A 114,356-nucleotide genomic window follows, 5' to 3' on the forward strand; every position below is an offset into this window, starting at 1 on the left:
TGTCGCCGTGCCGTAGAAGTCGCTCATTCCCATACAGCCCAGGCCCCGTTCCGATACCTGCAGCGATCCCAGGTGCCGTGTTCCCAGGGCGGTTCGGGGAGGCGTCATGATGTGCTCTCCTCTCGAGTGCTGAACGTGGAAGCCGACAACGTGGCAAGCGATCCGAGACGCACCAGTGCTTTTTCCGTGGCGTCGTCGGCGGGGTGGTAGGCCCAAATCTGGTGACCGTCGCTGTCGGGGAGTTCCAGCACGTGCTGGTGGAACACCAGCGCGCCAACCAGCGGGTGCCGGAACCGCTTGCGATCGACGGCCTTCTGATACACCTCGTGCTGCGCCCAGGCGGTGCTGAACACCTCGCTGGCCACGGTGAGCTCACCCACCAGCCGCTCCAACCGGCCCGAACCTGCCTCGGAACCGGCGCTGGCGCGTAACGCCGCCACCATGCAGCGGGCCAGCTCGGACCAGTCGACGAAGAACTCCTGCGCCCCCGACGACAGAAACACCATCCGGGCGTAGTTCTCCCGATGTTCCAACCCCTCGTGTAGCGTTTCGCCCAACGCATTGGCAGCCACGATGTTGAGCCAGCGGTCCACCAGGATCGCCGGGACGGTCAACGAGCCAAGCAACGGCCGCACCGCATCCAGCCGCCCTGGTTCAAGAACGCCACCTACTTCGGCCTCGTCGTCGGCCGTGGCGAGCTCACGCAGATACCGCGACGAGGCACTGTCCAGCAACAAAGCTGCCGACAGCCCGTCGGTCACCATGCGCGAAGGATGCCGCTCCCGGCCCTGCTCCAGTCGCACGTAATAGTCCGTACTGATCCCCGCCAGCATCGCGACCTCATCGCGCCGCAGCCCCGCCACCTGCCGAGCCCCGCCCGGCGCGAGGTCCTGCTGCTTCGGACGCACCTGCTGACGCCGCGCCCGCAGAAACGCACCCAGCGGGCTGTCCAGTGCCTTTGCCTCCCGTGAGTCCATAAACCCACCGTAGACAGCGCACCCGGACCCCGGGGTAGGAGCACAACACCCACCCCACCGCCCCCCACACAACCCACGGGTGAGCTGCGCCGCTCAGCGGTCTCTACGGCGGCGGGTGACGCGTCGCCACCATCGGGGTCGTGGCGACGCGGCCGGCTGGGGTGCGGGTCGGGCAGGAGTGCCGGTGCTTCGCGACTGGGCTCGGTACCGACGCCACTGTTCGACGATGTCCTCGGCGTCGACGGGGCCGATCGGGACCTGCGGGCCGGTCGGGGTGCGCAGCCAATCGACGATGCGGCGGTTGAGCTCGTCGACGGTTTCCCGCACGGCCTGCTCGGAGCGCAGGTCGCGGGTCGTTTCCGGTAGCCGTCCGATCTCCTTCCGCAGCTGCACCGGGGTGGGGAGCAGTGCTTCGGTGGACAGTTCTTCCCGGTGCAGGTAGTTCTTGAGCCACCACAGTTCGTCGTGCGGTTTGTCGAGTCCGGGCAGTGGCCTTCCCGCGCCGGGCAGGTCATCGAATTCGCCGCGCTGCTGTGCCGTCCGGATCTGGCGATCGACCCAGGTCTCGAAGCTGATGTCCGGTGGCTTGCGCTCGGTCATGGCGCCATTGTGCCCTGGGTCGGGGCTTCGGACTCGTCCTCACCGGTGGGCTCGGCCAGCGAGGTGTCCTGGTCGAGGTAGCGCAGGACGAGCGTGCCGGAAACGTCTTCGTGCGGAGCCGAGTACAGGTGGTCGAGCCCGCCGTCGAAGCGAAGGTAGTCCCCCGGGCCGAGCGTGGTGGGGTCGGATTGCGGCCCCACCAGCAGCGTGCCGGAGTGCACCAACAGCTGTTCGATCACGCGGGGTCGGTGTCCTGGAGACAGGTAGCGGCTACCCGCACGTACGTGGATCCGATAGATCTCGAGTCGGCGGCCCGCGGTGATGGTGCGGTCCAGCAGCTGCACGTCTACCGACTCGCCGGACAGCTGTGGCATCTCGACGCGGCGCACGACCACAGGTGAGTCCGTGGGCGTGTCGGTGCCGGTCACCAGGAGGTCGCCGAGGGGCACGTCGAGCACGGTGGCCAGCGCGTAGAGGGTTTCCAACGTCGGGTTGCGCCGCCCGGATTCGAGCTCGGAAAGCGTTCCCTTTCCGAGCTCGGCGCGGCGCGCGGTTTCCGAGAGCGACAGGCAGCGGCGTTCGCGGGTGGTGCGCAGGTTCTCCCCCACCGCCTTGACCAGTTCCACGTTCGCTCCCTACGATCCGTTCGTTCTGTAAACAGAACGCTCCCGCGTGAATGGATCTCCTGTGTCCGCATTACAGCGCCTTGCGCACCAGCTGCCCACCTCCACCGTGACGGCCGGGGCCATCACGACACTGGTCGGGGTGACGAGTTCGGCGGCCATCGTCGTCCAGGCCGCCCGCACTCTCGGCGCCGACCACGCGACGATCTCCTCCTGGATTCTCGCACTGGGCACAGGAATCGGTATCACCTCGATCGCGCTGTCACTACGCTACCGAGCCCCCGTGATCACCGCGTGGTCCACACCCGGAGCGGCACTGCTGGCCACCAGCGCACACGGCACACCGATAGCCGAAGCCATCGGCGCCTTCCTCATCGCCGCGGCCCTGACCGTGCTCGTCGGCCTCACCGGCTGGTTCGAACGCGCCATGAACCTCGTGCCACCCGCGATCGCCTCGGCACTGCTGGCCGGAATCCTGCTGCAGTTCGGAACGCGGATGTTCACCACACTGCCCACCGAATTCTGGCTGGTCACCAGCATGCTGGCCGCCTACCTGCTCGGCAAGAGACTCCTCCCCCGCTACGCCGTCGTCGCCGCACTCGCCGCCGGTACCGCCGTAGCCGCCGCGCTGGGTCAACTCCACCTCGGGAGGCTTCAGCTGGAGTTGGCCACACCGGTGATCACGTGGCCGTCGTGGTCGCTGCACACCACGATCAGCCTCGCCCTGCCACTGTTCGTCATCACCATGACCTCCCAGAACCTGCCAGGGGTGGTGACGCTGCGGGCGCACGGCTACACCACCCCGGTCTCCCCGGTCCTGTCCTGGACCGGGGCGGTCAACTTCGCGTTGGCACCGCTGGGCTGCTTCGGCATCAACCTCGCGGCGATCACCGCCGCGCTGTGCATGGGACCGGATGCCCACGAGGACCCGCGCCAGCGCTATCGGGCCGGCATCGTCTCGGGCGCCTGCTATCTGGTGTTGGGTGTGTTCGGCGCGACGCTGGGCGGCCTCATCGCCTCGTTCCCCGCGGCACTGGTGACCGCCATCGCCGGAATCGGCCTGCTGGAGACCATCGGCGGTTCCCTGGCCGCAGCCACCGCCGATCCGAGCACAAGGAACGCGGCCTTGATCGCCTTCCTGGTCACCGCCTCGGGGATCACCACCTTCGGAATCGCCTCCGTGTTCTGGGGGCTCGTCGCCGGCATCACCGCCCACCTCGTCCTCGGCCGCCCGGCGCCCCGACCGGCCGAGGACATCTAAGCGTTGAGGGTCGGTTGAAGCCTGCCTGTGCCGGTGGAGTTCTTCGCCGATGAGCAGGTGGCCCGGTTCGGGCGGTTCGCGGACCAGTTGCCTCGCAGGCGGAGTTGGAGAGCTGCAGCCGCACGTGCGTCATAGAACCGCCGCCGCACGTCGCTGGTTCGCGACGTGCACCACGAGGACAGCGGCCGCGTGAACCACGCGGGACCTGTCCAAACTTCGTGATGCGGTTGGGTGGTTCGTAGTTGTGATCAACCAGCCGACGAGATGGATCCGCTTGCGGTTCCACTCCTGCTGTCAGCGCACCGACGACCCCACCAGTGACTTCATCTCCGGCCAGCGCATCCAGGCGATCCACGCGTTGACCACGATCAGCACGATCGGCAGCACCGGACTTCCACCGATGAACAAGCCCTGCACGATCAGCGCACCGATCATGACGCAGATCAGCCCGGCTGCGGCCAAACCCGCCAACCGGGGAATCAACAGTCCGACCGCACCGGCGAGCTCGACCACACCGGTGAAGTACCGGAACCACTGACCCGCGCCGATGACCTCGAACATGGCGACCGCCTCGACAGCACCGGCGAGCTTGACGGCACCGGCCATGACGAACAGCAACGCCACCAGCACCTGGCACACCCAGAGCACGACGGTAGTTCCCGACCTCCTGCCACGGCGCGAATTCGGGGCCGTGTCGGTGTTTTCCGGCATGATGTTCTCCTCCCGAGAGCAGCCGTGGAATCCGCACCGGCGGGTGTGGACCCGACGAATCGTTCGACTACTCCGGGATTGACCGCTACCGGCGAAAAAACTCATCGCCACCCGTATTCCGGTGTGCTCGGCACCGCCGGCCCCTCCCGGTAAATGCGGCCACTCGGCTCCTACCGCCGCCCGCAACCGCTCTGGCTACGCATCCTTCTTCTGCCGCGCCCGACGCACCCGGTACTCGGAATCGGCGGGCCGGAAAAGGCGATCGCGCAACAGAGTCTCCAAGGACTCGACGAAGAGCTCCCGCTGCCCGGGATCCAGGGCAGCCAGCGTGTCGGCGTGCACCCGGTCGACGATCTGCTGCCCCGCCGCGGCGATGCGCTCGCCCGCTTCGGTGACGGCGATCACGCGCGCCCGGCGATCAGCGGTGGACTGCCTGCGCTCGGCGTATCCGGCTTGCTCAAGTGCGTCGATGGTCAGCACCATGGTGGTTTTGTCGAGGTCGGTTGCCTCGGCCAACTGGATCTGAGTGCGTTCCTGTTCCAGCGCGTGCGTCAGCACGCTCTGCATGCGGGGAGTCAACTCGATCTCGGCGAGCGCCTCGGCCACGTGGGTGGTGAGCACATGCCCGGCACGCGTCAGCATTCCGGTCAGCGTCGGGGAGTTTCCCGCCGATGTACTCACCATCATGTGTTGCACGATAACAACCGTTCACAACTGGATTATCTTCAGGTGGATCTCAGTATCGGTCGTCACAGCACCCCCAGTGCTCGGTGGCCCCCTTTTTCGCTGGACATGCCCCGGACGCGATTCCGCTACGCGGTACTTCGCACGCCGGCGGCGCGAGGTGCGCTGGCGGACCAGCTGTTGCCGCTTCCGACCTGGACGTGACGTGGGTCGCAGCGAGCTGCTCCGAGTGGGTCCGCGGGCATGGCTACAGCGAGGCCAGTTCGATCACCTTGCGCGATGTGACATGGAACGCTTCCTACTCTTGGTGGCGTGGGGTCACAGCAATGACGCAGTTGACGCCCGGTTTACTTACACTGAGTGAGCAGGAAGATCGAATGGGTTGAGATCAGCTGGGCACGCGGGTGGTGCTTTACCGGTCCGTTACCGGTATGGTCTGACGCGCCGGAAGGGCAATCCGCTCCGGCGAACATGGCCGTTGCTCCCCGCAGAGTCGATACGGATGACACTTCAAGACGACCTAACTCGACCCTGGTTTCAGCCCATGGTCCCGACGGAAGCGCAGAACGCTCAGGCGCGATCCGAAGCGGGCCCGGTTGCCACTCGCTTCACGGGGGACCTGTCCCTCGACGAACCGCAACCGCCGCAGCCCGCAGACCGGATGCCTGGCCCCGACCGGATTGAGGTGACCCAGCCCTACATTCCAGCGATTCGGGACGAGCAGCCCGAATTCGCCAAGCGTTTGAACCCCGGAACGGCCAACGCCGCCCCCCCGACGACGGGCATTGCCACCGTGGCGTCCCCGACCGCCCCGACGCAGCCCGTGGCCGAACCGAAGAATCCTTCTCCCGCCGCCCCGCCCGCCGCCCCCAAGCGGCGCAGCCTGGCGCGACGGGCGGTCCGTCGAATCCTCGGCCCGGACCTGCTACGCAAGGACCCGCCGAAGAAGCGGAGCTGACCAACTCCGCCACGCGCAAGTACTCGCTCCGACCCCCGCCTCGGTTCTCCCCGAACCGGCGGGGGTTTTTCAACGGATACGACGTGCGGCAGGACACTCGCAACGTCTTGAGTCACTGTGACGGTAGAAGTCGGCGCGGTCACCACCCGTGCCCCAGCCGAACCGATCCCACCCCGCCCACGACCGGCCCGCACCACACCGGCGATACCCTCCGGCCGTACCCGCACCACCCGAGGACACCATGTCGAATACCGAATCGGTCCCCACCCCGTTGCTGGCCGACAGCGTACGTCTGGCCGACGACGGCGTACACATCCTCGACCGCCGGGTGTTCCCCTTCGAAAAGCGCTGGGTGCACGCTCGCGACGCCGACGAGGTCGCCACCGCGATCGAAGACATGGTCACCCAGTCCTCCGGTCCCTACTTCGCCACCCTCTGGGCGATGGTGCTGGCCGCGCGGAACACCGCGGGCCTCGACGACACCGCCGCCCGCGAACACATCCACAGCGCGGGAAAGCGCCTCATCGCCACCCGGCCGACCAACGACCAACCACGCAAAGCCGTCGACCACGTCCTGGCAGCCGTGACCGCAGCCGCCCCCGGAAACCTCGAACAAGCAGCACTCGACGGTGCCCGCACAGGCGACGCCGACTACCGCCACCGCAGCCGCAGGATGGGCGAAGCCGCCGCAGCCCTCCTCCCCGACCAGGGCAACATCCTCACCCACTGCTGGGGCGATCTGTACCTGGTGGAAACCGTCGCCGCCGCACAACGCCGGGGAAAACAGCTCGGGTTCTTCTGCACCGAAACCCGCCCCTACCTGCAGGGCGCACGGTTGACCGCCGAAACCCTCGCCGAGATGGGCGTATCGACCACACTGATCACCGACGGCATGGGGGCCTCGCTGTTCAGCGAAGGCAAAGTGGACGCACTGGTCACCGCCAGCGACCGCGTGAGCATGGACGGCCACGTCATCAACAAGGTCGGGACGCTGCAGCTGGCCACCGCAGCCCACGTGTTCAACGTGCCCTTCCACGCCCTGTGCCACGCCCCCGACCGGAACTCCCCCAGCGGTGCCGACGTCCCCATCGAATACCGCGACGGCACCGAGGTGCTGCACACCCTCGGCCACCCCACCGCCAGCTCCCGAGTCCACGGTCTCTACCCGGCATTCGACGTCACACCCCCGCAATGGGTCACCACCGTGGTCACCGACCGAGGCGCGTTCTCCCCGAACGACCTGGGCGGCTACTACACCTAGAGGACTTCCGAGCACCGGTCGACGCCCACCCAGCGGTTCCGGCGGCCGCCCCCACGCCCGTGCCGTGCACAAGGCTGCCCACCACCGTTCAAACAGCTCCCGACTTCAGCCGCAGACACACCCGCGGCCGATCCCTAGAATCAGCAGTACCTCCACGTGACCGCGAGCCCGGCCACACCACGAACACCGAGGAAGACGGTCGGTGGGGAAAGGAAGGGAGCCTTACATGCAGCCTGCCCTCCACACCGAGCGGTTGATCGTGCGGGACTGGACCACCAATGACAGCGACGTACATGCCGCCCTCGACCTCTACGGCACCGCCGAAGTGACCGACTGGCTCACTCCCGAACCAGCCACCGTCAGCGGATTCGAAGCCATGCACGCGGTCGTGCACGCCTGGACCGAAGCACAACCACACGTCGTCCCGCCCGCCGGGCGCTGGGCCGTGCAGGACCGCTCGGAGGGCACCGTGGTCGGCGCGCTGGTGCTGCGACTGCTGCCGCCCTACGACCACGACCTCGAACTCACCTGGCAACTGCGACCGGGCGAATGGGGCGTCGGCTACGCCACCGAATCCGCGCGCGCACTGCTGGGCTGGGCCTTCACCCACGACATCGACGACATCTACGCCCTGGTCCGACCCGACAACAAACGCGCCGCGTCGACCGCCGTCCGCATCGGAATGACCTGGGTCGGCGAAACCGACAAATACTACGACACGAACCTGCACGTCTACCGCATCCGCAACGCCGACCTGTGATCAGCATCGGACTACCCGTCGAGCTCGGACGGGCAGCCCGGTCACGGCAGAGTCAACACGCGAGGACCGTCGTCGGTGATGGCCACGGTGTGCTCCACATGGGCGGCCCGGCCGCCATCGGCGGTGAAGACGCCCCACCCGTCCTGCCCGACGAACAGCCCCTCGTGACCACCGGCCAGGAACATCGGCTCAATCGCCAACACCATGCCCGGCCGCAGCGGTGCCCCCGAACCTGCCGGCCCGTCGTTGGGCACGAACGGCTCCTCGTGCATGTCCCGGCCGATCCCATGCCCGCCCAACGGCACCGGAATCCCATACCCGGCGCTGCGGCCCACGACGCCGACCGCGCGGGAGATGTCACCAACCCGACCACCGGGCCTGGCGGCGTGAATCCCGTCCGCCAAAGCCTGCTCGACGGTCGACATCAGCGCACCGTCACCATCCCGCTCGGTGCCGACCGCGAACGTGACAGCCGCGTCGCCGCACCAACCGTCGACCCGCGCACCGCAGTCGATGCTGACCAGATCACCGTCAGCCAACTCGTGCGCGCCGGGGATGCCGTGGACGATCGCATCGTTGACCGACGCGCAGATGACCCCAGGAAACGGCGTCGGTGCCCAGCTCGGCCGATAGTGCAGGAACAACGGCTTCGCTCCCGCATCGTCGATGACGGCGCGCGCCAGATCGTCGAGTTCGGACAGGGACACCCCGACCGCGGCGTGTTCCCGCACAGCCCTCAAAGCACGGGCCACGACTTGCCCAGCCGCACGCATCGCATCGAGTTCCGACCCGCTCTTGAGCTCGACCACACCCGCTCCCTGCAACACCGCGACGAACAACTATACCGGTATTACTATCACGGTCATGGTGCGTGAACCACTGAACCAGAACGCGCGAGAACGCGGCCGCCAACTCGGCAACCTCCTACGCCTGGCCCGCGAGCCACGCAGCATGGTCGACGTCGCAGCCACAGCCGGAATCTCCGTCGAAACGCTCCGCAAGATCGAAACCGGCCGCATCCCCACCCCGGCCTTCTTCACCGTCGCCGCAGTCGCGGAAACCGTCGGCCTCTCCCTCGACACCCTGCACACCCGAACCAGTCAACACCCGCCCGACAACCTGCCCGCGTGAGAACCGCACCACCTAGCCCTTCACGCACACCACCTGCTCGAGGTGGGCAACCACCTCGACGAGATCCGACTGCGCCTCCATCACCGAATTGATGTCCTTGTAAGCCGCCGGAATCTCATCCACGACCGCACGGTCCTTGCGACACTCCACACCCTCGGTCTGCGAAGCCAAATCCGCGGCAGTGAACATCTTCCGGGCCTTCGTCCGAGACATCCGCCGACCCGCCCCGTGCGCAGCCGACGTGAACGACTCCGCATTCCCCAGACCTCGCACGATGAACGACCGCGTGCCCATGCTGCCCGGAATGATGCCCAACTCACCCGATCCCGCCCGAATCGCGCCCTTACGCGTCACCATCACCTCGACACCGTCGTGGCACTCCTCGGCGACGTAGTTGTGATGACACGAAACCGGCTCGTCGAACCGCACGCCCGGCACCGTCTCCTCCACAGCCCGCTGCACCAATGCGAGCATCACCGCACGATTGCGCCGCGCGTACTCCTGCGCCCAGAACAAATCCCGCCGGTAAGCCCGCATCTCCGACGTACCGGACACGAACACCGCAAGATCCCGATCCGGCAAACCGGCGTTGTGCGGCAACGACCGAGCAACGTCCATGTGCCGCTCGGCGAGCTCCTTACCGATGTAGCGCGACCCGGAGTGCAACATCAACCACACCCGCCCGGCATCCGCGCCGCCCTGCTCGACACACACCTCGATGAAGTGGTTACCACCACCGAGACTGCCCATCTGCTCCAAAGCCCGCTGCCGCGCCTGCTGCACACCGGAATGCAAACCGCCGAAACGAGCCCAGAACTCGTCCCAGCCGCTCTCCACGCCCAGACGAGACGGATTCACCGGCGTCTCGTGCTTGTTGAAACCCACCGGCACAGCCGCCTCGATCCGGCGCCTCAGCACCCCCAACTCATCAGGCAAGTCCACCGAGCGCAGCGAAGTCCGCACCGCGTTCATGCCGCACCCGATGTCGACCCCCACCGCAACCGGACACACCGCATCCCGCATGGCGATCACACTGCCCACGGTCGCGCCCTTGCCCAAATGCACATCAGGCATCGCCGCCACCCCGTGCACCCACGGTAAATCGGCGATGTTGCGCAGCTGACCCAACGCAGCCGACTCCACCCCATCCGGATCAGCCCACATCCGGATGGGAACCCCGCCGCCCCGCAACGCCGTGAACATGCCACCCCTCCCGGATCGCCGAACCCGACCCACGCCGGGCGGGCCGGTCGCCACGGTTCTCACCCACCGGGTCGCCCGGACACCGCCAGATCATGCGGGAACCCACCCAGCGACCACGAACGATTTTGCCGCCGATTCCATCCCCGCACCGGACGCGCCTCTCGCCTGCCACCGAACCGCACGACGCGCACCATGAACGGCGTGAACGCCTACGAAGCCGACGGCTGGAGCGACTTCGGAGTCGCCGTCGCGGGAGCCGGAGCCGCACTGGCCGGACTGCTGTTCGTCGTCCTGTCGATCAACCTGACCAACATACTGGCCGGCAAGCATCTCACCGCACGCTCCGCCCACACCATGATCCTGTTGGCGGTACCACTGGTCATCTCGCTGCTGATACTGGTCCCCGGACAGGACCGGCGAGCGCTGGGCACCGAACTCATAGCCGCCGGCCTGATCACAAGCGTCTGGCTGGCCACCCTCAACCGCCCCTCGGAACGCTCCACCGAGCAAAGGTTTACCGGGTGGCTCATCACCGGCGCCGTCCCCGCCGCCGTCCTGTCCACGTCCACACTCCTCGCCGGTGTCGGAACGATCACCGAAACCATCGGAGGCCTGTACTGGATTCCACTCGGAGTGATCACCGCGTTCGTCGGTGCCCTGCTCAACATCTGGGTACTGCTCGTGGAAATCCTCCGCTGACCCCCCACGCCAGGCCGCTAGGCCTCGCCGAGATCCACATCTTCCCGACGGAAGTCGGTGACCAGCACGTGATTCTTCGTCGGACCGGCGACCACCCACCGCTGCCACCAACGGTCGGGCCCCAGCACCCGGTACTCCCCCTCGTAGAGATCGTCACGGCACGGATGCTTCGTCGCCCACCAACCCTCGCGAAGATCCACCTCGTGAAAGAAATCGCCGTAGTCGAAGTGCACCACCGCCTGCCCCGGCCCGGTCACCGTGTAGTGCAACGTGCGCGACGCAGTTCCCCGGTGCCCACCCAGCTCCAGCACACCCTGCTCGCGATACACCAACCTGCCCTGCTCGACGGCGAACACCAACGAACCGTTGAACGCCCCCATGCGGACACCAGCAGGATCGAAGATCTCCCGCTCCAACGACCAACGTCCCGCGAAGAACGATTCGAGATCATCCACCGGACGCACATCCCCCGGCGGCACCATCTAGCTCCCCGCTCCGGTGGAACCACCCACCACGGCATCGGAGTCGCGTTCACCCTCCTCCGGAGCAGGAACCAGCCCCGACAAGTTCGAACCGGTGTCATTGATCTTGAGCACGAACGGCCGCGTCTCGGTGTACCGAACCACGCTCGCCGAACACGGATCGACCACGATGCGCTGGAATCCGTCCAAGTGCAGCCCCAGTGCATCGGCCAGCAAGGACTTGATCACATCACCGTGGCTGCACAGCAACCACACCGCATCCGGGCCGTACTCGGCTGTGATTCGCCGGTCCCATTCCCGCACCGCTTCGACCGACCGGGCCTGCACCGCGGCCAATCCCTCACCGCCGGGGAACACAGCCGCGGAAGGATGCTGCTGGACCACCTTCCACATCGGCTCCTCGACCAGCTCCTTCACCTTGCGACCGGTCCACTCCCCGTAGTCGACCTCGGCGAGGCGTTCTTCCACCACCGGCTCGACCGACCACGACGAAGCCAACTCCGCCACGGTCTGCTGACAACGCAGCAACGGTGAGACCACCACCGATGCCAACGGAACCTTCGCGAACCTGTCCGGCAGACCCGCCACCTGGTCGGTACCGGCGGAATCCAAACCGATCCCGGCACTGCGCCCCGCCAATGTTCCGGAGCCATTCGCCGCCGACCGTGCATGTCTGAGCAGAACGAGAGTCGCCACAGCGCCGAGGGTAAGCGCAGCCGAGCCAGCGCCGACACCTGCCACCCGTTCAGAGCGTGTGCAAAAGCGTGCGCGGCTTCCGGAGTCAGTAGTGCTACGCGACGTTGGCCACGCTGGCGTGGTCTTCCCGTGGCAAGACCCAGCGCCCCGCACACGCGTGAGTGTGGCGCTCTTACGGGGGTCACGGTGGCACCCAGCCCTGTCCCACGCCGAGAAGCTCCCGAGCTACCCGTACAACTGCCCGATCCAGCTCGGCGCGCTGGTCCGCGCCGGACACACCGCCACGCGCCACCACACCGGTTCCGGGAGGGACTCGACCAGGATCACGTCACCCCCAACACAAAATCCGGGTGCCGCCACCTGGCGACACCCGGAAAAAGGGAGAAACGAACTCAGCTGATCATGCCTGCATGACACCAAAACCGAGCAAGGCATAGACCAACAGGCCCAACGCGATCCGATACCACACGAACACATAAATGCTGTGCTTCTCTACATAACGCAGCAACCACGCGATACACGCGTAACCGACAAGACCGGCAACCACAGTAGCCACCAGCATCTGCAATCCCGAAGGCTGCAATCCGGGGCCACCGGACTCGAACACGTGCGGAAGTTCGGACAACCCCGCCGCGAACACCGCCGGGATCGCCAACAAGAACGAGAACCGCACCGCTGTCGGGCGGTCCAATCCCAGCGTCAAACCAGCCGTGATCGTCCCACCCGAACGAGAAACACCCGGAACCAGGGCCATCGACTGCGCGAATCCCATCGTCACACCATCACTCAACCGCAAACGGCCCATCGGGCGTCGCTGCGAGCCGAAACGCTCCGCCAACGCCATCAGAACACCGAACACGATCAGCATCGTGGCCGTGATCCACAAGCTTCGCAGCGCACCGCGAATGTAATCCTGGAACAGCAAACCCAAAATCCCGATCGGGATGCTTCCCACAATCACATACCACGCCAACCGGTAATCCTGGGTCTGGCGAACCTCCGCACTGACCAACCCGCGAAACCAGGTCGCCGCCAGCCGAATGATGTCCCCGGCGAAATAAATCACCACGGCCAGCTCCGTGCCGATCTGCGTCACCGCAGTGAACGACGCGCCCGCATCCTCGCCGAAAAACAACTCCGAAACGACCCTCAAATGCCCCGATGAGGAGATCGGAAGGAACTCGGTAAGCCCCTGCACCACAGCCAGCACCAGGGCCTGCAACCACGACAACGTCAATCCACTCCAGCACGATCGAGAGTTCTTCGAACACCGGCCACGCCCCGGTGCCACAACTCCCCCGACCGAGATCTTGCAGCATGCCCACCCAACGCGCGGAGGGCACCCCCGAATACCGCAACCACCCCAGTCGATAATGTGACTCAAAACACCATCGACACCCCAGTGTCGAACAGCCCGGAAACACCGCCCGCCACCCGCACACCGAATAGGCTCACCGACCGTGGAACACCGACAGCTCGGCCGTAGCGGCCTCCGCGTCTCCCGGCTCGCGCTCGGCACCATGACCTGGGGTCTCGACACCGACGCGCACGAAGCCGCCGACCAGCTCACCGCCTTCCGCGACGCGGGCGGCACCCTCATCGACACCGCGGACGTCTACCAGAACGGCCACAGCGAAGAGATCCTCGGCGACCTCATCGACCACACCGCGGACCGCGACGAACTCGTCATCGCCACCAAAGCCGTCGCCCGCCGCACCGAAGGTCCTTCCGGCGGAGGAGCCTCACGCACCGCACTCCTCCACGCCCTCGACAACTCACTCCGCCGCCTCCGCGCCGACCACATCGACCTCTGGCAACTCCACGCCTGGGACCCCAACGTCCCCCTCGACGAAACCCTCGCCGCCCTCGACACCGCCGTCAGCAGCGGAAAAGTCCGCTACACCGGAATCTCCAACTACACCGGCTGGCAGACGGCCACCGCAGCCGCCCTCCAAACCGGTAAACCCCACCACACTCCCCTCATCTCCACCCAGGTCGAATACTCACTCGTCGAACGCGGCATCGAACGCGAAGTCATCCCCGCAGCCCGCCACCACGGACTCGGCGTCCTGCCCTGGGCCCCCCTCGGCCGCGGCGTACTCACCGGCAAATACCGAAGCAACACCCCCGCCGACTCCCGCGCCGCCACCCCGCACCTCGCCAACTACGTCGAACACCACCGCACCGAACGCGCCGCACGCATCGTCCAAGCCGCCTTCACCGCCGCCGAAGGACTCGGAACCTCACCCCTGACCGTGGCCCTCGCCTGGGTCCGCGACCGCCCCGGAGTCACCGCCCCCATCGTCGGCGCACGCACCACCCAGCAACTCCACACGTCGCTGACCTCCGAAGACATCATCCTCCCCCCAGCCATCCAATTCGCCCTCGACGACGTCAGCGAACCCCGCCAGGGCTACCCCGAGCGCCACCCCGCTCACCTGAACAGCCCGCACCACGACGGATAACCCCACCCGCCGCACGACCGGGCCCCAACACACCACGCAACCACCATCAGGGATCCTGAAAGTGCACCGCTCCACCCCAGCGAGCGGCCGGCACCGAGGAGGACCCGTTGCGCCGTCTGGCAGCCGCCTGCTTCATCGGAATCACCCTGCTCGCAGGATGCGCCGAAACCAACGGCTCCGACCCCCTGCAGGTCACCGACAAACTCGTGGCAGCAGCCCCCGCCACCTCACCGCCCACCACCCGCACCCCCGCAGGCACCGTCCTGCCCACACCCCCCACCCAACTCACCGCCTACGAACCCACCAACCACACCCTGGCCACCACCCACGGCAAAACCCTCAACCTCCACGACACGCGCACCTCCGAAAAACCACCCCGCCAGATCGAACTACCCAGCGCACCGGCCGAAATCCGCCCCACCGACAACGGCCAACTCCTCGCAGCGCTCCCCGACAGCGACCTCATCATCCGCATCGACCCGCGCACCGGGCACACCACTCGCACTCCGGTCACCGGACGCCCCGTCGACGCCACCACCATCAACGGCCAACTCGCCGTCGCCCTCGAAGCCACCAAACAAGTCGCCTTCGTCGACGACCAAGGCCACCGAATCCGCACGACCGAACCCAACGAGTTCGAAGGCCCCGCCCAGCTCTTCGCGGTCAACGACCAGATCCACGTCCTCGACCGGCTGACAACCTCGATCACCACCGTCGACCCGGCCACCGCCGATGAAGGCGCCGCACTCCGCGCAGGCCAAGGAGCCACCAACGCCGTCACCGACCAATACGGCCGCCTTCTCGTCGTCGACACCCGCGGAAACGAGCTCCTGGCCTTCTCCACCGACCCGTTCCTGATGAAGCAGCGCTACCCCGTTCCCAGCGCGCCATTCGACATCGCCTATGACTCCCGCCGCGACCTCGCCTGGATTACCCTCACCGAAAGCAACGAAGTCGTCGCCTACGACATCGCGGGCGGCCAACCGGAAGAGCGCCACCGGCTGCCCACCGTCGCTCAACCCAACTCCATATCCCTCGACCCGGACACGGGCGAGGTCTACATCACCTCGGCAACCGGGGAAGGACTACAGGTGGTGAAGGTGTGACAAGCAACGAAACGGTCAGCAGCGACCAAGACTGGGAGTACCAGCCGCTGCGGTTACCGCCCGGAATTACCCGGCCCACCGCAGCGATGCGTCTGAGCATCCACGCCGAATTCTCCGGATGGGAACTCTCCCGAGTACTTCTCTACTCGGACGGATCCCGACGAATCTGGCTCCGCCGTCGACGCAACCAGATCGGACGCGCACTCCCCACCTGAACGAACCACCTCGTCACGGAACCCGATCCTTCCAGGCCGGGTCCGAGAATTTGGACGCGACCAGCTCGCGGGCCGACGCGTGCTCGCCCGCCGACACACCGCGTGGCACCAGCCCGTAGCGTCGACCGAAGCCGTCGACCAACCGATCGATGACGTGCTCCCGAGCGAGTCCCGTCTGCCGCCGCAACGGATCCACCCGCCTACTGGCGCTGGCCACCCCCTTGTCGGACAACTTCTCCTTGCCGACGCGCAGCACCTCGCCCAACTTCGCCGCATCGATGTCGTACGACATCGTCACGTGATGCAGCACGGCCCCCGATACCCTCTTCTGCGCGGCTCCACCGATCTTGCCGCCATCCGAGGTGATGTCGTTCAACGGCTGGTACCAGACGTTCAGCCCCAACTCACCCAGAACACCCAGCACCCAATCGTCCAAGAACGCGTACGAATCCGCGAACGACATCCCCGCCACCAGAGACGCGGGCGCGTAGAGCGAATACGTCACCGTGTTCCCCGGTTCCACGAACATCGCCCCACCACCGGTGACACGACGCACCACCTCGACCCCGTGCCGTCGCGCACCCGCTAGGTCAACCTCGTTGCGAACCGATTGAAAGCTCCCGATCACGACCGCGGGCGACGACCACTCCCAGAAACGCAGCGTCGGCGCCCTGCGCCCGGCCGCGACCTCCTGCGCCAGCACCTCGTCCAGCGCCATGTGCATCAACGGTTCCTGCGGGCCGTCCCGAACGAGCGCCCACTCGTGATCGAGCCAATCGCTCGCGCGCATCACCGCACGGCGGACCGCGACAGCGACCGACTCGGCACCGAAACCCACCATTCGAACGTCAGCACCGACACCGGCACGCACCAGCCGTGCCAACTCCTCGGTGTCCGCGCCGGCAGGGGCTCCTTCCAGCGCGCGGTTGATGTCTTCCAGCGCCTCGTCCGGCTCCAGGAAGAAATCCCCGCTCAACCGCACTCGAGCCAACCGCTCGTCGTCGTCGATGTCGACATCGACGACGACGAGCTTCCCACCCGGAACCTTGTACTCGCCGTGCACCGCACACCTCGCAAATCCACCGAATTCGACGCTCTTGGCCTCGGGAACACCGTACGACCAGCCGAGACCAAGCAGCCTTGATGGTTTCGTCGTTGTTGCTGTTCGGTTGATTCTGGGTGTATGGTATTAGTATCAGTTAACACTGAAAGAATAGATTCAAATTAATATATAACCCACGAGAAGCCGGGTCGATGACCCGACGACCCTCGCAAGGCGTCAGGTCATCGAAGAACAGGGCCTGCAACGTCCTCGGGTCGGCGCGGGACCGTGCACACTCCAACTCGCGTATTCATCCGTCGACCAACGCGGAGGAAGACAATGGACAGTGCGAAGGTCTCCGTCCTGTGGTCGGCGCCGCCGACCACACCCGGGACCGACACAAGCCGGCGAGCGGCATTGCGCCTGGCGGTCATGATGGCCGTCGCCGGGACGCTGCATTTCGTGACACCGACATTCTTCGACCGGATTATTCCGCCGGTGCTGCCAGGCAGCGCACGGAGTTACACCCGAGCCTCCGGCCTCGCCGCCTACGCCACCGCCGCCACGCTCACGCTCCCCCAAACACAACGCCTGGGCGGGACGCTGGCAGCGCTCTTCTTCGTCGCTGTGATGCCCGCTAAAGTACAGTTGACGATCAATTGGTTCAGGGACGAGAACACCACGAGTGCACTGAAGGTCGCCGCGATCGTGCAACTGCCGTGGCAGATTCCCTTGATCACCGAAGCGCTCAAGGCACGGCGCAACGCGCCGCGCGCCTCTCTATGACGGGCGGTCAGCGCGGCGCCATGCCCGATCACCGGTCACGTACCACGTGTCCGTCCGATCCTCGGCCAGCACAAACAGTTCCACCCGAAGGGCGACATCGACATACCGGGCGGCAGAAGTGCGATCTAGTCGCCGATTGCGCACCATCGGCGGACCCCGGCAAGAATGGAGTGGGTCGTGGATCCTTCCGACACCAGCGTCACCCCGCCACAGCAACAGCTCACCCCGGCTACGCCCCCGCTCCCGGTTCAAGACCGGAAGACTCGCGCACCCCAACCGGTCGAGCTCGAAGATCCAGAGGAAAGCCACTTGGTTCGCGGCTACGACTGATCGAACCGGGCCGCGCTCCACGGTCCGCTACCGGCCGCAGCAGTGCGGTCCGAACAATGCCGGACGGAACAGATGATCGCTACCAATGCACGCGCAGGTCCGACCGCACCAGGAATCCTGCTCGGAATCGGCCTCGGTGGGTTCGTCGACGGCATTCTCCTCCACCAAGTCCTGCAATGGCACCACATGCTGAGCAGTACCGACACGGACAACATCGGGGTGCCGCACTACTCGCCGAAGTCCCTGGGCGGCTTGGAGGCGAACACCCTGTGGGACGGGTTGTTCCACGCGTTCACCTGGCTGGCCGTACTGATCGGGCTCGTGCTCCTCTGCACGCGTGCGACCGCAGGACGCCGTCGCACGTGGGGATCCCGTGCCCTGTGGGGCTGGGTGCTCGTGGGATGGGGGTCGTTCAACCTCGTCGAAGGAGTGGTCGATCACCACCTGCTCGGCATCCACCACGTTCGCGCGGGCCCGCATCAGCTGTGGTGGGACCTCGGCTTCCTCGCCCTGGGAGCCCTGCTGGTACTCGGCGGATGGGTTCTGCAGCGGGGTTCGGTTGCGACCGGCAGGGGGTCACCCGGAGAGGCCACGCCTGAACAGTGATCCCACCGGCCCCTGCCGCGTGCGGGGTACGGCCGGATTGACCACTTCAGTCGTGGTCGGGGGATCCGGTCAGATGATGTTCGGCTGCGGAGAACACTTCCTCGATCAGTCGTCGAACGTGGCCTCCCCGCACAGTGTAGAGCGCGCGGCGGCCTTCACGACGCATCCGCACCAGGCCGGCCAGCCGCAGCTTGCTCAGGTGCTGGGACACGGCGGGCCGTGCCGCACCGGTTTCGACAGCAAGGTCGCCAACGTCCTTCTCCTCGTCGCGCAGCAGCCACACGAGCCGCAGCCGGGTGGGATCGGCCAGCATTCGCAGGGCTGTAGTCGCGCCGTCCACCAACTCGTCGGGTGGGAGCTGTTGCCCGTCACTGGCACTTGCAACGTTGTCGCGTGCGTACATGAGCACATATTCTGGCGTGGCCGACGTCCCCGTGTCCACCCTGGAGCCGACGCCCCATGGCCGACGAACCCACGCGCCACCAGCGCGAGCACTACCGAGGCCACCACGAACACGGTGAGACCCACAGGAACGATCACGGTCACGACCGACGGGCGCGCCTGGGGTGGCGGATCCTCCACGCCGTGAGCCCGCACAGCCACGGCAGCACCGAGATCGTGGACGAAGCCCTGCACGCGAGCCGGGCCGGGATGCGAGCCCTGTGGATCTCGTTCGCCGGACTCATGGTTACCGCATCGGCCCAGGCCGTGTTGGTGGCTTTCACCGGCTCGGTGGCACTGCTGGGCGATACGCTGCACAACTTCGCCGACGCGCTGACAGCGGTACCACTGGCGATCGCATTCCTGCTCGGCAGACGCGCGGCCACCCGACGATTCACCTACGGACTCGGTCGGAGCGAGGATCTCGCGGGATTGGTGATCCTGTTGGTGATGGCGGCTTCGGCGGTGCTGGCCGCCTGGACGGCGATCGAGCGACTGCTGTCCGCGCAACAGTTGAGCCACCTCGGTTGGGTCGCCACCGCGGGACTCGTCGGGTTCGCGGGCAACGAGCTGGTGGCCCGCTATCGGATCACCGTGGGACGTCGGATCGGTTCGGCCGCATTGGTCGCCGACGGATTGCACGCCCGCACCGACGGGTTCACCTCTCTGGGCGTGCTGCTGGCCGCCGGCGGCGCATGGCTGGGCTGGCGATGGGCGGACCCCGTGGTCGGTCTGCTGATCACCGCGGCGATCCTGTCCGTGCTCTACGGCGCGGCCAAGGAGATCTTCGCCCGGATGCTGGATGCGGTCGATCCGGACTTGGTCGAACGAGCCGAGCAGGCACTGCACGCCACCCCGGGTGTACGCGATGTCGGGGCGCTACGCCTGCGCTGGGTCGGCCATCAGCTGCACACCGAAACCGACCTGGTCGTCGACCCGAAACTGTCGGTCGTCGAGGCACACACCATCGCCGTGGACGCCGAACACCGACTACTGCACGCGGTTCCCCGCCTCGCTCGAGCGACCGTGCACACCGACCCCGCCACCAGTGGCGATCCGCACGTCGCGCTGGCTCATCACCAGCCACAGCTCGGCTGAGCCGATGCCGTGCGCAGGTACCGACCATCCGGTGACGAGGTGGCTGGACTGCTCTGCATCGTTGCGGTGTTGGGCGTCCGCCTTGTCCCGATACGATTAAATTCGATTGATACTGAAATAATGGAGGTAATAGAATCGTCATTCGCCAGTGGCTCGCGGCACCAAGTGCCACACGTGGCTCAGTCCTGCGGGAGATCCCGCAACGCTTGCTCGAGCTGCTTCATGACCGCTCCGGTGGAGGAACCGGTACGCACCACCGAAACCACCACCTGGTCGGATTCACCTTGGTCGGATTTACCCGGGTCGTCCCAGGAGTCGGACAGCGCTTCGCGAACGAGCCGCAGCGCGCTCTCCAGGGACTGATGGGCGTCGATCTCGCCGCCGCTCTTGAGCCACTGACGCAGCACGTGGTTGTGCGCGGCCACGATCGCCGAGGCGGCGACGGCCGCGCGCAACGGACCGCTCCCCTCCCCCGCGAACCGCTCCCGCAGATACCGCGCGAACACCCGCTCGTACCCGTCGATGCTGGCGATCTCCTTGTCCCGCAAAGAGGGAACCTGCCTGGTCAGCTCGAAACGCTTCAGCGACACTTCCGGATCGGCGAGGTACATCTCGAGGACGAGCGCCGCCGTCCGACTGACGACCACCAGCGGTGATTCGCTGCGCTCGTCGGCGCGAAGCATCTCGACCACTTCGGCCAGCTGCTCGTCGTGTCCCGGAAACACGACGTCTTCCTTGGAGCGGAAGTAGCGGAAGAACGTCCGGCGCCCCACTCCGGCGACATCCGCGATCTGATCGATGGTGGTCGCCTCGAAGCCCTGCGCGGCGAACAGGTCCATCGCCGCCAGGGCCAGTGCGCTTCGCACCCGACGCCGTCCCTGAACGGTTCGGCCTTCCCGGGACTTCGGAGCGGGTACCGCTGCGTCGGACATGGGTGCGAATATACAGGCGCGGATTGCTCGTGGCACTCAGTGCCGCTACGCTTCGGGCGCGGTGCAAGCGACCCGAGCCCTGACGCGGAAGCGTTCGGCGGCGACATTCGCACGGAATCTGACGGACCTGAGCTGCCAGCGCTGAGCTGGTGACGGGAGGCGCGTGGTGAACCCGGACTTCGAGACCTACCAACTGGCAGAGGAGCACAGCGCACTACGGGACGCGGTGCGCTCCATGGCCGAGAAAGAGATCGCCCCGCACGCCGCGGAGGTCGACGAGCAGGAGCGCTACCCGCGCGAAGCCTATGAGGCCCTCGTCAAGTCCGGATTCGCGGCTGTGCACGTGCCGGAGGCGTACGACGGGCAGGGCGCGGACTCGATCGCCACCTGCATCGTCATCGAAGAGGTCGCACGCGTCTGCGCATCCTCCTCGCTCATTCCGGCGGTCAACAAACTCGGAACCATGCCGATCCTGCTCTCCGGCTCCGAGGAGCTCAAGCAGAAGGTCATGCCGTCCATCGCATCCGGGGAGACGACCGCCTCCTACGCGCTCTCCGAGCGGGAAGCCGGATCCGACGCGGCCGCCATGAAGACCCGTGCCCGGCTCGACGGCGACAACTGGGTGCTCAACGGCACCAAGTGCTGGATCACCAACGCCGGCGAATCCAGCTGGTACACGGTCATGGCCGTCAGCGATCCGGACAAGGGCGCCAACGGCATCAGCGCGTTCGTGGTGCACGCCGACGACCCGGGCTTCGAGGTCGGCGGCAAGGAACGCAAGCTCGGGATCAAGGGGTCACCGACCCGTGAGATCCACTTCAACGACTGCACGATCCCCGCCGACCGGATCATCGGCGAACCGGGAACCGGTTTCAAGACCGCCCTGCGCACGCTGGACCACACCCGGCCGACGATCGGCGCGCAGGCGCTCGGTATCGCCCAGGGCGCCCTGGACGCAGCCGTGGACTACGTCAAGGAGCGCAAGCAGTTCGGCAAGTCGGTTTCCGATTTCCAGGGTGTCCAGTTCATGCTCGCCGACATGGCGATGAAGATCGAGGCCGCTCGTCACATGGTTTACGTCTCCGCGGCCCGCGCCGAGCGGGGCGAGGGCAATCTGGGTTTCATCTCGGCGGCGGCCAAGTGCTACGCCTCCGACGTGGCCATGGAGGTCACCACCGACGCGGTGCAGCTGTTCGGCGGAGCGGGCTACACCCGCGACTTCCCGGTCGAACGCATGATGCGGGACGCCAAGATCACCCAGATCTACGAGGGCACCAATCAGGTCCAGCGCATGGTCATGGCGCGGTCCCTGCTGAAGTGATCCGGTTGCGGCCGGGGGGAGGAGGGCCCCCGGCCGCAACCTCGGAACGGCTCCTGCCCCACGGCCCTGCCCTACCCCGCACAACACGGACGAGGAACAGGGGCCGTGGGGCATCGGTCCGCGCGGTTCCCCCGCTCCCCAACGCAGCAGACAGCGGAGAACTCGGCCGAGATCGGCGGTGTGCGCCCCGCGGCTGCTCGCTCAGCCGAGTTCACCCGAATCCTCGTGGCCCCCGGAAGTCGTCCGCCCGGCCTGCCCGAGGTAGTTGCCGGACTCCGCGTAGAGACTGGTCAGCAGCCACGCACCCACGCCGATGTCGTCGCTGATCCCGACCAGGGGCAGCAGTTCCGGGACCAAGTCGATCGGCCAGATCAGGTAGACCACAGCCGCCGCCCACAGGACGGTCTGGTAGCGCGGAAGAGCCGCGTAGCGGCCCCGCCACGATGCCGCGATCATCCTTGGAATCGCCTTCACCCGCCGAACCGGACCTCCCACGGCCTCGCCCGAGCCGGTCACGCGCCGTGCGGCACGCAGCAGCAGCCAGCGGCGGCGCGCGAGGGCCACCGTGCCGGCGACGAGGACCCCCAGTCCCGCGGCGATCAGCCCGGGTGCCAGCAACCACCACACACCGGGAAGCTCCCCCGCACCGGCGAAGTAGGCGGCTGCTCCCGCCACGACCAGCACCACACCAAAAACGATCATCGCGTCCTCTCCGGAATGCGAACAGCCGGTACCCAGCCTGTCACGCCCGCGGAAACTTGCGCCGACGAGCACACCTCGCACATGCTCCACGCGTGCATATCCGCGAAGCCGACCAGCAGGACTGGGACTCGATCTGGCCATTCCTCCGACGCATCATCGCCGGGGCCGAGACCTACACCTGGGATCCCGATACCGACGAGGAACACGCCCGCCAAACCTGGATGCAGCGGCCACCGGGCCGCACGGTCGTCGCGGTCGAGCCGGACGGCACTGTGGTGGGCAGCGCGAAGATGCATCCCGCCCAGCACGGGCCCGGCTCGCACGTCGCCAACGCCAGTTTCATGGTCGACCCCGACCACGGCGGCCGTGGCGTCGGCCGCGCACTCGGAAAGCACGTCGTCGACCAGGCGCGGGCCGACGGGTTCCACGCCATGCAGTTCAACGCCGTGGTCGAAACCAACACCGGCGCCGTGGCGCTGTGGCGTTCACTCGGCTTCGAGATCCTCTGCACCGTCCCGGAAGCGTTCCGACACCCGGACAAGGGCTACGTGGGGCTGCACGTCATGCACCGCAGGCTGTGACACCGCCCTTTGGGGTTCCCGCTTCCCGGTGACGTTCGAAACGCGAGCGACCCGGTTTCGTGCCAGAGTGCAGGTTCTGCCGGGATCACTGACCGGAAGCGGGGACGAACGTGGTCGAGCAGGCCGAATCGCGTGGCCGCCCCCCGACATCGCTGGCCAGGGCGAGCAGCGCGATGGCCGTGGCCACCGCGGTCAGCCGGATCAGCGGATTGGTCGCGAAGGTCGCGTTGGTGGCGGTGCTCGGGCTGGGAGTCGTCAACGACTCCTACACGGTCGCCAACACGTTGCCGACGGTGGTCAACGAACTCCTGCTCGGGGGCGTGCTGACCAGCATCGCAGTGCCGTTGCTGGTTCGTGCCCAGCAGGACGGGCGCGGAGATTCGTACGCCCAGTGGATGATCACCATGAGCGCGGTGCTGCTCGCGGCGGCGACCGTGCTCGCCGTGGCCGCCGCTCCCCTGTTGACCCGGCTGTACTTGGGCCCCCAAACCCTCGCGAACACCGGCCTGACCACCGCGTTCGCCTACCTGCTGCTACCGGGGATCATCTTCTACGGATTGTCGGCCTTGCTGGCGGCCATCCTCAACGTACGAGGGGTGTTCGGTATCCCGGCCTGGGCTCCGGTGCTGAACAACCTCGTCGTGATCCTCACCGTGCTCACCTATGCGGTCGTGCCCGGTGAGATTTCCACCGACCCGGTCCGCATGGGCGAGCCGAAGCTGCTGATCCTCGGGGTCGGGACGGCGCTGGGTATCACCACCCAGTGCGCTGCCGTGAGCGTGGCACTGCGCAGCACCGGCTTCCGTTTCCGTTGGCGCTGGGGTTGGGACCAGCGGCTCGCCGAGTTCGGCACGCTCGCCTTCTGGGTGCTGTGCTACACCGTCATCAGCCAGATCGGGATGGTCGTGACTATCCGAGTCACCGGCCAGGGCACCGCGGGCAGCGTCTCGACCTTCACCTACGCGTGGCTGCTGTCGCAGGTGCCGTACGGGATCCTGGGGGTATCCCTGCTCACGGCATTGATGCCCAGGATCAGCCGCGCCGCGGCAGCCCGGCGGGACGACGATTTCGTTCAGGACCTCTCGCTGGGCACGCGAACGAGCGCGGTGCTGCTGATGCCGATCAGCGCGCTGATGGTCCTGGTCGGCGGTCCCATCGGGATCGCGTTCTTCTCCATCGGGCAGAACGAAGTCTCCTCGGCCGGCCGGTTGGGCATCACGCTGGGCATGTGTGCTCTCGGCATCGTGCCGTTCGCGGTCAGCATGCTCCAGCTGCGCGCCTTCTACGCCCTCAAGGACTCCCGTACACCGGCGGTGATCAACCTGGTCATGGTCGTCTTCCGCAGCGTGCTGTGCTACGTCTTCCTCGCCACCCTGGCCGAGGAAGATCTCGTCGTCGGAGTCGCGCTGGCCATGTCGCTGAGCTTCGTCGTCGGAGCCGTCGTGGGTCAGTGGTGGCTCTACGTCCGTCTGGGCTCCCTGCGGACCGGCCGCATCGTGGTCAGCATGCTGCGTGCACTGGCCGCCTCGATCGCCGGGTGCCTGTGCGCGGTGGCTGCCTCGATGGGCGCCCACGCGCTGGCCGCTCCGGAATCCCCGGTCACCTCGGCCTGGCTGACGATGGTGCTGCAGGGCACGGTGGTGATGACGGTCGGATACGGTCTGCTGGTGCTGTTCCGGGTGCCGGAGCTCGCTCCGGCCGTGGACAAGCTGCGTGGGCTGGTGGGGCGCCGGTGATCCGCAGTCACTTTCGGCTACGCACGTGGGTCCGGGTTCGTTCCACGCGCAGAGCCGTCAGTTCCGGGGGTTCGGGCAGTTCCTCCAGCGGTCCGCCGGTGGCCCACTCCAGCAGCAGGTCGGCCAGCAGCGGATTCCTGGCGAGTACCGGACCGTGCATGTAGGTGCAGACCACGTGCCCGTGCACGGCACCTTCGGCGTCCTGGTTCCCGTTTCCGGTACCGCGCAGAACCCGCCCGAGGGCACTCGCGTCCCGTCCCAACCTGGTGCGCCCGAGGTGGTTCTCGAATCCGGTCAGCACGCCGATTCCGTCGAGCGTGCATTCCGAGGTCACTTCTCCGATCGCGCGTCCCCGTCCCGGTTCCGTGGTGGCGTCGACCAGTCCCAACCCGTCCTGACGGGCACCGTCCCCGGTGGTGAAGCCGGTTCCGAGCACTTGCAAGCCGCCGCATATCCCCAGCACCGGGGCCCCGCGCGCGACGGCCCGCTGCAGTCCGCGGCCACGTGTCAGGAAGCGCACGGCCGCTGTTTGCGCGACGTCCTCGCCACCACCGAGGAGGTAGATGTCGCAGGAATCCGGTACCGGATCCGAGGACGACAGCACGGTCACGGTCCGGCTGTCGATCCCCCGCCAGCGCAGGCGTTGCCGGAGAACGATCATGTTTCCACGATCCCCGTACGTGCCCAGCAGGTCGGGCAGAACCAGGGCGATGCTGACCGCAGCGGTGTTCATGAGCTCACGCTCCTCGCGAACAGATCCCGGAAGGCGGTGTAGTTGGCGATCACGTCCGGGCGTTCTCCGTTGGTGCCCGCCACCGCTTTCTCAACCGTTTCGGCCACTTCGCAGCGCACCCCCGCGTAGCGCAGTCGCACTGCGAGGTCCAGCGAGCGGTCTCCGGCGACGACGACTTCGCGGTCTCGCAGGACTTCGAACTCGACGTCCCACAGCCAGGAGACGTCATAACCGTCGGCCTGCCTGCTGTTGACCACGAGGACCAGCCTGCGATCGTGGGTGGAGGCCAGGTCGAGCATTTCCAACCAGCTCGCCGGATTCTTCGCCAGCAGCAGCCGCACTGTTCGACCGGCCAGGACGACGTCGCCGTACCGCCCGCTCGCCTGCTCGATCGATCCGATGCGGCGCAGCGCGGCTTCGGGTTCGCAACCGAGTTCCGTGGCCGCGGCGAGGGCGAACGCGGCGTTGACCCGATTGACGTGGCCGGGCAGGCGCAGCGGCGATGCGTGCACCGTGCCGTCGGGCCCCAGCAGGCCTGATTCGGTCACGGTCCATTCCGCGAGCGGTTTCGCCAGTCCGCACGCGCACTTCCAGTCCTGCTGCAGGTCGACGAGGAAGCTTCCACAACGGGGGCAGTTGAGCGCGTCGTCCTGCCACCGGGCCCCGCCCGAAATCCAGGTTACGTCCGGGTGGTCGGCGGCTGCGGAAACGATGTTCGGGTCGTCGGCGTTGGCCACCACCCGCGAACCGGCTGCCCGATGGAGGGCTCCGCGGATGCTGCTTTCCACCGAGCGGATTTCACCGACGCGGTCCAGCTGGTCCCGACTGAGGTTGAGCAGCACGATCACGTCGGGGACGAACTCGCCGGTGATTCCGGTGAGGTGGAGCTCGTCGACTTCCAGCGCGGCGAACGGGGCGTTCGGGTCGGCCATCAGGGCGGCCACGTGCCCGTCGGGCATGTTGGCGCCGGTGGTGTTGCTGGCAGCCGGTCCTTGCGAGCCCAGGGCCGCGGCGACCATTTTTGTGGTGGTGGTCTTCCCGTTGGTTCCGGTGACCATGACGACACGCCGACTCTGGACCAATCGGGACAGAGCTCGCGGTTGTATCCTCAGCGCGACCCTTCCGCCGATCATCGCGCCACTGCCCATGCCGAGTTTCTTCGACGCCGCCCCCGCGGCACGCCCCAGGGTGACCGCCAACGCGGTGCGCACGTCCTGGTGGAACGGGTTTCGCCGAGGCGGTGTTGTCGACGGAGGTACGACCTGCCACCGCTGGCGGGCAGTGGTGCGTCGTGAATCCGCATCCGAGCCGCTGCGTCGAGTGTCAGTCATCCGGCACTCCCCCCTTTTCGAGACGCGTAGCAACGATCGGCGCCGCGCGGAATACCTGCTCAGCGCAGCCGACTCGTCTCGTTCCTGCCGCTTCTGCTTCCTCGACAGTGTGGCGTCCCGCAGGCGAAACAGCGCGGCGATCACGCGCCACATCCGGCCCGACGCTCCCGGATTCGCCCCGCCCCTCCGGCTTTGACCGGGAAAAACCGTTCGGCTGCTGGCCGGATTGTGAGCGCGATCCCACTCCCCAATCGGTACGGTTCCGGGCTCGGACCGGGACGCGGTCTGCGCGGATGCGCACCACGGGCCGGCGCTCCCTGCGCAGCAGCAGGGAACTCCCCCACGAGTGATCGGCTCAACGGCTCAGTTGATGCGGATCCGGCGACCCGCCGCGACGCTCCAGCCCAGAAATGATCAATAATTCGTGGCCATTGCCTCACACCTTTGGCGACCCGCACGCATTTTCCTACCTCCGCAAACCGATCTTCCGGAACGCTGTGTCACCCAACACACCCGTCTCACTCGTCAGGGGCGGATACCCCTGCACGCACGGCGATCACTCGGATGTTCCCCGACGCTCGTGGGCAACGGCCACACGCGGCAACGACCCTCGACGAGGAGGGGATCCGATGACTGAAGCCGTCACCCTGATGCTGCTCGGCAGTGCCGCCTTCGCCGGAATTCTGTGGACGGTCTGGGACATTCGCACGGATCTGCGACGCAGAAACCTGGACTGACCACATCATCGAGGATCCGGGCTGCCCTGCGGTGCGTTGTTCGGCGATTCGCTCGTCGCACTGGTGAATCGACCCCGTTTCCAACGATTAATTTCGGTCTACACTGAAACAGCAGATACAGATAAACCTACAGGACCCGCCCGTTGGAGGGTGCTCGGTCACGGGCTGTGCATCGTCCACTGCGGTGCGACCGCACTGCGACCCGGTGCGACCAGTACTGGTCCGCGACTCGATGCACTGCCCATCCATGGGTGGCGACCACCTCAGCGACGCGGCACCGTACGAGCATCGCTCCCTTACGCGGAGCCCGACCCGGCAGCGGCGCTCGCGCGACGGCGTTGCGGCACGACCGTGTACTTGGGATCGCGCGCGGAGACGCGGCCGGCTTCGAAGATCCCGTACCGGGTCGCCACCGCGGCGGTGGTGAGGCACAGGCCGGAGGCGACCGCCAGTGCACGACTCCGCGCGCCGAATACGGCGGCAGCCGCACCCACCCAGGTCAACGCACGTGCCGCACGCAACACCCGACCGGGTCGTGCCTGCTCGTAAACCTCACCGACCAGACCTGCGCGCTGCTGCATCCGGTGCTCGGCGGCCAGCTCGAGCACCGACCCGGCCACGGCCATCCGTCGCGCCGGTCGCGCCTGCCCTGCCGGGGTCGCGATCATAGCCACTGCACCGGCGCTGGAAAGCGCGCTGCCGGCGAAGACGAACGGGAGTTCGCGGTACAGCTCGTGCCAGCCCGGCACGGCCGTGTCCGAGAGCAACACCGCCGTGTAGGTCGTCATCGCCGGGGCGAGGACACCGGCGGCACCAGCGCTAAGCCGCCCCAGCACCGGGAACCACCCGGTGACCTCACTGGCGGCGGCACCGCCGGCCAGTGTGGAGAACGGTGCGAGTATCCACGAACCGACGCTCAGCGGAGACGTCGGCTTGAACACCCTGAGCATGTTCAGGAAGCGGGTAGGCCTGCCGAGGTCGTGGATCAACGCGCCGACGCTCGCCGTCGACCCCACCGCCGCCGCGAGGCGTCCGACCCGGGCCAGGCGCCGTTGCCCGGTGATGTCGGCGCACACCGCCATCATCGAGCTCGCACCGGCCACACCGCCCAGATACAGGTAGGCGGGCACGTCCGGCACCTTCCACACCGGTTCCTTGATCACCGGCATCCCGTAGTACGAACGGAAACCCGCGTCCGACTCCGGCGCCTCGACGGTGCGCTGCATCCGGTTCACCTCCGCTTCCCGAGAAACGAGCCCGCCACCAGCAGCGCGGCGGTCAACGCGGCAGCCCCGGCATGACGCCACATCGAAGGCAAGTCGCGTGTGGTGACGACCGGATCCGGAGGCAGGCCGTACACCTCCGGCTCATCCAGCAGCAGGAAGAACGCGCCGTCGCCTCCGACGCCGTCGTCCGGCTCGTGGCCGTACAGGCGCGCGTCCGTGACACCGTTGGCGTGCAGTTCCTCGACGCGCATCGCCGCCTTCTCCCGCAGCTCGTCGAGCGGGCCGTACTGGATCGACTCGGTCGGGCAGGCCGAAGCACACGCGGGCGCGAGGCCTTCGCCGAGACGGTCCTGGCACAGAGTGCATTTGAAAGCACCCCCGTTGTCCGGCCGGGTGTCGATGACACCGTAGGGACACGCGGGAACGCAGTAACCGCACCCGTTGCACACGTCGTCCTGAACCAGGACGGTCCCGTACTCGGTGCGGATCAGCGCACCTGTCGGGCACACGTCGAGGCATGCCGCGTGAGTGCAGTGCTTGCACACGTCGGAGGACATCAGCCAGCGAACCGAGGAGCCGTCCGAGGTGGGCGTCGTCTGGCCACCCGGCGGTGCTGAATCGGGCATTCCGAGGTCGACCACGCCGGAGTTCGGGCTCTCCACCCGCTGCTCGATGAACGCCACGTGCCGCCACGTGCTCGCGCCGAGTTCGGCGGTGTTGTCGTAGGACATCCCGGTCAGTTCCAGGCCGTCCTCCGGGAGGAGATTCCACTCCTTGCAGGCGACCTCGCATGCCTTGCAGCCGATGCACACGCTGGTGTCGGTGAAGAAACCGACGCGCTCGGGATGATCGGAGGCATAACCGGCCTCCCCCGCCGGGTCGCTCAACGGTCCGCTGAGCCGATTGTCGGTCACGCTGTCACGCTCCTCCCCATTCCTCGTCCCCGGTACGCCTCGGATCGTCGGCGTACTCGGTTCCGGTCATCTCCGTGATGCCCGCGCGCCGGCGGTACTGTTCGACGTAGTGCCGCAACGCTTCCCCGCGCGGACGCCTCCCCGGCCGGATGTCGCAGGTCCCGGCCTTGGTCTCCATGATGTGCACGTTGGGGTCCAGCGCCACTCCGATGAGCTCGTTGGCAGCGTCTCCGGTGGTGATCCCGTTGGGTCCCCAGTGCCAGGGAATCCCGATCTGGTGGATCGTCCGATCTCCGTGTCGCAGCGGGCGCATTCGTCGGGTCACCAGCACTCGCGCCTCGATGGCGCTGCGTGCGGTCACGAGCGTGGCCCACCCCAGGTGTTCCAGCTTCCGCTCCGCGGCCAGTTCGGGCGAGAGCTCGACGAACATCGCGGGTGCGAGTTCGCTCAGGTGGCGCAGCCAACGGCTCATCCCGCCCGCGGTGTGGTGTTCGGTGAGCCGGAAGGTCGTGTACACGTACGGGTACACCTCGCTGCCGACTTCGAGTCCGCTGGGCTGGTACCGGTTCTCCGGCCGGGAGTTGACCTGGCGGGCGGGATTGCGCTGCTGATGGTCGTGCAGCCGGTTCTCCAGCGGCGATTCCTGCGGCTCGTAGTGCGCAGGCAGCGGACCGTCCACGAGACCGGCCGGGACGTACAGCCAGCCGCGGCCGTCGCTCTGCATGATGAACGGGTCGGTGCCCGCTAGACCTGCGGGTCCGGTCGCCCCCGCTTCGGGCGTGTAGTCGGGAGGTTTCTCCTTCTCGAAGTCGGGAACGTCGTAGCCGGTCCACTCTCCGGAGTCCGCGTCCCACCACACGTGGGCCTTGCGTGCGCTCCACGGGCGGCCCTCGGGGTCCGCGGACGCCCGGTTGTAAAGGGTGCGGCGGTTCGCGGGCCATGCCCAGCCCCAATCCGGCGCTACCCACGACTGCTCGCCGCCCGGCCGCTTCCGGGCGGCCTGGTTGAGATCGTCGGCGAACACGCCGCAGTAGATCCAGCAGCCGCACGAGGTGGTCCCGTCTGATTGCAACCCGGTGTACGAGGACATCGGGGACCCGTCGGCGGCAGAGCCGTTGATCTCGCGCAGCACCGCCTCGGCACTGGGCTCCCGGAGGTCTCCTTCGACCGGATAGTCCCAGGTCAGTTCGAGTATCGCGCGATCGCGCTCGCGTTGGAGCGGGGTCCGGTCCGGCTGCCGTTCGCGCAGCTTCTCCCGAATCCGGCGGCCAAGGTGGTAGTAGAACCAGAGGTCGCTGCGCTGGTCCTCCTGCGGTTCCACAGCCTTGTGGTGCCACTGCAGCAACCGCTGAGTGTTGGTGAACGTGCCGTCTTTCTCGGTGTGGGCGGCGGCGGGCAGGAAGAACACCTCGGTGCCGATGTCCTGGGTGGACATCTCACCGCTCTCGATCTCGGGGCCGTCCTTCCAGAACGTCGCACTCTCGATCATGTTCAGGTCGCGAACGACCAACCAGTCCAGATTGGCCAACCCCATGCGCTGTTGCTTGGCGTTCGCGGTCCCCACCGCCGGGTTCTCCCCCACCAGGAAGTACCCCTTGACCTTCCCGTCGATCTGATCGGTCACGGTCTGGAAACTGCCGTGGTCGCCGGTCAGGCGGGGCAGCCGGTCGAAGCAGAACTCGTTCTCGGCTGTCGCGTTCTCGCCCCACCACGCCTTGAGCAGGCTGACGATGTACGAGCGCATGTTCCCCCAGTACCCGCTCGCCTGCTCGTCCTCCGCGACGAAGGCCTCCAGATCGGCGTCGGTGTGGGAGTGGGGCATCGGAATGTAGCCGGGCAACAGGTTGAACAGGGTCGGGATGTCGGTGGAACCCTGGATGCTCGCATGTCCCCGCAGCGCGAGGATGCCGCCTCCGGGCCGACCTATGTTGCCGAGCAGCAGCTGCAGCACCGAGGCCGCGCGGATGTACTGGACACCGACGGTGTGGTGGGTCCAGCCGACGGCGTAGGCGAACGCACTGGTCCGTTCCCGCCCCGAATTGTCGATCAACGCTCGGGCGACCCGCAGGAATTCGTCCCGGGGCACGCCGCACACCTGCTCGACCTTGTCCGGGGTGTACCGGGAGTAGTGCCTGCGCAGGATCTGGAACACGCAGCGGGGGTGCCGCAGCGTCGGATCGACCTCCGGCTCGCCGTGGTAGACGGGCCCGCCCGAACCGGTCCGCTCGGGCTTGCTGGTGTCCCGCTCGCGGCCGTGCCGGGTACTCGGAGGGGTTACTTCCGTTCCGTGCCCGCCGACCGCGGGCAGCGCCGTGGTCCCTTCGTACTGCCAAGACGTCGTGTCGTAGCTGCCCGCTTCGGGATCGAAACCGGAGAAGACGCCGTCGAGGTCCTCGGTGTCCGCGAACTCCTCGCCCACGACCATCGCTGCGTTCGTGTAGTTGACGACGTACTCGTGGAAGTAGGCGTCGTTCTCCAGCACCTGGTGGATCAGCCCGCCGAGGAACGCGATGTCGCTGCCCGCGCGCAGAGACACGTGCTGGTCGGCCATCGCGGAAGTACGCGTGAATCGCGGGTCGACGTGGATGACCTTGGCGCCGCGCTGCTTGGCCTCCATCACCCACTGGAAACCGACCGGGTGCGCCTCGGCCATGTTGGACCCCTGGATGACGATGCAGTCAGCGTTCGAGAGGTCCTGCTGAAAAGTCGTGGCGCCACCGCGCCCGAAGGAGGCCCCCAGACCGGGAACCGTGGAGGAGTGTCAAATGCGGGCCTGGTTCTCGACCTGGACCGCACCGAGGGCGGTGTAGAGCTTCTTCATGAGGTAGTTCTCCTCGTTGTCGAGGGTCGCTCCTCCGAGGCTCGCGATGCCCATCGTGCGGTTCAGCAACCGGCCTCGATCGTCGGTCTGCTCCCAGGTCGCGTCGCGGGTGGCCAGCACCCGCTCGGCGATCATGTCGGTCGCGGTGTCCAGGTCGAGGTCCTCCCACTCGGTGCTGTGGGGCCTCCGGTAGCGGATCTTCGTCTGGCGGCCGGGCGAGGTCACGAGTTCCCGGCTCGCAGCCCCCTTCGGGCACAGTCGCCCGCGACTGATGGGCGAATCCGGGTCACCTTCGATCTGCGTGACCTCGCCGTCGCGGACGAAGACCTTCTGCGCGCATCCGACGGCGCAATAGGGGCACACCGAACGCACCACGGAATCGGCCTGCGCCGTGCGAGCGCGTGTGGCGTCCGTGCGCGGCGAGCGCGCAGCGGCTCCCCTGCCCAGTGGGTCGGACCCGGTGACCTGCCGAACGACGGGCCACCGCAACCATTCCGGCATGCTGATCTCCCTACGCTCGGCTGCCCCAGAAACTACCCGCATACCGAGTGCGCGCAACCTCAGTGCACAACCGTGTCCGCGCCCTGCTCCTGGGATGGCTGCTGCGCCGCGGTTTCGGTAGAACGCGGCAGCCAGATCCAGGCGACCAGCGCGGCGAGCACGATCAGCCCTGCCCCGGCCAGGTGCGCCACTCGCAGCCCGTCCATCCAGGACACCAGGACGGACTGCATCAGCGAGGGTGCCCGCTCGCTCAGCGAAGCGGCCACCTGGACCCCCCCGGCCAGCGACTCCCGCGCCATTTCCCGGACGGGCTGCGGAAGACCTTCCAACGAGCCGTCCAGGTTGCTCGCGTAGGTGCCACCGAGCACGCTGCCGAGCACCGCCACTCCCAACGACGCTCCCACCTCGCGGGTCACGTCATTGGTGGCCGAACCCATTCCGGCTCGCTCCCGCGGGACGTTCGCCATCAGCTGGTCGGTCGCCGGGGCCATCGCCACGGACATGCCCAGCGCTGTGAGGGACAGCGGCCACAGCAGCGCCCAGTAACTCGATTCCACGGTGAGCAGGCTCAGGCCTGCCATACCGCAGGCCGCGAGGACCAGGCCGCCGGCGATGGTGGTGCGTGGCCCGAACCTCGCGACGATCCGCGCGATCTGCGGCGCCACGATCACCATGACCACCGACATCGGCAGCATCGCCACCGACGAGTTCAGCGGCGAGTACCCGTAGACGAGGATCAGCGTCTGGCTCAGCGAGAAGAACACGCCGATCAGCGCGAAGAACACCAGGGTCAACGACACGGCCGACGCGGAGAACGCGCGGTTGCGGAAGAGAGCCACATCCAGCATCGGATCCTCGACCCGCCGCTCCCACCAGACGAAGACAGCGACCAGTGCGAGTCCGAGCGCGGTCATCGCCAGGGTGACCGGAGCGGTCCAGCCCACGTGCTGAGCTTCGATGAGGGCGTAGACCACCAGCGTGATGCCCGCTGTGGAGAGCACCGCTCCACCGAAGTCGATGCCGCCGTGCCCGCTCCGCTGCCCGCGGTTGGTCGGTACGTAGCGGATTCCCGCGAGAACTCCCAGCACCACCACCGGAATGTTGATGGCGAAGACCGAATGCCACGAGTAGAACTCCAGCAGGAACCCGGCCACGACCGGTCCGAGCGCGGTGCCGCCACCGGACACGGCTGCCCACACGCCCACGGCTCTGGTCCGCTCGTCGCTGGGGAAGACGCTGGTGAGGATCGACAACGTCACCGGCATGATCATCGCAGCGCCGAGGCCGAGCAAGCCGCGTGCCGCGATGAGTTGGGCGCTGGTGTCGACGAACAACCACACGTAGGCCGAGACCACGCCGAACAGCACCATCCCGGCCTGCAGCATCGCCTTGCGCCCGTAGCGGTCGGCCAGCGCCGAAGTGGTGAACAGCAGGCCCGCGAAGACCAGCGCGTACGCGTTGGAGAACCACTGCTGCGCGGCCATCGACGCGTTCAGGTCCCGTGCCAGGAACGGCAGCGCGACCCCGAGCGACGTGTTGGCGAGCATCGTCGCCGACAGCCCGAGGCACAGCACCAGCAATGTCGCCCAGCGCTGTCGGTATACCACCGGGGAAATGCCCTCTTCCAGAGCGTGCCGTTCCCTTGCGGTGCGCGCTCGTTCACCCTCGCGGAGCTCCGGATGGATGCCGGTCACCGTTCCTCCTCAGCATCGACTGCGAGCCAAGGTTATGTCATGACTGCCATTTGGCACTCATGACGTACGCCACCTTGCACCTCCGCCTGCCGCGGACCAGCCTGGCGTCATGACATCCGGTCCGGTGAACGCCGACACGCCCGCGCCGCCCGTGGACCGCCGCAGGCGCCGGACCGCCCGAACCCGGGAAAAGATCGAAGCGGCCGCTCTGGAGCTGTTCACCGAGCAGGGCTTCGCGACGACGACGGTCGAACAGATCGCCGAGGCGGCGGACATTGCGCCGCGAACGTTCTTCCGGCACTTTCCCAGCAAGGACTCGGTGCTCTTCGGAGATCGCACCAGGGAACTGGAACGCGTCCGGACCGTGGTTTCGGCGCGCCCCGCGGGCGAGCACGTGATGCGCTCCTTCGCCATCGCACTGCTCGATGCCGCCGAGCGGATGGAGCTCGACCGCGAGCAGCACCTGTTGCGGGCCAGGCTGCTCGCCGATCTCGAGATCGCCGACGACTACGAGTTCCACCTGCTGCGCCAGCGCTGGGTGGAGGACATGGCCTCGCTGATCTCCGAGCGGCTCGGGACGCGGAACCACTCGGACCCGCGTCCGGTCACCTGGGCGATGGTGCTGATGAGCTGCTTCGCCTCGGCCCTGCACACCTGGTTGTCCCGCACGGACGGGTTGGAGTTCCGCCAGGCGCTGCTCGACGTCCTCCGGGAAACCGCATCCGGGTTGGACGCGGCCGTCGACGGGGGCGAGCGGCGCGCGGGGTGAGCCGCTGTGGTGCTCCTCGGCGACGAGACGTTGCTCCAGGAATCTGTCACCGCACGGTGACGAGCTGCTCGGTTCGGGGAACCAGCTCGCCCACCACCGGTGCTCCCGGCACCTCCCCGGCGACCAACAACCCGCCCGAGGTCTGGGCATCGGCCAGCAGCAGAGCGTTCTCCTCCGACGTTGCCGTGAGGTCGGTGTCGGGTCGCACCCAGGCCAGGTTGCGACGGGTCCCTCCGCTGACGTAGCCGTCCCGCAACGCCTCCCGTGCTCCGTCCAGAACGGGCACCGCCGCGGAGTCGACCACAGCAGAGACACCGCTCGCCCGCGCGAGCTTGAGCAGGTGCCCCAGGAGTCCGAATCCGGTGACGTCCGTGGCACACCGCGCTCCGGCGACGAGGGCTTCGGCAGCAGCTGCGGCGTTGAGCGTGGTCATGGTCTCGATCGCGTGCTCGAACACCTCCCCGGTCGCCTTGTGCCTGGTGTTGAGCACCCCGATCCCGAGTGGTTTGGTCAACGACAGCGGCAAACCCGCCCGCCCCGCGTCGTTGCGCAACAGCGAATCCGGTGAGCTCAGCCCGGTGACAGCCATCCCGTACTTCGGTTCGGGGTCGTCGACGCTGTGCCCGCCCGCGACGTGGCAGCCCGCGGCGGTGCCGATGTCCGAACCCCCGCGCAGAACCTCGCGGGCCAGCTCCAGCGGGAGCACTTCGCGCGGCCAGCACAGCAGGTTGATCGCGACGACCGGTTTCCCGCCCATCGCGTAGACGTCCGAGAGCGCGTTGGCGGCGGCGATCCGCCCCCAGTCGTACGGATCGTCGACGACGGGTGTGAAGAAGTCGGCGGTGCTCACCACGGCGGAGTCGCCGCTGATTCGGACGGCCGCCGCATCATCACCGTGGTCGAGGCCCACGAGCAGCTCGGTCGGCGCCGAGCTCGGCGCCAGCCCGGAGACCATCGACTCCAGCTCGTCCGGTGGAATCTTGCACGCGCAGCCACCCCCGTGCGCGTACTGGGTGAGGCGGTGGGTACGAGTGACGGGTTCGTCGAGTTCGGTCACCCCGACGACGCTAGGTGACCGTGCGTTTGCGCGCACCTCCCGTATCGTGTGTCACGGAGGCGTCAGGGTGCCTGGTGGCCCTCGCGGTCTTCAAAACCGACGTGGCCGAGTACCTCGGTCAGGCGGGTTCGATTCCCGTCCGCCTCCGCTGAGGTGGCATTGTGCGAGCCTCGGTCGGCAACGCCGTGTCCTGCGATGTCGTTGCAGGTGCAGTGTTGCCGGCCGGGGCGCGGAACACCGGCAGATCCGATGGGGTCCAGTCACGGATCCGCGCCGCAGGTTCTGAACGAAGTATGCAGTGCGATCAGCGCGCGGTGTCGTCGCTGGGTCCGTCGAGGAGTTGTTCGGCCGCGTCGACGATGTGCTCTCGGAGCGCCTCGTCGGCGCGTGCGTGATCCCCGCTGCGCAGCTCGTGGAGCAGCTGTCGGTGCTCGTCGGCGATGGAATGCAGGCGGCGCTGCGGTTGTCCGAGGCTGTGGAATTGCATGCGTACCCGGGATTCGATGCCGGACCAGATGTGGGCGGCGTGGACCGAGTGGGCCTCGTTGATCAGTGTCCGGTGGAACTGCACGTCGGCCTCGGTGAGGGCTCGGACGTCTGCGCGGTCGGCCGCTGCGTACATGCCATCCACGATTTCGATGAGTTCCTTCCAGAACGTGGCGGTGGCTTGCGCGATCGCGTGATGGGCGGCGTGCTGTTCGAGTTGAAGTCGGATGGGGAGAAGGACCCCGCGAAGCTCGCGGGAGTCGATCTCCGTGACGAACGAGCCGCGGTTGGGGTAGTGGACGACCAGGCCTTCGCTCTCGAGCTGGCGGAGTGCTCCGGAGCGTCTGACCGAGCGGCTGCACCAGCACACGTTCTGGCTGGGTCGTGGGGGATCGCTCACGCACACGATCAGTGGGATCGATCTGGCGGTGTGGGACCTGTTCGGCCAGATCACGAGTCAGCCGGTGGGGCGGTTGCTCGGTGGGCGCCACCGTGACCGCGTGTTGCCGTACGCGTCGGTGCTCGCCGACGAGCCGATCGCACTGGCGGATACTCTGACCGACCTGCTCGGTCAGGGATTTCGAGCGTTCAAGATCGGCTGGGGCCCGATCGGCCGGGGCAGCGCTCGCCAGGACGAACAGGTGGTTGCTGCTGCTCGGACAGCGATCGGCGACGAGCGCCTGCTGGCTGTAGACGCGGGGGGAAGTGACGCGTTTTGGCGGGGTGATTACAAGTGGGCACTGCAAACGGCTTCGATGCTCGCGGACTACGGAGTGGCGTGGTTCGAGGAGCCATTGCGCCCAGACGCCGTTGAGGACTTCGCAGCTCTGCGTCGCCTCAGTCGGTGGACCGTCGCGGCGCTGGCCATCGCGCACCGATCCGCGCGAAAACAGGGACAGAACCATCAAGAGCGCCGCTCCGCCGGCAAAGGCGAACAGCGCACCACTGGCACCTCCTGCGTCGAGCGCGTAACCGACCGGCAGTGCGAATATCGAGCCTCCGCAACTCGCGCATGCAACGAAGTAGCTGGTCATGACCGGGGACTGGACCAGCACGGACCCGACAATGTCGTTGCGGTCCGCCACCGCATGTATCCGCGCCGGGGCATCCGAATCGCCGGCTGTGGAGCAGCAAGCACCACTCCCCGACGACCTCCGCTCGTCGGAGGACCACCGACGGGGGCCGGGGACCGGACCTCCGCGACTACCGAACGGGACCGAGGGGGGAAACTGGGACGCATGACGGCGAGGACGACGAGCAAGCGCAACGGTCGAGGCCGGCCGGGCTACGACCTGGACTCGTTGCTGCGCACAGCGGCGAAGATCTTCCACGAGCGCGGTTACGCCAGCACCAGCATGGAAGACCTCGCCAAACGGCTCGGCATCACCAAATCCGCGATCTACTACCACGTGCCGAGCAAGGAGGAACTGCTCCGGTTGATCGTGAACCGCGCCCTGGATGCGCTCGTCGCCGTCTCCCATGAGCGGGAGTCGCTGGAAGGCCCTGCGATAGACCGGCTGCACCACGTCGTGCGCCGCAGCGTTCACGTGCTCGTGGACGAACAACCGTTCGTGACCGTGTTGCTGCGGGTGCAGGGCAACAGCACGGTGGAGCGACAAGCCCTGGAACGTCGCAGGGAGATCGACCACATCCTCGGTGAGCTCGTGGCCTCGGCAGAGCGGGAAGGCAGCATCCGGCCCGATCTGGATCCCGCACTGACCAGTCGTCTGCTGTTCGGAATGGTGAACTCGTTGATCGAGTGGTATCAGCCGCGCAAGGGACTGTCCAAGGAGGAGCTTGCCGACGCGGTCGTGAAGGTCGCTTTCGACGGCCTCGCGTTGTCGCGGTCGTGATCTGCCGTCGGAGAAGGGGCCTGCGCGCATCGGGACGACCAGCCGAGCCGGCACCGTTCGCGGGATGACGGCGCGGAACGCACCACCCGTCGGCATGGCCACTCCGCGGCGCGGGTTTTCCCGGGACGACGACCGGGCAGCCCCGAGGTCGCGGACGAACCGGCTACCCGATGCCTTCGACCAACCCGGTCGAACGGCCGGCTCCCTCGTTCGCAGCACCCGACGACCACGACCATCGAGGCCGGCGCAATGAACACCCCTCCCGACCGCCCCGACGACCGGCACCAGCGTCCGGAAGGCGTGGACACCGATGTGGTCATCGCACTGGGCAAGTTGACCGAGGCGCTCGAAACGGTCGAGCGCGCTCGCGGCCACCTCTACGAGTTCCACCAGCTCACCGGCGCGGCCGACGCGAAACTCGCCGAAGCGCTGGCGATTCTCGACCAGCTCGGTCGACACTCGATCAGCGACCGACTCCGCGCGGTTCTGCTCGGCCGGAACGTTCTCGCTGGTCGGTGGACCTTCCAGGTCGTCGAGGAGTACGACGACGGATACTGGTCGGTGTTCCGCGATGAGGAGCGCCGCGCCCGGGAAGAGCTCCTTGCTGGGCGACGCCACGTCGCGGAAGCCGAGATGAAGGAGCGGGAGCGCACGCGGATCGAGGGGACGGCCGCTCCCTGGCACGCGGCTCGACCGGAATCGGGTACTTGATCGGTCGCCGAGCACCGATCGCGCACCCGTCGGCGATCAATCGGCCCGCCGGGATCCGGACGCTCGACGGGGGCAGCCTTCTGTTCAGTGGAATCGGCCGGTTGGTTCCGGACGGTGCACGCGGGAGTCTGGTTCTTGAAGCGCAACAAGGCAAGGAGTGGGAATGGTCTTCCTCGACGAGGCACGTTGGCACCGCCGGGCGTTCACCGGGGCATGGGAGCACGCCGCCGGTGAGAGTGCCGTGGTGGAGCCCGCAACGGGCTCGGAACTGGGCCGAGTGGGCCTGGCCGATGTCAACGACCTGCGGCATTCGGCGGCGACCGCTGCTCGTGCCCAGCAGGACTGGGCCGAGACGCCGTTCACGGAACGCGCGGCGATCCTTCGTCGAGCCGGGGACCTCTGGCGGGAACACGCCGATGAATTCCGCGGGTGGCTGATTCGCGAAGCGGGCAGCGTGCCGGGCAAGGCCGATTTCGAACTGCACGTGGCGGCGCAGGAGTGCTTCGAGGCTGCCGCACTGCCGTCCCAAGCGCAGGGCGAGGTGCTTCCGAGCGAGTCACGCCGGTTGAGCATGTCCCGCCGGGTGCCTGCCGGCGTGGTCGGCGTCATCGCCCCGTTCAACGCTCCGCTGATCCTGTCGATCCGGTCGGTGGCTCCCGCCCTGGCGCTCGGGAACTCGGTGGTTCTCAAGCCGGACCCGCGCACCGCCGTGTGCGGTGGGCTCGCCCTCGCCCGCGTTTTCGAGGAAGCCGGCGTGCCGCCGGGGGTGCTGCACGTCCTTCCCGGCGGGTCCGATGTCGGGTCGGCCATGGTCGAGAGCCCGGCGGTCAGGGTCGTCTCGTTCACCGGTTCCACCCGGGCTGGCCGTGCGGTCGGCGAACTCGCGGGCAAGCACCTCAAGCGCGCCCACCTGGAACTCGGCGGCAATTCCGCCTTGATCGTGCTCGACGATGCGGACCTGGACCAGGCGATGAGCACCGCCGCGTGGGGGTCGTTCTTCCACCAGGGACAGATCTGCATGACCACCGGGCGCCATCTCGTGCACGAGTCGCTCTACGACGAGTACGTCGAACGGCTGGCGGACAAGGCGAAGAACCTCCCGGTGGGCGATCCGGCGGTGGACGAGGTCGCACTCGGCCCGATCATCGACTCCGGTCAACGGGACAAGATCCACGGGCTCGTGGAGGCGAGCGTTCGAGCCGGAGCCCGGGTAGTCGCCGGTGGCGACTATGAAGACCTCTTCTACCGGCCGACGGTGCTCGCCGATGCCGGCCCGGGCGTACCCGCCTACGACGATGAGGTGTTCGGCCCGGTGGCCCCGGTTGCGCGGTTCTCCACGGTGGACGAGGCGGTGCGGCTCGCCTCGGACAGCGACTACGGTTTGTCCCTCGGTGTGCTGACCGCGGACGTCGGCCGAGGCATGGCGGTGGCGGAACGGGTGCCGACCGGTATCGCGCACATCAACGACCAGACGGTCAACGACGAGGCCCAAGCCCCGTTCGGTGGTGTTCGCGCCTCCGGGACCGGGGCGCGTTTCGGAGGTGCCGGCGCCAACATCGAGGCGTTCACCGAGACCCGTTGGATCACGGCGCGGCGGGACACCGCGAGCTACCCGATCTGACCCGGCTGGTCCCGAATCCGCGGATCGCCGCCGTGCCACCGAGAACCTGCTCCGGGCCGGCGGTATCGGGCCGTGTCGGCGGGTGGGTTCGGTCAACCTGCCGGGTCGGGCCTCGAGTAGGGGGTCAGACTCGCCCGTACACCGGAATGCGGGCACCGCTGATCGGCCAGGCCTCCGGGCCGCACAGGAACGCGATGACCTTGGCTATCGCGGACGGTGGAACGGCACGCTCGGCGAGGGACTCCGACATCCACGTCCGGTTCGCAGGGGTGTCGATCACCGAGGGCAGCACGCAATTCGCCCGGATGCCGCTGTCATTCACCTCGTCGGCGATCAGTTCGCTCACGCGCATGACCGCCGCCTTGGTCATCGCGTGGGCGATCGGTGCCCGGCCGCTCACCGCGGTTCTCGAACCGACCGTGACGATCGCACCACCACCGGCCGATTCGAATCTCGGTACGGCCTGCTGGCAGCACCACAGCAGCGAGGCGACGTTCGAGTCCCACAGCGCGCCCGTGATCCGCTCGTCGAGTTCGGGCAGTGAGCCCCCGATGAATGCCCCGGCCAACGCGACGAGCGCGGTGGGGGTTGCGAACTCGTCGATTCGGCGCCACGCGTCGACCACCGCTTCGCGGTCGGCGAGCTCGGCCCCCACCGCGTGGACGCCGGGTTCGCCGCCGATGGATTCCAGGGCCTCGCCGGGGTGACTCATCGCCACGACGTCGAGGCCGCGTTCCCGGAACTCGGTCACCACCGCCCGGCCCAGTCCCCCGGTCGCACCGGTCACCACCACTTCTCCACTCATAGAGTCATGGTGCCGGGCGGAGCCGAACGCCGCCTGCAGCCGACCGGCCGTGCCGGTGCGTCCCGCGGGTTTCCGAGACCGGCCCCGGTTCAGTGACTCGCCGGCCTACCGCCTCCGCGCCGCTTGGAGCGGAACAGGACCTCCTGGGTGAGGCTGGCACCGAGCGTGCCGTCCCGGCCGCGGATCGTTCCGCTGTAGAAGCCGCGGCCGCCGGAAACGCTGTGCGGGACCAGGTCCATCAACGCCCAGTCGTCCATGCGGGTCTGCCGGTGGAACCACACGGCGTGGTCCAGGCTCGGCCCTGACCCCGCCGAGCTGTCGTTCAGCGGCATCACGCCGCTGGAGATGTCCGAGAGATAAGTCAGCACGCACGCGTGCATGAGTGGTTCCTCCGGCATGCGCGCCGTGCAGCGCGCCCAGAACCGGGTCGGCCACTCCCCGTCCGGATAGGGCTGCGGAGGCAGCCTTCCTTCCATCGAGAACAATCGTGGCAGGTGCGCGCTCGGGAGTTCCGCCGGTTCCGGCACGTCCAGCGGCTCCGTCATCTCGCGGTCCACACCGGTTTCGCGCACGTGGAACGACGCCGACATGTTGAAGATGACCTCGCCACCTTGGACCGCCACCACTCGCCGCGCCGAGAACGAGCGTCCGTCCCGGTCACGGTCCACGTGGAAGATCGTCGGTCGGGCCGCGTCCCCGCCCCGCAGGTAGTAGCCGTGGAGAGAGTGCGGCAGCCGGTCCGCCCCCACCGTGAGGCCCGCCGCCCGGAGGGCCTGTCCTGCCACCTGTCCCCCGTACAGCGCGTACGGCTCGTCGAAGACGACGTTCGCCCGGTAGAGATCGCGGTCGATCTCCTCCAGCGTCAGCAGGTCGACCACATCGGTCTGCTGCACATCGGTGACGGAGTCCATCCGCTGTGACGACACGTTCATCCCGCTTTCTCGATGCCCGGTAGTGACACTTCGCGAGATCTCCCGCGAACCGGCCGAGAATACTCACCATGAGCCGCCAGCGGTGCGTGATCTGAGCCATGCCACTGTCCCGGACGTGTTTACGGCCGGGCGACGGTCTTGTTCAGACGGGTGAGATTCGGTCATCACTGAAACCTTTATTTGTGCAGATTGGTTTGCCCGGACGCTCCTCGGGGGTAGACGGTTCGGGACCTTCGAAGAACGACGTCGGGAGAGCCGGCGATGAGCCGCAAACGCAACGGGCTGGCGCTCGACCAGGTGCCCACCGCGTTCGACGCCGGTGCCCGCGCCTATGACCGGCTGGTGGGCTCGAATCCCGGCTACCACCGCGACCTCCGGAAGTCGGCACTTCGGCTCGGCATCCGCGACGGTGGCGCCGGACAACACCTGCTCGATGCGGGTTGCGGAACCGGAGCGTCCACCGCCGCATTGCTGGCCGTCGCCCCCAGGGCACGAATCACAGCGGTCGACGCCTCAGCCGAGATGCTGGCCCAGGCACGTGAGAAGGATTGGCCCCCAACGGTGCGGTTCCTCCACAAACCCATCGAGGACATCATCGAAACCGGTGGCCGCAGTGCCGGATTCGACGCGATCCTCGCCGCCTACCTGATCCGCAACCTCCCCGACCGCGATGCCCGACTCCGCTCTCTTCGCGACGCGCTCCGTCCCGGTGGAAGATTGGCCGTCCACGAGTACTCGGTGCGCGACTCGATGCGCGCGCGGCTGCTCTGGCACGTGGTCTGCCTCGGCGTCATCATTCCGGCGGGCAGACTGTGCACGGGTGACGCCACGCTGTACCGGCACCTGCATCGCAGCGTGCGCGAGTTCGACGGCGCCCGGGATTTCGAGGACCGCCTGCGCCACGCCGGGTTCGTCGACACCGCTCGAAGCACCACCGTCGGCTGGCAACGAGACATCGTGCACACGTTCCTCGCCCGATCTCCGGGGCCGGGTGCCCGCGACCAGCTCACTTCGGAGCAGATTTGAGGATCCGGGAATCCTCCGCCCGGATGGCCATCCCGGCGAGTACACCACCAGGGCGCTCCGGAACCGCGGATCGGTTCGCGCGAGCGCGCCACGGATTCCGCTGAGCGGTGCGGCCGACGTGGATCTCCTATAGTTCGGCACATGCAGGATTCCCGGCGCCACGTACCGGCCACTGATCGCGTACTCGCGGATCCGGAAATCTCGGCGGCGATCGACCGGATCGGCCGTGATCTGGTCAAGCGCACCGTGCGTACCGTGCAGGAACGAGCCCGTGCCGGCGAGATCGCCCCGGAGGACGTCGTCCCGACGACCCTCGCGGAACTACCCGATTCGGCGGCCGGAATCCGCCGGGTACGCAACGCCACCGGGGTGTTGCTGCACACCAACCTCGGCCGGGCGCCACTCTCCCTGGCTGCTGTGGAGGCTCTGCGGCAGGCCTCCGACACCACCGATGTGGAGTTGGATCTCGACAGCGGGCAACGTGGACGCCGCGGAGCTTCGACCATCGCCGCGCTTCTCGACACGGTCGGCGACGCCGAAGCCGCCCACGTGGTCAACAACGGCGCGGCCGCACTGGCACTGGCGGCGACCGCACTCGCCCAGGACCGGGAGATCGTGCTCGCCCGGGGAGAACTGGTCGAGATCGGCGCCGGGTTCCGGATCCCCGATCTGTTGGAATCAACCGGTGCCCGGATACGGGAGGTCGGTACGACCAACCGGGTTCATTTCGAGGACTACCGCGACGCCGTGGGCCCCGATACCGGATTCGTGCTGAAGGTGCATCCCGCCAACTTCGCGATCAGCGGATTCACCTCTTCGGTCCCGGTCACCGAATTGCGTTCGCTCGGTGTTCCGCTGGTGGTGGACATCGGTTCGGGCCTGCTCGCCCCCCACCGCGCGCTGCCCGCGGAACCGGACGCCCGTTCCACGCTGGCCGCTGGCGCCGACCTGGTCACCGCCAGCGGCGACAAGCTCCTCGGCGGCCCCCAGGCCGGGTTGCTACTCGGCAGCGACGAACTCGTGCGGCAGCTGCGCGGTCACCCGCTCGCCCGGGCCTTGCGGGTCGACAAGCTCACCCTCGCAGCGCTCGAAGCGACGGTGCGCGGTCCGGAACCACCGGTCGCGGCCGCCTTGCGACAGGACCGGGCGAGTCTGCTGCGCCGCGCCCAGGACATCGTCGACGCGCTCCGGCCGCACGTGGAGGCTGTCGCGCTGACCAGTACCGCCACCGTCGGAGGTGGTGGCGCACCCGGGGTCGACCTGCCCAGCGCGGCCGTCGCGGTCCCAGAACCGTTCGCCAAGAGGTTGCGCGTCGGGTCGCCTCCGGTACTGACGCACGTGGAGCGGGGACAGTGCCTGCTGGATCTGTTCGCGTTACCTCCCCGTGACGACGAAGTCCTCGTTCGTGCCCTCGTCGCGGCGGCGGACTGATGCACGTCATCGCCACCGCCGGACATGTGGACCACGGCAAGTCCACGCTGATCCGCGCGCTGACCGGGATGGAACCCGATCGCTGGGCGGAGGAGCATCGCCGAGGGATGACGATCGACCTCGGGTTCGCCTGGGGGGCACTGCCCGGCGGCGATACCGCGGCTTTCGTGGACGTACCCGGACACGAACGGTTCGTGCCCAACATGCTGGCCGGAATCGGGCCGGTTCCCGCAGCGATGTTCGTCGTCGCCGCCGACGAAGGCTGGATGGCCCAATCGGCCGAACACCTCGAAGCGCTCAACGCGCTGGGCGTCCAACACGGCCTCCTCGTGGTCACCCGCTGCGACATCGCAGATCCGCACGGCGCCACCGAGCAGGCATTGGAGCAGCTCGGCGCCACGTCGCTCGGCCGCGTTCCGGTGGTGCACGCCAGCGGTACGACCGGATGGGGAATCGCGGAACTGCGGCAAGAGCTGGACGACCTCACACGTCGGCTGCCTCCTCCGGACCACGACGAGGACGTGCGGTTGTGGATCGACCGGACGTTCAGCGTCCACGGTGCAGGGACGGTGGTGACCGGCACCCTCGCGGGCGGACGGCTGCGGGTCGGACAACAGGTGTCGCTGCATCCTGCCGGGCGGACGGCGACGATCCGCGGCCTGCACAGCCTCGGGACGCCGCAGCGAGATGTCGGTGCGGTGGCCCGCGTCGCGGTCAACCTGCGCGGTGTCTCGTTGCAGGACGTCGCCCGCGGGGGCGCCCTGCTCGCACCGCGGCGCTGGTTGACCACCGAGGTGGTGGACGTGCGGCTGCGCGGCAGCGTCGCCGCACAGCTCCCGCGTGAGCTCATGTTCCACGTGGGGTCAGAGTCGGTCGCCGCGCGTGTGCGTCCACTGGGGGCGCACACCGCACGGTTGACCCTGCGAAGGCCGCAGCCGCTGCGCATAGGTGACCGTGCCCTGCTCCGGGACACCGGTGGTCGTCGCATCCCCGCCGGTGTGGTGGTCCTCGACGTCAGACCGCCCGAGCTGACCCGTCGGGGAGCGGCGCGGCGGCGGGCGACCTCGCTGCTCGACTACGGGGATCAACCCGACGGTGTGGCGGAACTGCGTCGGCGACGCCTCGTGCGCATCGAGGAGCTGCGGGCGATGGGAGCCCATCCTCCGCCGGACGCAATCGCCGGAACGGACTGGTTGCTCGACTCGTCCTATCGCGACGAACTCGCGGCGCGTCTCCCCGACGTACTCGCTCAGCACCACCGGGAGCAACCGCTGTCGGCCGGGATGCCCGTCGAATCCGTTCGGCATGCGCTCGACCTGCCGGAGACCGCGTTGCTCGCACCCGTGCTACGAGCTCCGGGAGCGGCGGATCTGACGTTGCACGAGGGACGGCTGAGCGCCACTTCGACGACACTTCCCGAATCCGTGCGGCATGCGGTGACCACGCTCCGCAAGGCGCTGCGCACCGCCCCGTTCCAGGCTCCGACTTCCGAAGAACTCGCTGCCCTGGGGATGGGCGAGCAGGAACTCGCCGCCGCCGAGCGTGCGGGTGAGCTCTCGCGACTGGGCCCCGGCCTGGTGTTGTTGCCCGCGTTCGAGACGGCGGCGGTCGAGCGACTTCGGCACCTGCCCGACCGGTTCACGCCCGCGCAGGCTCGGCAAGCGCTCGGGACGAGCCGTCGAGTCGTGGTTCCGCTGCTCGAACACCTGGCTCGACACGGATACACCGAGCGTCTTCCGGAGGGAGCGCACCGGGTGGTTTGAATCCACGTCCACCGGCATCACCGCCCGCCGCTCACCCGGCCGTGAGCACGATCCACACGTTTCCGGGAGCCATCGGCATGGGCTCTCCTTCCGGCGTGGTGTAGGTGGTCGTGGCCTCCACCGATGGGCGCGACCAGCGAGCTTGGAAGGACTGTCCGTCACGGAGCACCGTCGCCTCGCCGCTGCCGACGGTGTCCGCGAACGGCGAGACACTGCCCTCGCTGTCCTCGAAGGAGGATTCGCGCACCGGAACCGTCTGCACGATCACGTTGGCCGCTGCGGCTCGCCCACTGTCGGCGGTCTCGAACGGTTGGCCGTCCATGGACACCAGCCATCGGCGCTGCCCGTCGGACCAGTCGAACCCGACCGACGAAGCGGTGTACCGCACCTCGCGGTGCTGGGTGGGCTGCCCGCCACCTGGAGCGTCCCCGAACCGGAACGCCTCCTCGGCCGACCACACCTCGCCGCGTGGCAGTTGGTCCGGGCGGACGTACAAGTTGTGCGGAATGCTGCGGGAATCATCCCGGTAATAGGCGTCCGGCACACGTGCGGGTGAAGCGTCCAGGACCTGGGCGTCCTCGATCAGCGGCAACAGCTCCGGCGCGGCACCGGAGAACGCCAGGGCGGGCCTCCCGAGTTCGGGGAGCAGCCTGAGGTCGGTTTCCCGCGCGCTGCGTACAGGTCCGACCACCTCGGGCTTCTCACTGGCGAACACGGCTGCCATCCGGTTCAAACCACCTTCGACCGGTTCGACGTAGACCAGGTCCGCCGCGCCGATCCCCGTCGGCGGGCGCGCCGCGGGCGCGTTGTCGACCTTCACCACGGTCACCGGGCCTGCTCCGTTCACGGCTCCGTTGGTGCGCTGAAGCACGATGGTGGCGGCCACCACCAGCACCGCGACCACCACCAGAGCGCCCACCAACCAGGCCCACCTGCGCTTGAACGCCATAACTCCTCCCGCGGTCGAGTCCAGGATGCACCCGGCGGCTGCGCTGTGCGCGCGACCGCGCGCACCTACCATGAGCTGCGAGCGCCTCCTGCAGAGTTGTTCCGACGAGGACGGTTTCGTGCGGGTGGCCGCGGACTCGGACGAGCTGCTCCGATGTCGCCGCACGGTCGTGACCGAGCGGAATCGGACGTTGCGACCGCGCCGAAGTCCTCGACCCCCCGCGATGCGAGCCATACTGCTAAGAGGCCTCAACACCGCACCGTGGGGCGATGTCACGGGCGAAGGAGGTGGCCGCATGGCACGCAAGATATGGACCGGCTCGATCAACTTCGGACTCGTGACCATCCCCGTGGGGCTCTACAGCGCCACCGAGGACCACACCATCTCGTTTCACCAGTACGAGCGCGGTACGAACGATCGCGTCCGGTACAAGCGGGTCAACGAACGCACCGGCGAGGAAGTCGACTACAACGACATCGTCAAAGGACGCGAGGTCGGTGGCGCGCTGGTCACTGTCGATCAGAAGGAACTCGACGAGATCGCCCCGGGCCGCTCCCGCACGATCGACATCACCACGTTCGTCGACCTCGACGAGATCGACCCGGTGTACTTCCAGAAGACCTACTGGCTGGCGCCGAACAACAAGGAGCACTACCGCCCGTACAACCTGTTGCGGCGGGCCATGAGCGAGACCAACCAGGCCGGGATCGCCACGTTCGTCCTGCGGGGCAAGGCCTACCTCACGGCGGTCCGGGCCGATGAGACCGCGCTCGCCCTCAACACGCTCTTCTTCGCCGACGAGATCCGCGATCCGGGCGAACTCGTCGAAGACGCTCCCGCGACGGGTGAACCGACCGAGAAGGAAATCCAGATGGCCACGACGGTCATCGAGTCGATGAGCGGCGAGTGGGAGCCCGAGGAATACGAGGACACCTACACGACCCGGGTCGAACAGCTCATCGAAGAGAAGAGCCAGGGGCGTACGCCCGAGGTCGCGGAGGAACCTCCTCAACCGACCGACGTCATCGACCTCACCGACGCGTTGCGTCGCAGCGTCGACCACGCGCGCAAGGGCCGTTCGGACCGGCGGGAAAAGCAGCGCGAGGCCGAACCCGTCCAGGACGTGCACAACCTGAGCAAGAGCGAACTCGAGAAGAAGGCCAAGGAACTGGGAATCCGCGGCCGCTCGAAGATGAATCGCGCGGAGCTGGAAGAGGCCGTGGCCGGCTCGACGGCCGAAGGCGGACGCGGTCGGGGTTCACGCCGGGCCTCCTGAATCGGAGAGGACGTGGTCGAGGATGCCGAGCAGCCGCACGACCGTGGACGTATCGGGTCAGCGCCTTCGACTGTCCAACCTCGACAAGGTTCTGTATCCCGAGGCGGGGTTCACCAAGGGGGACGTGATCGACTACTACCGGCAGGTGGCTCCGGCCCTGCTACCCCGCCTGCGGGATCGCGCGGCCACGTTGATCCGATTTCCCGACGGTGTCGGCCGCGACTCGTTCTTCGAGAAGGACGTCTCCCGGCACGCCCCCGACTGGCTGCGTACCGTGGCGCTGCGCAGCGGCGCCGATGGATCCGGATCTTCCACCAACCACCACGTGGTGATCGCCGACCTTCCCACCCTCGTCTGGACCGCGAACCTGGCCGCGCTCGAATTGCACGTACCGCAGTGGACCGTCGGACCACGAGGGGCTCGACACACGCCAGATCTGCTCGTCTTCGACCTCGATCCGGGTGAACCGGCCACCATCGTGGAGTGCTGCCGCACGGCGGAATGGCTGTACCGGTTGTTGCGCACCGACGGTTTGCGCCCTTACGCCAAGACGAGCGGGTCGAAGGGGCTGCAGCTGTACTGCCCGGTGCGCACCAGCAGCTCGGAACGTACGTCCGCCTACGCCAAGGACCTCGCCCAGCACCTGTCCGACGAACACCCGGATCAGGTCCTGGCGAAGATGGCAAGGGCCGCCAGGAAGGGCAAGGTCTTCATCGACTGGAGCCAGAACAACCCGGCCAAGACGACAGTGGCCGCCTACTCGTTGCGCGCTCGGTCCCACCCGACCGTGTCGACCCCGATCACGTGGGACGAGGTCCGGTCCTGCGAGCGTCCCGAGGACCTGCGCTTCACCAGCACGGAGGTGCTGCGGCGATTGGCGAAGGGCGATTTGCTCGACGATCTGCACGAGGATCCGTTCCCGTTGTGACGCGTCTCTCCCCGGAACCTCGGGTTTGAACAGTCGATCCACGCGGGAAAACCCTGCTGTAGATGCTCGCCGACAAGGGAGGTAACGATGACCGGCTTCTTCGGTCCGGGCGGGTTCGGTTCAAGTCCTTTCGATGACTTCCTCGCCCGGTTCCTTGGCTCGGGCGGCCCCGGCCAGGGAGCCGTGCAACGCGTCGACATCACCCGACTGATGACCCAGCAGGCGCAGGAACTGATGGGAGCGGCGGCTCGCCTCGCGGTCGAACACCAGACCCGCGACCTGGACACACCGCACCTCCTGTGGTCGGCTTGCCGGACCGAGACGACGCACGCGATGCTCGAGCGCGCCGGTGCGAGCCCGGATGCGCTGGCGGAGAGCATCGAGCAGGCACTGCCGCGAGCGGAGGGCAGCGAGCAACCGTCCCTGGCGCTCACACCCGCGGCCAAGCGCGCTCTGCTGGACGCCCACCAGATCGCGCGGGCCGTCGGCTCCTCCTACATCGGGCCGGATCACCTGCTGCTCGCCCTCGCGGCCAACCCGGATTCCAACGCCGGTCGATTGCTGGCGAAGTCGAACGTCACACTGCAGGCGTTGCAGTCCAACAGCACCCCTGGCCGGGGCGGCGGCGCTGAGACGCGGGAACCCCAGCAGGAATCGAGCACGCCCACTCTCGAGCAGTTCGGCCAAGACCTCACCGCGCGCGCACGTGCGGGCGAGCTCGACCCGGTGATCGGGCGGGACGACGAGATCGAGCAGACCGTGGAGGTGCTGTCGCGGCGGACGAAGAACAACCCGGTTCTCATCGGCGAGGCCGGTGTGGGCAAGACGTCGGTGATCGAAGGCATCGCACAGCGCATCATCGACGACCAAGTGCCGGACGTGCTCGCCGACAAGCGCATCGTTCAGCTCGATCTGTCCGGTATCGTCGCCGGGACCCGCTATCGCGGTGACTTCGAGGAACGCATGAACAAGCTCCTCGACGAGATCAGCAAGCACAGCCACGAGCTGATCATCTTCATCGACGAGCTGCACACCGTCGTCGGAGCGGGGGGTTCGGAAGGAGCCGTCGACGCGGGCAACATGCTCAAGCCGAAGCTCGCCCGGGGCGAACTGCACGCGGTCGGTGCGACGACGCTCGACGAATACCGAAAGAACATCGAGAAGGACGCCGCCCTGGAGCGCCGATTCCAGCCGATCACGGTCTCCGAACCCAGCGTGGCGGACACCGAACGCATCATCTGCGGATTGCGCGACCGCTACGAGGCCCACCACCAGGTGCGGTTCCACGACTCGGCGATCATGGCTGCGGCCGAGCTCGCGGACCGCTACATCTCCGACCGCTTCCTGCCCGACAAGGCGATCGATCTCATCGACCAGGCGGGCGCCCGCAAGCGACTCCGCACGAGTACGCCCAACGCGGATCTGCGCGACCTCGACAAGCAGGCCGAGCAGTTGGTGCGGGACAAGGATCAAGCGGTGGCCGACGAGGAGTACGAGCGCGCATCGGCACTGCGGGACCAGCTCATCGAGGTGCAGGAACAGATCCGCCAGCACCGACATGGCGAGCAGACGGGCATCCCGGAGGTGACCGCCGAGGACATCGCCGAGGTCGTCTCCCGCGCGACCGGCATCCCGACCGAGCAGCTGACCGAGCAGGAGAAGAGCCGACTGCTGCACCTCGAAGAGCAGCTGCACAATCGGGTGGTCGGCCAGGATGAAGCGGTGCACGCCATTTCCAGGGCGGTCCGCCGGTCGCGCACCGGCATGGGCGACCCCAACCGGCCCGTCGGCACCTTCCTCTTCCTGGGACCCACGGGGGTCGGGAAGACCGAGCTCGCCCGGGCACTGGCCGAGTCCCTGTTCGGCGACCAGGCTCGCATGACCCGGCTCGACATGAGCGAGTTCCAGGAGAGCCACACCGCCAGCCGCATGGTCGGCGCGCCGCCGGGATACGTCGGATACGGCGAGGCGGGTCAGCTGACGGAGGCGATTCGCCGCAGGCCGTATTCGGTGGTGTTGCTCGACGAGATCGAGAAGGCGCACCAGGACGTGTTCAACGTGCTGCTCCAGGTGTTGGAGGACGGCAGGTTGACCGACGGCCAGGGGCGCACGATCGATTTCAAGCACACCGTGCTGATCATGACCAGCAACCTCGGTTCGGACATCATCTCGCAGCGCTCGGGTGTGCTCGGGTTCAACAGCCGGGAACAGGAACAAACCGACGAACCGTCCCGGCAACGGTTGATGGCTCGCCTTCGGGAATCGTTCCGCCCGGAATTCCTGAACCGCATCGACGAGATCGTCGTGTTCCGGAAGCTGGAGCAGGACCAGCTGCACCGAATCACCGAACTGCTCCTCGACGACACCCGCCAACGGTTGCGTTCGCAGGACATCGACGTCGAGTTCACCCCCACCGCCGTCGACTGGATCACCGTTCACGGCCACCAGCCCGAGTTCGGTGCGCGTCCGCTGCGTCGGACCATCCAGCGGGAGGTCGACGACTCCATCTCGGACCTGTTGCTGGAGGGCAAGCTCGATCACGGACAGCGGGTCGAGGTCGACAGCTCCGGGGACGAGCTGACGTTCTCCGTGCGGTGACCCGATCGGTGACCGCCCCGGCAATGCGGGCGGTCGTCGCGGGGTACCGCGCACACGAGCGAACACCGGGTCTCGCGCTGAGCGCATCTGCCGACAGGCGGGACTGACCAGGCACCACGCGGTCGCGGACGACCGTCTTCCGGAGAGAGGGCGTCCGCGACCGCGCAGTCGTGTCGAGCACCGGATTCGGCGGCTGCGGGCATCTGCGGGCATCTGCGCCCCGTGCGCCACCCACTCAGCTCATGACGAAATCACTTCTTATCAGCACGAAGAATGCTATCTGATCACCAAAAACAATCTCGCCGCAGCCAATCATGTGAGTGACACAAACACTGCGGACCCCGATTGTCCCCCCTAGGCTCTGCTTCACACGGGGTTTACGGCCAGCGCGTGGAGCAGACCATCCGAGTGCTCGGATGCCACGGGTCCGAACCCCGGAATCGTCACTGGGGCTGTGGAACGTACGGGCGAACGAAGGGTCGCGTTCGCAACGCACGTCCGCGCCCGCACGACCGGCGCGGCCACCACCAACCGCTCGCGGCTGCGGGAACCGCATACCGAACGGCTGCGGAGGGGGCACATCGGTGAGCCGACTCGAAACGATCGCGAACGCCTTCCTCCGGTTCCTCTACGACGACAATCGTTTCCGCCCGGAAGTGGCCACCTTTCTCAGCAGCCCGCACGCCCGCTCACTTTCACCACCCATCACCGGGGCCGAGTTCGACCAGGTCCTGCGGGGTCTGCGGAATCGCGAGCTCATCTCCACGCCGCGGAGCGACGACACCGATGTGCCGAGCAGGGCAGGACTCACCGGATTCGGCCTGATCTGCGTCGACCACTACGGCGGCGATGTCGCCGCGTGGGCCCGCAGCCAGAGTTCCCCGGTGACCGTGCTCGAACAGGACTCGACAGCGGAACGCGGACCGAACACCACTCCGGACGCGCGCGACCAACCGGTTCCCGTCATGGTGCCGCCCAAAAAACCTGTAGAAGCCGGTGACACCCCCGCGACGCTCACCGGGCTCGTCCGGGTGGCACGCGTGGCCCTGCTGACCTTGCCCACCGTGCACGCTCGATACGGCGAGACCGAGGTCATCGAGCAGACCGCCCGGAATCTCCTGGAGGCCGCGCAGCAACCGGAACCGGAACGCAGGCGGGTGCGGCTGCTGGCCAACGAGCTGCGAAGCGCGCTGATGAGTGGCTCGGTCGCCAACACCTTGGGCGTGGTGCTCATGGACAGTCTGGACGAGGCCATCGAGGAGGGCGGCCTGCGTTGACGTCGTGGATATCCGCTCGCTCGGCCGGGTCGAAAGGCGGCTTCCGGAGCCACCGCCGTTTTGCGTGTATTGCCGGTGGCGGTGACGATTCCCGCTCAGGGACGCGCGAACCCGCGGAACCGCAACGCCGGTTTCCGGTCCCGGAAGCCCTGGCCAGACCGTTGTGCAGGAGGTCACGGTGTCGGTCCCACCACAGGCAGCGCAAACAGCCGTCACCGGGACGTGTGGTCTGATTTCCGCCGTGGACAGCGTCAGCGGAGGTCTCGGGGTGACCGACCACGAACTCGACCGCGCCGGAATACGACATCCCGATCTGCGCCTCGCATACCGGCGGTGCAAACAGCTCAACGCCGCACACGGGCGCACGTACTTCCTGGCCACCCGAATGCTGAGCCCGGCACTGCGCCCCGCGGTGCACGCCCTGTACGGCTTCGCCCGCCAGGTCGACGACATCGTCGACGGACACCACCCGAACACGGCGCGGCGGGACCAGCTGGACGGGTGGGAACGCGCACTCCTCGACGGCATCGCGGTCGGACACAGCGACGAGCCGATCCTGGCGGCGCTACTCGACACGGCCGCCCGGCACCACATCGACCCGCGCCTGTTCACCGAGTTCCTGACCGCGATGCGCATGGACCTGACGGTCACCGACTACGCCACTCGCGACGAGCTCGAAAGGTACATGTACGGCTCGGCCGCCGTGATCGGGCTCCAGATGTTGCCGGTATTGGGCAGCGTGGTCGACGAAGCCACCGCGGCTCCCAGCGCAGCGGCGCTGGGCAGGGCGTTTCAACTGACCAACTTCCTGCGGGACGTGGCCGAGGACATGTTCCGGGGGCGGGTGTACCTGCCCGCCGATGAACTCGCCGCCTTCGGCGTGGATCGAGCCCGGCTGCAGTGGTGTGTTCACGCGGGACGCCCCGATCAGCGGGTCCGCCGAGCTCTCGCCGACCAGGTGGCACGTACCCAGGCGGTTTACCGATCGGCCGAACCCGGCATCCGGATGCTCTCCCCCGCCGCGCGCCCATGTGTGTCGACCGCGTTCGTGCTCTACCGCGAGATCCTCGACCGCGTGGTCGAGGCGGACTACGACGTCTTCGGCCGCCGACTCGCCGTGTCCACCACCCGGCGGCTGGCGGTGGCGGCCCCCACCTGGAGCGCGGCCACCGCTGGCAGGCTGCGGGCCGGATTGGTGAACGGCCTCGCAGGACGCAGACCGGTACCGACGCAGACGGGACGCTCGTGATGCCCGGCGATCCGCCCGGCCGGGACCGGAAAGCGGTCCGGCATCCCGCGCCGCCGGGCCGCCCCGGTACCGGGCACCTGAGCCGCAGACCGCGAGTAGCGATCATCGGAGGCGGCATCGCAGGCCTGGCGAGCGCGGCATGCCTGGCTGAAAGAGACGTGGACGTGGTGCTGCTGGAACGAGCCGAGTTCCTGGGAGGTCGGGCCGGTGGCTGGCGCACCACCCTCGCCGATGGCTCCGAAGTGCCGATGAACCGTGGCTTCCACGCGTTCTTCCGCCAGTACTACAACTTGCGCGGGCTGCTCGAAAGAGCCGATCCCGGCCTGGACGGGCTCACCCCGGTCACCGACTACCCACTGGTGCACAGCAGCGGTCTCCGGGACACCTTCCGCGGCCTGGCCCGAACACCGCTGTGGAACGCGCTCTGCTTCGCCGCACGCAGCCCCACCTTCACCTGGGGCGACATCGCGCGGCTCGGCACCAGGGCGGCGCTTCCGCTCGCCGACGTGTCCGTTCCCGCGACCTACCACCAGCTCGACGACACGGACGCGGGCACCTTCCTGGAGCGCATCCGCTTTCCCCGAGCCGCTCGACACCTCGCTTTCGAGGTGTTCGCCCGGAGCTTCTTCAGCGCGCCGGAGCAGTTGTCCGCCGCGGAGCTCGCGACGATGTTTCACATCTACTTCCTGGGCTCCAACGAAGGACTCCTGTTCGACCTCCCCACCGACTGCTTCGCCCCCGCGCTGTGGCAACCCTTGCAGCGCTACCTCGCGGTACGGGGCGTTGAAGTGCGCACCGGCAGCGCGGTGGAGCAGATCGGGCGCGGGGCGCGGCGTTCCAGAGCCGTCCGGCTCGAGTCGGGGTCCGAGCTGGAGGTCGACGGCGTGGTGCTGGCGACCGACCCCGCCGCACTGCGCTCCATCGTGAAACGTTCCCCAGGGCTCGGCGATCCACAGTGGCGGGAACGGGTCGGGCGGCTGCGCAACGCCGACCCGTTCCTGGTCTCGCGACTGTGGCTGGATCGCCCCGTGCGCACGTCCCGCTCCGCCTTCCTCGGCACCAGTGGATTCGGCCCGGTGGACAATGTCAGCGTTCTCGAACGCTACGAGCGCAGCGCCCGGGACTGGGCCGACGACCGCGGCGGTTCCGTGGTCGAGTTGCACTGTTATGCATTGCCCCCGGACTCCTCGGTTCGAGATCTTCGCCCGCGCCTGCTCGCCGAACTCCACCGGCTGTACCCGGAGACCGCACGGGCACGCATCATCGACGAACGACACGAGATGCGTGCGGACTGCCCGCTGTTCGCACCCGGCGGTTTCGCCGAGCGGCTCGCGGTCCCCACCTCCGAGCCGGACGTGGTTCTGGCCGGCGACTTCGTCCGGATCGATCTCCCCACCGCTCTGATGGAGCGGGCCGCCACAACCGGTGTGCACGCGGCCAACCTGCTCCTGTCCTCCTGGGGAGTGCGGGGCCACGAACTGTGGTCCGTACCCGAACGCGGCCGGTATGCGCTACTGCGCAAGCTGGCCTCGGTCTCCCCCTGAAGCTCCTCCCGGCCACTGTCCGCGCTCGCGGAGCCGATACCGGCGCTCGGCGTAAGCCAGGTCGTCGCGCCAGAGCCGAAGAGCCGCCGCACGCATCAACCCCCGCACGACGGGTGCCACCGAGCGAGCCCCGCGAAATCCCCGACGCTCGGAATGGGCCACTGTCGCCTCGATCACGGCGGTGGTGGGTCGGCCAGCACGATTGGTGCCCAACGGCGTCGCGTGGGTCTCCACGACGCTGCCGGTCCCCTCGCCTTCGGTGATCCGCATGACGATGGTGCGCGGTTCGGGCGCGGTGAAACTCGCCCGAACCGGAACGCCGAGACGTCGGGACAACCGGAAGCTCACCTCCACCTCGAAGGCGTCCGCTCCGGCCACCTCGTCCCCGACGGACGGTGTCTCGAGAACCCGCAGGTTCGCGAACGAGTACGGGTGGAACCACGCACCGTGCCACGGATCCAGCCGGTTGGCGACGACGTCCTCCGGCCCGCACTCTCCGATCGTCGTGGCCACCGCCTCGATGCTCGACGCCATCGGCGGCCGCACCGGCACGACCGGCTCCGCGGTCGGCTCCTCCCCACCCACCTCGTCGAGTCGTACCCAGGCGAGCACGCCGTCGTCGTAGGCGGGAAGCGGCTGCCACCACCCTCGGGTGCTCTCCCCCAGACGCAGCCCGTGCCATCGGCAGACCAACCCGCCGCAATGCACGCGCGCCTCGCTCAACGGCGCCCCCAGGTGCGGGCAGGCTCCCGGCCCCACGATCAGTCGGCCTCCCGCACCTCTCCAGGCGACCAGCTCGGTACCACCCACCGTCCGCCCCAGCGGCCGGGCCGCGGTCACCTCCCTGCTCGCCGCGAAGACGTACCAGTTTCCCGAAGGCCGGGCTCGGGCTCGACGCAGCGCCGCCTCGATGATCGAAGGTCGTGCCGCTTTCCAGGTACCGCTCTGCTCCGCCCACGCCGGTGTTCGCAGTGGACGGATGGGCGCCGTCCAACCGGCCATACCGCTCACGAAGCGCATCACGCTCGGTGCTCCCGTCCTGTTGCCCCCGTCCAGCGGATGGTATCCGGGTGTCCCGTCCTCGGCACCGCTGTCACCGCAGGCGGCCCACGAACCAGTGGGGGGGGAGAGTGTCGAACCCCGGTGGGCCGGGTACAGCACTAGCGGAAGAAGCCCAACCTACGAACACGGAATTCCGCTGGTGCCCAGGCGCCTCTTCCACGGACCTGCACTTCGCTCCGTCGACGTCCCCTCGATCCGATCTCGTCGTCCGAGCCAGTGCAGGGCAACGCTGCGGGCTCTGAGGGTACCTGCGGCAGGCGGAAACGACCGATGCTGCGGAGCTCCTGGAAAGGCGGTGCCTCACGATGCCTCAGCGCGCATGGACGAAGAAGCAGGAACGCCAGTACGAACACATCAAAAGCCAGACCGAGGAACGTGGCAGTAGCGAGGACCGCGCCGAAGAGATCGCTGCTCGCACGGTGAACAAGGAGCGGGCCCAGCGCGGAGAATCCAAGCAGGCGAGCAAGACCGCCACCGAGGACATTCCGCCACAGCGCCGTGGCGGGATCAGGTCGGGCAATCGGTACGGCCCGGGCGGGCGCACCAAGGACCAGCTCTACGCGGACGCGCAACGCGCCGGAATCAAGGGCAGGTCGAAGATGAGCAAGGCGGAATTGCAGAAGGCGCTCAAACGGGACTAAGGCCCGGCACCCGCGTGGTCGTCGAGCACCGGCGACACGTCGCTCAGCCCTCCTCGATCGCGCGGACGGCCGCCTTGGAACAGGTGGCCAGGTCCTCGGCGGCCGCCGCTGCTTGGTCCAGGGCTACCTGCGCATCCGACGGCTCCGCCGCGTTCGGCGAATCGTAGCGCTGGGCCAGTGCGTCGAGGAACCGCGCCAGCTTGCGTGCCGACACGGTGACCGCGCGCAAGTTCCGCTGCACGCGTTCGCTCTCTTCGGCATCCCCGACGAGTTCCGGGGGCCGGGACACCTTTCCCACTTCATCGGCTGCCGTGGACAGTTGCTGCCACGCCGACTCCGAGGTCTGTCTGTCCATACCTTCCCCCAAACGGACCGCGAACGATCTACGGAGGACAACCGCTCGGCGGAAATCACCCTGTGCCGAGCGACTGCTCGTATCGCCGTTGCGCGAGCAGCGTGATTTTGCCGACTGCTCGTCGTATACCCGTCCGGAAGGATGAACACACCCGAGTGACCACCGTGAACGCGGCACCGGCGTTCCCGCGCCGGGTCAATCCCCGCACGGAAACCCGGCACCGCAGCCCCGATGGTTTCGGTACTGGTGTGGGTCGGATCAGGGGGCCTGGACCAGACCCGCTCCCACATCGGTCGATCCGAGGGGCAGCCGGCGGGCGCTCTGGGAAAGTCGTGCCCACAGCCCCCAAGCACGCTCCGGATGCTGCTCAGCGAGCAGCGCGGCGACTCCGGCTACGTGCGGAGTGGCCATGCTGGTGCCGCTGAGTTCACGGTACTGCTCCTCGCCCGGCCAGCTCGAATGGACGTTCACACCCGGTCCGACGAGATCGACCTGCCCGATCTCGTCCACCGTCCCGCTGGAGAAGTCCGCGATCTGCTCCCGCTCGTCGATCGCACCGACCGCCATGATGGACGGACAGTTCGCCGGGTGGCCGACCGGCGCGATCACGCCCGCAGAGCGCTGGCTCTCATTACCCGACGCCGCGACGATCAGCGTGCCGCGGGCCATCGCCCGCCTGGCCACCCGTTCGAAGGCCTGGGAGAACGGCTGGCCCGGCTTCGTAGCAGCCCCCAAGGACATGGACACGATCGAGCACCCGTGCGAGATCGCCCACGAGATTCCGGACAGGATGCCGCTGTCACTGCCGGAGCCGTCGTCCCCGAGCACCTTGCCCGCGTAGATCGTCGACTCCGACGCGACCCCGTATCCCTTCCCGGAATCACCGAGGCGGGGGCCGCACGCGGTGCCGGTCACGTGAGTCCCGTGCCCGTGCCCGTCGCGCACGTCCTGCCCCTCCACGAACGACCCGGTCACGATGTCCCGGCTCTTGAAGTCGGAGTGGTCGAGATCCAATCCGGTGTCGAGCACGGCCACCCGCACCCCGGCGCCGGTGGCTTCGCTCTGATCAGCACCGACCGCACGCAATCCCCAGGTGGTCGACCCGGCGACTCCCGCGTCGGCCCCGGGGGCACCGATGGCGTGCACGGTTCGCTCGGCTTCCAAACTGGCGAGCGGCCCGCGCTCGCGAACAGCGGCGTCCAGCGCCGCGATCTGGTCGCTACCCGCACTGATCAACGCGACACCGAGCTCATTCAGCACTACCCCGTCGGCAGCCCCGAACAGCTCGGCGGTCGATGCACCGCCCGCGTCGGCCGTGCTCGCCGTCCTGATTCCCGCGACTCGATTCAGTTCCCGCGCTCCCAGTACCGTGGCATCGTCCTCCAGCAACACCAGGTAGCGCCCGGCCGCCCCTGCTTGGGTTGCGGTCATGATTTCCCCCTGCTTCCGTCCGGACCGCATGCGAACACGGCCTCACCTCGCGATTTCCACCCAAGGTGTAACTGCCGTCACAATGAAGCGGCAAGCGTCCGGACGGGTGCCTTTCGATCATTGCTGTCACTCGAACAGGTAGGGAACATCCGCCGCGGAATCGATTTGCCCGATTGATGGGCATTCCGGCAATCCGACCCCGACGGGCGGAGTGACAATTCGGGGGCCGTACCGAGCAGACTCGAGCGAACACGGAGATCGACAACCGGTGCGGACGGCAGGTGAAGCGGCCTCGGTCGGCACCGCTCCGGATACCCCGGAGTTCGAAACGGAGGGAACATGAGCAGTCAGGAACCGGGCTCCGTCGTGGTCGGGGTGGACGGATCCGCATCGTCGAAGGCCGCCCTGCGCTGGGGACTGCGGCAGGCGATCCTCACCGGAGCCGATCTCCGGGCCGTGGGCGCTTGGGAGTTCCCCGCGTTCTACAGCTGGGAAGGTGGCCCGATGCCACCCGAGGATTTCGAACGAGCGGCGCGCAAGGCTCTCGACGACGCCGTGGACGAAACCATTCACAATGAGGACATTCCGGTGCATATCCACCGCGAAGTGCTGCACGGCCACTCCGCACAGGTACTCCTGGACCAATCGACCGATGCCGACGTCCTCGTCGTGGGTTCCCGCGGACACGGCAGCTTCTACGGGGCGCTGCTCGGTTCGGTCAGCCAGCAGTGCGCACAGCACGCGAGTTGTCCGGTGGTCATCGTCCGGGAGTGACCGGTCGTCCACCGCCTACGGACCGGGTCGACCACCACCGCTGCCCCGCCAAGCGAGCGGGAACGGCAGCGATCGCGCCCGATCCGGAGCGGTCGAGTCCTCACCGATCCGACCGCTTCGTCGCGGGGGACGCGCAGTCGGCTCGCACACCGGGCCGTCCGCTGGGGGTATCGCTACGACTTCCGCACGCGGAGCAGGTCGGCCGAGGAGCGGCGCAGGATGTCGTAGGCTTCTTCCGCACTGAGATGGCACCGTTCCAGCAGCACCTCGGTCGCCCGTTCGATGACTTCACTACTGCGCACGGGCATGGGCAGTGGTGTGCCGACCATGTCCTCCTCGGTGAGCGCTCCCGAGGTGGCCAGTGCGGCCGCAGCGAAGGACGCCAGCACCAGCAGCACCGACGGGTCGGCTGCCGCCAGCCCGCGAGGTTCGCTCGCGAAAACGTTGAACGCCCCGAGCCGCCCCTTCCCCCGCACCGGAAACATCCCGACGGCGAGCACGCTGCGGATACCCATCTCCTCGGCACGTCGGCCGAACTCCGACCACGCTGGCTCGTTCAGCAGATCGGGACTGCTGGCCATGCCCGCGCCGGTGCGCCGGGTGGCGGTTTCGAACGGCCCCCGGCCATGCACGTCCTGCAACTCGTCCAGTTGCGGCGCGCGGTGGTCGCTGCAGCCGGGCGTGCAGAGATGCCCATCGGCCATCCGCACGGTCACGCTTGCCAGCGCCGCCACGGGAACCACGTCGAGGGCCAAAGCGACGGCACGTTGGGCGACCTCGGCGGCCGTGCGGACCGCGAGCAGGTCACGCCCGATTTCGCCGAACTGTCGAGCGAGTGGCGACCAGATCCGCGCACGATCGTCGGCCACCCGCCCGCCTCGAGACCCCGGCCCCTGGCGGCGGAAGTGCTCGACGAAGCGTTCCCGGTCCTGGTCCCAGTCGCGAGCGCTGTCGATGACCATTTCTCATTCCCCCCGGACCTGGAACTACCCGCACCGACATTTCCCCAACCGGCTCGGGACCGCACGTCACACGGCCGGTGCCCGTTCTTCTCCACCACCCGGCTCGCCGGTTCCGCGGTACTGCAGCCGGGTCGAGCGGGGTCCTGGATCGCATGGTGAATTCGGCTACGAACGCAACCGTTTCGGCGGAACGTTCAGAGTGAAACGCGAACACGCCGTCCCAGTCCGTCCTCCGAATTCTTCCGGATCATCGGTCGACCGGAGCGCCACCGCACCGACCGGACCGCTGGGCTGCTCAGGAACCCTGCCCGAGACCGAGCCGTGCGAATTCCGTCAGCAAGCGTTCGGCGTCCTCGGGGTGACAGACCAGCAAGTCCGGCAACCAGGAATCCTCGCGGTCGTACACGAGATCCGAGCCATCGACCCGGGAGGTGTGCAGTCCGACCGACCTGGCGACCGCGACCGGCGCCGCGCTGTCCCACTCGTACTGCCCACCGGTGTGGACGTAGGCGTCGACCTCTCCCCGGACCACGCTGGTGATCTTCACTCCAGCTGATCCCATCGGCACCGTCTCGGCCGCCAAGGCCGCGGCCAGCTCGGTCATGAAAGCCGGTGGCCGGCTGCGGCTGACCGCGATCCGGAACTCCTGGTGCCTGCGCTCCCCCGCGACGGGCTCGGCGGTGCTCAGGACTATCCCCTCGGCGGGCAGCGCCACCGCTCCGCACACCAGGTGGTGACGTTCCGCCAGCGCGACGTGGACCGCCCAGTCACGGCGCCCGGGTTCGCCGAACTCCCGGGTGCCGTCCAACGGGTCGACTATCCACGTGCGACCGCCCGGCCGACGGGGTGGTCCCGCGATCCCGTGCTCGGACAGCACGGAGTCCGCCGGGCGATGCTGGGAGAGAGCCATCACGAGCAGCTCGTGGGCACCGCCGTCACCGCGCTCGCCCAGCTCGGCACCTGCTGGCGCGTCCGGCTCCGCCCGCAGCGCCAGCAGGTGCTTGCCTGCGGCTTCGGCCAAACCGGTGGCGAGCGCGTGATCATCGTCCGTCATCGGCTTCTCCTTCGTTTCCCGCATCGGCCGGGCAGAACCGGCCCGACCCGGCACCCGGCACAGCAGCCGATCCACAACTACCGGAAAACCCCTCCCCACAAGTGGGCGGTCGTCCGCTGCTGCCCGAACGAGCGGGACCGCCTCACCGGGTTGGGCGGTGAGTTGAAGCGCTCGCACCGAACCGACGTGGCATGCTGCACGTGCGATCCGCCACCGCGGCATCGGGTGTTTCGGAGCGGCGCTCGTCCGCGTCGCCGCGCTGCCAGGAGCTGAATGGAGCTGTTCCCCATGGGCGTCGTGGTCGTCGAGTTCATGAGCTTGGACGGCGTGGTGCAGGCGCCGGGCGGGCCTGATGAGGACACCGATGGTGGTTTCACGCATGGCGGCTGGTCCCACCCGTTCTTCGACCCGGAGGTCGTGGGTGGTGCTTTCGACGCCGCGTTGACCAAGGCACGGGCGTTGCTGTTCGGGCGCCGCACGTGGCAGACGATGGCCGCCGCGTGGCCCGGCCGAGCAGGCGACCCGTTCGCCGACCGGATGAACGCGATACCGAAGTACGTCGTGTCCGAGACGCTGGGCGACGACGAACTGACGTGGGCGAACACCACGCGCATCCCCGGCGATCAAGCGCTCGACCGCATCCGGGAGCTACGCGCGACCGGAGACGGCGACCTGTTGGTCATGGGCAGCCCCACGCTCGTGCGCACGCTCCTGCGCGAGGACGCGATCGACGAGCTTCGCCTCATGATCGAGCCGGTGATACTCGGCGGCGGCAAGCGGATCTTCACCGACGACGGAGTATCGCGCACCCTGGAGTTGGTCTCCACGGTTACCAGCGGCGCGGGCGTGCACGTGTGCACCTACCGGCCGACGAGCCGAGATTAGGCTCGACCGCCCGTCCACGCCGCCGCCCACCGTGACCGAGGTGAACGCGATGAGCAGTCCGCGTCCGTCCGATTCCCCCGCGGTGGCGCTCGACAGCTCAGCAGGACGTTGGGTCCTCCTCGCCACGGTGCTCGGCTCAGGGGTCGCGTTCCTGGACGGTTCGGTGGTCAACGTGGCTCTGCCCGCGATCGGACGAAGCACCGGTGGTGATTTCACCGCACTGCAATGGGTCGTCGACGCCTACCTGCTCACGCTCAGCGCGCTGCTCCTGCTGGGTGGCGCACTGGGCGATCGCTACGGACGCCGACGGATCTTCACCACGGGGCTGATCGTCTTCACCGCGGCCTCACTGGGCTGCGGGCTTGCCCCGAACGCAGGGACGCTGATCGGCGCCCGACTGGTGCAGGGGGTCGGCGGGGCGCTCCTGGTCCCCGGCAGCTTGGCACTGATCAATTCGACCTTCCGGCGCGAGGACCGAGGCCGCGCGGTCGGAACCTGGGCCGGGCTGACCGGGGTTTCCTCCGCCATCGGTCCGTTCGTGGGCGGCTGGCTGGTGGATGCCGTCTCGTGGCGCTGGGTGTTCTTCATCAACATCCCGATCGCGGTGGTCGCCTTCGCCGTCACCGCACACCGCGTTCCGGAAAGCCGGAACTTCGCGGGCACCGCCCGTCCGGATGTGGCGGGTGCGGTGGCGGTGACCGTCGGGCTCTCGGGCAGCACGTACGCGTTGATCGAGCTTCCCGCCGGGAGAGCGGACGTGACGGCCGTGGTTTCCGCCTCGGTCGGGGTGCTCGGGTTGCTCGCTTTCCCGCTCGTCGAAGCACGTCGCCGCCACCCGCTGCTACCGCTGTCGTTGTTCCGCTCGGTCCAGTTCAGCGGGACCAATCTCACGACCTTCACCGTGTACGCGGCGCTGGGAGGAACGCTGTTCCTGCTCTCGCTGCAGCTGCAGCAATCGCTGGGGTACTCCGCGATGGCGGCGGGGCTGTCCACGCTTCCGATCACCGTCAGCATGCTGCTGCTCTCCCCCACGATGGGCGCGCTCGCCCAGCGAATCGGTCCTCGCTGGCCGATGACCATCGGACCGCTCTGCTGCGCTGCCGGGCTGGTGCTGATGGCTCGAGTGGTTCCGGGGGCCACCTACGTGGCTACGGTTCTGCCCGCCGTGATCGTTTTCGGGGTCGGCCTGGCGGTCACCGTCGCTCCACTGACCTCGGCTGTGCTCGCCTCGGTTCCGGACGAACGAGCCGGAACGGCGTCGGGTGTGAACAACGCCGTGTCCAGGCTTGCCGGACTGCTCGCGGTAGCGGTGCTCCCGGCCGTGGCCGGGCTCTCCGAGATCGGCACGGGTGCGGCTCTCGGTCCGGGGTTCATGCGGGCGGTGCTGATCTCCGCCGGGCTGTGCGTGCTCGGCGGAGTCCTGGCCTGGTGCACCGTCGACCGTGCCGACCGGGTGCACACTGCTCCGATCCCCGGGGTCAACCACGCGTGCCTGGACCCGTGCACGCGGGGCGAACCGGGCGGGTGACCCACCGGGCCGGTCGTGCAGTGGCCGCTGCGACTTCCATCAGGCACACTCGTTTCGGTAGCTACGGCCACGGCGCTGCTGAAATGAACCCCCATGTCGGACAATCCGCCGCGACGACCTCCCACTGCGGAGCAGCCAGCGGTATCCCCGGAACTGAGCGGCCTCCGGCTCGACGAGCTGCTCGACGAGCTGCAGGACCGGCTGACCCGGATCGCGGAGACCCGCGACCGGCTGCAGGGTCTGCTCGACGCCGTGCTCGAGGTGGGTTCCGAGCTGGAGCTCGACGCGACGTTGAACCGCATCGTCAGCTCGGCCAGTGCGCTCGTGCATGCTCGCTACGGAGCACTCGGCGTGCTGGGGCCGGACGGCGAACTTGCCCGGTTCGTCCACGTCGGCATGGACGACGAGATCCGCAACCGGTTGGGTGACCTGCCCGAGGGGCACGGTCTGCTCGGCGAACTCCTCCGCAGCCCGACAACACTGCGGTTGGACGATCTCGAACAGCATCCGTCCGCGGTCGGCATCCCGGCCGCACACCCGAGGATGCACAGCTTCCTCGGCACCCCGATCCAGGTACGCGGTGAGGTGTTCGGCAACCTCTACCTGACCGAGAAGGCAGATGGTGGCCAGTTCGGACCCGATGATGAAATCGTGCTTCGGGCGCTCGCCGCCGCAGCCGGGGTTGCCGTGGAGAATGCCCGGTTGTTCGAGCAGGCCAAGCTCCGGCACCAATGGTCGGAAGCTTCCAGCGAGATCACCACCGAGTTGCTCTCCGGGGGCAGCACCGAAGACGCGCTGCGGTTGATCGCACGTCGCGCGTTGGAGATCGCCCAGGCTGACTGCGCCTTGATCGTCTTCGCGCGGCGAGGCCGTCCAGGAAATCCGGCGCGGGTGGAAGCGGTGGCGGGCGACGTCGACATCCAGATCGGACTACCGGTGGCCACGAACGGGCCCGTGCTAGGAACCAGCCTGACCGAGGACGCGCCGACACTCGACAGCGATGTCAGTCGCACGCCGCACGGAGGACTGCATCGCCTGCTTCCGGATTTCGGACCCGCACTGGCCGTACCGCTGCGCTCCGACGAGGCGACCGCCGGAGCGGTGATCGTGCTGCGCGAGAAGGGGCGTCCGCGGTTCGGCACCGAGCAGGTCCCGCTGGTGACCTCCTTCGCCGACCAAACTGCGATCGCTTTGGAATTCGCGGCCAAGCACCGCGTCCAGCGGCGACTCGACGTGACCGAAGAGCGCGAACGGATTGCCCGGGACCTGCACGACCACGTGGTCCAACGACTGTTCGCCACCGGATTGGGCCTTCGGAGCGCGCTGCAACGCGTCGAGAGCGCGGACGTGGGGCGGCGCTTGCAGCAATCCATGCACCAGCTCGACGAAACCGTGCGGGAACTCCGAACGTCGATCTACAACCTGTACGCCGAAGGCGAGGGGGACGAGGGGAACGGGTTGCGGCGCCGATTGCTGGACGTGGTAGCCGACGCCGGTAACGCCTTCGGCATCACACCTTCGGTTCGGATCAGCGGGCCGGTGGACACCTCGGTTCCGGTGACGTATTCGTGGCATGCCGAGGCCGTCGTCCGCGAGGGCATCAGCAATGCGATCCGGCACGGTGCCGCAACCGAGATCACCATTTCCATCGACAGCTCGGACTCCCTCAGCATCGAGATCATCGACAACGGAACCGGATTCGATCCGGATTCTCCGCGCAGCGGCTTGCGCAACCTTCAGGAACGGGCCGTGCAGTGCGCCGGAGCATTGACCATTACGTCCACTGACGGCGGCGGCACCCACTTGCTGTGGCAAGTACCGTTGGTACCCGCTACCGAGATCTGACGTGCGCCGATGTGCTCGTGCTCGCCCCCGAGGGCTTCCCTCTCGCATGTTCGGGGCGATGACCGCTACCCCGCCCCGCTGCTCGGGCCGGACCGCTGCTTCCGCCCGCCGCTACTCCTGACCCGCTCCCGGCCCCCGTCGCTCGCTTCCACCGGAGCGCCGCAGTTCGGTGGCGAGCACGGCAGCTTGAGTTCGGCGCCGCATACCCAGCTTCGACAAGAGCTGGGACACGTAGTTCTTCACGGTCTTTTCGGCGAGGAACATTCGTTCCGCGATTTGCCGGTTCGTCATTCCTTGACCGATCAGTTCCAATACGGTGCGCTCTTGTGCGCCGAGTTCACGCAACGGATCCCGTTGTTCCTGGCGGCCGCGGAGCCGGGTCAGCATCGCCTCGGTCGTGCCGCTCTCGTTCAGCGTTCCGCCGGCGGCCGCGGTGCGGATGGCCGAGCACAAGTCCGACCCCAGCACCTGCTTCAGCACGTAGCCGGAAGCTCCGGCCATCAGCGAGTTCATGAACGCCTCATCGTCGGAGAACGAGGTGAGAATCAGGCAGCGCATTTCGGGCATCACCGAACGGAGTTCCCGGCAGAGTTCGATGCCGTTGCCATCAGGTAGGCGCACGTCGAGGACGGCCACGTCCGGGCGCGCCGGTGGAACGAATGCCAGTGCCTCCCGCACGGTCCCCGCTTCCGCCACCACGTCCAGATCCGGTTCTTCGGTGAGCAGGTCCGCGATTCCCCTACGCACGAGTTCGTGGTCGTCTACGACTGCGATCCGTGTACTCATGCCCACCTCCGCTCCGAAGTCCGGGTCGACGGCAGCGGGTCGGCTCGCCGCCGCAGGTGAACAAGGTGACGACACCGACGTCAGCTGATGCGGACTCCGTCAGTCATGTGGCTACTCCCCTCCTCCAGCGGAGCCGCTCGAGCCACGGCCTCCCGGCCCTCCCGACCCCACCTGGACAACGTTAGGAAGCACACCGGGTGAGCAACACGGCCGAAAGTCATTCGGCCGGACGTTCATCGCCGGCTCCTGCTGGTCTGTCCGCACTCACTAGGTAATTCTCGATCGTGTCGCCGACGTGCCGGTACCGCGCCGCCGCCGGTTGTGGTCTGATCACTGCGCGACGACCGGAGTCCCGGAGAGGGGGGTTGATATGCGGCGCGGACGTCGAGGACATCCCTGCGACCCGGATACCACCACCATGGGGCCGTGGCGATGCCCGGAGTGCGGTCAGCACTGGGAGATCCACGGGATCGCGGGCCACCACGTGCGGGTCCGGCGGGTGAGTCGGGCGGGCTGGTTCCTCGCGAAGTGGTTGGGCGGTTGATCTCCCGCGGTCGCCGAGATCGTCGAATCGAACCGACCGCCCGATCCTGATCAGTACACTGTGGACCTCGAGTCACCGGGTTCGGCGATGCCACCGCATCCGCGCGGCGAATCCGCCGAATTGTCGTCCGAATGAGTAACGTGATCACGCTGGACGAGTCGAGAGGAGCGAGAGATGGCGAAGTTCACCTGGTGCACGAACGAAGTGCCGGACGGTCTGCCCGTGCGACAGGTGTACGGCTTTCTGTTCGCTTCCGACGGGCGTCTGCTGATCAGGGTCGATGGCCCCAAGCACTCACTCCCCGGCGGCCGCCCGGAACCCGGCGAGTCGACTTACTCCGACATCCTGCGCCGCGAGAGCCTGGAAGAGGTCACCGTGGACATCGACGATCCGCACTACCTCGGTTACCAGTGCGTCGATGACGGAATCGCACCGTACGCGCAGGTCCGCATGGTCTCCCGCATCACGCGGGTCCATCCGCCCGCCCCCGATCCGGACAACGGTCGCATCTACCGGCGCCTGCTGATCCATCCGGACAAGGCCGGCGAATTGTTGAACTGGGGCGAGAGCGGCCATCTGCAGGCTGCGGCCGCCGCGAACGCGGCCATCGCACGACTCTCCCTCCCCCGCACGAGACTGCCCGAAGCCGTCTACATCTGATCGCCGACACCGAAGCTCACCCGGCCGCGAAGCAGTGCGGCCGGGCTTTTTATGTCGCACTCCCCGCATGGCACCTTCACGACTCCTCCCCTTTTACGCCTTCCCCGCTCCCGACCCTGCGACCTGCCCGGACGACACGACCGACGCTTGACCGGGGCAAGCAACCTGTCGTAAGTTCGCATACAGCACACCTGTTCACTATGCGCACGAACGGAGTTGGTCCGGGTGGCACGCATCCTGCGGCTCGAAGAGGCGATCGACGAACTCGTCGGAAACGGCGACACGGTGGCCTTGGAAGGCTTCACCCATCTGATTCCGGTCGCCGCCGGCCACGAGATCATCCGTCAGAAGATCCGCGATCTCACGCTGATCCGGATGACCCCCGACATCGTCTACGACCAGATGATCGGGGCCGGGTGTGCGCGCAAACTGATCTTCTCCTGGGGCGGCAACCCCGGTGTGGGCTCGTTGCATCGCTTCCGCGACGCCATCCAGCACTCGTGGCCGGTACCCCTGGAGATCGAAGAGCACAGCCACGCCGGGATGGCCAACCGGTACGTGGCAGGCGCATCGGGCCTGCCCTTCGCCGTGCTGCGCGGCTACACGGGTACCGACCTGCCGAACAACACCGCCACGATCAAGACGGTCGACTGCCCGTTCACCGGCGAAACCCTCGCCGCCGTGCCCGCGGTCAATCCCGACGTCGGCATCGTGCACGCCCAGCAGGCCGACCGCGAGGGCAATATCCAGATGTGGGGCATCACCGGCGTGCAGAAGGAAGCCGTGCTCGCCTCGAAGCGGTCGCTGGTCACCGTCGAGGAGATCGTCGACGAACTCACTCCGCGCCCCGGTTCGATGGTGCTGCCGAAGTGGGCCGTCAGCGCGGTCGCGGAGGTCCCCGGTGGCGCACATCCCTCCTACGCCCAAGGGTATTCCGAGCGCGCCAACGACTACTACCAGCAGTGGGATGCGATCGGCCGGGACCGCGAGGCATTCGAGAACTGGCTGAACACCGAGATCTTCCGAGGCGAAAGGACTGCCCGATGACTGCCCCCGCACACGACGCCGGCGACTTCACCTCCGACGAGATGATGACCGTCGCCGCTTCGCGCGCCCTGCAGGACGGGGCCGCCTGCTTCGTGGGCATCGGCCTCCCCAGCACGGCTGCCAACCTGGCCCGCCGGACACACGCACCTGAACTGGTGTTGATCTACGAATCCGGCACGCTCGGCGCGAAACCGGCCAGTCTCCCGCTGTCGATCGGTGACGGCGAGCTCGCCGACACTGCGGATACCGTGGTCGGAGTCCCCGAGGTCTTCAACTACTGGCTCCAGCCCGGCAGGGTCGACGTCGGCTTCCTCGGCGGTGCCCAGATCGACCGCTTCGGTAACATCAACACCACCGTCATCGGTGACGACTACAACGATCCGAAGGTCCGACTGCCCGGTGCGGGAGGAGCTCCGGAGATCGCCGCCTCCTGCCGTGAGGTGCTGGTCGTCATGCGGCAGAGCAAGCGCAGCTTCGTCGACCGCGTCGACTTCATCAGCTCCTTCGGCTACGGCAGCGGCACGGGTGACCGGGAACGGCACGGCCTGCGCGGCAAGGGCCCGGTCAAAGTCATCACCGACCTCGGCGTGCTGGAGCCCGACCCCGAGACGAGCGAACTCGTACTCACCCACCTGAGTCCGGGAACCAACGTGGAACAGGCTCGGGAAGCCACGGGCTGGGACCTCAAGGTCGTCGACGAACCGGCGATCCAGGAAGCACCGAAGACGACCGAACTCGACGTACTCCGCCGACTCAAGGCGGCCACCCGGAACGAGGAGACGAAGTGAGCGAAGCAGCCTACGTTCTCGACTCCGTCCGCACACCCATCGGCCGGTACGGCAAGGGGCTGGCCGGCACGCGCCCCGACGACCTCGCCGCCCACGTGATCCGCACCCTCGTGGAGCGCACCGGCGAAAGACTGGATCCGGCGCGGATCCAGGACGTGGTCTTCGGTGACGCCAATCAGGCCGGCGAGGACAACCGCAACGTCGCGCGGATGGCCGCCCTGCTGGCCGGCCTGCCCACCTCGGTCGCGGGCTCCACCGTCAACCGTCTCTGCGGTTCCGGCCTCGAAGCGCTGATCACGGCCAGCAGGACTGTCGAGACGGGTGACGCGGACCTGCTCGTGGCCGGCGGTGTCGAGTCGATGAGCCGCGCTCCGTGGGTACTCCCCAAGCCGGAAGGGCCTTACCCCCGGGGACACGAAACCCTGCACTCGACGACGCTCGGGTGGCGCATGACCAACCCGAGCATGCCGCAGGAGTGGACGATCTCGTTGGGTTCGAGCGCCGAGATCCTCGCCGAGCGGTACAAGATCAGCCGCGAGGACCAGGACGCCTTCGCCGTGCGCAGCCACACCCGTGCGGCCGCGGCATGGGAGGCGGGGCTGTTCGACGACGAGGTCGTGCCCGTACCGGGAACCGACCTCACCCAGGACGAGAGCGTGCGCGCCAACAGCTCCACGGAATCGCTGGCCAAGCTCAAGCCCGTGTTCAAAGCGGAGGGAACCGTTACGGCGGGCAACTCGTCGCCGCTCAACGACGGCGCCGCCGCGCTGCTGGTCGGCACCGAGTCCACCGCGAGCGAGCTCGGGGTGAGACCGCTGGCTCGAATCGCCGGTCGCGGGGTCGCAGGAGTCGACCCGAGCGTCTTCGGCATCGGACCGGTCGAGGCGGCGAACACGGCGCTGCGCCGCGCAGGCATCGGCTGGGGCGATCTGACCGCGGTGGAACTCAACGAGGCGTTCGCCTCCCAGTCGCTGGCTTGCCTGGCCGACTGGCCCGAACTCGACCCCTCGATCGTCAACGTCCAGGGAGGCTCCATCGCCATCGGTCATCCCCTCGGGGCTTCCGGTGCTCGCATCCTCGGCAGCCTGGCCCACCAGCTGCACCGGGCTGGCGGAGGATGGGGGCTGGCTTCGCTGTGCATCGGCGTCGGCCAGGGCTTGGCCGTCGTGCTGCACGCCTGACCAACGTTCGGATCACCGCACGTCCCGGACTTCTTCCCGCTCTGGAGTCAACGATGGCATCAATGGACATCTCGTCGAGCCGCTCCGGACTCGTACTTCCGACCTATGTCGACGACGAAACTTCGCATCCGTCGTTGAACACCCCGGAATACGGTTCCACAGCGCTGCGGCATCCGAAGCAACCGCTGGAGCTACTTCCACACAACCTCACCGAAGTCACCGCGCCCGTATTCGGTCACGACCGCGTGCGGGTGAACGATCACGACCTCACGGTGCAGCGCGGCGGTGAACCGCTGGGAGAGCGGATCATCGTCAGCGGGAGGGTGTTGGATTCGGATGGCAAGGCCGTGCCGAACACCCTCGTCGAGGTATGGCAGGCCAACTCTGCCGGACGGTACGAGCACGCGGGCGACCGGCACCCGGCGCCGCTCGATCCCAACTTCGGCGGTGTCGGCCGGTGCATGACCGACGATCAGGGTAACTACCGGTTCATCACCATCAAGCCTGGCGCTTACCCGTGGCGCAACCACGACAACGCGTGGCGCCCCGCCCACATCCACTTCTCGCTGTTCGGGCAGGCGTTCACGCAACGGCTGGTCACCCAGATGTACTTCCCCGGGGACCCGTTGTTCGGGCAGGACCCGATCTTCAACTCGGTTCGCGACCCACGGGCCCGCGAGCGGATGATCTCCAGGTTCGACTTGGAAACCACGGTGCCGGAGTGGGCGTTGAGCTACAAGTTCGACATCGTTCTCCGCGGCAGCGAATCCACACCGTTCGAGGACGACGAAGACGAGGATGACGACTGATGGGTGTGCGGACTACCCCGGCGACCACGCCGTCGCAGACGGTCGGACCGTTCTACGCGCTCGAAGGTGGGATGGTCTGGCCCGACGGTCCGGAGATCGTCCCGGCGGACGCGGCGGGCGCATTCATCGTGCGCGGGCAGGTGTTCGACGGCGCGAACATCGCCGTACCGGATGCGATCGTCGAATTCTGGCAGGCCGACGGACAGGGCCGCTTCGCGCAGGGCGACCCCCGTGAGCTGGACACCACCTTCCGGGGTCTCGGCCGCTGCGCCACCGACGCGGAGGGCGGATTCTGGTTCCGCACGGTCAAACCCGGCTCGCTACCGACCCCGGCCGGGAAAGCGGAGGCACCGCACATCAACGTGTCGGTGCTGGCCCGCGGCCTATTGCACCGACTGGTCACCCGCATCTACTTCCCGGACGAGGAAGAGGCAAACGCCGACGACCCGGTGCTGACGCGCGTGGACGCCGAGCGCAGGCGAACGCTCGTCGCCGAGCGCACACCGGAGGGTGTGCGATTCGACATCCGGCTGCAAGGCGAGGGTGAGACCGTCTTCTTCGCCCTCTGAAAGGTACACACGCACGTTGGCCGACAACGCCACCATCAAGATTCGCAAGGGAGCCGCCGTGTTCGGCCCGATGTTCAGCACTCCGGAGATCGCGGAGCGCACCAGCCGGGACTCCTGGCTGCAGGCGATGCTGGAGTTCGAACGCGCCCTCTCCGCCGCTCAAGCCGCGGCAGGGATCGTTCCCGGCGACGCGGCGGCGGAGATCGGCAGGCACTGCCGTGCGGAGCTCTTCGATGCGGAGTCGATCGCCGCTCGGGCGGTCTCGTCGGCCACACCGGTCATCGCCCTGGTACGGGATCTGACGGCGAAGGTGGATTCCTCGGCAGCACCGCACGTGCACCGGGGAGCCACCAGCCAGGACGTCGTCGACACCGCTGCGATGCTCGTCGCCCGCGATGCGCTGGAGATCATCGTGGACGATCTGCGTGCGACGGCGAGCGAGTGTGCCGAACTCGCCGACCGGCACCGGGGCACGGTGATGATCGGCCGGTCGCTGCTGCAACAAGCGCTGCCCACCACGTTCGGTCGCCGTTGCGCCGGCTGGCTGTGCGCCCTCGACGAGGCGGCGGACGCGCTGGAGAGGATTCGGTGGGAGCGGCTCGCGGTGCAACTGGGCGGTCCGGCAGGCACGCTTTCGGCGCTCGGATCGGACGGTACGCGGGTGCTCGGCCTGCTCGCGCAGGAGCTGCGGCTGGCCGAGCCGACGGTGCCCTGGCACACCGACCGTACCCGGATCGGAGACCTCGCGGGTGCGCTGGGCACCGCGGCCGGCACGCTCGGCAAGATCGCACTGGACGTGAAGCTGCACGCCCAGACCGAGGTCGGTGAACTGGCCGAGGGCAAGTCGGGCGGCTCGTCCGCGATGCCCCACAAGCGGAATCCCGTCTCCTCGACGTTGATCTCGGCGGCGACCCAGCGCGTTCCGGGACTCGTCGGCACGCTGCTCAGCGCGATGCCACAGGAGTACGAGCGCGCGGCCGGCTCCTGGCAGTCCGAGTGGGAACCCCTCGTCGAGGTGCTTCGCCTGGTCGCGACCGCCGCTTCGAAAACCCGGGAGCTGCTGGCCGGCCTCCGCGTCGACACCGAGCGGATGAGCAGCAACCTCGACCTGACTCGCGGTCTGGTGATGGCCGAGAGCGCGGCAGCAGGGTTGATGGGCTCGCTGGGCAGGGTCGACGCTCAGGAGCTCGTCGCCCGGTTGTGTCGACGAGCCGTCGACAACGGCACCACGCTGCGCGCCGAACTGCTCGCCGATGACATCGTGCGCACGGTGCTCTCGGAGCAGCAGGTCGTCGAGGCGACCGAGCCTGCCGACCATCTCGGTTCGGCTCGCGCTTTCGTCGACCGCGCGCTGAGCGCGCACACCCGCACAACCGACAACGTTGGAGGACGAACCCCGTGAAGCCGCACTACGAGCTGACCGGGCCGGAGCAGGCCCCGGTCGTCGTGCTGTCCAACTCGCTGGGCACAGACCTGACCACGTGGGACGAGCAGCTGGCTCCGTTGACCGAGGACTTCCGGGTGCTGCGCTACGACCAGCGCGGTCACGGCAAGACCCCCGCTCCCCAGGGGCCATACACCCTCGACCAGCTCGGCGGGGATGTGCTGGCGCTGCTCGACGACCTCGACATCGGGCAGGTGCACTTCGCAGGCGTTTCCCTCGGCGGCATGACCGGCATGTGGCTGGCCGAACACGCACCCGACCGCATCGACCGGCTCGCGCTGATCTGCACTTCCGCCGAGTTGGGACCACCGCAGAACTGGCGGGACCGGGCAGCCACCGTCCGGGCGGAGGGCACTTCCGCACTGGTGGAAGGCTCGCTGACCCGCTGGTTCACGCCCGCTCTCTCCGGTCGCGGTGACATCACCGAGAAGTTCGGTGCGATGATCGCGGCCTGCGACGACGAGGGCTACGCCGGTTGCGCCGAGGCCATCGCCGAGATGGATCTGCTTTCGGGGCTCGGGGGCATCACGGCCGAGACGTTGGTCGTCGCAGGCCGGGAGGACCCGGCGACGCCGCCTGCACACGCCGAGCGGATCACCGACACCATCCCGGAAGCACGACTGGCCGTACTCGACGGTGCCGCTCACCTGGCCAACGTGGAGCAGGCTCGCACCGTGACCCATCTGATGCTCGACCACTTCCTCCGGAGCAGTCGATGAACGCAGGCGACGCGGACCAGGACCGGCACGCAGACGGGATGACCGTGCGCCGGGAGGTTCTCGGCGACGCGCACGTCGATCGTGCCGTGGCCAACACGACCGAGTTCACCCAACCGTTTCAGGACTTCATCACGCGTTACGCGTGGGGCGAACTGTGGACCGGAGAGGCCATCGACCGGCCGACGCGCAGCTGCGTCACGCTGGCCATCCTCGCCGGTGCTGGTCTGGAGACCGAGTTCGCGATGCACGTGCGCGCCGCACTACGGAACGGGGTGCGTCCGGAAGAGATCCGCGAGGTCCTCATGCACGTGGCCGTCTACGCCGGGGTGCCGCGGGCGAACAGCGCGTTCGGAATCGCCAACGCGATTCTCGCCGAGCACGAAGGCACCACCCAGAGCAGCGGCAACGACGCGGGGCCCACCGGTTAACCTGGTAGGTCGCCTGAGCACAGCAGTCCCGTGAGGAGAGCCATGGAGCCCGTTTCCGATTCCGCGGGCGGTTACGTCCAGTCGCTGGCACGCGGGCTGATGGTGATCCGCGCGTTCGACGAGACCCGCCCGGAGATGACCCTCAGCGAGGTCGCGCGGTCGACCGAGCTGTCGAGGGCCGCGGCCCGCAGGTTTCTGCACACACTGGCCCAGTTGGGTTATGTGTGGACGGATGGGCGGGTCTTCGCGCTCACTCCGAGAGTGCTCGAACTCGGGTTTTCCTATCTCTCCAGCATTTCGCTGCCGGAGATCGCGCAGCCGCATCTGGAGCAGCTGGTCTCGTCGGTGCACGAGTCCGCGTCGGTTTCGGTTCTCGACGGTGACGACATCGTCTACATCGCTCGTGTCCCCACGTCGCGCATCATGACGGTCTCGATCAACATCGGAACCCGGTTTCCGGCCTACGCGACCTCGATGGGCCGGGTGATGCTCGCCCACCTCCCCGATGAAGAACGCGAGGGGTTCCTGGTGCGCACGCACCCGCGACCACTGGGCCCGCACACCGTTGCGACCGCCGAGGACCTCCGCCGCGAGCTCGAACTGATCCGGCAGCAGGGCTGGGCTCTGGTCGATCAGGAGCTCGAAGCGGGGTTGCGGTCGGTGGCCGCACCGATCCGTGACCGTTCGGGCGCGGTCGTGGCCTCGGCGAACATCTCCTCGCACGCCACCCGGACGAGCAGCGAACAAGCCCGCACCGGACTGCTTCCCGAACTGCTCGACACCGCCGCACGCATCGAAGCCGATCTTCGGGTCGCACCGAATCCGCGGACCAGTCACGTTTCGCATTGATGCGTGACGGCGCCGAGTCGACGGGTACTCAGTGCGCATGCGCAAGAAATACGACACTCGCAAGCTCGGCAGGCAGGACTTCGAACGCGGCCTGCCGGGTTATCACGACAAGTTGGCGGAGTTCACCGGTGCACCGTCGGGACGCAGTGCGCTGACCCTGCGGTTGTGGCTGGCGGGATTCGGGTTCGTTTTCTGCGTCACCGCGGCGTTGCTGCTCTTCAGTGCGCTTCCCGAACTGGCCTGGTTCGCGTGGGTACTGCTGGTGCTCGCGGTGATCGCCGCGGTCGACTTCGGGTGGGTGGTGCACCGCAAGCGCCGGGGTGAACCGGGCTGAACATCTCCGGCTGGAGGCTCGCCCACCACCGCCTCGACGACCGGGAGCAGGCTGTTCCGGGATACCGGCGCAGCCGCTCTCGTCCTCCGCGCCCGGTACTCGGCCGGCTTCCGGCGAAGGTTCCAGTGGCAGGCTCCGGCAGCGGGGCCGCAGCCACCTCCGCACGATCGGCACACGATCAAGTGAACAGGGGAACGTCCTCCTCCAGATGCGAGTCACATCCGGTGACCCGCTCCGGAACCTGGAAGGAAATTCCGTGGGAGACATCCGCGTTCACCTCAGCGGTGGCCCCGAAGGAGGCCACGAGATCAGCATCGCCACCGACGCGTCGGGGCTGCCGATCCCCCGCATCGCACTACCCGCTCGACGGTCCGCGAGTACCCGAGCGCCCGCCGAGCAGGAGCCACCATTGTTGATCTACGAACGCTCCCGCTCCCGTCCGGACGGGAGTTGGGAGTTCCGCTACGTGGGGGCGCAGGCCGCGACGTGACCGCGCCCGGTGGCTGACCACTGGCGGCTTCCCAAGTGACGCTCCTCACTGGCGTTGACTTCAAGCTAGCGTGAAGTTCGAGGATTGATCGGTACACCGTCCTCCGGACAGCCACCGAAAGGCACACCATGACTTCCAACGGCGTGAGCTGGGCGACCATGCGCTCCTTCGCCAGCGACAACACCGTCACGCGACAACGGCTCACCCCCGGTCTGCCCAAGCGGATCCTCCGCTACGCGCGTCCGTACGTTCGGGAGATCGTGCCGTTCCTGCTCCTCGTGGCGCTGGCCGCCGTCGTCGGTGTCGTCACTCCCCTGCTGTTCAAAGCCATCATCGACAACGGGATCATCCCGGGGAACCTTCTCGTGGTCACCTGGCTCGCGGTGGCGGTGGCCGGCGTAGCCGTCCTGGAAGCCGTGTTGTCCCTGGCGCAGCGCTGGTACTCCGCGAAGCTCGGTGAGGGGCTGATCTACGACCTTCGCGCGGAGGTCTTCGACCACGTCCAGAACATGCCGATCGCGTTCTTCGTCCGGGCTCAGACCGGGGCTCTGGTCAGCCGCCTCAACAGCGACGTCATAGGCGCGCAGCGGGCGCTGACCAGCACACTCTCCGCCGTGGTCTCCAACGTCCTGAGTCTGATCATCGTTCTGGCCACGATGTTCACACTGTCTTGGAAGATCACCTTGATCGCCTTGGCCCTGCTACCGCTGTTCCTGCTGCCGGTCCGCTGGGTGGGCAGGCGCCTGCAACGCGTCACCCGCGAGCAGATGAAGGTCGATGCCGAGATGAGCTCGCTGATGACCGAACGCTTCGGCGTATCCGGAGCGATGCTGGCCAAGCTCTACGGCCGTGCGGACGAGGAATCGTCGGCCTTCTCCGACCGGGCTGCCAGGGTTCGCGACCTCGGGGTGATCTCGGCGATGTACAGCCGCGTCTTCTTCGTGGTGATGACGCTGCTGGCCGCGCTGGCGACCGCCGTGGTCTACGGATTGGGTGGCGGTCTGGTGATCACGGGAACGCTCCAGCTCGGAACGCTCGTCGCGTTGGCGACTCTGCTGACCCGGCTCTACGGTCCGCTGACCGCGCTGACAAACGTGCACGTGGACGTGATGACCGCGCTGGTGAGCTTCGACCGGGTTTTCGAGGTCCTCGATCTGCGTCCGATGGTCGAGGAGAAGCAGGATGCGGTAGCCCTGCCGTCGGGCGCGACCGACATCGAGTTCGACCACGTCTCCTTCAGCTACCCCGCCTCGGCCGACATCTCGCTGGCGTCCCTGGAATCGGTGGCCCGCCCGGACAACGCCCCCGCGCACGAGGTGCTCCGCGACATCACGTTCCACGCCGAGCAGGGTCAGACCATCGCCCTCGTCGGCCACTCCGGGGCGGGCAAGACGACGATCACCCACCTGGCCGGGCGGCTGTACGACGTAGACAGCGGTGCGGTCCGGGTCGGTCGGCACGACGTGCGCGATGTGCGAATGGATGCGTTGCACTCGACCGTCGGGGTGGTCCCCCAGGAAGCGCACCTGTTCCACGACAGCGTCCGGGCCAATCTGCGGCTGGCCCGCCCTGACGCCACCGACGAGGACCTGTTCGAGGCGTTGCGAACCGCACAACTGGATCACCTCATCGCCGAGTTGCCGGACGGGTTGAACACCGTCGTCGGCGATCGCGGCTATCGACTCTCGGGAGGCGAGAAGCAGCGACTGGCGATCGCGCGGCTCCTGCTGAAGGCTCCCCCGGTCGTCGTGCTCGACGAGGCCACAGCCCACCTGGACTCCGAGTCCGAGGCAGCCGTGCAGGCGGCGTTGCAGCGGGCGTTGTCGGGCCGAACCGCATTGGTGATCGCGCATCGACTGGCCACCATCCGGGAGGCCGACCGCATCCTGGTCGTGTCCGACGGGCGCATCGCCGAGTCGGGCACGCACAGCGAGTTGCTGGCGCGCAGCGGCCTGTACGCCGATCTCTACCGCACCCAGTTCGCCGATCGATCCGACGGCGCGGACACGCCCGGACCTCCCGCGTTGGCCTCCCGGCCCGGCGGCTTGGCGTGAACCTCGCGGGGGTGTACGGCCCGGTTCGACCGGCTGGTCCGCGCGGCCGACGCGCTCAGAGCTCGGCCGCGCGGCGGGTGTTGATGACCCGGTCCGGCTCGATTCCGCACTCCTCGGCCCGTTCGCAGCCGTAGGTGAGCCAATCGAGTTGGCCGGGGGCGTGTGCGTCGGAGTCGACGCTGAACAGGCAGCCCACCTCCCGCGCCATCCGCAGCAGCGACCGCGGTGGATCCAGCCGCTCCGGCCGGGAGTTGATCTCCACCGCCACTCCCGCCTTCCTGCAGGCGTCGAAGACCGCTTCGGCGTCGAACGCGGATGGTGGACGCTTTTTGGCTGCCAGCAGACGACCCGTGCAGTGCCCGAGGACATCGACGTGCGGGTTCGACACGGCGTCGCACATTCGCCCGGTCATCGCACGTGATTCCATCCGCAGGTTCGAATGCACGCTGGCGACGACCAGGTCGAGCGAGGCGAGTATCTCGTCGGACTGGTCGAGCGAACCGTCCTCGCGGATGTCGACCTCGATACCGGTCAGGATGCGGAACGGAGCCAGGCGTTCGTTGAGTTCCGCCACGATGGCGAGCTGCCGGTGGAGGCGGTCCGTCGACAGTCCGCGGGCGACCTTCAGACGTGGGGAATGGTCGGTGAGCACCATCCACTCGTGCCCGAGAGATCTCGCGGTACCGGCCATCTCCTCGATCGAGCTGCCCCCGTCGGACCAGTCCGAGTGCGTGTGGCAATCGCCGCGCAGTGCCTTCCGCAGGGCGCTCCCGCGCTCGGGCACGGTCGCTTCCGAGCGCAATCGACGGAGGTATCCGGGCGTGTCTCCCCGGTGGGCCTCCTCGACGACCTTCGACGTGGTCTTACCGATCCCGGCGAGTTCCGTGAGCGTTCCCGCCGCGACCCTGCGGTCGAGGTCCTCGACGTCGTCGACCGCGGCCGCTGCGCGGCGAAACGCGGCGACGCGGTAAGTGGGCTCACCGGCGCGTTCCAGCCAGAACGCGATGTCTCGCAGTGCCCGCGTCGGTTCCACAGCTCCTTCGTAACTCGTGATGGCGCGCTTCGCACGCCGGCGGATCACCCGAGGCGGGGTTCGGAAGCGGTCGGCTGTCGCCTCAGTCCGCGGTGGGGTGGTGCGATCCCACCCGTGACGCCCATTGGTCGAGTTCTTCCCGCGCGGCGGCGAGAATCCCGGGCTCGACCCCGTGCGCGCCGTTGGCGATCAGCGCATAGTGCAGGGTTCCGGGTTGCCCCGGGGTGGTGAGCAGCAATCGGTTCGCACCGTCCCGCGAATCGAAGGCCCACGGGCGTGGAGGTTCTGTGCCCAACCGGTTCGTACGCGGGCAGCAGCTCGGTTCGGAGACCGAGGTCCGAAACGACCGTCGTGTTGTCGGCGTCGAAGGTGGCGGGCAGGTGCAGTTCCGTCGGGGCCGGGGAACCGCCGTCGCGCCACGCCAGCACGCCGTACTGGCCGTCGCGGACGGCGCGCACGTTCGGCATGGACTCCGGAATCTCGTTCCAGGTCAGCGTGTGGTCGCCGTCCCTGGAGCGGTCATCGTAGGTGAAGGCGACGGTCCGGCCGTCCACGGCTTCCGGATAGAGGCGGTCGATCACCCTGGGGTCGGCGCGCACGGACAGGTTCCCCGTTTGGTCCCGCCGCACGAGGGAGAAATCCTCGTCGTTCCAACCATCGGCTTCGGTCATCACCTTGTCGGGGTTGTCGTTCATCAGCTCGTGGTGTCGGCCATGGTAGATGTCCCATTGCCACTGCGTGCCCGACAGCACGGGGCCGGAGCGGGCGGCGTTCCGCCACCACTCGGCACCACTGAGCCGCGAATCCATCCCCTGATACATCCCCTTCATCACGGCGGGGAACTTCTCCGAGGTCGCGCCGCTGAGCGGGTGGCCGAACTCGGAGACGAACGGGGCCGTCTCCAGGTCGCGTGCACGGTCCCGGATCTCGTTGAACTCCGCCTTGTTCTCGCCGTCCCGCGCCTCGCCGTACAGGCCGGATTGCGCCAGTGCGTGGTAGAAGTGCGCGTTGAAGACGTATCGGGTTCCCAGCGAGCCGAGTTCGCGGAAGCCACCGGTCTCCTTGACGAAGGAGACGTTGTTGTTCCAGAACAGCGTAGGTTCGATGTAGGCGGGCTTGTCCAGCCAGCCGGTCTCGTCCATGACGGCGCGGAACTCCTGGAAGAACGGCCAGGCCACGTCACGTTCCCACGCGGCCCCGTCCTGGCCTTCGTCGTAGTGCCCGGCCGAGGGCTCGTTCATCGGGTCGAACCCGATGACTCCGGACTTCTGCTCCTCGCTGAGGTGTTCGGCGAAGTACCGCAGGGCTACCCGTGCCTGTGCCAGGTACGCGTCTTGCACTCCTACCTCGCCGACTGCGGTCGACAACACGCGGTTGCCCCAGAAGTCGTCCTTGGCGAGCTTGACCGCCTCGTTGTTCATCATGTTCTGTCCCCAGTGGACACAGATGCCGCAGCTCTCGCGCGGGTAATCTCCCGCCTCCACGACCCATTCCGGCGCACCGTCGCCGGTGTACCAGCTGTCCGCGTGGAACAGGTGTTTCGAGTACAGGTCCTGGTGGTAGTCCGGCAGCACCCGGAAACCCGCGTCCAGGAATGCGCCCATCTGCGCGGTGGCCCGCCGGAGGTACTCGTAGTCGATCCGATCGGGTGCCGGCTGAATGCGTTCCCACGATCAGGAAGCGGATCGTGTTCGCCCCGGTCTTCCCCCGCATGGCCGCCGCCGACTCGCGGGCGTCGGCGACGTTCGCGAACGGGAGGTGCCCGTTCTCACCGAGTTTGACCTCCTCGGAGACGTTGAACCCGCGCAGCACCACTTCACGACCGTGCCGGTCTTCGTAGCGCACACCTCCCGGAGTTCCGGTCAGAGCCACTTCCGAACTCGCCGGGTCGTCGAACCACATCGGCGGTGAAGGGGCCGCCACCCCCATCTGGGGGCGGTCAACACCGCGGGCGCGACCAACGATGCGACGAGAACACTTCGGAGGACCACCCGACCCGCTCGACTCATCGTTGATCAAACTACCTCAAACATGAGTTTGTTTCACGCTTCGATTCGCGCCCGTGCAGGTCCACGACCCAGCCCCATGGCCCGTTCAGGAACCGGCCAACGCGCCAACGCGCGGACTCACGACAACCGGAGTACACATGCGCCGTAAGCCACCGCCAAGGGGGGAGATCGACATGGCCAGCTCACAACCGATTCCCGAGGACGCTCAACGGGTAACGCCGTACCTGCACGTCCACGACGCGCAAGCGGCCATCCTGTTCTACAGCACGGTGCTGGGCGCCACCGAACGAATGCGCATGCCCACACCCGACGGCAAAATCGCCCACGCGGAGATCCAGATCGGCAACTCGACGATCATGCTCGCGGACGAGTTCGACGAGCACACCCGCGGTCCGAAGAGCATCGGCGGATCTCCGGTCGTGCTCTACGTGTACGTCGAGGACGTCGACAATGTCTACGACCGGGCGATGCAGGAGGGTGCCACTTCGACGAGCCCGGTCGAGGACCAGTTCTACGGCGATCGCTCCGGGCAGTTCGAGGACCCGTTCGGTCACCGCTGGAACGTAGCCACGCACGTCGAAGACGTTTCTTCGGACGAGGTATTCCGGCGGGCCTCGGAGATGATGGGCAGCTGACGCCGACGGGATTCACCCAGGGGCGGGCGTGGAAGGTTGTCGTCGACCGATCGTGCACCGACACTGTTGACATGACCGACCACGCCCCGAACTGCGACGCCGCGCACGGCGCAGTCGAACCGGCCGGCGGCGAACGCGTCCTGGTTGCCGTCTTCGCATCACCGGTTGCCCGATTCCTGCTTTCCTACGCCGAAGACCTCGGGTTCCAGCCGGTACTCGTCGACCCGCGCGGTGAACCGGCCGGGGCCGACACCTTCACCACCCGGGTACGCACCTCGATGCCCACGCTCGACGGTGCAGCCGATGTCGTGGTCACCGACCACCACCGCACCGAGCTGGGGACCGTGCTGCGCGACGCCCTCCGAGGCAACCCGCGCTGGGTGGGCGTCATGGGAAATCCGCGCCACCCCGGCCCGCACGTCGAGGCGCTGCGCAGCCTCGGAGTCGACGAGGCCGACATCGATCGAGTGCACCGCCCGGTCGGGCTCAACATTGGCTCCCGCATGCCCGCCGAGATCGCGATCGCGACCCTGGCCGGCCTCCTCGCCGACCGGAACTCGCGTCCGGGAGGATTCCACTTCGCCGAACCACCGACGGACTCGGCGGCCGAGCACTCCTGATCCGCCACCGCCGCCGGGAAGTCTGCTCCGACCATCGGGAAGTGTGTGTCTTACCCCACTAACTCCTGGGTTCAGTGGCCGGCACGGGGACACATCCGCCTCTGCGGTCCTCTTCCGCCACAGCCGCCACGAACGTGGTTCCGGAACGCGAAAGAACCGCAGAAACGCAAGCTATCCTGGGGGTTTGCATTCGGGCCTCCCCGGTTCGAAACCCCGACCCAGGATCACGATCATGGCGGAACAGCACGGTATCGATTACTACGACGCGACCTTCGCACGCGACCTGGCCTGGTCGCAGAAGCTACGGGAACAGCTCGACGAGTTGCCCACATTCGAGGACGAAGAACAGGACTAAGCCCCGCTCGGTGCCGCCGTCGGCACTTGCCGTCCACTACGGAGGGTCCGGCTTGGCGGCCAGGTGCTCGGCCATGAGCTCGAGCAGCCGGTTGACGTCGACCGGCTTGGTGACCGACTCCGTGGCCCCGCAGGCCAGGCTCTCCTCCCGGTCACCGGTCATCGCCTTGGCCGTCACCGCGATGATCGGCAGCCGGTGGTACCGCGGCATCTCACGGATCGTCTTGATCGTCGAGTTGCCGTCCAACTCCGGCATCATCACGTCCATCAGCACGATCGCGATGTCTTCGTGCTCCTGGAGCGCGGCCAACCCCGAGATGCCGTCGTCGGCATAAACGACCTGCAGACCGTGTTGCCGCAACATCGTCGTCAACGCGTACACGCTGCGCGCGTCGTCGTCCACGACGAGCACCTTCTCGCCGTTGAAGTGCACTTCGGTCGGCTGTTCGGATACCTCGGTGGCCAGCGGCTGCTCATCATCGTGTCCCTCGAACCGCCGCAGCTCGGCCGACTGCATCGGTGGATCGATTCCTTCGGCCGAGACATCGTAGTGGGCTTCGATTTCGGTCGGTACGAATTCCCGTCCCGCTGGTGCACGAGCCGCTGGCACCTCGTCCGGATCCTGCTCGGGAGCGGCATCGGATCCGACCGGCTCCTCCGCCACGCCGGCCACTCGCGACCCGGTGTATTCGACCGGGAGGTACAGCGTGAAGGCGCTCCCACCTCCCGGGGCGCTGGTGACCTGCAGTTCACCACCCAGCAGTGCGGCCAGTTCGCGGCTGATCGACAGTCCGAGCCCGGTACCGCCGTACTTGCGGACAGTGGTTCCGTCGACCTGCTGAAAGGCCTCGAAGATGCGTGTGAACTTGTCCTCCGGAATGCCGATTCCGGTATCCCGCACGACGAAGGCCAATCTTTCGGGAACGTCACGCAAATCGGGACTGTTCACCTCGGTTTCCGACGCGGGCCTGATCTCCAGCTCGACGCTGCCGGAGTCGGTGAACTTCACCGCGTTCGACAGCAGGTTCCGCAGGATCTGCTCCAGCCGGTTCTGGTCGGTCCGCAGGCGGGGAGGCAGCGGTGGCCGCGATACCACCGAGAACTCCAGGTCCTTCTCCCCTGCGAGCGGCTCGTAGAGCGCACGCATGTCGGCAGCCAGGTCTTCCAGCTCGACGTCCTCGGTGAGCACGCTCATGTAGCCCGACTCGACCTTGGCCAGATCCAGCACATCATTGATCATCTGCAATAGGTCCGCGCCCGCCGAATGAATGGTCCTGGCCAGATCGACCTGCTGCTGGGTGAGGTTCCCTTCGAGGTTGTCGGCCAGCAGTTTGGCCAGGATCAGTGCGCTGTTGAGCGGTGTCCGCAACTCGTGGGACATGTTCGCCAGGAATTCGGACTTGTAGGCCGACGCCTGCGCCAGCTGCTGAGCACGTATCTCCAGCTCCTGCCTCGCCTGTTCGATCTCCCGGTTCTTGAGTTCGATGTCGTGGTTACGAGTGGCGAGCAGGGCCGCCTTCTCCTCCAACTCGGTGTTGGAATGCTGCAATTCCTGCTGCTGCTGTTCCAGTTGCCCGGAACGCTCCCGCAGCTCTCGAGTCAGGTGCTGTGATTCGGTGAGCAGGGACTCCGTCCGCGTATTCACCATGATCGTGTTGACTTCGACGCCGATCGTTTCCTTCAGTCGCTCGATCAGGTCGATGTGCAGGCCGGTGAACTCGTTGACCGTGGCCAACTCGATCACACCGAGCACCTGCTCCTCGAACAGCACCGGCGCGACGACCACGCTGACCTGGGCGGTGTACCCCAGCCCCGAACCGATTCGGACGTAGTCGTCCGGAGCATCGCTGACCACGATCGACCGCGCATCGGAGGCGACCTGACCGACGAGCCCCTCCCCGGGGTGGAATTCGCGCGACGGACCGCCGTGCTCCTCGGAAAGCGCGCCATAGCTCGCGATTCGTTCGATCGAATGGCCCCGGTCCCGTCCCGTGCGGGCGAGGAAGAACGCGCCGTACTGCGCCGAGACGAGTGGCACGAGTTCCCGCATGATCAACCCGGCGAGCGAGTCGAGGTCCTGCTGGCCCTGCATGAGGCCGGAGAGACGCGTCAGGTTGCTCTTGAGCCAGTCCTGCTCCCGATTGGTCCTGGTCGTCTCCCGCAGGTTGCCGATCATCGCGTTGATGTTGTCCTTGAGCTCGGCGACCTCGCCGGAAGCTTCGACGTCGATCCGCCGAGTCAGATCGCCTTCGGTCACCGCGGTGGCCACTCCCGAGATGGCCCGCACCTGACTGGTCAGATTGCCCGCCAGTTGGTTGACGCTCTCGGTCAACCGCTGCCAGGTTCCCGATATGTCGGCGACCTCGGCTTGCCCACCGAGCTTGCCTTCGGTACCCACTTCGCGGGCGACTCGGGTCACTTCGGAGGCGAACGCCGAAAGCCGGTTGACCATGGTGTTGATCGTGGTCTTCAGCTCGAGGATCTCCCCGCGCGCGTCCACGTCGATGCGCCTGGACAGATCACCGTCCGCGACCGCCGTGGTGACCTGGGCGATGTTTCGGACCTGGTTGGTGAGGTTGCGGGCCATGATGTTCACGTTGTCGGTCAGGTCCTTCCAGATGCCCGCCACGTTCGGCACCCTCGCCTGACCCCCGAGCGCCCCGTCGGTTCCGACCTCGCGGGCGACCATGGTGACCTGGTCGGCGAAGGAATCCAGCGTCCGCACCATGCCATTGATCGTCTCGGCGAGTGCGGCCATCTCGCCCTTGGCCTCAACGGTGATCTTCTTCGACAGGTCCCCTCCGGCCACCGCACTGGCCACGGTCGCGATGCCCCGCACCTGACCGGTCAGGTTGTCGGCCATGATGTTGACGTTCTCGGTGAGGTCCTTCCAGACACCGCCCACTCCGCGCACGTGCGCCTGGCCGCCCAGCTTTCCCTCGGTACCCACCTCTCGGGCGACGCGGGTCACCTCGTCGGCGAAGGCCGAGAGCTGGTCCACCATCGTGTTGATCGTGTTCTTGAGCTGCAGGATCTCGCCGCGGGCGTCCACATCGATCTTCTGGCTCAGATCGCCCTTGGCGACCGCGGTGGCAACCTGGGCGATGTTGCGGACCTGGATCGTCGTGCTATTGATCATGAAGTTGACCGAGTCGGTCAGACTGCGCCAGGTTCCGGCGGCGTGCGGCAGTTCCGCCCTGCCCCCCAACCGGCCCTCCCCACCGGCTTCACGGGCAACCCGGGTGATCTCGTCCGCCATCGTGGACAACTGATCGACCATCGAGTTCAGCGTCACCTTCAGCTCGAGCACCTCGCCCGAAGCGGGCGCGCTGACCGACTTGGTGAGGTCACCCGCGGCGACGGCCTTGGAAACCTGGGAGATGTCGCGGACCTGCTCGGTGAGGTCGGCCACCATCCCGTTCACCGACTCCCCCAGCTCCCGCCAGCTTCCGTCGAGCTCACCGGGGACCTCTGCTCGTCCCCCCAACCTCCCCTCTGTGCCCGTCTCCCCGGCCACCCGAGCCAGTTCGGCCACCAACGTCGACAACCGGTCGAGCAGTTCGTTGACCGCCGCGGCGGAGCCGTCCGACGCCGTCCCGCCGAACCGAACGGGCAGTCGCTGCGTGAGATCGCCCGTGGCCACCGAGCGGAGGACGCGACCGTTCTCCGCGGCCGACTGGGCGATTTCGCTTATCCGCTCCGCCACCCGCGCCCATCCGCCGGACTCCGCGCCCACCGTCGACGCGGGTGGCTGCTGCCCCGAGCGCACCGCCTCGGCCAGCCGATCGACCTCACCGGCGAGGAGCTGGTTTCGCTCTGCAAGCGCGTTGAACATCCGCGCGGCTTCGGCCGGAAGCCCCGATCCGGCGACCACCAGTCGTCGGCGGAAATTGCCGTCCCGCAGATCCCTCAGCCCGCCCACGAGCCTGCGCATCGCCCGCGAGTCCGCACCGGCCTGCTCCGGAATCGCTTCGGCCGCCGAACCATACTGCCGTGGTCCCATGTCAATCTCCTGACCAGCGAAGAAAGGTGGAAACCCTCCGATTGCGAGTGTGGGCCACATTCGCACCCGGGTCACGCCCGGCTACTCAACCCTCGTTCCGGTCATCGCGGTTGAGGCGCAACTCCGTGGCCAGCACGGCGGCTTCACTCCGGTGGCGCATCGCGAGTTTGGACAGCAGTTGGGACACGTAGTTCTTCACCGTCTTCTCCGCCAGATACATCCGTCCGGAGATCTCGCGGTTCGTCAACCCTTCTCCGATCAACTTCAGCACCTCGCGCTCCCGAACTGTGAGTTCGCGCAGCGGGTCCGCCTGTTCCTGCTCCTTCCGGAGCCAGGCCAGCATGGCTTCGGTCTTCTTCGCGCTCAGCAGCGACTGCCCGGATCCGGCGGTGCGGATGGCGCCGATCAACTCCTCGCTGACAACGCCCTTGAGTACGAACCCCGCGGCGCCGGCGAGGATGGCGTCCATGAGCGCGGAGTGGTCGTCGAAGGAAGTCAGGATCAAGCACTGGGTCTCGGGGTTCCGGGACCGCAGCTCCCGGCAGAGCTCGACCCCGTTGCCGTCCGGAAGCCGCACGTCGAGCACGACGACGTGCGGTCCGCTGGTGGAAACGAGCGCGTGCGCCTGAGCGACCGTGGAGGCTTCACCGACGAGTTCCAGATCGGGCTCGGAGTTGACCAGGGCAGCTATCCCCCGGCGGATGACTTCGTGGTCGTCAACCACGAACACGCGCGTGACCATCTCGATCCCCACCCCGGTGTCCGCTGCCGGACCGACCCAGCGGCGCGCGGGTCGAGGGCCAGCTTAAGCACCTCCGCCGACCGCCGCCCATAACAGTGTTCCGCTACTCGTGCGCGCGGCACACCCTCGAACGCGAGGCCTTGGAGCGAAGCGGAAGCGCTTCGCTCCAAGGCGGCCCCTCAGCCCATCGCGTAGACGCTTTCCACGAAGTGCGCGACTTCCTCGTCCGAGAGGTTCCGCGCCAGGTCGGCTTCGCTGATCATGCCGACCAACCGGTGGTCCTCGATCACGGGAAGTCGGCGGATCTTGTGTTCCTCCATGATCCGCAGGATCTCGTTCATGTCACTTCCTGCTTCCACCCAGTGCGGCGTGCCCTGGGCCATCTCCGACGCCATCACCTCCGCCGGATTGCGTCCCTCCGCACAGCAGTGGATCACGATGTCCCGGTCGGTGATCATGCCGTGCAGCCGATCGTCCTTGCCGCAGATCGGAAGTGAACCCACCTTCAAGTCGCGCATCATCTGCGCGGCCTGGTGCAAACTTTCGTCTTCGCCGACGCACTGGGCGCCGGAATGCATGATGTCGCGGGCCATGGTCATGAGAGGCTCCTTTCAGAGTTCCGTCCGCATGTGCTCCTGCGCTCGGCCGCGGACGGCCGCTTCGGCAGGCGCCGCCCCACCCGTGCCGAGCTGACCAACGGTCCGGTCGGCGGCGATCCGCGGTCGAGGAACCGCCCGCGACCGCACAGCCGTGCCTCCGAAGGGCACGAGGACGGCAACTCCTGCCGACAACGGGGTTCTCCGGTTCGGGCCTCGCGAAACCCAATTCGACCGTCGCACCGGTTGATGAAGGGCCGCCAACGTCCCGTCCCGCGGACAGCTCGTTCCCCCGGCCGTCAACTGCCGACGAGGCCGCGATTGCTCGCGCACCCGGCCAGCCGCGAAGGTCCCGCCTTCGCCGCCGAATCGCCGAGCGACGAGGGCAGCGGGCGGGTTCGCTCAGTACTCCTTCATCAACCTGTCGAACGCGGCGTTCGCCGGCCCCCACTCGGTGGTGATCGTTTCGCTCGGAACCTCCGGACGCGGTGTCGCGTCCACCGTCACCACGTACCCCTCCGCCCCGATGCGCCTGCGCATCAGTACCTGCGCCCCGTTCGCGGAACGGCCCATCCGCTCACCGTTGTCCCTCGAAACGCTCTCGCCGGGCGAGAGAGACTCGAACTCCGAAGTGGCCATGTTTCCGTTGTAACCCAGTTGGACCGCTGACGCGAGGAACTCGCCCCGCCGTCCCGCCGCACCGTCCCGTTGTCGGGGTGCGATCCGGGGCGGCAGGTGTTGGGCTGGGGGTCGCGCTCTTCTCCACTTCAGCAGGAGCACCGAGTTACAGGGAGCACCGAGTTATGGTCGCCGAAGAGGTCGACGTCGTGGTCATCGGCATGGGGCCCGGCGGCGAAGATGTCGGCGGGCGATTGGCCCGCGCCGGACTGGACGTCATCGGGGTCGAGGCCCGACTCGTGGGCGGGGAGTGCCCCTACTTCGCATGCATCCCGACCAAGATGATGGTTCGCGCCTCCGATGCGCTCGCCGAGGCACGACGGGTTCGGGATCTGGCGGGCACAGCGGAACCGCGGCCGGACTGGGTCCAGGTCGCCGATCGCATTCGTGACGAGGCAACCTCCGGGTGGGACGACTCCGCCGCCGCCGAACGGTTCGAAAAGGCCGGTGGTCGACTCGTACGCGGTGTTGCCCGGATGTCGGCGCCCGACGAGGTGATCGTTTCGACCTCCGAGGGCGAGCAGCGCTTGCATGCCCGTCGGGCCATCGTGCTCAATCCTGGGACCGAACCGGCCGTACCTCCGGTGGAGGGACTCGCCGACACCCCATACTGGACCAACCGCGATGCGGTCGGCACTCGCTCGGCACCCCGGAGTCTGTTGGTACTGGGCGGCGGTCCCGTCGGCATCGAGTTCGCCCAGGTCTTCGCGCGCTTCGGCAGCGAGGTGACGGTCGTGGAGGCCGAAGAATTCATCCTGCCGTCGTCGGAACCGGAAGCCGCCGAAATCCTGGAGGACGTGCTGCGTGGTGAGGGACTCGCCGTGCACACCGGTTCCGGTGCCGAGCGGGTTCGCTTCGAGGACGGTGCGTTCACCACGCGGCTCGATTCGGGCGCAGAGATCACAACCGAACAGCTGCTGGTCGCAACCGGCAGACGCACCGATCTGGACGCCCTCGGAGTCGGGTCGGCCGGCATCGATGCGCGCTCGGGAACCATCCATGTCGACGAGCGGATGCGGGCGACGGACGGGGTGTGGGCGATCGGAGATGTCACCGGCCACGGCGCGTTCACCCACACCTCGGTCTACCAGGCCCGGATCGCGGCAGCCGACATCCTCGGCCACGGTGAGGATGTCGCCGACTACCGCGCGCTGCCCTCCGTGACGTTCAGCGACCCCGAGGTCGCCACGGTGGGCAGTACCGAAGTTCGCGCCCGCGCCGACGGACTGGCGGTGCACACCGCCAGCACCTCCGTACCTTCCTCGCCGCGCGGATGGATCCACGGAGTGGGCAATGCGGGAATGATCAAACTGGTGGCCGACGCCGAGCGGGACGTGCTGATCGGAGCGACCGTCGTTTCCCCTGCCGGCGGTGAGGTCGTCGGCGCCCTTGCGGTCGCGGTGCACGGCGAGGTCGCGCTCGGGCGGCTGCGCGAGATGATCTTCGCCTACCCCACCTTCCACCGCGCGATCGAAACCGCGCTCGCCGAACTCGACGTCTGATTCCGCGGATATCAACCACGCGTTGTGGGTAGACCTTCGAGTGAGGCTGCCGCATACGAGAGGATCGAGGGCGCAGTGTGACCTACGTGATCACCGAACCGTGCGTGGACGTGCTCGACAGGTCGTGCATCGACGAGTGCCCGGTCGACTGCATCTACGAGGGGCAGCGGATGCTTTACATTCATCCGGACGAATGCATCGACTGCGCGGCGTGCGAGCCGGTGTGCCCGGTGGACGCCATCTACTTCGAAGACGACGTACCCGCCGAATGGGACGAATTCACCCGGGCCAACGCCGACTTCTTCACCGAGATCGGCTCGCCGGGAGGCGCCGCGACGGTTGGCAAGATCGGCCGGGACGTCCCGCTGGTAGCGGACCTGCCCGTCCAGGAGACCTGACCGGACTGCGGAAGGCATCTCGCGCCGCCCGGCCCGGCCGTTCCCGGGCGGGTCCGTCCGCCCCGGCCATGCGGACATCACCGTGCGTTACGCTCCACCGGCGTATTCGAGCAGCGCGGGAGGGCGGGCATGGTGGGCCAGTCGGCACCTCGGGAGAGCTCCGTCGGGCGGGCGGTCGAGCAGATCCGGCACATGATGCGCATCCAGGAATTGCTTCCCGGACAGGCGCTGCGCCAGGAAGCGCTCGCCGAACGGTTGGGGATGAGCCGCGTTCCGGTCCGCGAGGCGCTCAAGGCGTTGGAGAGCGAGGGCGTGCTGCGGCACGTGCCCAATGTGGGCTACACGGTGACGCGCCTGTCCTCCGAGGAGCTCCGCCAGAGCTATCTCATGCGGGCCGCACTCGAGGCGACGGTGCTGCGGGAACTCCCGAGACTTCCCGAAACAGTGATCGAAACGCTGATCTCGCTCAACGACAGGATCGATGAAGCAGCCCGGGCCGTGGACATCCTTCGTGTGATCGAGCTCAACCACGAGTTCCACTTCACCCTCTTCCGCGCCTCCGGGATGCATCTGATCGTCGACGAGATCGAGCGGGTGTGGAAGATGACCGAGGCCTATCGCGCGGTCTACCTCTACGACGAGCGGGCACGCCGCCGGATCGTCCGCGAGCACCGGCATCTGATCTCCGCCGTTCGTCGTGGTCACAACGAACGAGCAGTGGAGATCATGAACGCGCATCGGGGCGCTACCCGAGCCGAACTCACCCCGGCACTCGACAGCACGCCGGGCTACTGACCAGTACCGGCCCGTCGACTCACCGATGGGCACCTTCAGATTGAATACTATTTTGCATGGACCTCTGGGGCAGGGCCGTGTTCTACTCCCGTCGAAGACAGATCGCGGGAAAGGCACCGGCATGGCGGATCTGGAATATCGAGTCAGCGACTCGATCGGAACAATCCTGCTCAATCGCCCAGAACGCAAGAACGCCTTCACCCTGGAGATGATCGACCGCTGGGCGGAGGCGATCACCGCGGCCCAGAACGACCCGGACGTGCGAGTCCTGGTGCTGACCGGTGCCGGTGACGCGTTCTGCTCCGGCGTCGACCTCGACGACTTCGCCGCCGACGGCAAAACCGTCCTCGACCACAAGACGGTCCTGACCGAACGAGTGCACAAGGTCGCACTAGCGCTGGAAAACCTGGACAAACCGGTTCTCGCGGCCGTCAACGGCGTCGCCGTCGGCGCCGGTATGGACATGGCACTGATGTGCGACATCCGTTTCGTCGCCGAATCCGCGCGGTTCTCCGAGGGATACGTCCGCGTCGGGCTGGTTCCCGGAGACGGCGGGTGCTACTTCCTGCCGCGCCTCGTCGGAACCGCCAAGGCATTGGAATTGCTGTGGACGGGAGACTTCGTGGATTCCGAGTCCGCCGTCGAGCTCGGAATCGCCAGTGAGCGCTACGGCGACGCGGAACTCCTCGACAAGACCTACGCCTTCGCCAGGAGGCTCGCGGACGGTCCTCCGGTGGCCATCCGTGCCATCAAACGCGCGCTGTACCAATCCGCGCGCAGCGACCTTCGGACCGCGCTCGACCTGATCTCCTCGCACCAGGCCGTCGTGCAGTCGACCGAGGATTCGGCCGAGGCTCTGCAGGCCTTTCGGGAGAAGCGGCGTCCCACGTTCCGAGGGCGGTGATCGGCGATGCGTTCCGCCCCGAGCACGGGCCTCGACCGCGCATTGCTCCGCCCCCGAGCGGTCGCCATCGTCGGCGCCTCCGAACGATCGCCCATGGCCGCACGACTCACCGGGTACCTCCGCAGCAGTGGTTTCGTCGGCGAGGTGTACCCGGTCAACCCGAACCACAGCTACGTGCACGGGATCCCCTGTTTCCCTTCGTTGCGGGATTTGCCCGGACCAGCCGAACTCGTGCTGGTGCTGATCCCGGCTTCCGGGGTTCAGCGGGTCGTCGAGGAGGCCTCCGAATGCGGCGCCTCCGTGCTCGTGGTCCTCTCGTCCGGGTTCGCCGAGACCGGCGCCCCCGGACGCCGAACCCAGACCGAACTCGTCGAGCGGGCGGAGCGGCACGGAATGCGGGTGCTCGGGCCGAACTGCCAGGGATTGGCCTACTCGCCCACCGGGCTCACCGCGACGTTCACGGCCGCCGCCGACCTGCCACACGGCGAAGAGCTCGGCATCGGCTACATCGGGCAGAGCGGCGCCCTGGGAGGCAGTTTTCTCGGCATGGCAAGCGATCGCGGCATCGGGCTGACCGCGTGGTTCAGCGTGGGCAACCAGGCGGATCTGTCCGTGGTCGAGACCGCTGCCCTGCTGATCGACGATCCGCACATCCGGGTACTCGCCTGCTACCTGGAAGAGCTACCCGACGGCGGTGAGTGGCAGGCGCTGACGGCGCGGGCGGCCGGCCTCGGTAAGCACCTCGTGGTGCTGCGTTCGGGGCGCTCGGTCAACGGTCGGCGGGCCGTGGCTTCGCACACCGGCGCGCTCGTGCGCGCGGGCACGGCGTTCGACCTGATGACCGTCAGAGCCGGTGCCATCCTCGTCGACGACCTCGACGAGCTGTTGGACACCTCCGTGGCGCTGACCGGTTCCCCGCGGCCCCGTGGCGGGCGACTGGCGGTAGTCACCAGTTCCGGAGGCGCCGGGAGCCTGGCAGCCGACCAGGCCGAACCGCGCGGCCTGGAGGTTCCCGAACTCGACGAAGCAACCCGCGCGGCACTGCGCCCGCTCGTCCCCGCCTTCGGCAGTGTGGCGAATCCCGTCGACGTCACCGCTCAACTGATCGAGGATGCCGGACATTTCGGCACTGTGTGTCGAACCGTTGCCGCCGACGACCACATCGACGCGGTGCTGGTCGTGCTGACCACCCTCGGGGGGCACACCGCCGAGGAGATCGCCGCGTCCATCCGGAACGCGGCGGCCACCACGAGCAAGCCTCACGTGGTCGCCTGGCCCTACTCCCACGCCGAGATCGCTCCGGCCGCGGCACGGTTGCGCCGCACGGGCATTCCCGTAGTTCCCACGACAACCGCCGCGTTGAACGTGCTGTCCCGACTCGTTCCGCAAGACTCGAACGAACTCACCCCGTCGGCCCCACATCCGCCCCCGGACGGGCGGGAGTCGATCGTGCTCCGGGACCTGATCCGCACGGGCTCGACCGAGCCGGACGGCTCGGCCTTGCTGGCGGCGCTCGACATCGAGCATCCGCGCGGACGGTTGGTGGCGGATCCGAACGAAGTCGACGCGGTGGCACGCGGGTTGGGCGACGATGTCGTGCTCAAGGTCCAGTCACCGGATGTACCGCACAAGAGCGACGTGGGTGGGGTGCTGGTGGGCATACCCGCTTCCGATGCCGGAGCCGCAGCCGACCGCATGCTGAACGCGGTGCGGAACGCCGCTCCCCTCGCCCGAATCGATGGCGTGCTGGTGCAGGAGAGAGTTCCCGAAGGGGTCGAGCTGCTGGTCGGGATCCAGGGAGCCCGGGCAGGCTACCCACCGGTGGTCACGGTCGGCATGGGCGGTGTCACCGCGGAGCTCGACCAGGACCACACCAGCGCACTGGCGCCCCTCACCCCGGACGAGGCCGAGCGGATGCTCGAACGGCTCCGCCACTGGCCCTTGCTCGAGGGATTCCGAGGACGCCCGCGGGTGGATGTGGCTGCGGTGTCCCGGACCGTCGCGATCCTTTCCCAAGCAGCGGCCGAACTCGGTGCGGACCTCCGCGAACTGGAGATCAATCCGCTCGTGGCGCACCCGGGCGGCTGCGTCGCCGCCGATCTCCTCGTTCGCGACAGCCGGAAAAGCTGATCAGCGTCCGGCAGACGGGCACATCCACAGTGCTCGTTCCGGCACGAGGAGTCGGCCGACCTCCCGATGCCATCGGCAGGGACCGACCGGATCGCGATGCAGCGGAAGGAAAGGTGCGAATGGACTCCGAACTGGTCGAGCTACGGCATCAGGTACGGCAGCTGTGCGCTCGATGGCGGGAACAGGGCCGCTATCAGCCTCGCCCCGATGCGTGGCTGCGCTCGTTCGACCTCGACTTCAGCCGGGCCTTGGCCGAACGGGGCTGGCTCGGCATGACCTGGCCCGAGGAGGTCGGCGGTGGGGAGCGGTCCAACCTGGCCCGTCTGGTGGTGACCGAGGAACTGCTGCGTGCCGGCGCCCCGGTCGCCGCGCACTGGATCGGCGATCGGCAGATCGGACCGTCCATCCTCCGCCACGGGACTCCCGAGCTGCGCCACGAGATCCTTCCCGGCATCGCGGCCGGTGAGTACGTGTTCTGCCTCGGCATGAGCGAGCCGGAAGCGGGTTCGGACCTGGCCGCGGTCCGCACGACCGCAAGCCGTGCGGAAGGCGGGTGGGTCATCAACGGTCGCAAGATCTGGACCAGCCATGCCCACCACGCCACTCATGCCTACGTCCTGGCGCGCACGGAGCGCACCGATAGCAAGCACGAAGGGCTCACCGAGTTCGTCGTCGACATGTCCACCAGCGGGATCTCGACTTCGCCGATCGTGGACATGGCCGGCTCGCACCACTTCAACGAGATGGTGTTCGAGGGCGCGTTCGTACCGGACCACCGGGTGATCGGCACGGTCGGAAACGGTTGGCGCCAGGTGACCGAACAACTCGCCTACGAACGCGGCGGTCCCGAACGGGTCCTGTCGACGTACCCGGTGCTGAAGCTGCTCCTCGCGCAATCCCGGGGCCACCCGGACGACGGGGCGGCAGCCGAAATCGGTGAGCTGGTCGCTCGGCTCGGCACGCTCCGCCGTCTGTGCGTCGAGATCGCCGAAGCCCTGGACGACGGGCAGGCACCGGTTCGCGCGGCGGCCACGTTGAAATACCTGGGAACCGCGTTCGAGCGGGACGTACTGGAACGCGCTCGCGATGTCGCCGACTCCACCGCCACCGACAGCGTGCTGGGCGAAGCGATCCTTGCCTCGCCCGGATTCGGCATCCGAGGCGGGTCGTCCGAGGTCCTACTGTCCGTTCTCGCCAAGCAGGAGGCACGTTGAACACCCGAGGCTCGCTGATTTCCGAGATCGCAGCCGACGTCCTCGCCGGGGGACGCGCAACCGCACCCGAGGGCGACTTGCCACTCGTGTGGTCGACGCTGGTGGAACTGGGATGGCCCGGTATCGCGGTGGACGAACACCTCGGAGGCGCGGGCGGTTCGCTGGTCGATCTCGCCACCGCACTCTCGGTCACGGCCGCACGCGGGGTGAGCGTGCCCCTGCTGGAGGCCTCGATCGGCTGCTGGGCGCTCGCCGGTTCCGAGGCGCAACCGGAAGAATCGCTCACGGTGTGCGCGACGACGGATCAGCTCACCCGCGTGCCGTGGGCCCGGCACGCGAGCCGGCTGGTGGTGCTTCCGGACCTGGGCGAGGCCTACCTGGTCGATTTGCACGGGGCCGGCGTCGCCGTCGAACACGGCTCGAACCTCGCAGGCGAGCCACGCGACACCGTTCACCTCACCGGCGCTTCGGACAGCACACCACTACCGAACGCACCGACCGGCGCGGAAGTGACCACCCGCGCGGCACTGCTCAACGCCGCGGCGCTCACCGGCGCGGCTCGCGGGGCCGTCGACCGCACGCGCGAGCACGTCACGACCCGCGAGCAGTTCGGACGCCCGTTGATCGCGCTGAAGGCTGTCGCTCAAGGGTTGGCGACGATGCGAACCGAACTCTCCGCCGCCGAATCGGCACTCGACCGCGCCCTCGATTCGGCAGTGGACCGCGGAAACGCGGAGACGGCCACCACCGCTACCGCCAAGGTCATCGCCGCCCGGGCGGCAACCGGCATCGCGCGCACCGCTCATCAGCTACACGGAGCGGTCGGGGTGACTCGAGAACATCCGCTGCACCACGTCACGCGCAAGCTGTGGGCTTGGCGGGACGAATGCGGCAGCCAGCGGAGTTGGGCGATCGCACTCGGCAAGGAGGCGCTGAGCGACGGCGAGGCCGCCGTATGGGACCGACTCACCAGTCCGAGCTGAACACGTATCCTGGCCCGATGACGGTAGGTCCGGAGTCGGGTTCCGAAGAAGTCGTGGTCACACCGATCCCGCGCGGGAAAGGCGGTGATGCGATCACGTTCGCTGCTCGGGAAATCTTCGCCGAGCGCGGCTATCACGGTGCCTCGATCCGGGATATCGCCAAGCTCGCCGGGCTGAGCCTCTCGGCGCTGTACTACTGGTACGCCAGCAAGCAGGAATTGTTCGCCGCGCTGCTCGAGGACAGCGTCGCCGACTACTTCCGCACGTGCGATACCGCGTTGCGAGCGAGCGGTGACAGCCCGCCCGAACGGCTGGCAGCCGTTGTCCGCGCCACCGTCGACTACCGAGTTCGCTACCGGATAGAAAGCGCGATCGCCGCGCGGGAGATCCGCAATCTGGCACCGGAGCCCGCCGAGCGGCTCGACCGGCTGCGGGAGTCCGCGAGCCAGCTGTTCCAGGACATCATCGACGACGGCGTCCGCACGGGTGATTTCGCGTGCGAGCATCCCACTGATGCTCGCCGAGCCGTCCAAGCCGCGTGCAATGCGATCGCCCAGTGGTACGACCCGGACGGCGACGTGGCCCCCGAGAAACTCGCCGAGCGCTACGTGTCCATCGCATTCCGAATCGTCGGCCGCGCCGACCGGACATGACCCGCCGGACCGTGTGCGGTTCGGCAGTGCACCGGGCCGGTGGGATCGAGCGCCCGCCGCGAACGTCAGCACGGTGCCGCATCGTCGTTCCCCGCGTCAGGTCCCGGGACCGGTCGGTTTCCGACTCCGGTCGGAGCCCCGCGCGAGGTGCCGCCGGAGATCGCGCTTGACGACCTTTCCGGTGCTGGTGCGCGGCAACGGTTCGGTCCAGAAGACCATGTGGGTGGGAACCTTGAACGCCGCGAGGCGCGTGGCGAGGTGCCGACGGACCTCCGCACCATCGACCGACTCGCCGTCGCGCACGTTCACCACCGCCGCTACCTCTTCCCCCAGCTCGGGGTGCGCGAGACCGACGACCGCGGCATCGGCCACCGCCGGGTGCTCGAACAGCGCGGCTTCGACCTCGGCGCAGTACACGTTCTCGCCGCCACGGATGACGACGTCCTTCATTCGGTCCACGACGTACACCCAACCGTCGCTGACGTAGCCGAGGTCGCCGGTACGGAACCAGCCGTCGATGAACGCTTCCGCTGTCGCTCGCGGATCATCCCAGTAACCTCGGACCACGTTCGGTCCCCGGAACCACAGCTCACCGATCCGCCCGGCGACGACGTCATCGCCGGTTTCGGGATCCACCACGCGGAGGTCCGCTCCGGGGACGCACCGTCCGACGCTGTCCGGCCGGGCCACGTAGTCGGCACCCGCGTTGCTCACCACCGCCGAGGTGGTCTCGGTGAGCCCGTAACCGTTTCCCGGAGCGACTTCCGAAGCGAACGCGCGATCGATCTCGCGGACCAGGTCCGGCGGTATCGGCGCTCCCCCCATGCTGATTCCCTCGAGTCCGGCGAGGTCGGTCCCGGCCTCGACCAGCTCCCGCATGACCGTGGGAACCCCGACCGCACTGGTCAGTCCTTCGCGGCGAATCAACTCGGCGGCCTCGGCGGAATCCCACCGGTACATCGTCGCGATCCGGCTCCCGCTAAGGAAACCGAAGCAGAGCGTGTTGAGCCCGGCGATGTGGAACATCGGGAAGGTCAGGAGCACTCCGGGGCTGGGCCCGACCCCGGCGATGCTCTCGGGCGACACTCCACCGTTGGCCATCGCAGCGCTCACTCGACGTCCGAGCGCTGTGTTGAGCATGTTCGTCAGGTGGTTGCGATGACTGCCGACCGCGCCTTTCGGCCGTCCGGTCGTGCCCGAGGTGTAGAGGATCGTGGCGTCGTCATCGGGAGCGATCGGCTGACGTGGCAACGTGTTCGCATCCGGCGATTCGTCCATAACCGACTCGAAGGACCGCACCCCGCAGCGAGCTGACCGTTGTCCGCGCACCTCGATGAGGCTGGTGGCGCGGAGTTCGGAGCGATGCGGTTCGAGTGCCCGTACCCGCTCGGCGTCCGCGAACAGCACCTTCGCGCCGGAATGCAGCAGGGCGTAGACGAGTTCCGGTCCGGTCCACCACGCGTTGAGCGGCACCGCGATGATCCCGGCGGCCTGCGTGGCCCAGAATATCGCCGACCATTCGGGATAATTCCGCATCGCGATGGCCACCCGGTCCCCGGGAACGAGCCCGTACTCGTCCCGCAGGGCCGCTGCCATCTTGGCCACCAACTCGTAGTGGTCGCGAAAGCTCCACCGCTCGTCACCGTAGAGGAGGAAATCGCCGTCTCCCCATGCGCGGCTGGCTTCCACCACGTCCCGCAAGGTCGACGGACCGTTCGCGTACACCCGCATGGGGATTCCGCGGACCTCGCCGGGCACGATCTCGAACTCACCGCCCGGACCGACGAGCCCGGCGACGAGTCGTTCCCGTTGGCTTTCCGACATCGCAATCCCTCCCGCGCTCGATTTCGGGAGCGCACTCATCCCCGTCGGGTTCGTCGAGGCCCGGCGAACCCGAACAGGTAGCCCGCGATCTTACGGATCTGGATCTCTTCGGCACCCTCGGTGATCCGGTATCGACGGTGGTGCCGGTAGATGTGTTCGAACGGAGTGTGCCGGGTGTATCCCATTCCGCCGTGTACTTGCATGGCGCGATCGGCGGCATCGCACACCAACCGGTTTGCCCGGTAGTTGCACATCGAGACCTTGTCGCTGATCTCCCAATGCTGCGTGCGATCGAGTTCCCACGCGGTTCTGCGCACCAGCCCTCTGATCATCTCGGCGTCGGTCTGCAATTCGACCAATGGCCACTGCACGGCCTGCCGAGCCGACAACGGCTGCCCGAACGTGACGCGTTCGCGCGCGTATTCCACGCTTCGGTCGATGCAGTACTGCGCGGCACCCACTCCAGAGGCCGCTTGTCTGATCCGGTTCTCGTGCACGAAGTGCTGGGCGAGCGCGAGCCCTTCACCGACCCGGCCGAAGACCGCCGTTTCGGGCACCCGCACGTCCCGGAGGGAGACCTCGGCGTGGTCGGTGGGCATGTTGAACGTCCACCAGTGGAAGTCCACCGAGAATCCCGGGGTATCGGTGGGCACGATGAACGCGGTGATTCCGTCCGCATCCCCCCCTTCGCCCGAGGTTCGAGCGAAGACGACGTCGTGGGTGGCGGTGTGCATGCCGGAGTTGAACCGCTTGCCACCGTTGATGACCCAATCGGTCCCGTCCTGGACCGCCGTGGTCTCGAGCCAGGTCGCGTCGCTTCCGTGATCGGGCTCGGTCAGTCCGAATCCGATCCGCTTTTCTCGGGTGAGCATGCTTTCGAGGAACTCGGTGCGCTGTTCGGACGTGCCGAAGTCCAACATCATGTGCACGAAGGGGAAGTTCCCGACGACGGAGGACTCGTTCTGCAGATCGTTGTGCAGGCCCAATCCCCCGGCCGCGAGGTGCTCACGGATGAGGGCCATGTCGAAGTTGGTCCCCGCGCTGCCACCGACTTCCGCAGGCAGTCCGTAGCGCAGCCACCCGGCGCGGTCCGCCCGCCGGAACATCTCGCCGAGCAGCGCTTCCCATTCCGGTCTCGGCGTACCACCGTTCTCGAAATCGGTGCGGGCGAACTCGCGCCGGTGGTCGAAGAACCGTTCGTTGTCGTCCTCTTCTTGGAGCGGACTGATCTCGGTGCGGATGAACTCGTCCAGCTCGCCCAGCAGTCGGACCGATTCGGGGGGCAAGTCGAGGTCCATCCGCGCTCCCGTGGAGGTCGATTCGGTCGATCATGCCTCCGCGGAGACACCTGTGTTGATCGTGCAAAACGGTAGGGCGCACGTGTTGGCGAGCACAAGACCCGAACAGTCAGTCTTGACCGTATCGCGGAGTGCGCTCTAGCGTCAGCGGATCACCATGGGGCCACCCGACCGGACTCGGAGGAGGCGGCGGGCAGAAGCCGACGAGGAGGCTGCGTGACCGACGGAACCGAACAACGCGTGGCGTGCACAGTCACCGACGGGGTCGCCGAGGTTCGACTCAACCGGCCGAACAAAATGAACGCCCTCGACGAGCCCATGTTCGAGGAATTGATCGCCACCGGCATCCGCGTCCGGGACGACCCCGCCATTCGCGCCGTCGTCCTCGCCGGAGCGGGCCGTTGCTTCTGCGCGGGACTGGACTTCGACAGGTTCCGCGACATGGCGGGCGGCGCCACCCGTCCGGTCGCGGAGTCCGAGCCGATCGGCCCCGCCCGTGCCACCGGGCAGCAGGCGGCCCACGTTTGGGCCACGGTTCCGGTACCGGTCATCGCCGCGCTGCACGGCGCCGTTTTCGGCGGTGGCCTGCAGATCGCGTTGGGCGCCGACATCCGACTGGTGGCTCCCGACTCCGAACTCTCAGTGATGGAGATCCGCTGGGGCCTGGTCCCGGACATGACGGGCAGCCAGCTGCTTCCAGAACTGGTCGGCCGGGACGTGGCCAAAGAACTGACCTTCACCGGGCGTTCCCTCAGCGGCGAGGAAGCCTCCGCCATCGGTCTGGCGACCCGGGTCGAGGCCGATCCGCTCGGTGCTGCCCGGAAGCTCGCCCTCGACATCGCGGCGAACAGTCCCCACGCGGTGCGGTACGCGAAGCACCTGCTGGAGCTCGCCGGCCGCGTCGGGCTCGCCGAGGGATTCGATGCCGAGCAACGCGCGATCCGGGAACTGATCGCGAGTCCGAATCAGGTCGAGGCCGTGCGAGCCAATCTCGATGCCCGCCGACCGGTTTTCGACGACCCGCCCACGCACGCACGCACAGGAGACCACTTGACCGACAACCCGTTCGACCTCACCGGGCACGTCGCGGTGATCACCGGTGGCAATTCCGGAATCGGTCTCGCCATGGCGGATGCGTTGGCGGCTGCCGGCGCGGACGTCTGCATCTGGGGAACCAACGAGGAGCGCAACGCCGACGCCGCCGAACAGCTCGCCCAGCGGGGCACGAAGGTGCTTCCGTTGCGGTGCGACGTCGGGGACGAGGACCAGGTCGAACACGCGATGGCCGAGGTCGTAGATCGCTTCGGCCGGTTGGACTCGTGCTTCGCCAACGCCGGTGTCGGTGGACGTGGCAGCCGTTTCACCGAGACGGGACTGGACGAGTTCCGCAGGGTCACCAGAATCGACCTCGACGGCGCGTTCCTCACCCTGCGCGCGGCCGCCCGGCAGCTCGTCCAGCAAGGCACGGGCGGCAGCCTGATCGGCACGTCGAGTCTCGCGGCCACACAGGGACAACCACGCGGACAAGCCTACGCGGCAAGCAAGGCCGGGTTGATCGCGTTGATCAAGTCGATCGCCATCGAGTTGGCACGCCACGACATCCGAGCCAACGCGGTACTTCCCGGCTGGGTCAGCACCCCGCTCGCCGATCCCGCCCTCGAATCCGAGGCGTTCCAGCGCCGGGTGCTTCCACGCATGCCGGTCGGGCGCTGGGGAAAACCGTCGGACTTCGGGTCGCTCGCGGTGTACCTGGCCAGTCCCGCCAGTTCGTTCCACACCGCGGACACGATCACAGTCGACGGCGGTTACGCCTCGTTCTGAGTGGGCCGGCGGTCGACCCGTTCGGAGTCGAACGGCGGCCCACATCCGGACGTTCGCCGCGAGCCGGTCAGTCGCCCGCGGGAGGTGGCGGCCAGTGCGGAACGAAGCCGGGGTAGTCCCGGCTCACCCGCATCGGGAACCGCGCCGGGCGCTTCTCGAGGAACGCCGAGACACCTTCTGCCGCATCGGCTGCAGCACCGAGCCGGTCCATGCCGAGTGAATCCAGCCGGTGGGCTTTCCACGGGGAATCCGCGCTGAGCATTCCCCACAACATCTGGCGCGACACCGCGACCGAGATGCTCGAGGTGTTCTCCGCGATCTCGCGGGCCAGCACGCGTGCCGTGGTCAGCAACTCCTCGTCCGGCACCACCCGGGAAACCAGTCCCCCGTCGTGGGCTTCGGCGGCGTCGAATACGCGACCGGTGGCTACCCACTCCATCGCCCGGGACACCCCCACGACTCGCGGGAGAAACCACGTCGACGCCGCTTCGGGGATGATTCCTCGGCGGGCGAAGACGAAGCCGAACCTCGCCGAAGCCCCGGCCAACCGGATGTCCATCGGCAACGTCATGGTCACACCGACGCCGACCGCGGGCCCGTTGATCGCGGCGATCACGGGCTTGCGCGATTCGGCGATGCGCAGCGCGACCGTACCTCCGCCGTCGCGAGTCACCCCGCCGATCTCGCCGATCTCCTTGCGGACCGCGCTGCGCTTGAGATTGGTGTCGGCGTTGAACGTGTCGGCACCGCCCGCGAGATCGGCTCCCGCGCAGAAACCGCGACCCGCGCCCGTGACGATCACCGCCCGGACGTCGTCGTCGGCGTCGGCGGCGTCGAACGCATTGATCAGTTCGGCCCGCATGTTCGTGGTGAAGGCGTTGAGCTTGTCCGGCCGGTTCAGCGTTATCGTCGCGATCCGTTCCGAGATCTCGTAGGAAATCTCCGCGTAGGAACTCATGAAACCGCCCATTTCCCGGTGAACACCGGGGTCGTCTTGTTCCGGAAGGCTTCGAAGGCGTTGGATGTGTCCTCGGTGGCGAAGTTGATCACTTGCGCGCGGGCTTCGTTCTGCAGGGCTTCGTGGAAGCTCTGGTCGATTCCCTCGTTCAGCAGCTCCTTCGTCTGCGCCACCGCCACGGGTGGAGCCGCGACCAGCTGGTCGGCGAGTTCTTCGACGAAGCCGTCGAGTTCGTCGGACGGCTTCACCCATGTGGCCAACCCCAGGGACAGGGCCTCTGCGGCGTCGACGAAATCCCCGAGCAGCGCGAGGCGCTTGGCCTGCTGCATGCCGACCAACCGCGGCAGCAACCACGATCCCCCGAAGTCCAGAGACAAGCCGCGTTTGGCGAAGATCTGCGAGAAGCGGGCGTCCTCGGCGGCCACCACGAAATCGCACCCCAGCGCGAGGTTCCAACCCGCGCCCACCGCGACCCCGCGAACTTTCGCGATCACAGGTTTCGGCAAGTCGTGAAGACCGGTTGCGATGTCGTTGATCCACCGCATCCGATCGAGCGGGTGATCGCCGCGCTCACCGCTGAGGTCGGCTCCGGAGCAGAAGTCCCCTCCCGCGCCGGTGATCACGACGGCGCGTACCGCATCGTCGTCGCGCACACCGCGCAGTGCGTCCTGCAACCCGCGCCACGCCGTGTCGTTCAGCGCGTTCTTGCGGTCAGGCCGGTTCAGCGTGACCGTGACGACCGCCCCGTCACGGGTGACAACGACCGGTTCGGTCGGGTCGGTCTTCTTGTCCGTCACTTCGTGATTTCCCCTCGCTTGTTCAGAGACCGAGCAGGTCGGCCAGCCGTGCACGCGTTCGTTCGGTGCCGCCGAGCAACAGCTCGGAGGTCTTGGCACGCTTGTAGTACAGGTGCGCGTCGTGCTCCCACGTGTAGCCGACCCCGCCGTGGAGTTGGACGGTATCGGCAGCGGCTTCGAAGTACGCGGGGGCGACGAACACCTGGGCGCTCGCCGCGGCGAGCGGCAGTTCCGTCGGATCCTCGTCAGCGACCCGGGCAGCGTGGCGAACCATGGCCAGCGACTGCTCCGAGGTGCAGTACATGTCCGCGCACGCGTGTTTGACCGCCTGGTACGACCCGATCGCCCGACCGAACTGGACGCGCACCTTGGCGCAGTCGACGGTCATCTCCAATGCGCGCCGCATGCCCCCGACGCTCTCGGCGAGCAGCGCGATGGTGCCGAGGTCGTTCACCCGGAACCGCACTCCCGACGCGTCCTCGGTTTCCAGCATCCGTGCGGGAACGGAAGCGAAGTCGAGTCGAGCCAGCCGCCGGGTCGGATCGAGTGCGTGCAACGGGCTCTTGACCAAACCGGGCACCCCACCCGGCACGAGGAACCAGCCGCCGCCCCGTTCGGTTCGGGCGTACACCAGGACCATGTCGGCTTCCTGTCCCGAAATGACCGGTGCTGTGCGCCCTTCCAGGACCCACGTGCCCGCCTTCCACGACGCGGTGACGCCGTCTCCGCTCCCCAGGACTCCCCCGGCGACCGCTGCGACCAGCCGACCGGAGACCAGCTCCGGCAGCAGCTCCGCTTGGGCGTCACGGTCCTGGAGTTCGAGCAGCGTGTCCACCGCCAGCACACCCGAAGCGAGAAACGGGCTCGGCACGAGGGCGCTTCCCAGCTCCTCGGCGATCAGGCAGCGCTCCACCTGACCTGCTCCTGAACCGCCGTACTCGTCCGGAACAACGAGGCCGACCAGGCCGAGTTCCCCGGCCATCCGGAGCCACAGGTCGCGGTCGAACCCGTCCGCGCTGTCCATCACCTGCCGGATCCGGTCGCCGGCGGCGTGTTCGGCCGCGAACTTGCGAACCCCGGCTTGCAGTTCCTCCTGCTCTCGGTTCAGCACCAGCTGCACGTGTCCTCCTCGGAACCGTGGGAGACCGTCGGCGGAATTGACGGTGGAGATCTGGCTATTCGTCGTGTTGAGTGCCCACCCGCAGATCGCGGAACGGGACTTCTCGGTCCACCTGTGGTTCCTTCGGAAGGCCGAGGATCCGTTCGCCGATGATGTTGCGCTGGATTTGGTTGGTCCCGCCCGCGATACTCGAGGCCGGTGCCGCCTTGATCGCGGTGGCGAGTTCTTCGGCACCGACGTCCTCGGCATCCCACGCCACCGCGTCCGACTCGGCGACGGCTCCCGCCACCTGAACGGCGTGGGAGCGCAACAGCGCTCCACGCAGTTTGGCGACGGACCCGCGCGCACCGGGAGGTCGGCCGGCGTTCGCTTGCTGCACGAGCCGCGTGTTGAAGAGTTCCAGCGCACGCTCGTGCGCGTAGAGCTCGGCGAGTTTTTCGCGCGCGGTGCCACTGGTGTCCTTGGATTTCGCCAGTTCGGACAGGTTTCCGAACGAGAGCGGATCGTCCTTGCGTCTCGTCCCGCCGCCGATGGACACGCGCTCGTGCCCGAGCATGGTGACGGCAGCCTGCCACCCCTGCCCCACCTCGCCGAGTACGTCGGCGACCGGGACGCGTACCTGGTCGAAGTAGACCTCGTTGAACGGCGCGTGCCCCGTCATGTCGTACAACGGCCGCACGGTCACCCCGGGCGCGTGCATATCGACGACGAACATCGTCAGACCACGGTGCTTGGGCACGTCCGGATCCGTTCGCGCCAGCAACGCGCCGAAGTCCGACCACTGCGCGCCGGAGGTCCACACCTTCTGCCCGCTGACGACCCAGTGGTCGCCGTCGAGCTCCGCTCTGGCCTGCAGACCGGCGACATCGGATCCCGCTCCCGGTTCGGAGAACAGCTGGCACCAGATCTCGTCACCGCGCAGCAAGGGCGGCAGCCATCGCGTCTTCTGCGCGGCGGTGCCGAGGTCGACGAGGGTCGGCCCGCACATACCGAGACTCACCATGAACGGAGACGTCGGCAGTTCGTAGTGGGAGGCCTCCTGCCGGAACACCTGCTCCTCCGCGGCCGTCAGGCCTTGACCGCCGAACTCGGCGGGCCAGGTGATGCCTGCCAAGCCCGCATCGAAGAGTGCGGCTTGGAGCCGTTTGGCCCCGCTCAGCAATCCTTCCGGAGTCACGGATTCCGGCGCGTCCGGGCGTGCTCGACGAGGAAGGACCGCACCCTCGCCCGGAAATCGTCGATCCGCTCTTCTAGGGCCACGCTGTGACTCCTTTCGCCTCGGTGCGTCCTCGCGCCGAGCTTTAGCGATCACTCGTTAAATTAGCACCGGGTAGACACGTATCCAAGACTTCTCGAGCACCGCAAGACCACCAACGACCCGGAGCGTTGATCATGACCGAGACCGAGTACAGACAGCCCCGGTTCCAGCCACCGGCCGGGGCCACCGAGTTGTTGCTCATCCGCCACGGGGAATCGGAACCGGCCCGGCAAGACCGTCCGTTCGCCCTCGTCGACGGCCAGGGTGACCCCGAACTGGCCGTCGACGGCCGGGAGCAAGCCAAGCTCGTCGCCGACCGGCTGGCCGGCGAAGCGATCGACGCGGTGTACGTGACCACCCTGCGGCGGACATCCCAGACCGCCGAACCGTTGGCCGCACGGCTCGGCATCACACCCAGCACCGAAGCCGACCTCCGCGAGGTCCACCTCGGGGCGTGGGAAGGGGGCCTCTTCCGCCGGATGACAGCGGAGAACCACCCCATCGCACAACGGATGCGGGCCGAGGAACGCTGGGACGTCATCCCCGGAGCCGAACCCTCCGCCGACTTCGCCGCACGGGTCCGAGCGGCCGTCCGACGGCTGGCCACCGACCACCCGGGCAGACGGATCGCGGTGTTCACCCACGGTGGTGTCATCGGCCAGGCATTGGCGTCGGCCACCGGTTCGAGACCATTCGCGTTCCACGGAGCCGACAACGGTTCGATCTCGCATCTCGTCGTCAGCGGTGAATCATGGACCCTCCGCCGGTTCAACGACACCGCCCACCTCGAAGCCTCGATCAGCTCCACCGCGGCACCGTTGAGTTGAGCAACAGGACGCACTGGCTCCCTTGTCTCATCCGGTGGGGGCCAGTGCGCGCACCGTCCAGCGGGATCGTCCGGCCCCGCCTGTGGGTCACAGCAGTTCCAGAATCGTCGCGTTCGCCTGTCCGCCGCCCTCGCACATGGTCTGCAGGCCGTAACGCGCCCCGGTACCGACCATCTGGTGGACCATCGTGGTCATCAGCCGTGCACCGCTGCCACCCAGCGGATGTCCGAGTGCGATCGCTCCGCCATGGGGATTCAACGACTTCACATCCGCGCCGATTTCGGCGAGCCAAGCCAGCGGTACCGGCGCGAACGCCTCGTTGACCTCGAAGACACCGATGTCGTCCACTCGAATTCCGCTGCGTCGCAATGCCTTGCGGGTCGCCGGGATCGGTGCGGTCAGCATGATCACCGGGTCGTCACCCGCCAGGACCGCGGTGTGCACACGTGCGACCGGGCGCAGCCCGAGCTCGGCCGCCTTCTGGCTGGTCATCATCAGCAAACCGGCCGAACCGTCGCTGATCTGAGAGCTGTTGGCCGGGGTGATGACACCGTCCTCGCGAAACGCGGGATTGAGGCCGGCGAGCTTCTCGACCGTCCCGCCTCTACGAATGCCCTCGTCACGGTTCACCACGTCGCCGTCGGGCGTGGTGACCGGGACCAGTTGACTGTCGAACGACCCGTCGTCCTGCGCGGCGGCGGCCTTCTCGTGCGAGGCGACGCTGAACTCGTCGAGCTGGGTCCTGGACAATCCCCATCGCTCGGCGATCATCTCCGCGCCGATGCCCTGGTTGGGGCGCTTTCCGTCATAACGCCGCAACATCCGTTCGTCGAACGGATCCGCGCCCTGCGAAGCGGCGCCCATCGGGACCCGGCTCATGGATTCGACCCCACCGGCGACCACCACGTCGTAGTGCCCGGCGACGAGTCCGGCCGCAGCGAAGTGCACCGACTGCTGGGAGGACCCGCACTGCCGGTCCACAGTGACACCGGTGACGCTCTCGGGCCAGCCCGCGGCCAGCACCGCGTTCCTGGCTATGTCGAGCGTCTGTTCGCCAACCTGCCCGACACAACCCCAGATCACGTCCTCGACCTCGGCCGGGTCCAGCTCGTTGCGTTCGGTCAGGCCCGTCAGTACCTGAGCGGACAGGTCCACCGGGTGCACCGTCGAAAGCGCACCGTCGCGCTTGCCTACCGGCGTCCTGGCCGCGTCCACGATCACTGCGTCTCGCACTGTTCCTCCTTCGTCGTCAGCCACGTGGCCGACCGTTCTAGATCGGTTCCGCCGAATCGAGGTAACGCGGGTTGGCCACCGCGAGTTTCGCGGTCACGTCGGCCAGCACGGCCGCGTACACCTCCGGCATCCGGTCGTCCAGATTTCCGTCCCTGATGGACAGTGCGAACTCGGCTTGGTCGCGCTGCCCGAGTGCGGCGAGGCGCTGCTCGTGCTCGGCGAGCGGTTGCTCGCCCGCTTCGAGTTCGCGCCGGACCTGCGCGAGCGAGTTGATGGCCACTCGGGTGTGGAAACCGACTCGTCCATCGAGACTCGCGAGCACCTCGGATTCGAGGAATTCGCGTATCGCCTCGACGAGTTCGACCGATGTGGGGCGGTCGTGGAGCATCTCAGTTCCCCCTCGAGATGGCCGGTTTCCTCCCGCTACCCGCCGGGTCCAGCATTCTGATCAGGTCGTACTCCTGCTCGCAGACCCGCCGGCCGATCGCGGCGAGTTCGACCGAACGCTGCCCTCCGGACAGGTGGCGGTGCGCTTGCCGCACACACATCACGCCCCAGCGCAACGTCGCGAAGACCATCCACCAGTGGAGGGCCGACTCGGCCACCTCGCGGCCGCCTGCCTGCTCGTAGGCAGTCACCAGCTCCGCGTACGACCCCATGCCACCGACGGGACGGGATCCGCCGAAGCGCCACGCCTTGGCGCACAACCAGCCCAGGTCCTCCAACGGGTCACCGGTGTGCACCAGCTCCCAGTCCAGGACCGCCCGCACACCGCCGGGGTCGATGATCAGATTGCCCAGCCGGAAGTCGCCGTGCACCATCGAGGGCGCGCCCGATGCGGGTGGGCGTTCTTCGGTCAATCGGCGAAACGCCAACTCGAAGGCCGGGTGCGGCTCGGCCAGTTCGTCGTACTCTGCCAACAACGACTCCAGTGGGTCATCATGCACATCGGCTGCGATTCCCGCCGGTTCCATTGCGTGGATGGCAGCCAGGATCTGTCCGCATTGCTCGGCGAAACATTCGCGGGCAGGTGCATACTCGGGTTCGCGCAGGATCCGACGCGGGATCGTCTCACCCGGCACGTGATCCATCAGGATGTAGGCCGCACCCAGCTCGGCGGGAGATTCGGACCAGGCGATCAGACCGGGTTCGGGAACTCCGCGCGTCCCGGCGGCTCGCAATGCCGCTGCTTCCCTGATCAGAACATCAGGGCGCGGTTCGGTCGGGGGATCGCGCCGGAGCACGAACCGGCGTCGCTCTCCGGACGGAAGATCGGCCACCAAGGTCCACGTCTCCCTACTGGCGCCGCCGGAAAGTCGGTCCAGTACGGAAACTTCGACCGGCTGTCCCCAGCAACGGGTCAGCAGCTCACCGAGCGCGCGCGCCAGGTCCTCAGTCATTGGCGGACCCTGTCTTCGGCGCGGTGTACTTGGCCTTGAGCTTGCCCTTGACCAGCTTACCGGTGGGGGTTCGCGGGAGTTCGTCGACGAAATCGACGGTGCGGGGCGCCTTGTAGTGAGCCAGTTGCCCCCGGACGTGATCGAGCAGGGCGCGTTCCAACTCCGGACCGGGACTGGTCCCCGGAGCGGGTTGCACCACCCCCTTGACCGCTTCGCCCATCTCCTCGTCCGGCACCCCGATGACGGCGACGTCCAGAACGTCGGGATGCAGTGCCAGCACGTCCTCGATCTCCTGAGGGTAGATGTTCACCCCGCCAGAAATGATCATGAAGGCTTTCCGGTCCGTGAGGAACAGCGAGGCCTCTTCGTCGAGGTAGCCGATGTCGCCCGTCGTCGTCCACGTGGGCTGCTCCGGATGCCGGGCCTGTTCCGTCTTGACCGGGTCACCGAGGTATTCGAACGTCGCGTCCTCGCGTTCGAAGTAGACGGTGCCGATCCGTCCCGCAGGCAGCTCGGCTCCCTCGTCATCACAGATGTGCACCACGCCCAGGCCCGCCTTGCCCACCGACCCCGGCTTGTTCAACCATTCCCGGGAATCGATGAAGGTCATCCCGACGCCCTCGGTAGAGGCGTAGTACTCGTAGAGAATCTTTCCCCACCAGTCGATCATCGCGCGCTTGACGTCGACCGGGCACGGCGCCGCGGCGTGCACCGCTACCCGATGACTGGACAGGTCGTGCGCGTCGCGCACGTCGGCAGGCAGCTTGAGCATCCGGATGAACATCGTCGGCACCCACTGGCTGTGGGTGACGCGGTACTTCTCGATGGCACGCAGCGCCTCTTCGGGGTCGAACCGCTCCATGATGACGACGGTTCCGCCGAGTGCGTGCGTCGTCGCGCCGTATCTCAGCGGGGCGGCGTGGTAGAGCGGCGCCGGAGAAAGGTAAACGGTCTCCGGCCCGAATCCGTACAACGCCGAGAGCAACTGGACGAGCGTGTCCCCCGGCTCGTCCACTTGGCGATCCGGAATCTCCGCCCGGATTCCCTTGGGACGCCCGGTGGTGCCGGAGGAATACAGGAGGTCTGCACCCCTTGGCTGGTCGGCCGGGGGCTCGCCGGAGGCCGCCGACAACGCTGCCTCGTAGTCGGCATAGCCTGCCACGGGTTTCCCGTAGGCCAGTCGCACGCGGACACCGGACGCGTCGTCGAGGACGCCGCGAGCCAGATCGTCCAGGGTGCCCGATACCACGAGCGCCGCCGCTCCGGAGTCGTTGAGGATGTACGAGACCTCCGGCGCGGTGAGATGACTGTTGACCGCCGTCAGGTACATCCCCGATCGGACCGCGGCCCAGTACACCTCGTAGGCCCGGATGGCGTTGTCCGTGAGCAGTGCGACCACGTCCCCCTTGCGCAGCCCCGCAGCGATGAGCATGTTGGCCAGTCGAACCGAGCGCTCTTCCAGTTCGCCGTAGCTCAACATCGCTCCGGATCCGGCCATGATCACCGCGGGGCGATCCGGGTGGGCGGCGGCATGCTCGCCTGGGTACATACGCTCCTCCTCAATACGCGGCGACATTGAGACTGGCATCACACCCAGAAACGGTCAACATCGACCGTTACTTGTGCGGCGTTACGCTGACCCCGTGGCAGAGCCCGACATCGCATCCAGATCACGACAGGAACGCACCGCCGA

General features: G+C 67.6%; 108 protein-coding genes, 1 tRNA gene and 1 pseudogene (1 of these 110 cut by a window edge). 63 read left to right on the forward strand and 47 right to left on the reverse strand.

Translation table 11 applies throughout. The features are described from left to right. Positions 1-104 precede the first annotated feature (104 nt). From ACYVAN_RS14375 to ACYVAN_RS14385, 3 genes are all read right to left on the reverse strand, one after another. Positions 105-977: a helix-turn-helix domain-containing protein gene (locus ACYVAN_RS14375; protein ID WP_460959711.1), complete on the reverse strand. Its 873-nt coding sequence runs from the start codon at positions 975-977 to the stop codon at positions 105-107. Between the two features lie 93 nt (positions 978-1,070). Continuing rightward, positions 1,071-1,577, reverse strand: a complete 507-nt coding sequence (locus ACYVAN_RS14380; RefSeq protein ID WP_460959714.1) for a DnaJ family domain-containing protein — start codon at positions 1,575-1,577, stop codon at positions 1,071-1,073. Further along, complete coding sequence (locus ACYVAN_RS14385; protein ID WP_460959716.1) at positions 1,574-2,203, reverse strand: helix-turn-helix domain-containing protein; 630 nt, start codon at positions 2,201-2,203, stop codon at positions 1,574-1,576. The genes ACYVAN_RS14380 and ACYVAN_RS14385 overlap by 4 nt, the downstream gene beginning before the upstream one ends. A gap of 61 nt (positions 2,204-2,264) precedes the next feature. On the opposite strand from ACYVAN_RS14385, the gene ACYVAN_RS14390 reads away from it, so the two are divergent. Continuing rightward, positions 2,265-3,461 carry a benzoate/H(+) symporter BenE family transporter gene (locus ACYVAN_RS14390; protein WP_460959718.1) on the forward strand — a complete coding sequence of 399 codons (1,197 nt, stop codon included), beginning with the start codon at positions 2,265-2,267 and terminating at the stop codon, positions 3,459-3,461. 294 nt (positions 3,462-3,755) lie between these two features. Here ACYVAN_RS14390 and ACYVAN_RS14395 read toward each other — a convergent pair whose 3' ends face one another. Beyond that, entirely contained in the window at positions 3,756-4,172 is a 417-nt protein-coding gene (locus ACYVAN_RS14395) for a DoxX family protein (RefSeq protein WP_460959720.1), read from the reverse strand. A gap of 195 nt (positions 4,173-4,367) precedes the next feature. Further along, on the reverse strand, positions 4,368-4,859 hold the full coding sequence (locus ACYVAN_RS14400; RefSeq protein ID WP_460959722.1) for a MarR family winged helix-turn-helix transcriptional regulator: 492 nt from the start codon (positions 4,857-4,859) through the stop codon (positions 4,368-4,370). Positions 4,860-5,400: 541 nt separating this feature from the next. Here ACYVAN_RS14400 and ACYVAN_RS14405 point away from each other — a divergent pair. The 3 genes from ACYVAN_RS14405 to ACYVAN_RS14415 all read left to right on the forward strand — a co-directional run bounded on the left by ACYVAN_RS14405 (position 5,401) and on the right by ACYVAN_RS14415 (position 7,835). Next, a complete protein-coding gene (locus ACYVAN_RS14405) occupies positions 5,401-5,814 on the forward strand; it encodes a hypothetical protein (RefSeq protein ID WP_460959724.1) in 414 nt (137 codons plus the stop codon). 241 nt (positions 5,815-6,055) lie between these two features. Then, positions 6,056-7,075 carry a s-methyl-5-thioribose-1-phosphate isomerase gene (locus ACYVAN_RS14410; protein WP_460959726.1) on the forward strand — a complete coding sequence of 340 codons (1,020 nt, stop codon included), beginning with the start codon at positions 6,056-6,058 and terminating at the stop codon, positions 7,073-7,075. A gap of 226 nt (positions 7,076-7,301) precedes the next feature. Beyond that, entirely contained in the window at positions 7,302-7,835 is a 534-nt protein-coding gene (locus tag ACYVAN_RS14415) for a GNAT family N-acetyltransferase (protein WP_460959728.1), read from the forward strand. Positions 7,836-7,876: 41 nt separating this feature from the next. On the opposite strand, the gene map is transcribed toward ACYVAN_RS14415, so the two are convergent. Then, positions 7,877-8,644, reverse strand: a complete 768-nt coding sequence (map, locus tag ACYVAN_RS14420; protein ID WP_460959731.1) for a type I methionyl aminopeptidase — start codon at positions 8,642-8,644, stop codon at positions 7,877-7,879. Positions 8,645-8,699: 55 nt separating this feature from the next. On the opposite strand from map, the gene ACYVAN_RS14425 reads away from it, so the two are divergent. Continuing rightward, on the forward strand, positions 8,700-8,966 hold the full coding sequence (locus ACYVAN_RS14425; protein ID WP_460959733.1) for a helix-turn-helix domain-containing protein: 267 nt from the start codon (positions 8,700-8,702) through the stop codon (positions 8,964-8,966). 12 nt (positions 8,967-8,978) lie between these two features. Here the strand turns inward: ACYVAN_RS14425 and ACYVAN_RS14430 are convergent, their stop codons facing one another. Then, positions 8,979-10,169 carry an RtcB family protein gene (locus ACYVAN_RS14430; protein WP_460959735.1) on the reverse strand — a complete coding sequence of 397 codons (1,191 nt, stop codon included), beginning with the start codon at positions 10,167-10,169 and terminating at the stop codon, positions 8,979-8,981. A 201-nt stretch (positions 10,170-10,370) separates the two neighbouring features. Here ACYVAN_RS14430 and ACYVAN_RS14435 point away from each other — a divergent pair, with 201 nt between their 5' ends. Continuing rightward, positions 10,371-10,868, forward strand: coding sequence for a hypothetical protein (locus ACYVAN_RS14435; RefSeq protein ID WP_460959737.1), 498 nt, complete (start codon positions 10,371-10,373; stop codon positions 10,866-10,868). Positions 10,869-10,885: 17 nt separating this feature from the next. On the opposite strand, the gene ACYVAN_RS14440 is transcribed toward ACYVAN_RS14435, so the two are convergent. From ACYVAN_RS14440 to ACYVAN_RS14450, 3 genes are all read right to left on the reverse strand, one after another. Then, on the reverse strand, positions 10,886-11,323 hold the full coding sequence (locus tag ACYVAN_RS14440; RefSeq protein ID WP_460959739.1) for a DUF6314 family protein: 438 nt from the start codon (positions 11,321-11,323) through the stop codon (positions 10,886-10,888). Positions 11,324-11,350: 27 nt separating this feature from the next. Then, positions 11,351-12,046, reverse strand: a complete 696-nt coding sequence (locus ACYVAN_RS14445) for a histidine phosphatase family protein (RefSeq protein ID WP_460959741.1) — start codon at positions 12,044-12,046, stop codon at positions 11,351-11,353. Between the two features lie 400 nt (positions 12,047-12,446). Then, positions 12,447-13,277: an undecaprenyl-diphosphate phosphatase gene (locus tag ACYVAN_RS14450; RefSeq protein ID WP_460959743.1), complete on the reverse strand. Its 831-nt coding sequence runs from the start codon at positions 13,275-13,277 to the stop codon at positions 12,447-12,449. A gap of 229 nt (positions 13,278-13,506) precedes the next feature. Between ACYVAN_RS14450 and ACYVAN_RS14455 the strand changes: the two genes are divergently transcribed. The 3 genes from ACYVAN_RS14455 (at position 13,507) to ACYVAN_RS14465 (ending at position 15,832) form a co-directional block, all read left to right on the forward strand. Then, positions 13,507-14,511 (forward strand): aldo/keto reductase, encoded by a 1,005-nt coding sequence (locus ACYVAN_RS14455; RefSeq protein WP_460959744.1) that lies wholly within the window; start codon positions 13,507-13,509, stop codon positions 14,509-14,511. A gap of 107 nt (positions 14,512-14,618) precedes the next feature. Next, on the forward strand, positions 14,619-15,617 hold the full coding sequence (locus tag ACYVAN_RS14460) for an NHL repeat-containing protein (RefSeq protein ID WP_460959746.1): 999 nt from the start codon (positions 14,619-14,621) through the stop codon (positions 15,615-15,617). Further along, positions 15,614-15,832, forward strand: a complete 219-nt coding sequence (locus ACYVAN_RS14465; protein WP_460959748.1) for a DUF5703 family protein — start codon at positions 15,614-15,616, stop codon at positions 15,830-15,832. The genes ACYVAN_RS14460 and ACYVAN_RS14465 overlap by 4 nt, the downstream gene beginning before the upstream one ends. Positions 15,833-15,845: 13 nt before the next feature. Here ACYVAN_RS14465 and ACYVAN_RS14470 read toward each other — a convergent pair whose 3' ends face one another. Continuing rightward, positions 15,846-16,895, reverse strand: a complete 1,050-nt coding sequence (locus ACYVAN_RS14470) for a lipoate--protein ligase family protein (RefSeq protein WP_460959750.1) — start codon at positions 16,893-16,895, stop codon at positions 15,846-15,848. A 318-nt stretch (positions 16,896-17,213) separates the two neighbouring features. On the opposite strand from ACYVAN_RS14470, the gene ACYVAN_RS14475 reads away from it, so the two are divergent. The 3 genes from ACYVAN_RS14475 to ACYVAN_RS14485 all read left to right on the forward strand — a co-directional run bounded on the left by ACYVAN_RS14475 (position 17,214) and on the right by ACYVAN_RS14485 (position 18,596). After that, on the forward strand, positions 17,214-17,660 hold the full coding sequence (locus tag ACYVAN_RS14475; RefSeq protein WP_460959752.1) for a DoxX family protein: 447 nt from the start codon (positions 17,214-17,216) through the stop codon (positions 17,658-17,660). A 177-nt stretch (positions 17,661-17,837) separates the two neighbouring features. Then, positions 17,838-17,990 (forward strand): hypothetical protein, encoded by a 153-nt coding sequence (locus ACYVAN_RS14480; protein WP_460959754.1) that lies wholly within the window; start codon positions 17,838-17,840, stop codon positions 17,988-17,990. Positions 17,991-18,062: 72 nt separating this feature from the next. Then, positions 18,063-18,596 carry a DUF2243 domain-containing protein gene (locus ACYVAN_RS14485; RefSeq protein ID WP_460959756.1) on the forward strand — a complete coding sequence of 178 codons (534 nt, stop codon included), beginning with the start codon at positions 18,063-18,065 and terminating at the stop codon, positions 18,594-18,596. 46 nt (positions 18,597-18,642) lie between these two features. Here the strand turns inward: ACYVAN_RS14485 and ACYVAN_RS14490 are convergent, their stop codons facing one another. After that, the gene (locus ACYVAN_RS14490; RefSeq protein ID WP_460959758.1) at positions 18,643-18,999 is read right to left on the reverse strand and encodes an ArsR/SmtB family transcription factor; all 357 of its coding nucleotides are present in this window, start codon (positions 18,997-18,999) and stop codon (positions 18,643-18,645) included. 182 nt (positions 19,000-19,181) lie between these two features. On the opposite strand from ACYVAN_RS14490, the gene ACYVAN_RS14495 reads away from it, so the two are divergent. Then, complete coding sequence (locus ACYVAN_RS14495; RefSeq protein WP_460959759.1) at positions 19,182-20,135, forward strand: cation diffusion facilitator family transporter; 954 nt, start codon at positions 19,182-19,184, stop codon at positions 20,133-20,135. A 179-nt stretch (positions 20,136-20,314) separates the two neighbouring features. Here the strand turns inward: ACYVAN_RS14495 and ACYVAN_RS14500 are convergent, their stop codons facing one another. Beyond that, positions 20,315-21,067 (reverse strand): TetR family transcriptional regulator, encoded by a 753-nt coding sequence (locus tag ACYVAN_RS14500; RefSeq protein ID WP_460959761.1) that lies wholly within the window; start codon positions 21,065-21,067, stop codon positions 20,315-20,317. Between the two features lie 166 nt (positions 21,068-21,233). Between ACYVAN_RS14500 and ACYVAN_RS14505 the strand changes: the two genes are divergently transcribed. Next, the gene (locus ACYVAN_RS14505; RefSeq protein ID WP_460959763.1) at positions 21,234-22,388 is read left to right on the forward strand and encodes an acyl-CoA dehydrogenase; all 1,155 of its coding nucleotides are present in this window, start codon (positions 21,234-21,236) and stop codon (positions 22,386-22,388) included. Between the two features lie 201 nt (positions 22,389-22,589). Here the strand turns inward: ACYVAN_RS14505 and ACYVAN_RS14510 are convergent, their stop codons facing one another. After that, positions 22,590-23,090, reverse strand: a complete 501-nt coding sequence (locus ACYVAN_RS14510) for a YkvA family protein (RefSeq protein ID WP_460959765.1) — start codon at positions 23,088-23,090, stop codon at positions 22,590-22,592. A 92-nt stretch (positions 23,091-23,182) separates the two neighbouring features. On the opposite strand from ACYVAN_RS14510, the gene ACYVAN_RS14515 reads away from it, so the two are divergent. Continuing rightward, the gene (locus tag ACYVAN_RS14515) at positions 23,183-23,671 is read left to right on the forward strand and encodes a GNAT family N-acetyltransferase (protein ID WP_460959767.1); all 489 of its coding nucleotides are present in this window, start codon (positions 23,183-23,185) and stop codon (positions 23,669-23,671) included. Between the two features lie 110 nt (positions 23,672-23,781). Continuing rightward, the gene (gene murJ, locus ACYVAN_RS14520; RefSeq protein WP_460959769.1) at positions 23,782-25,407 is read left to right on the forward strand and encodes a murein biosynthesis integral membrane protein MurJ; all 1,626 of its coding nucleotides are present in this window, start codon (positions 23,782-23,784) and stop codon (positions 25,405-25,407) included. Positions 25,408-25,414: 7 nt separating this feature from the next. Here murJ and ACYVAN_RS14525 read toward each other — a convergent pair whose 3' ends face one another. The 6 genes from ACYVAN_RS14525 to ACYVAN_RS14550 form a co-directional block, all read right to left on the reverse strand. Further along, entirely contained in the window at positions 25,415-26,140 is a 726-nt protein-coding gene (locus ACYVAN_RS14525) for a type 1 glutamine amidotransferase (RefSeq protein ID WP_460959771.1), read from the reverse strand. Next, positions 26,137-27,471 (reverse strand): DUF1727 domain-containing protein, encoded by a 1,335-nt coding sequence (locus ACYVAN_RS14530; RefSeq protein WP_460959773.1) that lies wholly within the window; start codon positions 27,469-27,471, stop codon positions 26,137-26,139. The genes ACYVAN_RS14525 and ACYVAN_RS14530 overlap by 4 nt, the downstream gene beginning before the upstream one ends. 1,033 nt (positions 27,472-28,504) lie before the next feature. Then, positions 28,505-29,434: an NrfD/PsrC family molybdoenzyme membrane anchor subunit gene (nrfD, locus tag ACYVAN_RS14535; RefSeq protein ID WP_460959775.1), complete on the reverse strand. Its 930-nt coding sequence runs from the start codon at positions 29,432-29,434 to the stop codon at positions 28,505-28,507. A gap of 5 nt (positions 29,435-29,439) precedes the next feature. Beyond that, positions 29,440-30,348 carry a 4Fe-4S dicluster domain-containing protein gene (locus tag ACYVAN_RS14540; RefSeq protein ID WP_460959777.1) on the reverse strand — a complete coding sequence of 303 codons (909 nt, stop codon included), beginning with the start codon at positions 30,346-30,348 and terminating at the stop codon, positions 29,440-29,442. A 4-nt stretch (positions 30,349-30,352) separates the two neighbouring features. Next, entirely contained in the window at positions 30,353-33,670 is a 3,318-nt protein-coding gene (fdh, locus tag ACYVAN_RS14545) for a formate dehydrogenase (RefSeq protein WP_460959779.1), read from the reverse strand. Positions 33,671-33,729: 59 nt separating this feature from the next. Further along, on the reverse strand, positions 33,730-35,364 hold the full coding sequence (locus ACYVAN_RS14550) for an MFS transporter (RefSeq protein WP_460959781.1): 1,635 nt from the start codon (positions 35,362-35,364) through the stop codon (positions 33,730-33,732). Between the two features lie 109 nt (positions 35,365-35,473). Between ACYVAN_RS14550 and ACYVAN_RS14555 the strand changes: the two genes are divergently transcribed. Next, positions 35,474-36,133 carry a TetR/AcrR family transcriptional regulator gene (locus ACYVAN_RS14555; protein WP_460959783.1) on the forward strand — a complete coding sequence of 220 codons (660 nt, stop codon included), beginning with the start codon at positions 35,474-35,476 and terminating at the stop codon, positions 36,131-36,133. A gap of 46 nt (positions 36,134-36,179) precedes the next feature. Here ACYVAN_RS14555 and selD read toward each other — a convergent pair whose 3' ends face one another. Further along, complete coding sequence (gene selD, locus ACYVAN_RS14560; protein ID WP_460959785.1) at positions 36,180-37,190, reverse strand: selenide, water dikinase SelD; 1,011 nt, start codon at positions 37,188-37,190, stop codon at positions 36,180-36,182. Between the two features lie 55 nt (positions 37,191-37,245). On the opposite strand from selD, the gene ACYVAN_RS14565 reads away from it, so the two are divergent. After that, positions 37,246-37,339: transfer RNA gene (locus ACYVAN_RS14565), tRNA-Sec, on the forward strand. A gap of 155 nt (positions 37,340-37,494) precedes the next feature. Here the strand turns inward: ACYVAN_RS14565 and ACYVAN_RS14570 are convergent. Continuing rightward, positions 37,495-38,076, reverse strand: coding sequence for a GntR family transcriptional regulator (locus ACYVAN_RS14570; protein WP_460959787.1), 582 nt, complete (start codon positions 38,074-38,076; stop codon positions 37,495-37,497). Between the two features lie 118 nt (positions 38,077-38,194). Here ACYVAN_RS14570 and ACYVAN_RS14575 point away from each other — a divergent pair. The 4 genes and pseudogenes from ACYVAN_RS14575 to ACYVAN_RS14590 all read left to right on the forward strand — a co-directional run. Continuing rightward, positions 38,195-38,524: pseudogene (locus ACYVAN_RS14575) on the forward strand (enolase C-terminal domain-like protein); the annotation flags it as partial. A gap of 390 nt (positions 38,525-38,914) precedes the next feature. Next, a complete protein-coding gene (locus ACYVAN_RS14580; protein WP_460959977.1) occupies positions 38,915-39,529 on the forward strand; it encodes a TetR/AcrR family transcriptional regulator in 615 nt (204 codons plus the stop codon). Between the two features lie 249 nt (positions 39,530-39,778). Further along, positions 39,779-40,240 (forward strand): hypothetical protein, encoded by a 462-nt coding sequence (locus ACYVAN_RS14585; protein WP_460959789.1) that lies wholly within the window; start codon positions 39,779-39,781, stop codon positions 40,238-40,240. Between the two features lie 163 nt (positions 40,241-40,403). After that, complete coding sequence (locus tag ACYVAN_RS14590) at positions 40,404-41,861, forward strand: benzaldehyde dehydrogenase (protein WP_460959791.1); 1,458 nt, start codon at positions 40,404-40,406, stop codon at positions 41,859-41,861. 124 nt (positions 41,862-41,985) lie between these two features. Here the strand turns inward: ACYVAN_RS14590 and ACYVAN_RS14595 are convergent, their stop codons facing one another. After that, positions 41,986-42,666: an SDR family NAD(P)-dependent oxidoreductase gene (locus ACYVAN_RS14595; protein ID WP_460959793.1), complete on the reverse strand. Its 681-nt coding sequence runs from the start codon at positions 42,664-42,666 to the stop codon at positions 41,986-41,988. 89 nt (positions 42,667-42,755) lie between these two features. Further along, positions 42,756-43,598, reverse strand: coding sequence for an acyl-CoA thioesterase (locus tag ACYVAN_RS14600; protein WP_460959795.1), 843 nt, complete (start codon positions 43,596-43,598; stop codon positions 42,756-42,758). Positions 43,599-43,859: 261 nt separating this feature from the next. On the opposite strand from ACYVAN_RS14600, the gene ACYVAN_RS14605 reads away from it, so the two are divergent. The 3 genes from ACYVAN_RS14605 (at position 43,860) to selB (ending at position 47,818) form a co-directional block, all read left to right on the forward strand. Then, positions 43,860-44,624: a class I SAM-dependent methyltransferase gene (locus tag ACYVAN_RS14605; RefSeq protein WP_460959797.1), complete on the forward strand. Its 765-nt coding sequence runs from the start codon at positions 43,860-43,862 to the stop codon at positions 44,622-44,624. Between the two features lie 141 nt (positions 44,625-44,765). Continuing rightward, on the forward strand, positions 44,766-46,055 hold the full coding sequence (gene selA, locus ACYVAN_RS14610) for an L-seryl-tRNA(Sec) selenium transferase (protein ID WP_460959799.1): 1,290 nt from the start codon (positions 44,766-44,768) through the stop codon (positions 46,053-46,055). Beyond that, a complete protein-coding gene (gene selB / locus ACYVAN_RS14615; RefSeq protein WP_460959801.1) occupies positions 46,055-47,818 on the forward strand; it encodes a selenocysteine-specific translation elongation factor in 1,764 nt (587 codons plus the stop codon). Before selA ends, selB begins: the two co-directional genes overlap by 1 nt. A 31-nt stretch (positions 47,819-47,849) precedes the next feature. Here the strand turns inward: selB and ACYVAN_RS14620 are convergent, their stop codons facing one another. Continuing rightward, the gene (locus ACYVAN_RS14620) at positions 47,850-48,767 is read right to left on the reverse strand and encodes a DUF3048 domain-containing protein (RefSeq protein ID WP_460959803.1); all 918 of its coding nucleotides are present in this window, start codon (positions 48,765-48,767) and stop codon (positions 47,850-47,852) included. A gap of 295 nt (positions 48,768-49,062) precedes the next feature. Here ACYVAN_RS14620 and ku point away from each other — a divergent pair, with 295 nt between their 5' ends. The 6 genes from ku to ACYVAN_RS14650 all read left to right on the forward strand — a co-directional run bounded on the left by ku (position 49,063) and on the right by ACYVAN_RS14650 (position 57,639). Continuing rightward, the gene (ku, locus tag ACYVAN_RS14625; RefSeq protein ID WP_460959805.1) at positions 49,063-50,043 is read left to right on the forward strand and encodes a non-homologous end joining protein Ku; all 981 of its coding nucleotides are present in this window, start codon (positions 49,063-49,065) and stop codon (positions 50,041-50,043) included. A 22-nt stretch (positions 50,044-50,065) separates the two neighbouring features. Beyond that, positions 50,066-50,971: a non-homologous end-joining DNA ligase gene (gene ligD / locus ACYVAN_RS14630; protein WP_460959807.1), complete on the forward strand. Its 906-nt coding sequence runs from the start codon at positions 50,066-50,068 to the stop codon at positions 50,969-50,971. Positions 50,972-51,058: 87 nt separating this feature from the next. After that, entirely contained in the window at positions 51,059-53,569 is a 2,511-nt protein-coding gene (locus ACYVAN_RS14635; protein WP_460959809.1) for an ATP-dependent Clp protease ATP-binding subunit, read from the forward strand. Positions 53,570-54,153: 584 nt separating this feature from the next. Further along, the gene (locus ACYVAN_RS14640; RefSeq protein WP_460959811.1) at positions 54,154-54,846 is read left to right on the forward strand and encodes a hypothetical protein; all 693 of its coding nucleotides are present in this window, start codon (positions 54,154-54,156) and stop codon (positions 54,844-54,846) included. A gap of 241 nt (positions 54,847-55,087) precedes the next feature. Further along, positions 55,088-56,095, forward strand: a complete 1,008-nt coding sequence (locus ACYVAN_RS14645; protein WP_460959813.1) for a phytoene/squalene synthase family protein — start codon at positions 55,088-55,090, stop codon at positions 56,093-56,095. Then, entirely contained in the window at positions 56,095-57,639 is a 1,545-nt protein-coding gene (locus tag ACYVAN_RS14650) for an FAD-dependent oxidoreductase (protein ID WP_460959815.1), read from the forward strand. Before ACYVAN_RS14645 ends, ACYVAN_RS14650 begins: the two co-directional genes overlap by 1 nt. Here the strand turns inward: ACYVAN_RS14650 and ACYVAN_RS14655 are convergent. Then, positions 57,607-58,659: a DUF5914 domain-containing protein gene (locus ACYVAN_RS14655; protein ID WP_460959979.1), complete on the reverse strand. Its 1,053-nt coding sequence runs from the start codon at positions 58,657-58,659 to the stop codon at positions 57,607-57,609. The genes ACYVAN_RS14650 and ACYVAN_RS14655 overlap by 33 nt on opposite strands. 347 nt (positions 58,660-59,006) lie before the next feature. Here ACYVAN_RS14655 and ACYVAN_RS14660 point away from each other — a divergent pair, with 347 nt between their 5' ends. Beyond that, positions 59,007-59,342, forward strand: coding sequence for a hypothetical protein (locus ACYVAN_RS14660; protein WP_460959817.1), 336 nt, complete (start codon positions 59,007-59,009; stop codon positions 59,340-59,342). A 43-nt stretch (positions 59,343-59,385) separates the two neighbouring features. Here the strand turns inward: ACYVAN_RS14660 and ACYVAN_RS14665 are convergent, their stop codons facing one another. Continuing rightward, a complete protein-coding gene (locus ACYVAN_RS14665; protein WP_460959819.1) occupies positions 59,386-59,697 on the reverse strand; it encodes a hypothetical protein in 312 nt (103 codons plus the stop codon). Positions 59,698-59,955: 258 nt separating this feature from the next. Continuing rightward, a complete protein-coding gene (locus ACYVAN_RS14670) occupies positions 59,956-61,128 on the reverse strand; it encodes a S8 family serine peptidase (RefSeq protein WP_460959821.1) in 1,173 nt (390 codons plus the stop codon). Positions 61,129-61,467: 339 nt separating this feature from the next. Between ACYVAN_RS14670 and ACYVAN_RS14675 the strand changes: the two genes are divergently transcribed. Beyond that, a complete protein-coding gene (locus ACYVAN_RS14675) occupies positions 61,468-61,902 on the forward strand; it encodes a universal stress protein (RefSeq protein ID WP_460959823.1) in 435 nt (144 codons plus the stop codon). Positions 61,903-62,075: 173 nt separating this feature from the next. Here ACYVAN_RS14675 and ACYVAN_RS14680 read toward each other — a convergent pair whose 3' ends face one another. Next, positions 62,076-62,864 (reverse strand): ANTAR domain-containing protein, encoded by a 789-nt coding sequence (locus ACYVAN_RS14680; RefSeq protein ID WP_460959825.1) that lies wholly within the window; start codon positions 62,862-62,864, stop codon positions 62,076-62,078. 295 nt (positions 62,865-63,159) lie between these two features. Further along, positions 63,160-63,918, reverse strand: coding sequence for a 3'(2'),5'-bisphosphate nucleotidase CysQ (locus tag ACYVAN_RS14685; RefSeq protein ID WP_460959827.1), 759 nt, complete (start codon positions 63,916-63,918; stop codon positions 63,160-63,162). Between the two features lie 273 nt (positions 63,919-64,191). Here ACYVAN_RS14685 and ACYVAN_RS14690 point away from each other — a divergent pair, with 273 nt between their 5' ends. The 3 genes from ACYVAN_RS14690 to ACYVAN_RS14700 all read left to right on the forward strand — a co-directional run bounded on the left by ACYVAN_RS14690 (position 64,192) and on the right by ACYVAN_RS14700 (position 68,176). After that, positions 64,192-64,803: a dihydrofolate reductase family protein gene (locus ACYVAN_RS14690; protein ID WP_460959829.1), complete on the forward strand. Its 612-nt coding sequence runs from the start codon at positions 64,192-64,194 to the stop codon at positions 64,801-64,803. 49 nt (positions 64,804-64,852) lie between these two features. Then, positions 64,853-66,331: an MFS transporter gene (locus tag ACYVAN_RS14695; RefSeq protein WP_460959831.1), complete on the forward strand. Its 1,479-nt coding sequence runs from the start codon at positions 64,853-64,855 to the stop codon at positions 66,329-66,331. Between the two features lie 93 nt (positions 66,332-66,424). Continuing rightward, the gene (locus ACYVAN_RS14700; RefSeq protein ID WP_460959833.1) at positions 66,425-68,176 is read left to right on the forward strand and encodes a sensor histidine kinase; all 1,752 of its coding nucleotides are present in this window, start codon (positions 66,425-66,427) and stop codon (positions 68,174-68,176) included. 111 nt (positions 68,177-68,287) lie between these two features. On the opposite strand, the gene ACYVAN_RS14705 is transcribed toward ACYVAN_RS14700, so the two are convergent. Further along, positions 68,288-68,962 carry a response regulator gene (locus ACYVAN_RS14705; RefSeq protein WP_460959835.1) on the reverse strand — a complete coding sequence of 225 codons (675 nt, stop codon included), beginning with the start codon at positions 68,960-68,962 and terminating at the stop codon, positions 68,288-68,290. A 718-nt stretch (positions 68,963-69,680) separates the two neighbouring features. Between ACYVAN_RS14705 and ACYVAN_RS14710 the strand changes: the two genes are divergently transcribed. The 13 genes from ACYVAN_RS14710 (at position 69,681) to ACYVAN_RS14770 (ending at position 80,878) form a co-directional block, all read left to right on the forward strand. Continuing rightward, positions 69,681-70,166: an NUDIX hydrolase gene (locus ACYVAN_RS14710; protein ID WP_460959838.1), complete on the forward strand. Its 486-nt coding sequence runs from the start codon at positions 69,681-69,683 to the stop codon at positions 70,164-70,166. Between the two features lie 225 nt (positions 70,167-70,391). Continuing rightward, positions 70,392-71,213: a CoA transferase subunit A gene (locus ACYVAN_RS14715; protein ID WP_460959840.1), complete on the forward strand. Its 822-nt coding sequence runs from the start codon at positions 70,392-70,394 to the stop codon at positions 71,211-71,213. After that, positions 71,210-72,001, forward strand: coding sequence for a CoA-transferase subunit beta (locus tag ACYVAN_RS14720; RefSeq protein WP_460959842.1), 792 nt, complete (start codon positions 71,210-71,212; stop codon positions 71,999-72,001). Before ACYVAN_RS14715 ends, ACYVAN_RS14720 begins: the two co-directional genes overlap by 4 nt. Next, positions 71,998-73,182: a thiolase family protein gene (locus tag ACYVAN_RS14725; protein ID WP_460959844.1), complete on the forward strand. Its 1,185-nt coding sequence runs from the start codon at positions 71,998-72,000 to the stop codon at positions 73,180-73,182. Before ACYVAN_RS14720 ends, ACYVAN_RS14725 begins: the two co-directional genes overlap by 4 nt. 53 nt (positions 73,183-73,235) lie before the next feature. After that, the gene (pcaH, locus tag ACYVAN_RS14730; RefSeq protein ID WP_460959846.1) at positions 73,236-73,991 is read left to right on the forward strand and encodes a protocatechuate 3,4-dioxygenase subunit beta; all 756 of its coding nucleotides are present in this window, start codon (positions 73,236-73,238) and stop codon (positions 73,989-73,991) included. Next, a complete protein-coding gene (pcaG, locus tag ACYVAN_RS14735; RefSeq protein ID WP_460959848.1) occupies positions 73,991-74,560 on the forward strand; it encodes a protocatechuate 3,4-dioxygenase subunit alpha in 570 nt (189 codons plus the stop codon). The genes pcaH and pcaG overlap by 1 nt, the downstream gene beginning before the upstream one ends. Positions 74,561-74,576: 16 nt before the next feature. Continuing rightward, the gene (pcaB, locus tag ACYVAN_RS14740) at positions 74,577-75,962 is read left to right on the forward strand and encodes a 3-carboxy-cis,cis-muconate cycloisomerase (RefSeq protein WP_460959850.1); all 1,386 of its coding nucleotides are present in this window, start codon (positions 74,577-74,579) and stop codon (positions 75,960-75,962) included. Next, the gene (gene pcaD / locus ACYVAN_RS14745) at positions 75,959-76,723 is read left to right on the forward strand and encodes a 3-oxoadipate enol-lactonase (RefSeq protein ID WP_460959852.1); all 765 of its coding nucleotides are present in this window, start codon (positions 75,959-75,961) and stop codon (positions 76,721-76,723) included. The genes pcaB and pcaD overlap by 4 nt, the downstream gene beginning before the upstream one ends. Beyond that, a complete protein-coding gene (pcaC, locus tag ACYVAN_RS14750) occupies positions 76,720-77,151 on the forward strand; it encodes a 4-carboxymuconolactone decarboxylase (RefSeq protein WP_460959854.1) in 432 nt (143 codons plus the stop codon). Before pcaD ends, pcaC begins: the two co-directional genes overlap by 4 nt. Before the next feature lie 42 nt (positions 77,152-77,193). Further along, positions 77,194-78,000 carry an IclR family transcriptional regulator domain-containing protein gene (locus ACYVAN_RS14755; RefSeq protein ID WP_460959856.1) on the forward strand — a complete coding sequence of 269 codons (807 nt, stop codon included), beginning with the start codon at positions 77,194-77,196 and terminating at the stop codon, positions 77,998-78,000. A 37-nt stretch (positions 78,001-78,037) separates the two neighbouring features. Then, entirely contained in the window at positions 78,038-78,334 is a 297-nt protein-coding gene (locus tag ACYVAN_RS14760; protein ID WP_460959858.1) for a DUF6343 family protein, read from the forward strand. A gap of 256 nt (positions 78,335-78,590) precedes the next feature. Continuing rightward, on the forward strand, positions 78,591-78,824 hold the full coding sequence (locus ACYVAN_RS14765) for a hypothetical protein (protein WP_460959860.1): 234 nt from the start codon (positions 78,591-78,593) through the stop codon (positions 78,822-78,824). 128 nt (positions 78,825-78,952) lie between these two features. Further along, positions 78,953-80,878 carry an ABC transporter ATP-binding protein gene (locus ACYVAN_RS14770; RefSeq protein WP_460959862.1) on the forward strand — a complete coding sequence of 642 codons (1,926 nt, stop codon included), beginning with the start codon at positions 78,953-78,955 and terminating at the stop codon, positions 80,876-80,878. A 55-nt stretch (positions 80,879-80,933) separates the two neighbouring features. On the opposite strand, the gene ACYVAN_RS14775 is transcribed toward ACYVAN_RS14770, so the two are convergent. Together ACYVAN_RS14775 and ACYVAN_RS14780 are read right to left on the reverse strand one after the other, a co-directional pair. Continuing rightward, a complete protein-coding gene (locus ACYVAN_RS14775; protein WP_460959864.1) occupies positions 80,934-81,911 on the reverse strand; it encodes a PHP domain-containing protein in 978 nt (325 codons plus the stop codon). A gap of 44 nt (positions 81,912-81,955) precedes the next feature. Further along, positions 81,956-83,515, reverse strand: coding sequence for a hypothetical protein (locus ACYVAN_RS14780; protein WP_460959866.1), 1,560 nt, complete (start codon positions 83,513-83,515; stop codon positions 81,956-81,958). A gap of 578 nt (positions 83,516-84,093) precedes the next feature. Between ACYVAN_RS14780 and ACYVAN_RS14785 the strand changes: the two genes are divergently transcribed. The 3 genes from ACYVAN_RS14785 (at position 84,094) to ACYVAN_RS14795 (ending at position 85,530) form a co-directional block, all read left to right on the forward strand. Further along, a complete protein-coding gene (locus ACYVAN_RS14785; RefSeq protein WP_460959868.1) occupies positions 84,094-84,555 on the forward strand; it encodes a VOC family protein in 462 nt (153 codons plus the stop codon). Between the two features lie 71 nt (positions 84,556-84,626). Continuing rightward, a complete protein-coding gene (locus tag ACYVAN_RS14790) occupies positions 84,627-85,175 on the forward strand; it encodes an XdhC family protein (RefSeq protein WP_460959870.1) in 549 nt (182 codons plus the stop codon). A gap of 232 nt (positions 85,176-85,407) precedes the next feature. After that, positions 85,408-85,530 (forward strand): hypothetical protein, encoded by a 123-nt coding sequence (locus ACYVAN_RS14795; RefSeq protein ID WP_460959872.1) that lies wholly within the window; start codon positions 85,408-85,410, stop codon positions 85,528-85,530. Between the two features lie 36 nt (positions 85,531-85,566). On the opposite strand, the gene ACYVAN_RS14800 is transcribed toward ACYVAN_RS14795, so the two are convergent. The 4 genes from ACYVAN_RS14800 to ACYVAN_RS14815 all read right to left on the reverse strand — a co-directional run bounded on the left by ACYVAN_RS14800 (position 85,567) and on the right by ACYVAN_RS14815 (position 91,509). Then, a complete protein-coding gene (locus tag ACYVAN_RS14800; RefSeq protein ID WP_460959873.1) occupies positions 85,567-89,532 on the reverse strand; it encodes a HAMP domain-containing protein in 3,966 nt (1,321 codons plus the stop codon). A gap of 85 nt (positions 89,533-89,617) precedes the next feature. Further along, positions 89,618-90,274, reverse strand: a complete 657-nt coding sequence (locus ACYVAN_RS14805; protein WP_460959875.1) for a response regulator — start codon at positions 90,272-90,274, stop codon at positions 89,618-89,620. Between the two features lie 179 nt (positions 90,275-90,453). Continuing rightward, entirely contained in the window at positions 90,454-90,873 is a 420-nt protein-coding gene (locus ACYVAN_RS14810; protein ID WP_460959877.1) for a CBS domain-containing protein, read from the reverse strand. A gap of 399 nt (positions 90,874-91,272) precedes the next feature. Beyond that, a complete protein-coding gene (locus ACYVAN_RS14815; RefSeq protein WP_460959879.1) occupies positions 91,273-91,509 on the reverse strand; it encodes a hypothetical protein in 237 nt (78 codons plus the stop codon). Positions 91,510-91,673: 164 nt separating this feature from the next. Between ACYVAN_RS14815 and ACYVAN_RS14820 the strand changes: the two genes are divergently transcribed. From ACYVAN_RS14820 to ACYVAN_RS14855, 8 genes are all read left to right on the forward strand, one after another. Continuing rightward, positions 91,674-93,050: a dihydrolipoyl dehydrogenase family protein gene (locus ACYVAN_RS14820; RefSeq protein WP_460959881.1), complete on the forward strand. Its 1,377-nt coding sequence runs from the start codon at positions 91,674-91,676 to the stop codon at positions 93,048-93,050. Between the two features lie 77 nt (positions 93,051-93,127). After that, positions 93,128-93,448 (forward strand): ferredoxin, encoded by a 321-nt coding sequence (gene fdxA / locus ACYVAN_RS14825; RefSeq protein WP_460959883.1) that lies wholly within the window; start codon positions 93,128-93,130, stop codon positions 93,446-93,448. Positions 93,449-93,577: 129 nt separating this feature from the next. Next, positions 93,578-94,243 (forward strand): GntR family transcriptional regulator, encoded by a 666-nt coding sequence (locus tag ACYVAN_RS14830; protein ID WP_460959885.1) that lies wholly within the window; start codon positions 93,578-93,580, stop codon positions 94,241-94,243. Positions 94,244-94,364: 121 nt separating this feature from the next. Continuing rightward, complete coding sequence (locus tag ACYVAN_RS14835) at positions 94,365-95,147, forward strand: enoyl-CoA hydratase/isomerase family protein (protein WP_460959887.1); 783 nt, start codon at positions 94,365-94,367, stop codon at positions 95,145-95,147. Between the two features lie 6 nt (positions 95,148-95,153). Then, the gene (locus tag ACYVAN_RS14840; RefSeq protein WP_460959889.1) at positions 95,154-97,277 is read left to right on the forward strand and encodes an acetate--CoA ligase family protein; all 2,124 of its coding nucleotides are present in this window, start codon (positions 95,154-95,156) and stop codon (positions 97,275-97,277) included. Between the two features lie 119 nt (positions 97,278-97,396). Then, positions 97,397-98,491, forward strand: a complete 1,095-nt coding sequence (locus tag ACYVAN_RS14845; protein ID WP_460959891.1) for an acyl-CoA dehydrogenase family protein — start codon at positions 97,397-97,399, stop codon at positions 98,489-98,491. Then, positions 98,488-99,474 carry an acyl-CoA dehydrogenase family protein gene (locus tag ACYVAN_RS14850; protein WP_460959893.1) on the forward strand — a complete coding sequence of 329 codons (987 nt, stop codon included), beginning with the start codon at positions 98,488-98,490 and terminating at the stop codon, positions 99,472-99,474. The genes ACYVAN_RS14845 and ACYVAN_RS14850 overlap by 4 nt, the downstream gene beginning before the upstream one ends. 17 nt (positions 99,475-99,491) lie before the next feature. Then, positions 99,492-100,127: a TetR/AcrR family transcriptional regulator gene (locus ACYVAN_RS14855; RefSeq protein ID WP_460959895.1), complete on the forward strand. Its 636-nt coding sequence runs from the start codon at positions 99,492-99,494 to the stop codon at positions 100,125-100,127. A 96-nt stretch (positions 100,128-100,223) separates the two neighbouring features. On the opposite strand, the gene ACYVAN_RS14860 is transcribed toward ACYVAN_RS14855, so the two are convergent. Beyond that, positions 100,224-101,951, reverse strand: a complete 1,728-nt coding sequence (locus ACYVAN_RS14860) for a class I adenylate-forming enzyme family protein (RefSeq protein WP_460959897.1) — start codon at positions 101,949-101,951, stop codon at positions 100,224-100,226. A 35-nt stretch (positions 101,952-101,986) separates the two neighbouring features. Then, complete coding sequence (locus ACYVAN_RS14865) at positions 101,987-103,249, reverse strand: acyl-CoA dehydrogenase family protein (protein WP_460959899.1); 1,263 nt, start codon at positions 103,247-103,249, stop codon at positions 101,987-101,989. A gap of 216 nt (positions 103,250-103,465) precedes the next feature. On the opposite strand from ACYVAN_RS14865, the gene ACYVAN_RS14870 reads away from it, so the two are divergent. After that, complete coding sequence (locus tag ACYVAN_RS14870) at positions 103,466-105,070, forward strand: crotonase/enoyl-CoA hydratase family protein (protein ID WP_460959901.1); 1,605 nt, start codon at positions 103,466-103,468, stop codon at positions 105,068-105,070. Positions 105,071-105,137: 67 nt separating this feature from the next. Here ACYVAN_RS14870 and ACYVAN_RS14875 read toward each other — a convergent pair whose 3' ends face one another. Genes ACYVAN_RS14875 through ACYVAN_RS14890 form a run of 4 tightly spaced genes read right to left on the reverse strand, consistent with a single transcriptional unit; the run spans position 105,138 to position 109,122 of the window. Next, complete coding sequence (locus ACYVAN_RS14875; RefSeq protein WP_460959903.1) at positions 105,138-106,028, reverse strand: enoyl-CoA hydratase-related protein; 891 nt, start codon at positions 106,026-106,028, stop codon at positions 105,138-105,140. Continuing rightward, positions 106,025-106,825 carry an enoyl-CoA hydratase/isomerase family protein gene (locus ACYVAN_RS14880; RefSeq protein ID WP_460959905.1) on the reverse strand — a complete coding sequence of 267 codons (801 nt, stop codon included), beginning with the start codon at positions 106,823-106,825 and terminating at the stop codon, positions 106,025-106,027. Before ACYVAN_RS14880 ends, ACYVAN_RS14875 begins: the two co-directional genes overlap by 4 nt. Before the next feature lie 22 nt (positions 106,826-106,847). Beyond that, positions 106,848-107,945 carry an acyl-CoA dehydrogenase family protein gene (locus ACYVAN_RS14885; protein WP_460959907.1) on the reverse strand — a complete coding sequence of 366 codons (1,098 nt, stop codon included), beginning with the start codon at positions 107,943-107,945 and terminating at the stop codon, positions 106,848-106,850. A gap of 55 nt (positions 107,946-108,000) precedes the next feature. Further along, the gene (locus tag ACYVAN_RS14890; RefSeq protein ID WP_460959909.1) at positions 108,001-109,122 is read right to left on the reverse strand and encodes an acyl-CoA dehydrogenase family protein; all 1,122 of its coding nucleotides are present in this window, start codon (positions 109,120-109,122) and stop codon (positions 108,001-108,003) included. Positions 109,123-109,337: 215 nt separating this feature from the next. Here ACYVAN_RS14890 and ACYVAN_RS14895 point away from each other — a divergent pair, with 215 nt between their 5' ends. Further along, a complete protein-coding gene (locus ACYVAN_RS14895) occupies positions 109,338-110,030 on the forward strand; it encodes a histidine phosphatase family protein (RefSeq protein WP_460959911.1) in 693 nt (230 codons plus the stop codon). Positions 110,031-110,117: 87 nt separating this feature from the next. On the opposite strand, the gene ACYVAN_RS14900 is transcribed toward ACYVAN_RS14895, so the two are convergent. Genes ACYVAN_RS14900 through ACYVAN_RS14915 form a run of 4 tightly spaced genes read right to left on the reverse strand, consistent with a single transcriptional unit; the run spans position 110,118 to position 114,212 of the window. Next, the gene (locus ACYVAN_RS14900; protein WP_460959913.1) at positions 110,118-111,263 is read right to left on the reverse strand and encodes a thiolase family protein; all 1,146 of its coding nucleotides are present in this window, start codon (positions 111,261-111,263) and stop codon (positions 110,118-110,120) included. 37 nt (positions 111,264-111,300) lie between these two features. Then, positions 111,301-111,651, reverse strand: coding sequence for a DUF6285 domain-containing protein (locus ACYVAN_RS14905; protein ID WP_460959915.1), 351 nt, complete (start codon positions 111,649-111,651; stop codon positions 111,301-111,303). 1 nt (position 111,652) lies between these two features. After that, positions 111,653-112,663: a phosphotransferase family protein gene (locus tag ACYVAN_RS14910; protein ID WP_460959917.1), complete on the reverse strand. Its 1,011-nt coding sequence runs from the start codon at positions 112,661-112,663 to the stop codon at positions 111,653-111,655. Continuing rightward, positions 112,656-114,212: an acyl-CoA synthetase gene (locus tag ACYVAN_RS14915; protein WP_460959919.1), complete on the reverse strand. Its 1,557-nt coding sequence runs from the start codon at positions 114,210-114,212 to the stop codon at positions 112,656-112,658. Before ACYVAN_RS14915 ends, ACYVAN_RS14910 begins: the two co-directional genes overlap by 8 nt. A 94-nt stretch (positions 114,213-114,306) precedes the next feature. Between ACYVAN_RS14915 and ACYVAN_RS14920 the strand changes: the two genes are divergently transcribed. Beyond that, positions 114,307-114,356, forward strand: partial view of a TetR/AcrR family transcriptional regulator gene (locus ACYVAN_RS14920; RefSeq protein ID WP_460959921.1) — the 5' portion only. The gene runs 589 nt beyond the window's last position; the window shows 50 of its 639 coding nt (coding positions 1-50); its start codon is at positions 114,307-114,309; the stop codon falls past the right edge of the window.

The organism is Parasphingorhabdus pacifica (genome assembly GCF_054779195.1).

What these genes read in the sequence shown, in the direction of transcription:
- ACYVAN_RS14375 (WP_460959711.1), bottom strand. Translation starts at nt 977, where the DNA reads ATGGACTCACGGGAGGCAAAGGCACTGGACAGCCCGCTGGGTGCGTTT.
- ACYVAN_RS14380 (WP_460959714.1), bottom strand. Translation starts at nt 1,577, where the DNA reads ATGACCGAGCGCAAGCCACCGGACATCAGCTTCGAGACCTGGGTCGAT.
- ACYVAN_RS14395 (WP_460959720.1), bottom strand. Translation starts at nt 4,172, where the DNA reads ATGCCGGAAAACACCGACACGGCCCCGAATTCGCGCCGTGGCAGGAGG.
- ACYVAN_RS14400 (WP_460959722.1), bottom strand. Translation starts at nt 4,859, where the DNA reads ATGATGGTGAGTACATCGGCGGGAAACTCCCCGACGCTGACCGGAATG.
- ACYVAN_RS14405 (WP_460959724.1), top strand. Translation starts at nt 5,401, where the DNA reads ATGGTCCCGACGGAAGCGCAGAACGCTCAGGCGCGATCCGAAGCGGGC.
- ACYVAN_RS14410 (WP_460959726.1), top strand. Translation starts at nt 6,056, where the DNA reads ATGTCGAATACCGAATCGGTCCCCACCCCGTTGCTGGCCGACAGCGTA.
- ACYVAN_RS14415 (WP_460959728.1), top strand. Translation starts at nt 7,302, where the DNA reads ATGCAGCCTGCCCTCCACACCGAGCGGTTGATCGTGCGGGACTGGACC.
- ACYVAN_RS14425 (WP_460959733.1), top strand. Translation starts at nt 8,700, where the DNA reads ATGGTGCGTGAACCACTGAACCAGAACGCGCGAGAACGCGGCCGCCAA.
- ACYVAN_RS14430 (WP_460959735.1), bottom strand. Translation starts at nt 10,169, where the DNA reads ATGTTCACGGCGTTGCGGGGCGGCGGGGTTCCCATCCGGATGTGGGCT.
- ACYVAN_RS14475 (WP_460959752.1), top strand. Translation starts at nt 17,214, where the DNA reads ATGGACAGTGCGAAGGTCTCCGTCCTGTGGTCGGCGCCGCCGACCACA.
- ACYVAN_RS14485 (WP_460959756.1), top strand. Translation starts at nt 18,063, where the DNA reads ATGATCGCTACCAATGCACGCGCAGGTCCGACCGCACCAGGAATCCTG.
- ACYVAN_RS14490 (WP_460959758.1), bottom strand. Translation starts at nt 18,999, where the DNA reads ATGTACGCACGCGACAACGTTGCAAGTGCCAGTGACGGGCAACAGCTC.
- ACYVAN_RS14500 (WP_460959761.1), bottom strand. Translation starts at nt 21,067, where the DNA reads ATGTCCGACGCAGCGGTACCCGCTCCGAAGTCCCGGGAAGGCCGAACC.
- ACYVAN_RS14510 (WP_460959765.1), bottom strand. Translation starts at nt 23,090, where the DNA reads ATGATCGTTTTTGGTGTGGTGCTGGTCGTGGCGGGAGCAGCCGCCTAC.
- ACYVAN_RS14525 (WP_460959771.1), bottom strand. Translation starts at nt 26,140, where the DNA reads ATGAACACCGCTGCGGTCAGCATCGCCCTGGTTCTGCCCGACCTGCTG.
- ACYVAN_RS14530 (WP_460959773.1), bottom strand. Translation starts at nt 27,471, where the DNA reads ATGACTGACACTCGACGCAGCGGCTCGGATGCGGATTCACGACGCACC.
- nrfD (WP_460959775.1), bottom strand. Translation starts at nt 29,434, where the DNA reads ATGCAGCGCACCGTCGAGGCGCCGGAGTCGGACGCGGGTTTCCGTTCG.
- ACYVAN_RS14555 (WP_460959783.1), top strand. Translation starts at nt 35,474, where the DNA reads ATGACATCCGGTCCGGTGAACGCCGACACGCCCGCGCCGCCCGTGGAC.
- ACYVAN_RS14580 (WP_460959977.1), top strand. Translation starts at nt 38,915, where the DNA reads ATGACGGCGAGGACGACGAGCAAGCGCAACGGTCGAGGCCGGCCGGGC.
- ACYVAN_RS14585 (WP_460959789.1), top strand. Translation starts at nt 39,779, where the DNA reads ATGAACACCCCTCCCGACCGCCCCGACGACCGGCACCAGCGTCCGGAA.
- ACYVAN_RS14590 (WP_460959791.1), top strand. Translation starts at nt 40,404, where the DNA reads ATGGTCTTCCTCGACGAGGCACGTTGGCACCGCCGGGCGTTCACCGGG.
- ACYVAN_RS14595 (WP_460959793.1), bottom strand. Translation starts at nt 42,666, where the DNA reads ATGAGTGGAGAAGTGGTGGTGACCGGTGCGACCGGGGGACTGGGCCGG.
- ACYVAN_RS14600 (WP_460959795.1), bottom strand. Translation starts at nt 43,598, where the DNA reads ATGAACGTGTCGTCACAGCGGATGGACTCCGTCACCGATGTGCAGCAG.
- ACYVAN_RS14605 (WP_460959797.1), top strand. Translation starts at nt 43,860, where the DNA reads ATGAGCCGCAAACGCAACGGGCTGGCGCTCGACCAGGTGCCCACCGCG.
- selA (WP_460959799.1), top strand. Translation starts at nt 44,766, where the DNA reads ATGCAGGATTCCCGGCGCCACGTACCGGCCACTGATCGCGTACTCGCG.
- selB (WP_460959801.1), top strand. Translation starts at nt 46,055, where the DNA reads ATGCACGTCATCGCCACCGCCGGACATGTGGACCACGGCAAGTCCACG.
- ACYVAN_RS14620 (WP_460959803.1), bottom strand. Translation starts at nt 48,767, where the DNA reads ATGGCGTTCAAGCGCAGGTGGGCCTGGTTGGTGGGCGCTCTGGTGGTG.
- ku (WP_460959805.1), top strand. Translation starts at nt 49,063, where the DNA reads ATGGCACGCAAGATATGGACCGGCTCGATCAACTTCGGACTCGTGACC.
- ligD (WP_460959807.1), top strand. Translation starts at nt 50,066, where the DNA reads ATGCCGAGCAGCCGCACGACCGTGGACGTATCGGGTCAGCGCCTTCGA.
- ACYVAN_RS14635 (WP_460959809.1), top strand. Translation starts at nt 51,059, where the DNA reads ATGACCGGCTTCTTCGGTCCGGGCGGGTTCGGTTCAAGTCCTTTCGAT.
- ACYVAN_RS14650 (WP_460959815.1), top strand. Translation starts at nt 56,095, where the DNA reads ATGCCCGGCGATCCGCCCGGCCGGGACCGGAAAGCGGTCCGGCATCCC.
- ACYVAN_RS14655 (WP_460959979.1), bottom strand. Translation starts at nt 58,659, where the DNA reads ATGCGCTTCGTGAGCGGTATGGCCGGTTGGACGGCGCCCATCCGTCCA.
- ACYVAN_RS14660 (WP_460959817.1), top strand. Translation starts at nt 59,007, where the DNA reads ATGCCTCAGCGCGCATGGACGAAGAAGCAGGAACGCCAGTACGAACAC.
- ACYVAN_RS14665 (WP_460959819.1), bottom strand. Translation starts at nt 59,697, where the DNA reads ATGGACAGACAGACCTCGGAGTCGGCGTGGCAGCAACTGTCCACGGCA.
- ACYVAN_RS14670 (WP_460959821.1), bottom strand. Translation starts at nt 61,128, where the DNA reads ATGACCGCAACCCAAGCAGGGGCGGCCGGGCGCTACCTGGTGTTGCTG.
- ACYVAN_RS14675 (WP_460959823.1), top strand. Translation starts at nt 61,468, where the DNA reads ATGAGCAGTCAGGAACCGGGCTCCGTCGTGGTCGGGGTGGACGGATCC.
- ACYVAN_RS14680 (WP_460959825.1), bottom strand. Translation starts at nt 62,864, where the DNA reads ATGGTCATCGACAGCGCTCGCGACTGGGACCAGGACCGGGAACGCTTC.
- ACYVAN_RS14685 (WP_460959827.1), bottom strand. Translation starts at nt 63,918, where the DNA reads ATGACGGACGATGATCACGCGCTCGCCACCGGTTTGGCCGAAGCCGCA.
- ACYVAN_RS14690 (WP_460959829.1), top strand. Translation starts at nt 64,192, where the DNA reads ATGGAGCTGTTCCCCATGGGCGTCGTGGTCGTCGAGTTCATGAGCTTG.
- ACYVAN_RS14695 (WP_460959831.1), top strand. Translation starts at nt 64,853, where the DNA reads ATGAGCAGTCCGCGTCCGTCCGATTCCCCCGCGGTGGCGCTCGACAGC.
- ACYVAN_RS14700 (WP_460959833.1), top strand. Translation starts at nt 66,425, where the DNA reads ATGTCGGACAATCCGCCGCGACGACCTCCCACTGCGGAGCAGCCAGCG.
- ACYVAN_RS14705 (WP_460959835.1), bottom strand. Translation starts at nt 68,962, where the DNA reads ATGAGTACACGGATCGCAGTCGTAGACGACCACGAACTCGTGCGTAGG.
- ACYVAN_RS14710 (WP_460959838.1), top strand. Translation starts at nt 69,681, where the DNA reads ATGGCGAAGTTCACCTGGTGCACGAACGAAGTGCCGGACGGTCTGCCC.
- ACYVAN_RS14720 (WP_460959842.1), top strand. Translation starts at nt 71,210, where the DNA reads ATGACTGCCCCCGCACACGACGCCGGCGACTTCACCTCCGACGAGATG.
- pcaH (WP_460959846.1), top strand. Translation starts at nt 73,236, where the DNA reads ATGGCATCAATGGACATCTCGTCGAGCCGCTCCGGACTCGTACTTCCG.
- pcaG (WP_460959848.1), top strand. Translation starts at nt 73,991, where the DNA reads ATGGGTGTGCGGACTACCCCGGCGACCACGCCGTCGCAGACGGTCGGA.
- pcaC (WP_460959854.1), top strand. Translation starts at nt 76,720, where the DNA reads ATGAACGCAGGCGACGCGGACCAGGACCGGCACGCAGACGGGATGACC.
- ACYVAN_RS14755 (WP_460959856.1), top strand. Translation starts at nt 77,194, where the DNA reads ATGGAGCCCGTTTCCGATTCCGCGGGCGGTTACGTCCAGTCGCTGGCA.
- ACYVAN_RS14760 (WP_460959858.1), top strand. Translation starts at nt 78,038, where the DNA reads ATGCGCAAGAAATACGACACTCGCAAGCTCGGCAGGCAGGACTTCGAA.
- ACYVAN_RS14770 (WP_460959862.1), top strand. Translation starts at nt 78,953, where the DNA reads ATGACTTCCAACGGCGTGAGCTGGGCGACCATGCGCTCCTTCGCCAGC.
- ACYVAN_RS14780 (WP_460959866.1), bottom strand. Translation starts at nt 83,515, where the DNA reads ATGGGCGCATTCCTGGACGCGGGTTTCCGGGTGCTGCCGGACTACCAC.
- ACYVAN_RS14785 (WP_460959868.1), top strand. Translation starts at nt 84,094, where the DNA reads ATGGCCAGCTCACAACCGATTCCCGAGGACGCTCAACGGGTAACGCCG.
- ACYVAN_RS14790 (WP_460959870.1), top strand. Translation starts at nt 84,627, where the DNA reads ATGACCGACCACGCCCCGAACTGCGACGCCGCGCACGGCGCAGTCGAA.
- ACYVAN_RS14795 (WP_460959872.1), top strand. Translation starts at nt 85,408, where the DNA reads ATGGCGGAACAGCACGGTATCGATTACTACGACGCGACCTTCGCACGC.
- ACYVAN_RS14800 (WP_460959873.1), bottom strand. Translation starts at nt 89,532, where the DNA reads ATGGGACCACGGCAGTATGGTTCGGCGGCCGAAGCGATTCCGGAGCAG.
- ACYVAN_RS14805 (WP_460959875.1), bottom strand. Translation starts at nt 90,274, where the DNA reads ATGGTCACGCGCGTGTTCGTGGTTGACGACCACGAAGTCATCCGCCGG.
- ACYVAN_RS14810 (WP_460959877.1), bottom strand. Translation starts at nt 90,873, where the DNA reads ATGACCATGGCCCGCGACATCATGCATTCCGGCGCCCAGTGCGTCGGC.
- ACYVAN_RS14815 (WP_460959879.1), bottom strand. Translation starts at nt 91,509, where the DNA reads ATGGCCACTTCGGAGTTCGAGTCTCTCTCGCCCGGCGAGAGCGTTTCG.
- ACYVAN_RS14820 (WP_460959881.1), top strand. Translation starts at nt 91,674, where the DNA reads ATGGTCGCCGAAGAGGTCGACGTCGTGGTCATCGGCATGGGGCCCGGC.
- ACYVAN_RS14830 (WP_460959885.1), top strand. Translation starts at nt 93,578, where the DNA reads ATGGTGGGCCAGTCGGCACCTCGGGAGAGCTCCGTCGGGCGGGCGGTC.
- ACYVAN_RS14835 (WP_460959887.1), top strand. Translation starts at nt 94,365, where the DNA reads ATGGCGGATCTGGAATATCGAGTCAGCGACTCGATCGGAACAATCCTG.
- ACYVAN_RS14840 (WP_460959889.1), top strand. Translation starts at nt 95,154, where the DNA reads ATGCGTTCCGCCCCGAGCACGGGCCTCGACCGCGCATTGCTCCGCCCC.
- ACYVAN_RS14845 (WP_460959891.1), top strand. Translation starts at nt 97,397, where the DNA reads ATGGACTCCGAACTGGTCGAGCTACGGCATCAGGTACGGCAGCTGTGC.
- ACYVAN_RS14855 (WP_460959895.1), top strand. Translation starts at nt 99,492, where the DNA reads ATGACGGTAGGTCCGGAGTCGGGTTCCGAAGAAGTCGTGGTCACACCG.
- ACYVAN_RS14860 (WP_460959897.1), bottom strand. Translation starts at nt 101,951, where the DNA reads ATGTCGGAAAGCCAACGGGAACGACTCGTCGCCGGGCTCGTCGGTCCG.
- ACYVAN_RS14865 (WP_460959899.1), bottom strand. Translation starts at nt 103,249, where the DNA reads ATGGACCTCGACTTGCCCCCCGAATCGGTCCGACTGCTGGGCGAGCTG.
- ACYVAN_RS14875 (WP_460959903.1), bottom strand. Translation starts at nt 106,028, where the DNA reads ATGAGTTCCTACGCGGAGATTTCCTACGAGATCTCGGAACGGATCGCG.
- ACYVAN_RS14895 (WP_460959911.1), top strand. Translation starts at nt 109,338, where the DNA reads ATGACCGAGACCGAGTACAGACAGCCCCGGTTCCAGCCACCGGCCGGG.
- ACYVAN_RS14905 (WP_460959915.1), bottom strand. Translation starts at nt 111,651, where the DNA reads ATGCTCCACGACCGCCCCACATCGGTCGAACTCGTCGAGGCGATACGC.
- ACYVAN_RS14910 (WP_460959917.1), bottom strand. Translation starts at nt 112,663, where the DNA reads ATGACTGAGGACCTGGCGCGCGCGCTCGGTGAGCTGCTGACCCGTTGC.
- ACYVAN_RS14915 (WP_460959919.1), bottom strand. Translation starts at nt 114,212, where the DNA reads ATGTACCCAGGCGAGCATGCCGCCGCCCACCCGGATCGCCCCGCGGTG.